Below are 115343 nucleotides of genomic sequence, written 5' to 3' on the forward strand. Positions count from 1 at the left end.
GGGCGGTGGGTGGTTTCCTGACGTTCCGGAGCGCGTCCAGTTCGGGCGGGGGTAGTACGCTAACCCAGCAGACGGCCAAAAACCTGTTCGACACCCGCCGGGAAGAACTACGGGGCATTCTGGGGCAGGTTCCGATAGTCGGGCTGGTCATTGCCAAGACCAAAGAATGGATTCTGGCCGTACGGCTCGAACGCAATTATACCAAGCAGGAGGTCATGATGATGTACCTCAACACGGTATCGTTCGGCAACAACACCTACGGCATAAAAACGGCGGCTAAAACCTATTTTGGCAAAGAGCCCTGGAACCTGAATGTAGAGGAAGCGGCTACGCTGGTCGGCATGCTCAAAAACCCGACGCTCTACAACCCGCGGCTGTTCGAAGACCGAACCCGCGAGCGCCGGAATGTAGTGCTGTCGCAGATGCGCAAATATAAATTCCTGACCGATGAGCAGTTTCAGGCCTACAAAAGCAAGCCGCTCAAGCTGGACTTTAGCGTAGAGAATCAGAATACCGGTATGGCGGCTTATTTCCGCTCGGTTATTCGTGATGACATCAAACGGTGGATCAGGCAGTACAACGAAGAGAACCCCGGAGCCGATCTTGACCTATACACCAGCGGTCTAAAGATCTACACCACCATCGACTCCCGCATGCAGGCTTATGCCGAAGAAGCCGTAATGACGAACATGCGCGACCAGCAGAAGAAGTTTTACGAGCACTGGCGGGGACGCAACCCCTGGGTACAGAAAGACCCCCGGACCAAGAAATACGTAGAAAGTCCTGGTTTCATCGAAGCACGCGCCAAACAGACGGTCCGGTACAAGCAGCTGAAAGCCGTTTATGGCGATGATGAGAAGACCATTTGGCAGGAGATGCGTAAACCGACCAAGATGAAAGTGTTCGTCTACGGCGGCAAACGGAACGAGAAAGATACGACGATGAGCCCGCTGGACTCGATTCGTTACTATAAGCGCTTGCTCAACACGGGCTTTATGTCAATGGATCCACGCTATGGCCATGTCAAGGCCTGGGTAGGTGGCATTAATTTTAAGCATATAAAGTTCGATCACGTTCGCCAGAGCCGACGCCAGCCGGGCTCTACCTTTAAACCGTTCGTGTATCTGACGGCGCTAGACCAGGGTTTTGTGACGCCCTGTAGCCATATTGCCGACAGACCCACCGTTTTTGCCCATGGTGAAGATAACAACGGCGGACCGCCCTGGATGCCCAAAAACTCGACCGGTCGATATAGTGGGCGTAGCCTGTCGTTGCGGGAGGCTTTGGGCCAATCGATCAATACGGTCAGTGCCCAGCTGATCAAGAAAACCCGGGCGGCTGCGGTCATCAAGTATGCCAATGACATGGGCATTCAGAGTAAAGACCTGCCCAACAACCCTACCCTTTGCCTGGGTACGGGCGACGTATCGGTGTATGAAATGGTAGCTGCCTACTGCGCGTTTGCCAACGGCGGCATTCGGGTTCGTCCTATGATGATTCTGCGTATTACCGACAAGAACGGTAATGTCCTGAAAGTTTTCACTCCCGATGCCAATCAGGTGATCAGCGCCAATCGGGCCTATGAAATGCTTCACCTGATGCGCGGAGCCGTTGAAGACCCCAATGGCACAGCCCAGCGCTTACGGACGCAGTACAAACTACTGGAAGGCGGAAACGAAATTGCGGCCAAAACGGGAACCACCTCCAACTATTCGGATGCCTGGTTCATGGGCATGACCCAGCATCTGGTTTCGGGGCTGTGGGTAGGTGGTGATGACCGCTCTATTCACTTCCGAACTATTGAACTCGGTCAGGGTGGGCGTCTGGCTATGCCGGCCTGGGCCATGTACATGCAGAAAGTCTACGCTGATCCTACGCTGACTCAGTATCGTCCTGAACCGTTCCGCAAGCCGAACAATTTCCGGATCGACTGTGGAGGCTTTCACATCGACTCTTCACAACGGTACATTCCGCCCAAAGTTGTTCCGGAAGACGAAGAGGATATCCTTCAATAAGCGCCTTTCCTACTGAGTCGGATTCGGAACGGTTTATTCAGCGTTCTGGGTCCGGCTCAGGCAACCTTTGCGGCCTGTCAGTTGTTCTGTTAACACTCCCTTTTAGGTTCGGAGTAGACCAAATACTGCTGGCTATATGCCCGAATTCGATTATAAAAAAGAGTTGGCCAAGGTACCTCATGAACCCGGGGTGTACCGCTATTTCGATGCGACTGGTGAGGTGATTTATGTTGGTAAAGCCAAAGACCTCAGGAATCGCGTCAGCAGTTATTTTACCAACTCCAAAGGTCACGACCGAAAGACGCTCCGTCTGGTCAGTCAAATCCGAAAGATCGAATTTACGATCGTTCATACCGAGTTTGACGCCTTACTGCTGGAGAACCAACTCATCAAGCGGTACCAGCCCAAGTTCAATATCCTCCTGCGCGACGACAAAACGTATCCGTTCGTCTGCGTTACCAATGAGCATTTTCCGCGCGTCATCACGACCCGGCGTATTGATCGCAAACTGGGTACCTTTTATGGTCCCTTTGCGAACCTGAAGCCCATGTATACGGTGCTGGATATGTTTAGCCAGCTGTTTACCATCCGGACCTGTAATTACAATCTGGCTCCGGAGAACATCGAAGCCGGCAAGTACAAGGTTTGTCTGGAGTACCATATCGGAAACTGTAAAGGCCCCTGTGAGGGACGACAGGCTGAAGCCGACTACAACAAAGACATTGAGCAGGTCCATCATATCCTGAAAGGGAATCTGAAGCCAGCTCAGGATCATTTCCGTAACCGAATGGTCGAAGCGGCCAACGACCTGGCTTTTGAACAGGCGCAGCAGTACAAAGACAAAATGGACGTGCTGCAGCGGTTCCAGAGTAAGTCGACAGTAGTAAACCCGAAGATTGCCGACGCAGACGTGTTTTCCATCGCATCTGATGAAACGGCCGCTTACATCAACTTCATGAAGGTGATCAACGGCACCATCGTTCAGGCCCATACGGTTGAAGTAAAGAAAAAACTGGACGAGGCCGATGCCGATCTGCTGGCGATGCTCATCATCGAATTCCGGGAACAGTATGGCAGCCAATCCAAGGAGATTATCTCGAACATCCCGCTCGATGTCGACCTCAAAGCAGAAGTTACTATCCCGCAGATCGGTGATAAGAAAAAACTGCTCGACATGTCGCTAAAAAACGTGCTGTACTTCCGACGGGAACGGCAGGATCGGGCCGCTGCCGAAGCGACAGCCAATGCCAGCAAGAAAGATCGGGTTCTGATTAAACTGAAGCAGGATTTACAGCTTAAAACCTTACCCAATCGGATCGAATGCTTCGATAACTCGAATATTCAGGGCACCAACCCCGTTTCGGCTATGGTGTGTTTTATTGGAGGTAAGCCGGCCAACAAAGAGTATCGTCATTTCTCGATCAAAACCGTTATCGGCCCCAACGACTTTGCCAGCATGCACGAAGTGGTTACGCGTCGCTACACGCGCGTTCTGGAAGAACAAACCGACATGCCTGACCTCATTGTTATCGATGGCGGTAAAGGCCAGCTCAGTGCAGCCTGCGATGCCCTTAAGGCGTTGGGGCTATACGGCAAAGTGCCCATCATCGGCATTGCCAAGCGCCTGGAAGAAATCTATTTCCCTGAGGACAATCTGCCCCTTTACATCGATAAAAAATCAGAGTCTCTCAAGCTCATCCAGCGTATCCGCGACGAAGCGCACCGTTTTGCCATCACCTACCACCGCGATAAACGGAGCCGGAACAGTCTGATTAGTGAACTGGAGAACGTAGAAGGCATTGGAAAGAAAACGGCGGCTAAACTCCTTAAGCATTTTAAAGGCGTCAAGAAGATAAAGGAAGCCAGCATCGACGAAGTGGCCGAAGTAGTCGGCAAAGACAGAGCCGTGAAGTTAAAACAGTATTTCGAAACCATTGAGCAATAAAAACAGCCGCATACTAGCGGCTGTTTTTATTGCTCAATCATAAAAAAGGGTGGCTGTTGAGCCACCCTTTTTTATTTAATATTCCCAGAGGCCATGCTCTTTTTCCATCAGTTCGTACTCAGCCTGGTACGATTTCAGAAGACCTTCTTTGTCGCCAAACTGCGAAACCAGGTCTTTATCTTCCGGATTGGCTACCTTCCAGATACGACCGTAGAACAGACGCAGATCGAATGCATCGGCCAGGTTTTTATGTTGAGCCTGGTTTTGTGGATTATACCAGATAAACTTTTTCGGGTCGCTCCGGAACAACTTGTCAAGATCTTTCCACTTGAAGTAGGCTACCGGTACTTCGTAACCAGCCGGATTCTTGTCGGCGGGTAGAACAATACCGACAGACTGGATATCGTAATACAAGCGAGACCGTTTGCGATCGAAGATCCAGTCTTCCTTTACCTCCAGCAGGTTAAGCTCTTTTGCGAAGTACTCATCGCCCGAGAAGGTTGGCCCCTGCGCCACAGCTACCGTATCTTTTTTAGGTTCTACAACGGGAGCGACCACCGGCGTTTTCTTTTTGCCTTTGGTGTTTTTCGCCGTCGATTTCTTCTTTACGGGTGCTCCCCAGCCATCGTCGACGGGCTGAGCTGCCTTTTTAGGAGCCCCCCACCCATCGTCGGCCGGCTGTTTGGCAGCTGGTTTTTTAGGGTCTTTGGCAGGACCGCCCCAACCGTCATCCGCTTTGCCTTTACCGTCCTCGGTGAAACCAGCCGCAATTTCTTCCTGCGACAGGCCACCGCCTGTGTTCGGAATCAGCAGTTTCTCGTGCATTTTTTCGGCGGTCAGCTTCGTAGTCAGCGAGTCGCTGGTGTACGCATCCAACAGACCAGCTTTTACAGCATCGATCAGGTATTTCGAAATCTCGTTATTCTTCGAAAACATCGACTGATTCTGTTTCTCCTTCAGGTCGATCCGACGCCAAAGGGTCTTCTTCATCATGATGTCATTATCGTTGATGCCTCGAACTGAGTTCGGGTTGATCCCGGTACTTGCCTTCTCCTGCGCCAATGCTTCCGCTCCCACCAAGGCCAGTGCGGTCGTTGCTAACACACCGGCGTACCGAATCATTTTTGTCTGTATCATGCTCACTGTCTGTTGTCAGTTCAGTATGTTAACGGTCAATAAACCGCATTATTACGTTAATAAAGCGAAACCTGATAGATTGGATTCCCCATCGGTACATCGCTGATTTCACCCCGGAAATTCTGCCGCTGTACCCCTTCAACCTGAATAACCAGCCGGTCGCCAGACTGGGCCTCAGCCGCCAGTGAGCTAACCGAGCCACCGCCAGGTCCCAGATTGACAGACTGCACACGACGCGCACCCCGTACAAGGCTAACCGTCATGCCGGTAACCCGGAATTTAGCATCATCGGGCGAGAATGTAGCAAAGCTTGGATCAGATACCGCCCGCACCTGTACGCTACGAGCCGACGTAACCGGCACACCGCGGGGATCATTCGTCGCCTGTCCACCAACGCGATACTCCAGCGTAGGGCGGGGAACCCGGTTTACCCGGAATGTCTCCGTACCCAACAAGCTACCACCATTGCTGATGTTGAGCGACACCTGAGCAGCACTCGGCACAACGGTCACTTTGCCTTTTTCGCCCGATGGGATAACGGCAGCTCCGTTACCGGTAATCGTCGGACTCCAGAGAGCACCCAACTGCGGACTCTGAATGCTTAGCTTGTTAGCGCAACCCAGATACAGCGGAGGCAGCGTACCGGTCTCAATCTGGTACGAAGGCTTGGCTACAAAGTATTCAGCCTGCAGAGGTACCGTTTTTAAACCGGCTGGTGTCTGGTAAGCAATAGAGCCGGTCAGCACCCGGCGGGCCAGACCATTTTTATCATAAGCCCCCCCTTGGGCCGTAAATTCGACCAAGCCCTGACCGTCCTGCATCCGAACCGGCGCGCCGTTGAGGCTCATGCGCGGCTGGATACCTGACGAAGAGGCTGCCAGAAACATCTGACCTTTGAACTTCGTACCAGCTACAACAACTTTCGATTCCATGCTAAGCATGGCAAGAATCTTGTCAAACTTAACGTCCTGGGCGCCTACTTTGCTAGCCAGCACATTCAGAACTTCACCTTCGATACGGCGAACATCTGTCTGCCGCTGGGTAAGTACTGCCAGAGCAGCCGGAACAGGCGTCTGGGCAAAGTTCAGTTCACCAAAATCTTTAGACCGCTGATCGGGCGACCGTTTTGTGATCGGGTCGTCTTTGCCATCCAGGGCCAGCGACGTATACTTGGCCGGGCTATACTTAGTTAAGTTCTGCAGGTAGTCGTCAAGTTGCTTCTTCAGTTTGTAAGCTTCCCCATTGTGGTTGCCGCCTACCATGATTTGCGCCACTTTTTCTTCTTCACTCAGATTCTTGATGTTGCCCGTTTCGTCGACTCCTCCTCCGGCTTCGGTAATGATCCGCTGTTTGAGAGCATCGATTTCGGCAATCACGTCTGACGTCGTCTTACGAACCTCATCGGCCTGCTTAACAATGACAAGGTCAGTGGCCCGGTTACCTGATTTCTCGACGGTAGCACGAATGTTGTCGACCGTAGCCTGGTTGACCCGGTTGGCCGATACAGTGGAGGCCTCTAAGCTATTATTTAGTAATACAAATTTCTCCAGAATGGCCGAGGTGACTTGTAAAGCCAGCAACGCGGTCAAAACCAGATACATCATCCCGATCATTTTCTGACGGGGTGTTTCTTTTACGCCTGCCATATACTATGGTGGAATACTATGGGGGTGAAGTTTTTAACAGTCCGCCTTAGCGGTTTACGGTGCTCAGCCTACGGCGTGCAATCCACAGCGAACGCCGTAAACTGAAAACCGTTACACTGATCTTAGTTACCACGCATGGCGGTCAGCATGCTACCATACACGTTATTGAGCGATGCCAGATTGCCGGTCAGCTTAGCCAGCTCATTCTTAAACTGCTGGGTATCGCGGCTGGCGTCGGCCATATTTTCCATAGCTGACGTCAGGCTGCCGTAGAAAGCGTTCATGGCTTTCAGGTGCTTGTTGGTGTCCTGCAGTTCGAGTTCATAGACTGCGTTCAGGGCGCCCATATTTTTGGTTACCTTCTGGAACTGATCCCGGTAGTCTTTGGCGTCCGTTGTGGCGTCGACCATCGAGTTCATAGCCGAAATGGCCGTACCATAGGACTTGTTCATCTCGCTGATCGAGCTTGAAGCTGATTTTACGTTACGGGCGTAATCGTTCGTAGCTACCGTTGCTTCGGTCAGATCCGACAATTTAGAAACCGTATCGTTCAAGCTGCGGAAGCCCGTACCCAGTTTTTCAAACACATCGGGGGTAACTTTTGCCTGCGCCAGCATCTGATCCATATTGGCCGTCAGACCATTCGGCTGAGCTACTGGTTTGCGAGCTTCACCCTTGTAATCATCGGCCAGTTCCGGATATACACGCTCCCAGGCGTAATCTGCACCACCAGCAGCCGCGGGTTGCGTAAAGCTTTGGACAGCATATAGGGCAAAGATGACAACCTCTGTTAACAAACCAAGCGTCAGCATCCAGCCGAACTGCTCATTATGAGTAATCTTGGCCCACGCGCCAAAAATTACGACGGCGGCCCCTGCACTGTAAATAGTTGGTACTAAACGATCCCAAAAGAAATTTGTTTTTGCTGCTGCCATGATAAGCGATTGGTTGGAATAGGTACTTATTTGTGTGGGTAAAAAGAACTGAACATCAATCACCGAACCCCAGGGGCTCTTTTAGACGATTGATGTTCAGGAATGATTCTATTACGCTTTTGTCTTAGCCGACGATTTCTTGCTGCTCTTGGCTTTGCCACCGCCACCCAGACGACCACTGCGCGACGAGGCCGTGCGACCTTCCAGATTATCCATTACGCAACGGAAACCGATATACGACCGTTTCTGATCTTCATATTCATAATAACGGGTACCGGTTTCAAGATAGTACGCGATATCTTTCCAGGAACCACCCCGAACGACTTTCCGTGGCTCATCGGCATTCTGGTTATCCGGGTTCATGTCCCAGACAATAGCGTTCGAGTTCTCGGCATAGGCATCCCGGCACCATTCCGCTACGTTTCCTGACATATTGTAGAGACCGTAATCATTCGGGCTGTAGGCCGTTGCAGGGGCGGTGTACGGGTAACCATCCGCATCGAAATTACCCCGCTGCGGTTTGAAGTTAGCCAGATAGCAGCCTTTTCCATTTGCTACATATGGGTTACCCCAAGGGTATTTAGCGCCATTTTTACCACCACGAGCGGCCCACTCCCATTCGGCTTCAGACGGCAGACGGAATCCGAACGAGCGGTACCCACCATCTTTACTCCGAAAATCGTCGAGGGTGTTGGTGCGCCATTTGCAGAAATGCTTGGCCGCCAGCCAGCTAACGCCCACTACTGGGTAGGTATCAAAGGCCGGGTGCGCATAATAGTGCTCCAGCATAGGATCCCCGTTATGATAGGTAAAGTCATTTTTCCAGACGGTCGTATCCGGGTAGAACTTAGACATGATCTCTTCCTCACCCAATACCGATACCGAGTCAGCCAACAGGGCGTTTACGTACTGCCGATATTCGTGGTTCGAGATTTCAGCATCATCCATATAGAACGAGCTGATCGTTACCTGACGGTTCATGTTGATCTGGGTAGCGGCAACGTCTTCGTCGGCCTGGCCCATGATGAACGAACCTGACGGGACCAGCACCATACCATAAGGAGTCGGTTGTTTCCAGCCTTTACGTCCGGTGGCTGTAATTTCACCGTTCGTAACGCCAACTTCACCGTTACCCTTACCGCCTTTACCGCCAAATTTCGACTTCACAAACCCGCACCCCTGCATCAGTACTACTACTGCCGCGACCATCACTCCACGGGTTGCATTGATTGTAAACCAGTTAGACTTCATCATTGTAAAACTTTTGACCTTCTTCTTGTGCAAGACCGAACTAAAAACGAAAATCTGTTTGGATATTGTATGTGCTTATAGCTTTCAACTCAATTTATGTATCCAGCGCTCAAAATCGTGAATTTGAGCAAATGAACCCGCAAAACTGACTAGGTTAAACTACGCGTTTCTCAAAAATACAGTGCCATTTGCAAACAGCCTAACAACAATGTTGCCAAAATGTTGGTCACCTCAACCCCTATCTGGAATCCGTACAACTTTATATCCGTTTAATACCGGAAGCGCGGAGTACGAATAATTGGTTTTTTGCGGGCATCAGGAGCTGGCAGTGCATACCCCACCATTACCTCATGCGAAGTCAGGCTTTTGGCCTGCGTCCCTCCTGCTATCAGGTCCAGTGCATACCCTACCCGCAGTGCGTTATTTCTCATTAGATTGATTCCGACTGTAGCCATTATGGCATCACCAAGTCGGTACCCTACTCCAGCCCATAACCGGTTATCATAGGTTCCAACCAGGTTGGCGGTTACCGTTGCCGCTTCAACACCCGGCTGCGTATCATACTGTACGAGTATCGACGGCTGAACTTCCAGATCATAGCCTATGCCAAGCCGATAACCTGCCGTTAAATAAGCCACTCGACTGAGCGGGTTGGTAGACCGGTCGGTTCCGAGGGTGTAGGTTGCCTGGTTGATGTGCGACAGGTTGACACCAATCCAGTAGTCTGTGGTATTGTAGTATGCGCCGGCGCCAAAATCCGGGCGGGCCTGGTTGATGCGCCCCGTAGGAATCAGCGGATCGTTGGGCTCTCCGGGACGCAACTGCCCGTAATCATACCCTTTGTTAAACAGGCCAGCCTGAACGCCCAGGGCCAGGGTACCATCTTTCAGCGGAATCCGATACGCGTAAGAAAGCTGTACGGTCTGGTTGGTAATCTGTCCAAGCCGGTCGTTGAAGGCATAAATGCCCAGTCCGCTTCTGTACCGGGCCAGCGGCACGTTAAACGATATCAGTTGTGTACTCTGCGCACCCCCGTCGCCGGTTACGGTTGGCTGATAGCCCAGATACTGCGTCCGGTGGCTTAATTGTAAGCGCGAAACGCCTTCAGAACCTGCAGCCGCCGGGTTGTAATACAGCGGGTTATACATATACATACTGAACTGAGGATCCTGCTGCGCAAACGTAGGGCGAAGGCTTAACAGCAACAGAAGACAAACCAGAACGTAGAGGGTGCGCGTCATACGATAAAAGCAAGAGTATCTGAATGGGGGGCTTAGGATTCCCCGCCAGAAAACAAGCGGTTGCAGTTTACAACTAAACGCCTGTGCAATCAAATTATTGGCACAAAAACAAAGGTTGGATAGCAGAAACAGGTAAGATCCTTTGTTTCTGCCAACCAACCTTTTTGTAACCCCAGGTTCCTATTGATTGTTAGCTTTTTTGATGTACAATTCCAGCGCGCCGGTCATGGATGGCGCGTTAGGTAGCGGAGCCTCTATGTCCAGCACCAGCCCGGCTTCTGTAATGGCGCGGGCCGTTGTTGGTCCAAAGGCGGCCATCCGTGTACCATTCTGCTTATAATCAGGGAAGTTGCTAAACAAAGAGCTAACGCCGGAAGGACTGAAAAAGGCGATAATATCGTACGACTGGATGTCCAGATCTGATAAGTCCGTCGGCACCGTCTCATACATTACGGCTTCCGTAAAATGCAGGCTGCTGGTATCCATAAACTCCGGAATATCATTCCGGCGTATGTTGGAACACGGAAACAGGAATTTTTCGGTCTTGTGTTTTTTGATCAGGTCAAATAACTCCGTAGCCGTCTTGGTCCCGTTGAAGATCTTCCGCTTCCGGATAACTATATACTTTTGAAGATAGTTGGCCGTTTGCTCCGATATACAGAAGTACTTCATATCGGCCGGAATCTCGATCCGGCTTTCCTGACAGATACGAAAGAAGTGGTCGATAGCGTTACGACTAGTAAAGATGATAGCCGTATGAGCCAGAATATTGATCTTCTGACGGCGAAAATCCTTAGCCGATACACCCTGAATCTCGATGAAAGGTCGAAAATCGATCTGAAGGTTGTACTTGCTGGCCAGGTCGAAGTATGGGGATTTTTCGTCGGCTGGCCGGGACTGGGTTACTAGAAGCCGGGTTACTTTCGTTAGCCGGTCCAACATAACCTGATCTGGCGTGGTCCGGTCTCCGGTGGATTGCATGCTGGTATCGTTCATTGAATCACTACTACCTGAGAACGTCTCATCAAAGGGCAAAACGCAGTCCTATGATGAGTGGAATCAATTCAACGATGCAAAGGTACGAAAATAAATAAAGATTCTTGATAGGCTCTACCGTTCGGATCACAATGTAAAGCCACCCCATTCGCGCCAGATAGAAACCCAGCAGCGGTATCAGAAAGGCGTTAGACGACCAGGTTGTTGCCGATGTGTTGTAGGCCACAACAGCCAGGATAAGCGTCATTCCGGTGAAAAACAGGACCGACGACTGCATCGTCTTGAAAAAATGTACGTTGATGGCGTCGTGCAGTTTATAGAGATTCCCCAATACCTCAAGCAGCAGGTATTTTCCTAACAGGGCCACGAAAGCAATCGCGCTCAACGCCAGAAATTCGCCGATCAGCCAGCCGAAGTGCTGCCCTACGGCCAGAAACGTCCTGGACGCAAAGACATCTACATTCCGGCTTTGAACGAACATGATCAGGTAGGCCACTACGAAACTCAGGTTGAGCGTAAACAAGAGGTTCGTACCACTCAGGGGCCGATTGATCAGGAAAGAATCTTCCTGAGAACGGAGCGAGACCAGATCCCTTAGGCTAAAAAAGCGGAGAAAGGCCCGTTGATGCAGCGTGAACAACAGGGCGTGAGTAGCCAGCAGAAAGAGTAAGCCGAGGGCCAGAAAATCACTGTAGACGGGCTGCGGCCTGGGCCGTACGCTTAGGTTATCGTCTCGAAGAACAACTGCCTTCTGCGTTGTTGAGATAGGCTGACCAATATAAAGCTGCCGATCGTCGAGGCCGGGCGCTCCGTATAGGGTCAGAAAAATTTCGGGTTGCCGGTATACGCGATACAGACTGTCGATGCTGAGCACCTGCCACTGGCCAGCTCTCAGCTTACGCTTCAGTGCTGCGTTCACGAATAGATAACCATCCTGTTTCGTAGCGATGAGCAGCGAATAATGTCGGTTACTCTCCAGATCGACGTATACGCTCAGCGCCGTTTGGTCGGCATGTTGCTCAAGGATGTAAGGCACATACGCTTTCGTGCCTTCGTCGTACACCAGGAAGTCGTTCCGTAAATCCCGTACCGGATAATATCGGTTCTGGGGCCCTATGCCGCTGGTGCGCGGCTGAGCGGTAGCCGCCAGACTAAAAAGCATAAAAATGCCGTACCGGAAGCAAAACAGGCGAAGAGATAACAGCTTGCTCAGGCTCATCGCCATCAGGCTGTACTGGTTCGTCCGTTCAGTATCCGCTACGGCATTCTTTCGTTCCTTCACTCGTTCACTTATTATTTGCCAAGCGCTTTCAGCATGGTATCCCCAATGAGGGCGGGCGATTCAACTACGTGGATGCCGCACTCACGCATAATGGCCATCTTAGCCGCGGCCGTATCATCAGCTCCGCCTACGATAGCCCCCGCATGACCCATCCGGCGACCTTTCGGGGCGGTTTGACCGGCAATAAATCCGACAACAGGTTTGCGGTTACCGTCAGCCTTGATCCAGCGGGCGGCTTCAGCTTCCATACCACCCCCAATTTCACCGATCATCACGATAGCTTCCGTTTCCGGATCGTTCATCAGTAATTCGACGGCCTGCTTGGTCGTTGTGCCAATAATTGGGTCTCCGCCAATACCGATGGCGGTGCTCTGGCCAAGACCGGCTTTTGTGAGCTGATCAACAGCTTCGTAGGTCAGCGTACCGGATTTGGAAACGATGCCGATCGTGCCTTTTTTGAATATAAAGCCGGGCATGATTCCTACTTTACACTCCTCGGCGGTCATAACGCCGGGGCAGTTGGGACCGATCAGGCGAACTTCTTTGTCAGACAGGTAATTTTTTACAGCTACCATATCTTCCGTAGGTATACCTTCGGTGATGCAGATAATGACCTTGATACCCGCGTCGGCGGCTTCCATGATGGCATCGGCCGCAAAGGCCGGTGGCACAAAGATTATGGAAACATCGGCACCTGCTTCATCTACAGCTTGTTGAACGGTATTGAACACCGGGCGGTCGAGGTGGGTTTTGCCACCTTTGCCGGGGGTTACGCCCCCAACAACGTTGGTGCCGTATTCAATCATCTGCTGGGCATGGAAACTGCCCTCGGAGCCGGTAAAACCCTGGACGATAACTTTGGAGTCTTTGTTTACTAAAACACTCATGACGGTTGGTTAATCGTTGGCGATGCGGTTGAACGGGCGAAAAAACTGAAAAAGAACAAAAGAGCGGGCAAAGACTGCTGCTCATTTCACTCACTCGGCTGGTTTTCCGCCCCAAAAAAGTTGGGCAAAAGTAGCCGAAACTTCGTAAATTACGTGATGATTTTTTCGCACATTCTTTCCGGCTCTATACTGGCTGGGGCAGGCGTAGGCGTCTTTTGGCATTTCTTCGGCCGTATCTCGCTATTCAATCGGCTGTTGTGGGGCTTTTTCTTACTGACCACCTCGCTGGCTGCGCTGATCGGGGTTATTCACTACGCCGGCAACCAGTCGCTCGAACCGCTTCACCGGTCAATGATCGTTCTGTCAGATAGTCTGGGCGTGGTTTGTGTCGTTACGGCCGTATACGCGTTGCTTAATCAGCGGACGTTATCGCTGCTCACGTTTGTGGCCACTGTGCTGTTCGGTCTGTTTCTCTTCATCAGTCTGCTGCTGCCCGATGTGCGGGTGTTTACGCCCGTTGTTCCGTCGCTGGGCATCCTGGTGCTCATGTTGCTGGCCGTTTTTTCTTTACTGCAGCGCAACAAACGCGGCCTTTGGGTCGTGCTGGCTGCCATGCTGATGGGACTGGCTACCAAAGCCGATGCCTTCAACGCATTTATTCATCCTACCGATTTCTATCACTACGCCAACGCCGTTTCCCTCTGGTTCTTCGGGAAAGCCGCACAGCCTCGCGGTTTTTAACCAATTCCTTCATCCGCGAGTTACCAATCCACAAAACTCAACGACTGTGGATTTATTGCAATTAGCCCACGACCCGGCTCAGACCGCCCGTGCGGCCCGACTAATTTATATAGACGATACGGCACCCGGTATCACCCGCCACCGTACCGGCGACCACTTCACTTACCGCGACGCGGCTGGTCATGATGTTTCGGACGAGTCTACCCTGGCCCGCATCCGGCAGATGGCGCTTCCGCCCGCCTGGGAACGCGTCTGGATCAGTGCGAAGCCCAATGGACACTTACAGGCTACGGGCATCGATACCAAGAACCGAAAGCAGTATCGGTATCATGCCAACTGGAACGCCATCCGGAGCGAGACGAAATTTTTTCGGATGGTTGCATTCGGCGAAGCGCTGCCGCTGCTGCGGGCCCGTCTTGACAAAGATTTGAAGCAAAGAGACCTCAACCGCGACAAAGTGATAGCCATTGCGCTCAGCGTGATGGAGCAAACCCTCATTCGGGTAGGCAATGCTGCCTACGAAAAAGAGTACGGCTCATACGGGCTGACCACGCTTAAAGACCGGCATGTAAAAACCACTGGTAGCGATGTTCGATTCAGCTTCAAAGGCAAAAAGGGGATTTATCACGACATCACCCTACACGACCGCCGACTGTCGCGGCTGGTGAAGGCTTGCCGGGACATACCGGGCAAGGAGCTGTTTCAGTACTTCGACCCGGATGGGCAGCGCCATTCCATCGACTCCGGTATGGTAAACGATTACCTGAAAGAAACCATGGGCGATGACTTTTCGGCCAAAGATTTCAGAACCTGGGCTGGCACCGTCAACGCCCTCCGTTTACTGGTCGAACTGGAGCCGTGCGAAACGGAGAAAGAGCTGAAAAAGAATGTAAACACAGTACTGGATGAGGTTTCGCAGCAACTGGGAAACACCCGTACCGTATGCCGCAAGCACTACGTACATCCGCAGATTCTGGAAGCGTACGAATGTCAGGATCTGAATCCATACATCAAACAGAAAGCCCGGTTCCGGCAAACGAGCCCGCATGGTCTCGATGGGGTCGAAAAACTGTTGCTGCGATTCCTGAAAGACCAGGTGAAAGACGTAGTAAAAAATTCGACCATCAAAAAGAATCTGGCCTGACTCATTCTTCACCCTCCAACTCCGGATACATGTTATTCGGAGTTAGAGGACTGCTTCGACCCATATTTTCTGCCCGCAGGTTGGACATAATGGCTCCAGGGCTGGTGCATTGAACTGTTGTACGTGCCCACAGTTACAACAGGCATACTCGCCCGGCTGGCCGATGTCTTTCGATTGCTGATCAAAGATTTTGGGGAGTATGGGCAGTCCTTTCCGCACGTCGCCGGGTTCAAATTGGAACAGGCTTAGCTGACCGCTGTGCTCCCGGATGGCCACCCGAACCTGCCCCAGTTGTTCAATGCCTTCTACCCGCAGCTCTGAAAAAAGCTCATCGAGGCTCAGATCCTCCTGGTCGAAGTTCTGGGTAAGAATGCAGCCATCTTCAATGACATAAACGGCCTTTCCTTCCAGGGTTTCGCGTACCCGCCTGTTACGGTCGCTGATGTAGGTTGCCAGTTTGTAGCAGCTCATCACTACCACAAATACCACCACAGCCGACGCTAACGGTACATCATGGTAGAACATGGGGTCGCCGGCTGCCGAGCCAAGCCCAATCAGTAAAACCAGCTCATAGATTGATAACTGACGGACTTCGCGCTTCCCCGAAACAGCCAGTGCTGTTAGGATAACGACGAACATGAATACTGTCCGAAAGGCAACCTCTCCCAGATACGTTCCCGGAAACTGATCCAGTACGATACGCTCCCAATCGAATGGCTCAACGGGCTCCTGCATGATAGTGTAGTGAAGTGAAATCAGATGAAACCTGCCCGACAGATGTATGCCTGGATAAATGAAAATCGGCTTTTAGTCTCTGTTTTCAGGAGCGTTGTCTTTTCTGACTTTCACGCCACGTTTCAGGGCCCATTCTTCCGCTTTGGCCGTGGCAATGGCAATCGCTTTCGATTCATCATTACCATCGGCCAGCAGCGCGTTGGCAATATCAATGGCTTTGTTCCGGACCGGCGCCATGAAAAACTTCAGCGAGTCCGGGTACTCTTTTTTCGTATACGGCATAACGTTCAGCAGTTAGCAATCAGCTATGAGCAATAACCTCATCTGATGATAACTGTTTGGCGGCCGCTACATAGCCAGTTCCTGCGTGATGGTGCTACTGAGCCGGAGGAGCTCAATCTCCGCTGCTTTCGCGTTGAATTCTGCCTCTATCAGACGGGTCTGGGCATTGATGGCGTTGCGCTGCACATCGCGGAACTCCACAAAAGTAGAATTACCGATCCGGTACCGATCGTACGCGATATCGACGTTCTGATTAGCGAGCTGGTTATTCTGCACTTCCAGATTCAGCAGCCGGATGCTATTCTGATAGGTCTGGTACGTTTGGGCCAGGGCTGACTGCAGCTGCAGCCGCTGGTCAGCTTCCTGAGTCTGGGCAATAATGGTGTTCACCCGTGCATTCTGAATCTGCCGCTTCAGGTTATATCCGTTGAAAATGGGAATGGTAGCCTGCACGTTGTAGGTAATAGCGCTGGTTCGGCCGGTTCGCACACCGAAGCCCCCCTGGTTGTCGATAAACTGATAGTTATAACCGGTTTGAGCGGTGATCAACGGCAGCTGCTGGGCGTTGGCCAGTCGAACGTTTACGTCGGCCAGCGTACGGTTCAGTACAGCCGCAGCCAGGAGCGGGTTGTTGGTAGTCAGCGATTGTTGCAATGGCGCCAGCTGCAGGTCACTACGGGCCACGATTGTATCCCGAACCGAAAACTCGGTCAGCGGATCGCGCACCAGCAGGGTGTTCAGTACAATTTTAGCATTCCGCAAGGCCTGCTCCTGCGATATGAGCGCGGCACTATCCGTGTTGTAATCGACCTGCGCACTCAGAAAGTCGACTTTGGAGCGAGTACCGACTTCGTAGTTGGCCCGTGCCAGCTCCAGTCGTTCGCGCGAGATATCCAGCGCCTGGGCAAACGCGATCAGCCGCTGTAACTGCCTGACCACATCGTAATAACCGGTGGCAATGCTGGCAATAGTCGCTTCCACGTTGGCCCGTGTATTTACCGTACTGATCTGGACCAGCTGCTGGAGCTGGGTGTAGGTTGCTGAGCGGGCGTAGCCATTAAAGACCACGTAGTTCAGGTTCACGCCCAGGTTTGAGGTTCGGTTAAAAATACCGGTAGCTCTGAGGGGAGGTCTGATACCATCCAGAAATGTTTGGCGGAGGCTCTGCAATCCACCGTTCGAGGTGGCGTTGCCGGTCAGCGTGGGCAGATAACCAGCGTTCCCTTTCGTATAATTGTTGCGGGCAATTTCTTCCTGCGACCGATTGATCTGTAGTTGATAATTCTGTCTGACAGCCTGCTCGACGGCTTGCGGAAGCGTCAGAAGGTCACCAGGTTGCGGGATGGTTGCCACGGTTGGCGTTCGTAGCTGAGCGCGTTTAATGGCATTAGGGGCTTGTTGAGCATTGGCCAGAATAGGTACGCAAACAAAAAATATCCAACTGCTGAGCTTCATCGACTTGGTTTTAACAACGACACGAACGGTCAAAATTACGAGAATATGCGATTAGCCGTCGCACTCATTAACTTTCTATAAATTGCAAACTTTCCCAACCATCAAGGTATGATTCGTATACTTCTACTTCTATTGGCTTTTACGGCCACTCTTTCGGCCTGTTCTACCCGAAAAAAAGCCGACTTACTCGTTACTAATGCCCGAATATACACCGCTGATTCCGCTTTTTCGACCGCCGATGCCTTCGTGGTCAAAGACGGCAAATTTCTGGCGGTGGGGCCGGCCAGCAGCCTGACCGATCAGTATGATGCCGACAGCACAGCCGATCTGGGCGGGGCGCCTGTATATCCGGGTTTTTATGATCCACACGCCCACTTTCTGGGACTGGGCCAGATGCTCGACCAGGCTGATCTGGTTGGCGCCGAATCCTATGATGAAGTTATTGACCGGCTGAAGACGTTTCAGCAAAAACACCCCGACGCTACCTGGATCATTGGCCGGGGCTGGGACCAGAACGACTGGGCTGACAAAGCGTTTCCAACCAAAGAAAAGCTGGATGCGGCTTTCCCCAATATACCCGTTGCCCTGACCCGGGTTGATGGGCACGCGCTGCTGGTCAACTCGAAGGCGCTGCGGTTAGGCCAGATCACGGCCGGTACGCGGATGGCGGGCGGAGAAGTGGTACTGAAAAACGGAGAACCCATCGGCGTTCTGGTCGATAACGCCATGCAGATCATCCGCCGACTGGTGCCCCGCCCCGACGTAGCCGACAAAGCCCGGATGTTACAGGCCGCCGAAAAGGTGTGTGTGTCGTTGGGACTGACTACCGTTTCGGACGCGGGTATCAGCCCCGACGAGATTAACCTGATCGACAGCCTTCACAAAGCTGGCAAATTGAAAATACGCGACTACGCCATGGTCAGCCTGGGCGAGCCTAACCTGAACTATTTCCTGAAACGCGGGCCTTTCCAGACCGACCGGCTCACCGTCCGTTCGTTTAAACTGTATGCCGACGGCGCTCTGGGGTCGCGGGGGGCCTGTCTCCGCAAGCCGTATGCCGATCGACCCGAAACGGGCGGTTTTCTGTTGCTCAGCCCCGCCGAGCTGGAGCGCGTTACCAGACTGCTGTATGCATCGAACTTTCAGGCGAATACCCACTGCATTGGCGACTCGGCCAATCACCTCATGCTCGACCTGTATGGCAAACTCCTGAAAACAACCAACAACCGGCGGTGGCGTATCGAGCATGCGCAGGTCGTTTCACCAGACGATTTCTGGAAATTTGGTCGGTACTCCATCATTCCGTCGGTACAGCCTACCCATGCGACCTCCGATATGTACTGGGCTCAGGATCGGCTCGGCCCGGTCCGGGTAAAAGGCGCCTATGCGTTCAAGGATCTGATGAAGCAGAACCAGATGATCACCTTCGGTAGTGATTTTCCGGTCGAGGCTGTCAACCCCCTCTTTGGCTTCCATTCGGCCGTAGCGCGGCAGGACGCCAAAAACTTCCCAAAAGCCGGTTACCAGATGGAAAATGCCGTTGATCGCCGGTCGGCTTTACTGGCTATGACGCGCTGGGCAGCCTACGCTAATTTTGAAGACCAGCTGCGCGGCAGCATCGCTCCTGGCAAACAAGCCGATTTTGTTGTGCTTGACCGCGATATCATGACGGCACCAAATACCCAGCTACGCGACACCAAAGTACGGCAAACCTGGATTGGCGGAGAGCGGGTTTATTGACTCAGGCGACTGACAAAATCTGGTAAGCCATCTTGTTAAACACCACCGTTTCGCTGACCTGATGCCCGGCCAATAGCGCTGCCACAGGTGAGGCCGGAGAAACGGCGAAGTAGTCAACATGCTCAAGCGTAAGCTTACCGGCGCTGACACTGATAAAAAAGCGCCCCCGGTTTGTCTCAACCAGACTACCCGGCTGAACTGTATCGTACTTTTTGTCGATGTTCAGCCGGGTCAGCTCGCCTTCCAGCTTGAGGGCTTCGGCCAGTAGCTGGGCATGCCGGTCGCGTTCGAGCTGGGCCATAGCCCGGCCGGTTTCGTACTTGTCGCCCGCACTACTTTTGGATTCACTGTTAGCCGACTCCTGAGCCGCTTCCATCGCCAGGCGAGCGGTATCGATGCGTTGTTGCACGTACTGCTGACAGCGGCTAAATAATTCTTTCTTGATCGTGAGTGGATCATCCATCGGCGATGGGGCTATCGGCATCTGAGTAATTTATAGATTCTTACGTTTCATCTCCCCCACAGCATAGTTAACGGCGCGGGCGGTCAGGGCCATAAACGTAATAGATGGATTCTGCGAGCCCGTAGAGGCCATGGCGGCCCCGTCGGTTACAAACACATTCCGACAGCTGTGTATCTGGTTGTGGGCATTGAGTATGGATGTTTTCGGATCACGGCCCATGCGAGCCCCGCCCATCTCGTGAATATCGAGACCAGGGTTACGATGATCGTCGTAGGGTCGAATGTTTTTGCAGCCGGCCTTGTCGAGCATCTCGGCCCCCTGTACCAGAAAATCGTCCATCATTTTCGTATCGTTATCGGTATAGCCAATCGAGGTAACGAGCTGCGGAACGCCCCAGGCATCGGTCTGATCGGGACTTAGCCGAACGTGGTTTTCGAAGCGCGGTACAGTTTCACCCTGCATCATCATAAACACGTGCCACGGCCCGGGTTGAGTTATTCTCTCCTTGAATTCTGCGCCAAACGTCTCAGCAGTTGGCTGTCCCTGCCCCCGGCTGGCGTTGAAAGCAACCATGTACCCACGCTGGAAGTCGGTTTCCTGTCGGTTTACATTCCGGAAGTTGGGCATGAACGCCGTGGTAGGGCGTCGACCGTAATAATAGCCATCCTCAAAGCCTTCGTAGTCGGCCAGAATATTGCCCCGGTAATTATGAAAAGCCACGTACCGGCCCAGCACGCCACTGTCGTTACCCAAGCCATTGGGAAAACGGCGAGAGGTTGAATTGAGCAGAATCAGGTTGGTATTCAGACAGGCTGCATTCACAAATATGATCTGGGCGTAATACTCCGTCAGTTGTTTGGTCTGTGCATCGACTACCCGTACGCCCGTTGCTTTCTGCTTCACCTCATCGTAAATAATCGAGTGCACAACCGAATCGGGGCGGAGGGTCAGCTTTCCGGTTTTGGCAGCCCATGGCAGAGTCGACGAGTTTGACGAAAAATACCCGCCATAAGGACAGCCCCGATAACAGAGATGCCGGGCCTGACACGGCGCCCGCCCCTGGTCATAGTGGATCTGTTGGGGCTCTGTCAGGTGGGCGCACCGGCCAATGATAACATGCCGGTCTTTATAGCTAGCCGCCACACGCTGCTGAATGTGTTTTTCCACACAGTTCAGCTCCCACGGCTTCAGAAACTCCCCATCGGGCAGGGTTTCGAGTCCGTCTTTGTTGCCGCTGATCCCCACGAATCGCTCTACGTGACTATACCAGGGCGCTATGTCGGCGTACCGAATGGGCCAGTCGGCAGCTGCCCCGTCGCGGGCGTTGGCTTCAAAATCGAACCGGCTCCAGCGTTGCGTTTGCCGGGCCCAGATCAGCGATTTTCCACCTACCTGATACCCTCGTATCCAGTCGAAAGGCTTCTCCTGCTGATACGGGTGCTCGGCATCCTTGACGAAAAACTGCTGGGTGGCTTCGTCCAGCGCATAACATTTGGTAGCGATGGGGTTAGCCTCGTCAAACGCCACCGGCATTCGGTTGCGGTGCGGGAAATCCCAGGGGTTGAGCGTAGCCGTCGGGTAATCCGTAATGTGCCGCACATCGCGGCCTCGCTCCAGCACCAGCGTCCGCAGCCCCTTCTCACACAGCTCTTTAGCCGCCCAGCCCCCACTGATTCCGGAACCGATGACGATAGCATCGTAGGTACGGGTGGCCCTGGTATCGCCGTAAGTCATCATAGTCCAATCTGATTTGAGCAACGATAATACATATTAATTCAGGCAAACTAAATCTGTCTACCATTTCAATAGATTTCTACAAACAACCGCCGTTGCTTTTGGCTTATTTAGGCAGGTACAACCAACAGCAACGTTATGGAAGCTAAAATTCCCCCGCAGCATCAGAACACCCAACCCGGCATTGAGGCCGAGCTGGACCCGCAGCCGAAAATAATCCGGCACCTCTACAAAGGCGCGAACAAACTTAAGGATAAAGTAGCACTCATCACCGGGGGCGACTCTGGCATTGGGCGAGCCGTAGCCGTCCATTTTGCCCGCGAAGGCGCCGATGTTGCCATCTCGTATATGACCCGTGAGGAAGAAGACGCTCAGAAAACCAAAGAACTGGTTGAGGCCGAAGGACGGCGTTGCGTGCTGCTGCCGGGGGATATCCGGCATGAGGACTACTGCACGCACATCGTTGAAGAAACCGTTGCGCAGCTGGGCAAGCTGAACATTCTGGTCAACAATGCCGGGCTTCAGCTGGCCCACAAAACGCTGGAAGAAGCCCGCGACGAAGACCTGCTGGACACCTACGAAACCAACATCTACTCGTTTTTCCGGGTCACGAAAGCCGCCGTACCGCACCTGCACAAAGGCGACAGCATCATCAACACCACCTCGGTAACGGCCTACCAGGGGCGCGCCGATCTGCTGGAATACTCGTCGACCAAAGGGGCGATCATGACGTTTACGCGGGCGCTGTCGAGCAACCTGATCAGCAAAGGTATCCGGGTCAATGGCGTAGCACCGGGTCCGATCTGGACCCCACTCAACCCTTCGTCGGTAGAAGCCAAACAGATTCCTATGTTCGGGAAAGACGTGCCCATGAAGCGCCCTGGCCAACCCAGCGAGGTGGCCCCTGCTTACGTTTTTCTGGCTTCAGAAGACGCATCGTACATCACCGGCCAGGTACTTCATCCCAACGGTGGCACCATCATAAACGCATAGACCGACACGCCTTTCAGGCGCATGCCGTAAGTATAAGCCCAACACTGTAGACAGAAAATACGCTCCGTTATGGAACAAATGGAAATTGACGCCAAGCCGCAGCACCAGGATGCGCAGCCTGGCCTGGAATACGAAATGGACCCGCAGCCGATATATATTCGGGACAACTACGAAGGTGCCGACAAACTCAGGGATAAGATTGCAGTCATCACCGGGGGCGACTCTGGCATCGGGCGGGCCATAGCCGTTCACTATGCCCGCGAAGGCGCCGACCTGGCTCTCATCTACCACCCCCGCGAAGAGCAGGACGCTCAGAAGACAAAATCGCTGGTTGAGGCCGAAGGGCGTCGATGCCTGCTGCTGGCGGGCGACCTGAAAAGTCTTTCTTTCATTCGGGAATCGGTTGGCAAAATCATCAGCACCTATCATCACATCAATATACTGGTGAACAATGCAGCCAATCACGTAGAACAGCACGAGTTCACGGACATTTCGGACGAACAGATGCGGCAGACCTTCGAGCTGAATATACTGGCTATGTTCCGGCTCACTAAAAACGTACTCCCCTACATGGGCAGTTACGACTGCATCATCAACACCACCTCGGTGGTATCCTACCGGGGCAGCAAAGCTCTGATCGATTATGCCGCCACCAAGGGGGCAGTAACGGCCTTTACGCGGTCTTTGTCACAGAACCTGGTAGACCGTGGCATCCGGGTCAACGCCGTAGCCCCCGGCCCGATCTGGACCCCACTGATCGTAGCGACCAAATCGCCGGAAACGGTTGCTGAATTCGGTAAAGACACCCCCATGGAGCGGCCTGGCCAACCCGCCGAGCTGGCCCCGGCCTATGTGTTTCTGGCTTCGGAAGATGCGTCGTATTTTACAGGACAGGTCATTCATGTAAACGGGGGCGAAGTGATCAACTCGTAAGAAAAAATTGTACCTGACAGCCTCGGGTTCTTTGCCTGGTAACTACTATTTTTACTAGTCAAGGACAGCTCGAGGCTGTCTGGTATCTGTATGGAAGCACCTCCATTAACGACCCGTCCCGTACCGCTGCATCCGGGCGTACCGGGTTTGGGCAACACATTGGCCTTTCTTCGGGATCCGCTGGCTATTCTGCGGACGCTGCAGCAGCGCTACGACCGAATCGTTCACCTCCGCATTGGGGGTCGCCATCAGTATCTGGTGCTGCGGCCCGAAGATGCCAAGCACGTTTTACAGGAGAACCACCGGAACTACGGCCGCTCGCCCGCGTTTCAGGTGTTGAAAATCTTTCTGGGAAACGGCCTGCTGACCAGCGAAGGCGATTTCTGGCGTCGGCAGCGTCGGCTGGCCCAACCAGCCTTTCACCGGCAAAAACTGGCGGCCCTGGCCCAGACGATGGTATCGGAAACAGCCAGTTGGCTAACTGAGCTCAACCAATCTAATCGTCATCAGCCCATTAATATATCGCAGGCCTTTATGGATGTTACCATGCGTATCGTCTGTAAAACCCTGTTTGGCTCGGATGTAGTTGGCCGGCTGGATGGCCTCTCAACAGCGCTCGATACGCTCAATTACCTGGCCAATGACCGGATGCTCTCACCCGTTCGATTTCCGATGCACTGGCCAACCCCCACGAACCTGCGCTTCAAACGGGCTGGCATTGTCGTCGACTCGTTTATATACGGGGTCATCAACCAGCGTACCCAGCTCGCTTCCAGCGACCGCGACGACCTGCTGGATATGCTGCGACTGGCCGAAGATGAAGATACCGGCGAACGGATGTCCAGCCAGCAACTGCGCGATGAGTGCGTTACGCTGTTTGCCGCCGGGCACGAGACGACGGCTGTCTCTATGGCCTGGACCATGCATCTGCTCACGCAGCACCCCGACGTGACCGCCCGACTGCGGGATGAGGCTATACTGCATCTGGGAAGCGCCCCCCTCCCCCCGCCCGAGGCATTCAGAAGCATGACCTATACCATGCAGGTCATTCAGGAATCGATGCGGCTCTACCCACCGGCCTGGATTATGAGTCGGCTGGCGCTGGCCGATGACCCTATCGGGCCCTATACCATTCCGGCGGGAGATACGGCTCTGGTTAGCCCTTACCTGTTGCATCGCGACCCGGTCAGCTGGCCCGATCCCGACCGGTTTGATCCCGATCGGTTTGCGCCCGGCTGGGATAAAGAACGCCATTCGTATGCTTACCTGCCCTTTGGCGGGGGCCCCAGGCTATGCATCGGTAACCAGTTTGCTTTACTGGAGATGCAGATACTACTGGGGATGCTCATGCGCGATTTTACCGTTCAGGCAGCCTCTGATCGACCCGTTATCACCCAACCGCTTATTACCCTGCGCCCCAAAAGACCTATTTATGTCAGGTTGTCCTGACAGGCAAATTATACTTTACGAAGAACTTTTGTAGGTGGGCGTTCCACGATAGATACTAAATGTTGATAGACAGCGATCTGTTGACAACATAGGCTGTGGAGTCGTGAAACAGGATTGCATCTTTTGTAGTAGGTATTGACTTTGTAGTCAGTATACCCAAACTTAGATAGTCCATTGCTGTTCTGATTTATTCACCTTTAAACGCGACACAATGAGACTACAAATGCACGCCGTTAAGTTTACGGCCGATCAGAGCCTGTTAGATTTCATCCAGGCTAAGCTGAACAAATTAGACACTTTCCATGACCGGATCATCGGCGGTGAAGTGTTTCTCCGACTAGACGGAGCCGACTCCAACAAGGTAAAAGAGAAAATTGTTGAAGTCAGGCTGACGATTCCAGGAAAAGAGCTGTTCGTTAAAGAACACGACAAGAGTTTCGAGAGCGCTACCGACCGCGTGTTGGATGTGCTGAAAGATAAACTTGTTCGCTGCAAAGAAAAACGTAGCGACTTTTCGAGTCCCGTCATTGTCGAAGCCAAATCCCGGATGGAAGAAGACGAGGTTTTCGAGCCCGATGAGTTATAAAACCCAAGTCAGTAAAACAGTGAAAGCCACCCGAATAAGGTGGCTTTCACTGTTTTACTTATCTTTAGTTGCTCAGAGGCTAAACGCCTGTTTGATCTGATTGACAAAATCGAGTTTTTCCCAGGTGAAAAGCTCTACTTCCAGTTCTATGGTCTGACCGTTTGAACCAAAGGTCTTTTTCACGACTTCGTTCTTCCGGCCCATGTGTCCGTAAGCAGCCGTTTCCGAATAGATCGGGTTACGGAGCTTGAGCCGCTGCTCGATAGCGTAGGGACGCATATCGAAGATCTGTCCGATTTTTTCGGCAATGGCGCCATCGTGCAAGTCTACTTTCGACGTGCCATAGGTATTCACATACAGGCCACATGGTTTAGCAACGCCGATGGCGTACGAAACCTGCACCAGCACCTGATCGCAAAGGCCAGCCGCTACCATGTTCTTGGCAATGTGGCGCGTTGCATAGGCCGCCGAACGGTCTACTTTCGACGGATCTTTGCCCGAAAAAGCGCCACCACCGTGGGCACCTTTGCCGCCGTAGGTATCGACAATGATCTTGCGACCCGTCAATCCGGTATCGCCATGGGGACCACCAATCACAAACTTACCCGTGGGGTTGATGTAATAGGTAATGTCGTCGGTAAACAGGCTGTGTAGTTCGGCTTTCTGGGCGGCTTTAACGCGGGGAATGACGATGTTGATAATATCTTCCCGAATCTTGGCCAGCATGGTTGCATCATCGGCAAAATCATCATGTTGAGTCGATACCACGATGGTATCGATGCGGATCGGCTGATGATCATCGCTGTACTCAATGGTCACCTGCGACTTGGCATCGGGCCGCAGATACGGCATCAGGTGATTTTCGTTGTTACGAATGTGCGACATCTCCCGCAAAATGGCGTGGGCCAGATCGAGCGGAAGCGGCATGAAATTGTCGGTTTCGTTGGTGGCGTATCCGAACATCATGCCCTGGTCACCGGCGCCCTGTGCATTCGCTTTCGTTTCGAAATCGTCGTTGGCTACTTCCCGGTCAACCCCCTGGTTGATGTCGGCCGACTGATCATGAAGCGCCGAAAAGATGCCACACGAGTTGGCTTCGAACATGTATTCGCTCTTGGTGTAGCCGATTTTACGGATCACCTCGCGCGTAATTTTCTGGACATCCAGATAGGTTTCTGTTTTGATTTCACCAGCCAGAACAACCTGTCCTGTTGTAACGAGCGTTTCGCAGGCTACCTTACTGGAGGGATCGAACGCCAGAAAGTTATCAATCAGTGCATCGGAGATTTGGTCAGCGACCTTGTCGGGGTGTCCTTCAGAAACAGATTCGGACGTAAAAAGATAAGGCATTGCAGCTCTGAGAAACTTGGTTTGAAACCACAAAGCTACACCTTTATAGACAGGTGACAAACGATAACCCTGCCAGGCAAATCAGTATTCTTAGTTACAGTTTATCTACCGGGCTCTTACGCGACTTGCTATCAGCAAGTAGCCACCCGTCCGGATCGGGTGGCTACTTGCTTTTCCCGAAGCGTTTAGACTACAAGCCCTGGCTTGTAAAAGAACACGTAGACAGGCCTCGTAATGACAGATACGTTGATCACCTGTGGATTAACCAAACATTTTTCGGCGAATAACGTCGAAGAAAGCAGCTGTAAACGGCCACCACGGCATGGTGGTAAATAGCCGCAGTTCATCAGTCAGTCGGGTATCTTCATCCAGAAACGTAAAAACCCGACGGGGGTTTTCGACATAGACGCGGGTAAACACATCGTCGGCGGGGTGCCGGTGTTTTTCCAGTACATTCAGAAAAACGCTGTCGTACAGTTTGAAGCGTTTCTGAAACCAGGGGGTTCGGCGGGTGGGCTTACCGGTCTCAACCAGGTTGTGGACAATGTCGTGCAGGTAACGCTGGGTACGCTGAAATGTATAGCCGGTCGACGCTTTGGTATACCCGCCCGAGGTGCCGATCCGAACAATATGCTCCGAAGGATTTTCCTGAGTCGCTACGTCCGACATCGGGATTACGCCGTATTCCGTTTCCCGAATTTCGTAAGTGCCGGTATCGACGAACCGGTCTATGTACTGACGCAGATCGGTTTCGTACTCCTCCATTGTCAGCAGCTTATCATTGAAGAGGGTAAACTCGACCAGCGCCGTTTTTTCGTCGAAGGGGAGTACATACATAAACCGGCAATCGCCATGCTGTTCGACCCGGAAGTCCATTATTTCGGGAAGCGACGGGTTGAAACAGGGTTTTTCAGTCTGGATTACCCATCCTTTAAAATGTTGGAGCAGGTTATGATTGTCGGGCTGATCCAGATTCAGGGAGTAGGTACTGTCGAAAACATAATCGGCGATGTATGGCTCATCATTGGCAATGACAAACCCACCCTGGGGAGTGTCCTTGATCCGGTTAATGGTTGCCTGCTGCCGCTCTACATTAGGGTATTTAGCCAGTTCGGCCAGTACAAAGCTGTAGAAATCGATGCCCCGCAGCATCTTGTACCGGTACTCGCCCAGTTCTAAAGGGCCGGTATAGGTTGTGCCATGAAAATGTACGGTTTGCCACGTCTTAAACAGAATCGACTCAAACGGGCCGGTTCCCCGCTCCCAGAAGCACCACGTTCGATCATTACGATCTTTCTGTTCGCGATCAAGAATCAGAATAGAATGGTTTCCCAGCGGAGATTGTGTCAGGTAGTAGGCCAGGCTTAATCCTGCCATACCTCCTCCGGCGATGATGAAGTCGTATTTTTTCATGCAGCAAATAAAAAGCCCGGACGCATAGCCCGGACTTTCGTTAGTAGGCAGTTAGTAGAACAAAGCAGGAAGTGGGCTGCTGCTAACAATACGGGCCTCCAGAGGCTACCGCCCGACAGCTTGCCATCACTACTACTCGATTATACATTCACATGTTTTTCGGCATGGTAACTCGACCGGACCAGTGGCCCCGATTCAACGTATTTCAGCCCCCGGCTTAACCCTTCTTCCTTGTACATGGCAAAGGTTTCGGGGTGAATCCACTCGATGACTTCGTGGTGCATTTTAGTCGGTTGCAGGTACTGGCCAAGGGTCAGCACATCCAGTCCGTTTGCAGCCAGATCGTCCATGGCTTTAAATACTTCGTCGTGGGTTTCGCCCAGGCCCAGCATAATCCCGGATTTGGTACGCTGCCCATACTCTTTCGTGCGTCGGATCTGTTCCAGGCTGCGCTCGTAGCGGGCCTGGGGTCGTACACGCCGATACAGCCGCTCAACCGTTTCCATGTTGTGCGAGACGACTTCCTGGCCGGCAGAAATCATGCGGGTCAACGCTTCCCAGTTGCCTTTGGTATCCGGAATCAGCGTTTCGATCGTTGTTGCCGGCGACGCTTCCTTGATCAGACGAACGGTCTGATACCAGATTTCAGCACCCCGGTCTTTCAATTCGTCCCGGTTAACGGACGTAATCACCGCGTGCTTCACCTTCATCAGCACGATGGCTTCGGCCACGCGACGGGGCTCGTCCGTATCGTACTCGTTAGGGCGTCCGGTAGCCACGGCACAGAACGTACAGCTGCGGGTGCAGACGTTACCCAATATCATGAATGTGGCCGTGCCGGCACCCCAGCACTCACCCATATTAGGGCAGTTACCACTTTCGCAAATCGTGTGTAGCTTATGTTCATCGACGAGCTTACGGACTTTGGCATATTCCGGACCGATCGGCAGCTTAACGCGCAACCAGTCTGGACGTTTCTTCCGTTGCTGTTCGGAGGGTATTACGGGTAGTTCGATCATGGCACCTCAATCCTTTCCAACAAAATTCGTTTTTCCGGCGTAAAGTTCATAAAAAAGCCAGAAAGGCGCCGGCGGAAGAGAAGGGCCGGGAAAGCGATAGCCAACTCCCGAACCGTCTCTTCCGCCGGCGCCTTCCGGCGCACCTGGCTTACTTCTTACTGCCAAAAAACAAGGTTAGGTAGCCCGAGGTAAAGAAGCTACGGTTGCCTATGCTTCGATCTCCGCCCTGTGTCTGATTGGGGATGATCACGATCCGCTGGGGGAATGCTTCGGCCAGAAAACCGATCTCGACGCCGGTTGTGTTGCTGCGGAAGGCACTCAATTCAAAACTGAGGGCGGCTTTGACGTTCACACCCACGGTTAATTTGGACTGACCAAATCCCTGAAAGAAACTACCGGCTCCGGTCACTGTTTCGCCGGTTGCGGTCGCGAAACCGTTTACTTCAGAAGCGGGCACCGACCGGGTCGTGTTGCCGAACGAAACTTCGAGATAGTAAGGCTTTATAATCCCCAGCGAAGGACCTGCTGCCAGGATACCGCTTACCGCGATGCCTTCATCATCGTCCCGCTGAAATAACTTCACCTCCCGACCATACTGTGGCCTCACAACAAACAGGTAATTCTCTTTGCCGCTTATATAACGCGACCCAACCGAATTAATCGACGACTGTATCTCCTTGGGATGCTTTACATTGACCACTTCCAGGCTGAAGTAATGGTACTGACGCATACCCAGCAGCTCACCCGAAGCGAGTCTCGACTGGCGAAACGAGAAGCCACCCACAATACCGGAATTGGTATTGGTCGTGATGCCAAACGTGGTAATGGTATTGTAGTTTTCCTCTTCCGTTTCGGCGGCTGATGGCCGGACGTTTTGTCCCAGCACAGACAGGCTGCTTAGTACGAGGCTAAATAAAACGTATATCGTTCGCATTGTCGTAAATTCCTGAATTAAAGCTAATCAATTTGCCCGTCTCCACAAAATCGGGTACGCTATTAGCGTAACCAATTCATAATTTATATGTTTGAGGAAAACACCCACAGCAAGGAAAAGACCTCCCGGCGGTAACCTCCTCAGTCTTTGTACATTCTCCCTTTTTCTATGGCAACCATTCACATAGCTTACGTAGGCGACCTGCGCACGGATTGCACCCATATTCAGTCAGGCACGCATATCAACACCGACGCCCCCACCGATAACCAGGGCCGGGGCGAAGCCTTCTCCCCCACCGACCTCGTAGCCAACGCGCTCGGCACCTGTATTATTACAACCATGGCCATCTTTGCCCGGCGCGATGGCATAGAGCTGGCCGGCAGCTCACTCGATGTGACCAAGATTATGAGCAGCCAGCCACCCCGGCGCATTGCCCGGATCGACGTTGATCTGGTTCTCCGCGCTGACCCGATGCCCGACGCCGACACATGCGCCCGTCTGGAAAAGATAGCGCATACCTGCCCCGTGGCCATCAGTCTGCATCCGGATATAGAGCAGGCCGTCTCGATCCGCTGGGAAGCCGTAGCTAACGCGGCCGCGGACTAAAAACCGGGAAACTGCCAGCCTGGTATCAGGCTGGCAGTTTCCAGCCGTTCTGGTAGTTGGCTTTCAGCAGTGCATTGGCCTGCGGGTCGTTACTGAATTCTCCTTTTTCCATATCCCAGAACAGACGCCGACCCGTCCGGAAAGCAATATTGCCCAGATGCGAGTTCAACGCGGCTCCCTGCGCCACGTCGGTATTGCAGGTCGGCTGTTTCCGGGATTTGATGCACTCGACAAAATTGACCGCGTGATTGTCGAGACCGTTCCCCTGTGGACTTTGCCGGGGAAGCTGTTCCAGTTTATACCTGACAATCCCTTTTTCAGTTACAGTTTCGGGGTAGAGTTCCCAGCCGCTCCGGTCAACAACCAGCGTACCGTTCTCCCCGATGAACGCTATGCCGTGTGGCCGGTTATAGTTGGCTCCGTTGATACCGATGGTATGCTCCCAACTCATTGTCACATCCCCAAAGTCGTAGATCGCCTGCTGAGTATCCGGTGTTTCGCGCGCATCGGTAGGGTACCCGTACTTACCTCCCAGCGACATAATTGATTTGGGGGCGGTTTGCTTCATTCCCCATAAAGCAATATCAATCAGGTGAACACCCCAGTCGGTCATCAGCCCACCCGCATAATCCCAGTACCAGCGGAAGTTGAAATGAAACCGGTTTATATTAAAAGGACGCCTGGGTGCCGGACCCAGCCACATGGCGTAGTCAACGCCGGGCGGTACCGGACCATCGGGCTGCCTGGGCACTTCACTTTTCCAGCCGATGTATGACCACACTTTTACGATCCGTAGCTTGCCCAGCTTCCCGGAATGCACGTAATCGATGGCGTTGTAAAAATGAGGACTGCTCCGCTGCCACTGGCCAACCTGCACAATTTTGTTGGTCCGTTTGGCAGCAGCCATCATTCGGTTACACTCCTCGATGGTATTGGCCAGCGGCTTTTCGACGTACACATCTTTACCGGCTTCACAGGCGTCGGTCATCATCAGACAATGCCAGTGGTCGGGCGTGCCGATAATTACGGCATCGATGTCTTTGTTTTCGAGCAGTTTCCGGTAATCGCCGTACGTCTGCGCTTTTTTACCGGTCTGTTTCTCCAGCTCAGCAGCCCGTTTTGTCAGTACGTTCTGGTCTACATCACAGAGGGCTACGACCTCAACGCCCGGCACTTTCAGATGCGCCTGCACATCGGACCAGCCCATGCCGTTTATGCCGATCGCCCCGATGCGGAGCCGGTCAGAGGGAGCAACAACAGGAGTGGCAGCTGTTGACGCGAGGGCTGGCAATGACAGCGCGGGCGCTGCTGCGGAAGCACTTAAGCTCGTTCGGAGAAAGTCTCGGCGGGTGGTCATGGTAGCGAAGATCGTGTGCGCTGATAAAGACCCGCCCGGTTTTATTTTACTGACCCGGCAGTGCGCTTTCGCAGGAGATAATAGTATCGTTCAGCAGCCCCATCCTTATCCGAATTTATATGCGACGATACCAGTTCCCAGCCATTACGGACCATAAAATTGAGCGCATCCATCGACGAGCCGAAACGAATCTGCTGCCTGTCGGTACCGCTGATTACCTGTCTTCGGGCGTAAGGAGACGGTTGCCCGTAGTCGATGTAAGCATAAGTTGAAGCCGTTGCCCGGGCAGAGCCTGTAAGCAGCTGGCAGTAGGTAATCTCTTCTTTACTAATATCTACCCCGTCGACAAAGACCTGGGCCGTAGCCCAGTAACTGAGGCTGGTGAGCCAGCCGATGAGAAAAACAGTTTTCATAGTCTGAATGCATTACTTGATTGAGGAAGGGAAATATTATCGTCGATTCCCGAATAGGTTGAACAAGCCTTTACGGCCTTTCAGCAAAGCAACCGGTTTATCGCGATTTTCGGAGTTGTAACGGGTAATGATGTCGACTTCAAACTGCCGGAAAAATTCAGGATCGAAGTTTGCCTGGGGCAGGTGCTCAATGACGTGCTTGATCGACTTCCCCTCTCGAATCCATTGTTGCCAGACGTCCTGCCGCTGCCGCAGGCCTAACACGTTCATGCCCGTTACGGCCTGATCGCTGACCCGGTAGTTAATCCGGATGGCTACATTCTCTGTAGCATGCTGCCAGTAGAACGACTCTTCGGGGCCGTCGTCAGGCAGGAAATTAGCCACATTCCCGTAGGTCTGGTACTCGATATCAAAGAATTTGGCCGAGTTGAAGAAGACCCCTGGCTGGTAGCGGGTGCGCGTACCCAGCAGGGTTTTGGCCACCGTTTCGCCCATAATTCGGCCTGTATACCAGATTTGCTCCAGCGGCTTCCGGCCCGCTGGTGGATGCCGGTGCTGCACACAGTCGCCGATAGCATACACATCGGGCAGGTTCGTTTCCAGGTATTCGTTTACCAGGATACCTCGGTCGGTGTCAAGGGGTGTCTCTTTCAGAAAGCCAATGTTCGGGCTGACCCCCACGGCAACGCCGACAAACTCGGCGGGTATTGTTTCGCCCGTTTTCGTGATGACGGCGTCGACCCGGCCCGCTCCATTGTCGCGCAGTTCAGCCATTTCGGTATCGATCCGCAGGTCGACATGATGGTCGCGGATGTGGCGGGTTACCATCGCCGACTCTTCGGGGGGAAGAACGCTGCTCCAGAACGTCTTTTCCCGAACCAGGAACGTAACCCGAATCCCACGCGACAGCAGCATTTCGCACAGTTCGATGCCAATCAGTCCACCGCCTACCACCACCGCCTGCCGAATGCCCGCAGTAGACGCTTCCATCCGATCCAGATCAGGTTTTCCATACAACCCCTGTACGCCCTGCAACTGCTGGCCGGGCCAGTCGAAAAAATTGGGTTGCGACCCCACGGCCAGAATCAGGACATCATAGGTGAGCGTCTGACCGCCGGCGTACTGAATCAGTTTGTTGCTGAAATCGATGGTATCTACCCTGACCTGAAGGAGATCGATGCGATTTTTGGTCCAGAACCAGTCTTCGTAGGGTTTGGTATGCTGAAACTCCAGATGCCCCATGTACACATACATCAGTGCCGTACGGGAAAAGAAATGGGGCGTTTCGTCTGATACTACTGTAATCTGGTCATCAGTATGTTTTCGCAATTCACGGGCGGCCGTAATGCCTGATATACCGTTACCAAGAATAACGATGTGGCGCATAAAGTAAAGAGAAGACAGGCTGCAGAGTTTCGGTTGCGAAAACGTTGATTGGCAAACATACCGTAATTGCACAAAAAAAGCCACAATCCGTAGAAAGTGGCTTGCTTACTTATAGTAATCGGCAAAAAGGCAGCTAGTTCCGCTTCTCGCGGGTCATGGTAAGTGACGCACCCATACCGCGCCGGGCCTGCATTTTATGCAGATGGGCTGCTTCCTGTTGCGAAACAAGCTGAAGAGCAGCGTATTCGGTCTTACCGGTAATCAGCGGAAAACCGGCTACCCGCTGCACCGACGAACAGGGCACGCAGGTACGGGCGGTAGGCAGCGCTTTCAGACGGGCGTCCGGGATCGTATTACCACATTTCACACAATACATAAGGCGATCTGGTTGGTTATATAGATAACCAATCAGATGCCCGAATCGTGCAAAATTCAGGCTGAACCTACAGCGCCAAGCCACTGATTTACAGCATTTTGAAAATTATTTCTCAAAATACTAGTCTTCCCAGATCACGGTTTCGGTTCGGCTGAACCAGGGCTCCATATGGGGTTCGTAGTAAGACTCGATCACGTTTCGTTTAATTTTCATGGTGGGCGTCATGCGGTTGTTTTCGATAGTCCACGGGTCTTTTACCACCACCACTTTTCGAACGTGTTCGTACGCGTGCAGGCGCGGGTTGAGCTGCGACAGGGTTTGCTGAAGACTGGGTTCGACCACCTGACGACCCGCCTGACGCCCGGTCTCTGATAGTACCACCAGCGCAATGGGTTGGGGCAGATGCTGACCGCCCACACAGATCTGCTCGATGTAGGTGTTATCGGCAAAACCAAACTCGATCTGGGCCGGAGCAATGTATTCACCCTTCGGACTTTTATACATTTCCTTAACCCGACCCGTAATGCGCAGATAGCCATCATCGTCGACCTCGCCCACATCGCCGGTAGCCAGCCACCCGTTCTTCAGAACCGCTTCGGTCAGGGCCGGTTCGCGGTAGTAGCCCCGCATCAGCCAGCCACAGCGGGTCAATACCTCGCCCGTTCTGGAATCGATCCGGACATCGACACCCTCGTACAGTTGGCCAACGGTACCGTCTTTGACGCGGCTGACAGGCATGATCGACACAGCGCCCAGATTCTCAGTCATGCCGTAGGCTTCCTGGATGTGAATATCCAGCTTCCGGAACCAGCGGATCAGCGAAATCGGCATGGGGGCCGCGCCCGTGATGATTAGTTTGGCCTCGTTAAGGCCCAGTCCTTGGCGTATCTTTCGCTTAACGATGCCCGATAAGAAAGGAATTTTGAGCAAGGTATCGAGTTTGTGCTGCGGTAGTTTAGCCAGTACGCCCTGCTGTAGTTTCGTCCAGATACGCGGCACGGCCAGGAAATGGGTAGGGCGCGCGGCCGCCAGATTACGGGCAAACGAATCGAGCGATTCGGTAAAGTAAACAGTACCTCCCGTTGCCAGACTGGTTGCTTCCACAATGTTCCGTTCGGCCACGTGGCACAGGGGCAGATACGAAAAGAAGCGGGTCTCAGGCAGGTCGTGACCCATGCGGTAGCGCGTATGCCCAATAGCCTGACGTACCGCCCCATAATCAACCATAACCCCTTTCGGATTGCCCGTCGTGCCGGATGTATAAATGATCGTGAACAAATCGCTGTCGGCAGGTACGGGATGGCCGGGGTACGGTTGGTTCGTTGCCAGTATCTGGTTCCATTGTGCATAGTCGGGGTCCGGCGCGGAGCTGTTGGGGCGGTAATCCGGAAAAGCAATGCCGTGAACAGTCGGCGGAACACCTGGTTTGATAGCCTCCCAATTGTCAATCTTACCCACAAAAAGCACCCGGCACCCACTATGCTCGAGCACCTGTTTGAGCTGCTCAGCGGTAAGCGTTGGGTAAAAAGGTACTGACACATGGCCACTCAGCAGGATGGCAATATCGGCAATGAGCCAGTGTGCGCAGTTTTTCGAAATCAGGCCGATATTACTCCGGGGTGGTAGCCCCAGCGAGTGGATATAAGTTACCAGCCGACGAGCCTGCTGACCAACCTCAGCCCAGGTAAAATCGATATAGGCATCACCCACGGGCTGGCGCAGGTACACTTTCCCGGGTTGCTGTTGTTCCCAGCGATAGAACGACTCGATCAATGTTTCGGCTCCCTGCCTTTCCGTGCTACCTGTGTTCATCTTCGTGCTTACATCTGGTGAAATGTAATTTTACACGAAAATAATTTAACAAAAAAAAGTCAGAGCGATATGTTATCACCATGCTTTACACAGCAATCATTGACGGCAGCACGGCCCCATTTCAGGTACACAAGACTGGTTATCAGCAGCAAACCTTTATATTAGTATCTCCTGACTACGTAGCCTCGTCGTACCGGTTTTCAACTTGCTGATAAAGCTACCTCACCCGGTCGTGACCGATTAGGCGGTTGGTATGGGAATTTCGGAGCAGGAGCCCAGAACAGCCACAATTACTTTTTCTGTTTTCTTTTCTTCCGCCAGTATTTTAGATCGGCGGTCAGGTTTTCCAGAAAGAACGAAGGACCCACTGAAATGTAGAAGCCGGTATAGTTGATCTGACTCGCCGGCACGTCTTTCTTCAGAATAAATCGATACCCACCCAACACGTTGAAGCCGAACCAATGCAGCGGGCGAAACCATCTGATTCGTGGAAACTGGTAGGCCGTCAGAACCCCCACGCCCAGTGGAATAAAGACACCACGCGCTACTTCTTCCTCGGTGCCCCCGTGGCGTTCGTAACGGGAATGGCCATAGCCTAACTCGAGCGGCAAACTTACCTCCAGCGCTTTTTTGCGGTAGAGATATCGTTCGTAGTAGGCCGTAGCGATGCGCAGATGCCGGGTAACCGACTCAGATGTATTGGGTAGCAGTCCGGGCCGGTTAATATCCTGGTTCACGAAATAGAACCCAAGTCCGGCTTTGAAGCTGGCCGAACGCCCTCCCGACAGCTCAGGGCGGGCGTCGTGGGGCGGAAACAGGAAGCCAGCCCGAATCCCGTATACGCTCACCGGTGTGCGTCGGCCATTTTCGTTTCGCGTGTCGCTGAAGAAGAAAAACCGCTGGTCGGTAGAGGCCGTGAAGGTAAGTGACATCGGCTTTACTGACTGCACAGACACCGTATCGGGCTGGTTGGTCCGTTTCAGATCGGTTGGTTTTCGGACGGTGACGTTGGTCTGGGCCAAACCGGTCAGGCTGGTAATAAGCCAGAGACAGACCAGCCAACCAAGCGGGTATAGGTTTACTTTATCTTTCATAACGTTCAGTGTGGACATAACTCAGCCGACGAGCAATGGTTACAAGCCAATAGGCAGAAACAAGCCCGCTGGCCTGGATGTTGCTAGCTCACAAATACCTGTCTATTCATGTTGCCAACGCCCCGACATCAGATGAACGCTCCTCCCCCCTGGACCCTTACTGGCTATGGTCTGATTCTGGTTGCCCATTTTCCGGAGGCCTTTGTTCGCCGGCATGGGTTTCTTCAACCCTACCAGCAAGTAGCCTACCGGGGCTGGTTAGGTACGGTCATGCTGGTGAACTATCAAACCTCTAACGTTGGCCCTTATGCCGAGCTGCTCTTCATACCGGGTCTGTTTCGCTTTGGAAATACAACCAGCTTTTCCATCGCCAAAATTTATGTTTCAACCGAGGAGAGCGTTGTGAATGGCCGGCTTAACTGGGGCATTCCGAAAGAGCGGGCCGACTTTGCTTTTTCAGAACCGGCCCGTGGCTATCAGCAGATCTCGGTCAGTCGCAGGGGGCAGCCGTTTCTGTCGGTACAGGCGAAAACGTGGGGGCCCCGTTTTCCGATTTCTACCGCCTTCGTGCCTGGCTTTCGGGTCGTGCAGGCGTCATTTTTCGAGGCATCTGAGCCTGCGGTCAGTGGTCTGCTCTTGACGAAACCAACGGCATCGGGTTCAGCCAGACTAGCCTCGCTGACCAATGTGACTATTGATAGTACCTTTTTTCCAGATTTAAGTGCAATAAAACCGATTATTGCGCTGTCGGTAGAAAATTTCAGCATGCAGTTTCCCCATCCCAGGCAGATACGGGGCTGATTTTGTGGTTTTAATTCGAAGGCACCTGTCTAACCCCATGGATCAACGACAGGTGACATAAGTAGAACTCCTCAAAGCTCACCCTTTAAGACAAAAGTCAACATCTAAAACGTGCATCAGAAACCATACGCTGCCTACAGCGCCGAGGAGTTTGCCCTCGACGACCTGTTTGTCCGGTGGGTACAACACCCCGACGACGAAGAGGTAGTGGCGTACTGGGAGCAGTGGTTGCGTAACAACCCCGCCTGTTCAGAAACAGTTGATACGGCGCGCATCCTGGTCGAGACCGGTAGTCGTCCGATGCTTCCCTCACTCACGTCCGATGAGATTTCGACGGTTTGGGGGCGCATCCGCGAATCGCTCGAAACGATGGAAGACGTTCGTCCGCTGCAACCCGATGTACGGGCCGTGGTTGGCTGGTGGTACTTTTTCCGGACCGTAGCCGCCACGCTGGGTCTAATCCTGCTCGTAGGCTGGGCGCTCTGGATGCAGTACGGCCCCGAGCAATCAGTACAGGTAGTACGAACAAATGGTGGCCAGACACGCAGTGTCCGGCTACCCGACAACTCAACGGTTACATTACATCCGAACAGCGTAGTTCGGTTTGCCCGCTGCTGGCACGACGAATCGCCGAGGGCGGTCTGGCTGCAGGGGGAAGCTGACTTCGCGGTTGTTCACAGACCTGATACCAGTTCGTCGAGACTGTTTCGGGTACATACAGCCGACCTGACCATCGAGGCTGTTGGTACCACGTTTCGTGTACGGCAACGGCCCAAAGGCACCCGTGTGGCGCTCCAGTCCGGCCAGGTTAATCTGCTGATCAGTCAACAACAATCTATTCGCCTGCAACCCGGCGATTCTGTTGAGGTTGCCGGAGGGTCGATTCAACCCTTACCCTGAGTTATATAATTTGTTGTCCTAAACCTGTCTAAACCTGTTCGTTTATGAAGTTAACAACTACCCAATTTATTGGGTTGTCGTGGCGTCCTGTTGCGATGCTAACGGCACTTACGTTGTTGGGTCAGCCTGCTTTCAGCGCCCCCCCTACTCATCGCTCTGTTCTTGTCGATCCGGCTCAGGAACGCGTCATTACCGGTCGCGTACTCTCGACCGATGACAACAACCCCTTACCCGGTGTCAACGTTGCCGTGAAGGGAACCAACCGCGGTACCACTACCGATGCCGAAGGCAACTACCGCATTGGGGTTCCCGCAGGCGGAACCGTACTGGTCTTTTCATCAGTGGGCTTTATCAGTCAGGAAGTTACGATTGGCAATCAGGCAACTATCAATCTAAGCTTGAAAACCGACGACCGCTCCCTGAACGAGGTCGTCGTTGTGGGGTATGGTACGCAGAAAAAGAGCCAGTTGACGGGTGCTATCTCGTCGGTATCGGCAAAAGAAATCGCTGAATTACCCATCACCAACGCGCGGCAGGCCTTACAGGGCCGGGCAGCGGGGGTTGACGTTATTCAGAACGGGAGCAAGCCGGGAGCCGGCGTAACCGTCCGGATTCGGGCCCGTCGTTCCATCAACGCCAGTAACGACCCCCTGTATGTACTGGACGGGATTCCGCTGGCCGGGAACATTGACGACGTTAACCCGAACGACATTGCGGGTATGGAGGTCCTTAAAGATGCGTCGGCTACGGCTATCTACGGATCGCGGGGCGCCAACGGCGTAGTTATCGTAACGACCAAACGCGGCAAACCAGGCGGTACCGTCGTGGCTTATGACGGCTACTATGGCACATCCACTTCGCTCGGCACCATCGACGTAATGGATGGCCCCCAGTTTGCTGAGTATAAGCGGGAGTCACGCCGGGCGGTCAATGCCTATACGACCGATGCAGCCCTGTTTGAGCCCATCGAGCTGGACGGCATCGCTAAAAACCGGACAACCGATTATCAATCCTATTTACTGCGTCAGGGCAGCATCCAAAGCCACAACGTTTCGGTGCTGGGTGGCTCCGAAAAAACCCAGTTTGGCCTGTCGGTCGGGTATTTCAACGAAAAAGGGATTATCTACAATCAGGACTTTACCCGGTATAACTTCCGGCTGGCCATTGACCACCAGATCAGTAAGAAAATCAGGGTGGGACTTACGTCGCTGGGCGCTTATGGCCTGCAGAATGGCGAAAACTTCAACCCCTACGGCGGAGCCCTCCAGGAAAACCCGCTCGGCAAACCGTATGATGACAACGGCAACCTGATTTTCCTGCCCACCTCAGACGGACTTCGGACGAACCCGATTGCCGAGATTATTCCGGGCGCCCAGATCGATCTGGTTAAACGAATCCGGATGTTCAACAGCCTATATGGCGAGTGGAACATCATCGATGGCCTGAAATACCGGGTCAACTTCGGCCCTGACTTCACCAACCGGCGGGTTGGCCGCTTTGTCGGTAGCCAGACAAACGCCCGGCGTGGTGGCGATCCAACCGGCTTTACGGGCTATAATTACCAGTTCAACTACACGCTCGAAAACATCCTGTCGTACCAGAAAACGCTGGCCGACGTACACAACCTGAACATCACGGCGCTTCACTCGCTGCAGCGCGACGACGTGGAAGAAGGGACGATGAGCGTAACGGGTATTCCGGCCGAGACCCAGCAGTACTTTAACCTCGGTCAGGCCACCATCATTAACGGGATCGGGACCAACCTGACCCAGTGGACGCTGAACTCGTACATGGGTCGTATCAACTACGACTACAACGACAAGTACCTGCTCACGCTTACCGCCCGGGCCGACGGATCGAGCCGTTTCGGTGTCAACAACAAATACGGCTTTTTCCCCTCGGCAGCGGTTGGCTGGAACCTCAGCAACGAATCGTTCCTGAAAAGCAGTACCTGGGTCGATCTGCTGAAACTGCGGGTTAGCTACGGCTCAACCGGCAACACGGCCATTAACCCATACCAGACCCAGACGCTGCTTACCCGTACTACCTATGCGTTTGGCAGTACACCGGCCTATGGCTACCGTCCCAACAGCATTGGCAACCCGGATCTGAAATGGGAAACGACCACCACCGGTAACATCGGTCTCGACTTCAGCTTATACCGGGGTCGCGTGTCGGGTACGATTGAAGTATACCGGGCCAACACCCGCGATCTGCTGCTGTCTGACCAGCTTCCGTTTACCAGCGGCTACGGCAGCGTACTCCGCAACGTGGGTAAAACCCGTACCGAAGGGGTAGAAGTAACCCTCTCGACGGTCAACGTCAGCACAGCCGGCGGTTTCCGCTGGACAACCGACATCCAGTGGGCCCGCAACCGGGAATCCATTGTCGAACTCTTCAATGGAAAGGTCGACGACATTGGTAACGCCCGTTTCATTGGTCAGCCCCTGACGGCCTACTTCGATTACAAGAAGATCGGTATCTGGCAGCTCGGCGAAGAATCGGCCGCAGCCAGCTTCGGTCGTAAGGTGGGTGAAATCAAAGTAGAAGATAACAACGGCCGGGCCGCCGATGGTACGCTGACGGGCAAACCCGATGGCAAAATCAACGCCGACGACCGGGTCATTATCGGGTCGCAGGTACCTGAGTTTACCGCGGGTATGACCAACCGGTTCAGCTTTAAAGGCTTCGACCTGTCGTTCTTCCTGTTTGCGAGGGTCGGCAGCACCATCCGCAGCGGCTTCCATACGTCGTTCAACTCGCTGGCCGGTCGGTACAACAACCTCGATGTCGACTACTGGACGCCCAACAACCCAACCAACGAGTTTCCACGGCCCAACCAGTCGCAGGAAGCACCCGTATTCCAGTCAACGCTGCAGTACTTCAGCGGCAGCTTCCTGAAAGTCCGGAATATCAACATCGGCTACAACATTCCCGAGTCGGTTACCAAACGGCTGCGGATGAGTAGCCTGCGGGTATTTGCGTCGGCTCAGCAGCCGTTCATCTTCTCGGAATACCGGTCTAAATACAAAGGCATTGATAACGAGTCATTCGATTCGGTCAACGAAAGCCAAACGCCAGCCGTCAAGCAATTCACGTTCGGAATCAACGCCAAATTCTAACTGCAACCTATCCATGAAAAAGTCATATCTATTGGTGAGTGCCTTGACAGTGGGCTTACTCTTCAGCACAACCTCCTGCAAAGACGTATTGGAAGAGGTACCTGTTTCGCAGGTAGGCGCTCAGTACATCAACAGCGCAGCCGGGTTCGAAGCCGCGGGCCGCGCAGCCTATTCGACCCTGCGCGATTTCTACGGTCGCGAGATCGGGATGAACCTGACCGTATTCGGCACCGACACCTATACGATGGGGGCCGATGGGAGTTACAAGTTCATGAACCAGTACCTGTCGCAGTTTGACGGGCGGGTCGACATCCTGCGTGACCTCTGGAACAACTTCTACGTGGGCATCAACACGATGAACATTGTCATCGATAATGCCGCTACGGTCACCGGTCTGGATGCCAACCTGGTCAAGCGCCGGGTCGCCGAGATGAAATTTCTGCGGGCTCACCATTATTTCGTGCTGGTACAGACTTTCGGCGGTGTTGCGCTGATCACAAAAGGTAATCTGGAACCAACTAAAGCGTTCAACCGGGCTTCGGTCAAAGATGCGTATGCTTTAATCACCAGCGATCTGGAATCGGCTATACCGGATTTGGGTACGCCGACTTCAGACTACGGCCGGGCTACCAAAGGCGCGGCAGAACATCTGCTGGCTCGTGTTTATCTGACCAAAGCGACCTCGGAAGCCGCTGCCGCCGACGACTACGCCAAAGCAGCTACCTACGCCACGAACGTCATCAAGAATTACAGCTATGCGCTGCTGCCTGATTTCGCGAGCGTATTTGCCCAGGGGGGTGGTGAGATCAACAGCGAGGTTATTTTCGCTACGCAGTATACGTCCGACGCCTTGACCAATATTGGCGTAGCCGGTGGGGCTGTCGTAAACGGTAACCAGACTCACCTGTATTTCGGTATGGAATACGATACGCAGGCAGGTATGCAACGCGACGTGCTGGGTGGCCGTCCTTTCAAACGCTACCGCCCAACTACGTACATGCTCGAAACGGTTTTTGCCCAGGCAAACCGGGTCAATGATTCGCGCTACAAAAAGACGTTTAAGGATACCTGGCTCAGCAACCGCCCTGGCACCTACACCAACATGTTCGACGATTCAAAAACGTCGGCCACCTTTGCCGCTGGCGATACCACGATTTTTATTCCGGGTTTCGAGATGTCGAAGGCTGAGCGGGCCAAGCGCAAATACCAGGTGCTGGTGCCGAGCAACTACCGCCCCAACCTGTTCCCAACCCTTCAGAAGTTCCTGGACCCCCTCCGCCCCGACCGGACGTACGAGGCCGGTAGCCGCGACTTCCTGATGTTCCGACTGGCTGAAACCTACCTGATTCTGGGCGAGGCACAGTTCAGACTGGGTAAGCTCACCGAAGCAGCCGAAGCCATCAACGTAGTCCGTCGGCGGGCAGCCTGGCCGGGTCGGCAAACTCAGATGGAAATTACCCCCGCTCAGCTGAGTATCGATTTCATCCTCGATGAGCGCGACCGCGAGCTGGCCGGCGAAATGTTCCGCTGGTTCGATCTGAAACGGACGGGTAAACTGATTGAACGCGTCAAAGCCCACAACCCCGATGGCGGTCCGAACATTAAGGATTTCCACGTACTGCGGCCTATTCCGCAGGATCAGATCGACCGTACCACCAACGGGGCTACTGCCTTCCCGCAAAACCCCGGCTACTAATCACGTTGAACCATACTCAGCAAAAGCACCGGAACCCGTTCGTTTCGGTGCTTTTTGTTTCTGTTCCTGGCAGGATAAGTAGAAAAACGGCATTGGCGTCTTACACAGATGCATGGGCGTACAGCATGCTCTGTTTAACCATCAGTATTCGGTTCAGCCTATACTGATTATTCCTAACTCTTATCACTATGAATGAAACTGTAAATAGACGACAGTTTCTGAAAACCACTGGTATTTCGGCTCTGGCTCTCACAGCCGGAGCCGATTTTTTGCTGGCTCAGTCAGCAAAAAAGTCTGGTTTGCAGATCGCTTATTCAGCCATCACCTGGGGCGGCAACGACGCCCAGGCCATTGCCGACCTGGCCGCTCTTGGCTACCGGGGTGTTCAGTTGCGAGCCAATACCTTTGGTCCCTACAAAGCCAAACCGTCAGAACTGAAAGCGTTACTGGATCAGCATAAACTGAAGCTGGCCATGTTCTCGAGCGGTAACGTAGAGATCGATCCCGCCAAAGAACAGAGTACGATCGATATGCACGTGGCTCACGCCAGCTTCGTGAAAGCCCTGGGCGGATCGGCCATTCAGCTCACCAACAGTGTTCGGCCCAAAGATCGGCTTCCAACCACCGACGAACTGAAACGGCTGGCGGCCGTCATGAACGAAATCGGCAAACAGACTGCCGATATGGGTGTTCAGGCGGCTTACCATAACCACATGAACCAGCTCGGCGAAACGCCGGAAGAAGTTGATGTCATTGTGCAGGCCATGAATCCCAAATACTGCAAGCTGCTGCTCGACATTGCCCACTACAAACAGGGCGGTGGACAGCCCGAACAGGCCGTGAAGCAGTATAAGGACCTGCTGTATGCACTGCACCTGAAAGATACCATGTCGCCCCTGCCCGATAAACCCGACAATCCTAAAGCCTACAAGTTCGTTGAGCTGGGCCGGGGTAATGTCAACGTTCCCGCCGTATTCAGTGCTCTCGACGAGATTAACTTCAAAGGCTGGGGCATCATTGAACTGGATGGCGTTCCTGAAAAAGACAAATCAGCGGCCCAGTGTGCCCAGATCAATAAAGACTACATTACCAAAACGCTTAAACACAACCTGTAAGCCAGTGCACCGGGGTTTACCTCTGGCGCCCGGGCGTTAATCTGAACACGTATGAAACACCTTTTTGTAGCCGGCATCCTGTCGCTGAGTCTGATAGCTGCCGAAAAACCCCAAAGCCCCAATACCCTAACCGATAAAGAACGGAAAGAAGGCTGGAAGCTGCTCTTCGACGGTAAAACGACAAACGGCTGGCGCGGAGCCTACAAAGACAAGTTTCCGGATAAAGGCTGGTCCGTACAGGATGGTATGCTGAGTATTCAGAAATCAGACGGATCAGAGTCGCAAAGCTTTGGCGACATTGTTACGACCGGCGAGTACGGCGATTTCGATCTGACTTTCGATTTTAAACTCACCGACGGAGCTAACAGTGGCCTCAAATACTTCGTGGTTGAGCAGCAGCCGAAACCCAAAGGATCGGCTTTCGGTCTGGAGTTCCAGGTTCTTGATGACGACAAACACCCCGACGCCAAGATGGGTCGCGATGGTAACCGAACAATCGGTTCGCTCTACGACCTGATCACAGCCACCGGAAAAAAAGCCAACCCCATCGGCGAATGGAACACGGGCCGGGTGGTGTCAAAAGGGCAGCACGTTGAACACTGGCTGAACGGCAAAAAAGTGGTCGAATACGAGCGGGGCAGCGAAAAATTCCGGGAGCTGGTTGCCATGAGCAAATACAAAGCCCCCGAGTATAACGCCAACGGCCGGTTTGGTGAGGCCAGCAAAGGTCACATCCTGCTTCAGGACCACGGCGACCAGGTATCGTACCGCAACATCAAGATAAAGACCCTGTAAACCCGGACCACAGACCCGAACAGGTAACCAGCCTGTCGCCCAAATTCTGAGCATCCGCCAAGTAAAGTACCTGCCAGTCATGACTTTACCAGGATAACGTCAGGCGAGTAACAGGCTGATGATGAAGTAACGGCATACAGCTTATTTTATAAACCAGAGATACTACGTCACTATGGAAAATCGTCGCGATTTTATTAAAAAAACGGCCGTGGCCGGCCTGGGCCTTGCGCTGCCGACGGCCAGCTTCTCGGCCAGCAGTTACGCTCGTATTCTGGGCGCAAACGACCGGGTTCGGGTAGGGATCATCGGTTTCTCGGACCGGTTCCGGCAATCGCTGGCGCCGTCGTTCATGAACCACGCCAAAGACATGAATTTTGCATTTGTGGGCGTTTCGGACATCTGGAGCCGCCGTCGCGATGAAGCCGAATCATTTCTGAAAGGCAAGGGCTGGAACGACAGCGCCTTCTTCAAAGCCCGCAACAACGACGAACTCCTGGATCGGAAAGACGTGGATGCGGTCATCATCAGCACTGCCGACTTCCAGCACGCGCTCCACTGCGTCGATGCCGTAGAATCTGGCCGGGATGTGTACGTCGAAAAGCCGTTTGCCGAATCGCTGGAAGATGCCCGCAAGGCTTTGAAAGCGGTTGAAAAGTCGAAGAAAATCGTACAGGTCGGTTCGCAGCGCCGGTCGGCTCCCAACTATCATGCCGCCAATGATTTTATCCGATCCGGTAAATTTGGCGACATCAGCATGGTAGAGATGACCTGGAACGTGAACCAGCCCGGCCGCTGGCGCCGGGCCAAACTGGTTTCCGAAATCCGGAAAGAAGATACCGACTGGACCCGCTTCCTGCTCAACCGCCCCAAAGTAGACTGGGATTCGCGCAAATACCTCGAGTACCGCCTGTTCTACCCATACTCGTCCGGCATTCCGGGTCAGTGGATGTCGCACCAGATCGATACCGTTCACTGGTTCAGCGGTCTCGAACATCCGCGCTCGGTAGTCGCCAACGGGGGTGTGTATGTCTGGAAAGACGGTCGGGTAAACCCCGATACGTTTACGGCCGTGTTCGATTACGGTCCGGACAACGACAAAGCCAAAGGGTTTCAGGTGCTGTATTCATCGCGGATGCACAACGAAGCAGGCGGCACGAAAGAGTATTACTACTCGAACGGCGGCATGATCAACCTCGATACCAACAAGATTACCTCGGAGGGTGGTTTGCAGGCAGGTCCGGCCAAAGAGATGGGAATGGAGCCAAACCTTCTGGCTGCTACGGAGCTCAAATCGATGGGCCAGATGGCAACCGGTGCCAATACCGGAGCCGACCCCATGACGTCGCTGCACATGCGCAACTGGATGGAATGCGTACGGAGCCGTAAAGAGCCGAACGCACCCGCTAAAGCAGGCTTTAACCACTCCATTGCCAATATCATGGCAACCATGGCGCTGCATACCGGTAAGCGTGTTACCTGGGATGCTACCAAACAGGATGTTGTAGTCAGCTAACCGACGGCTTATTCTATAAAAAGCCGGGCCGTTGATGCGTAATAGCATTAACGGCCCGGCTTTTTTATGTCTGCTCAGGAAAATCCTATTGCTTAACTACCTTAAGCACGACGGTCTGCTGACCGGCGGACAACCGCAGCAGGTACAGACCCGCGGGCCGACTACCCAGCCGCACCCGTTCCAGCTGATCAGCAGTGGTAACAGGTACCGAGGAGTCGACAAGGGCATTACCAGCCAGATCGGTCAGCACGATTCCGACGGTTTTACCCATCGCCCCGCTGATACGAACTGTAAACTCCTCGCCTACCGGATTCGGCAGCAGCGTAGCCGTCAGGGTGGTACCGGGTTCAGCCGCGGCCGCTAACCGACCATTTGGGTTGGTAAACGTTAGCGTAAACGAGGTGCGTACTGACTGCCCAGCGCCATCGATGGCCGTTACCGTAATCACGCGCTGATCGGGCTGGCTGACGGTTCCCATGATGGTCTGGTTGAGGTACATCAGTCCACGGGGCAGGTCACTTACATCGATGCCCGCCACGGGGCCGGAGAACGTACCGGCCGGGATCGCAAAACTGAAGGGCTGGCCAACCGTACCGGTCTGATTGGGGATCGACTGCGCTACCGCCAGGCTTCCGCTGTTGCTACCCTGATTCGGGCTGGTAAACGTAAGCAGGAACGTTGTCTGCACCTGATTCCCCTGTCCATCAACAGCCGTTACGGTAATATACCGCTGGTCGGGCTGACTAACGGTACCATCGAACAAGCGGGTATCGCTGTAGTAAAACAGCCCGCGGGGCAGATCGCTTACATCAATAGCAGTAACCGGCCCGGAGAAGGTACCCGCCGGAATAGCGAAACGGAAGAACTGACCAACGGTACCGGTCTGATCAGGTATGGTCTGCGCTACGGCCAGACTTCCCTGAGCGCCCGTCGAGAACGTAAGCAGGAAACCGCTTCTTACGGTGTTGCCCTGGCCATCCGACGCCGTTACGTTTATGTACCGCTGGTCGGGCTGGCTAACCACCCCACTGATTGTCCGGGTGCTGCTTGTATACATCAGCCCACGGGGCAGATCGCTTACATCTACCGAAGCAACGGAACCGGAGAAGGCGTCGGCGGGAATCGTGAAGCTGAACGACTGCCCTACCAGAGCGGCCTGATTAGGAATCGGTTTATTCACCGCCAGTGCCCCATTTCCCGGGGTAGGCCCGGCCGCCGACTGAATCGTAAACACGAGCGTCAGGCTGTTGGCCCCGTTTTGCGGGTCTGTGGCCGTAATGGTTGCGGTGAAGCTACCCGCCTGGGTTGGAATGCCGCTGATCAGCCGCAGGTCAGGCGGGGTCTGGCTCAGACCGGCGGGCAAACCAGCCGCGCTCAGGGTCAACGGCTGACTTTCCGGATCGGAGAAGGTGCCATCGGGCAGCTTATAGCTGAAAAACTGGCCTACTGTACCCGTCTGGGCAGGTAATGTCAGGTTTACGGCAGGCGGCAGATTCGCTCCCTGCGTACGGCAATAAGCCCCGAAATCGAATTCGTACGTAACCTCGGCGCCACTCTGACGAGCCCGGAGCAGAATGGTGGTGCCGCTGTTGGGATCCGAGCGTTTCTCGGCATCGATCGTGCCGTTCGGGTTCGTTGTCCAGGTCGGGGTAATGCCCAGTCCGAAAAACTCGATGGGCGTACCATCGCCCCCGCTGGTTCGGAAGGTAATGCCCCCCGTCTGACAGTTGTAGAGCGGCATCGTAAGAGTCAGTGGCGTAGCAACCGGAGCCAGGTTGAAACGGGCAACGCTAGGGTCGTGATCGCTGTCCTGATCGTTGAACTCCGAGTTGATATGCACCACATCCATGCGGTCGAGCCGATTGCCGGTCAGGTTGTTACTAACCAGAATGTGGTCAATGGCCTGCGCGTTGCCTTCAAAATTATAGGTATAGCGTTCGTTGGCTGGCAAGGTCTCGATCAGCGCAGTTAGCGGAGCGGCCTTCAGGATATTGAGCGGACTGGCAAATTCAAAATCGTTCAGGTCACCAGCTACAATGACGTTGGCACTGGCATCGACGGCCAGAATAGCCTGCACGAAATCGCGTATCACCGTGGCCTGTTGATTGCGCTGGGTCTCACTACTCAATACGGGAGGCTGCACATTTCCGAACAGCGGATTGTCGCCCCCTTTCGATACCAGGTGGTTACCAATCACGAACACGGTCTGTCCGTTGAAGAGGAACTCACCAGCCAGCGGCTTCCGGCTTGCGCTGTTGGCGCCCCCCCCATCGAAGGCTGGGTTCGTGGGCTCAACCCGCCCCGGGCTGAACGACAGTTGTGGCTTTCCGCCAACGTTGTTCACGGTCGTGGCGCTGGTCGATGTGCCTCCCGGACGATCGACGAACGTAACCCGGGCCGGATTGAACAGAAAACCTACCCGAATATTGCCTCCCGGCTCTCCGCCATCCTGGTTGTTCACGGGGTTAATCTGTCGGTATTCGTAGGTGGGCCCACCAGCCGTAGTGATGGCATTGATCAGCAGGCCAAACGTCGTTGACGCATCTACAACCCCGTTATTCGTTGGGCCGCTGTTATCCTGAATCTCTTCCAGCAGCAGAATGTCCGGTGAGCGCAGATTGGTAACGATTCGACCCGCAATGGCCGAGAACGTAGCATCGCCCGGGTCCAGGTTCTCTACGTTGAAGGTGCCAAACGTCAGTTGACCGGTCGTACCGGTCAGATCAGTCACCTCTTTGGTCAGCGGGTTAGAGACCACCACCGGCAGGGATGTAGCCAGCACCTCGTAATTACCAGCCGCATAGTTGACAATCCCGGTAATCGTGTTGAACAAGGCGCCGGTGTTGACCACAGGCGTGACAAAACTATTGTTGGGCGGGTTCAGCAGGTTGTCGTCAATCTGGATGCGCTCCGGGTTGAAGTCAGCAGCGCTGATGACGATACCTCCCCGTGCTGATCGGCCGGTTACGTTAGCGCCATTATCGGCCAGCACCCATACTTCACCCTGGGCTGCCCCACTGGTGACTGTAGGACTGGCTGCAACCGGGTTGTTGATCTGTACCCGCATCCCTTCCAGACTCTCGTAGAAATCAATACCGTCGGTGGCGGGGTCGAAACTGCTGAAATTGTCGTCTTCGATGATGGTAGTCGGAATAGCCCGACCGCCGGCACCCACTATCGTTGCGGCTGGCAGCGTTTGACCTTCCGACAGCTCAGTTACCGTAGGGCTGGTAATCTGCGTAATGGTTAGGTTAGTACCCGTGCCAAACTCGCCAACGACCCCGCTTACCTGCACGCCGTCACCAACCAAAATGGTAGAAGCCGGCGCCGTACCACTGCCCGTAAAAACGAATATCCCTTCTGACGTCCGGTCATCAGCGTCCGGCTCGGGATCCTGCATGTAAAACCCGTTCGACGCACGCGCCGTTACGATGCCGGTTACATTGGTAACCGTTTGTCCGAACAGGGGGGATCGATGTGAGGTACCCTGTATGGTCCGGATTCGGGTTACGGGCGCACTTTCATTATCAGTAATAACAACCGTTGCCAGGTTGTCAGGACTGGCCCCAACGGCATAGCTGGTCGAACTGGCCAGCGTCAGGGCAGCCGTCTCGGCGCCTTCCGAATCGGAGTCGTCAACGGGCGTTATGGTGATATCGGCAGAAGCTGCCCCAGCGGCAATGGTAATGGTGCCACTCAGAGTCGGGGTGTAGTCGGTGCCATTGATAGCAGTGCCTCCCACCGTATAAGTTACCGTCAGCGGATCCGTTGTAGCACCCGTACGGGAGAAACGAAACGTGCCGGGATCAGAACCGGCTTCCGCAGCGCTGGCGTCAATGGCAGCCAGGGTTACCGTTGGCAGGGCTACCCCACCGCCGGTCGACGCCGTTACCGTCAGATCATCAATGGCCAGACCGTGATCATTGCCTGTATCGTTCGCATCTGTCCAGCGAAGTAAAATTTGCTGACCAGCCTCAACGGGCGTTGCGAAGGTGATGGTTTGGGTCAGCGTTGTCCGATTGGCGGCCAAATTACCATCCAAAGCACTAGCCGCAACGCCTGATATGGGACTTATAAAATCAAGTGCGTCTACAGGAGTACCCGTTGAACTAAGCGTGGGCGAAGGCCCGACAATGTAGGCAAATGTTAACCGCTGAGGACCTGCGGGTGGATTGCCTCCCCCAACGCGCCACTGCTCGCCCGTGTAGGTGATGTTTAACGAGGTAATAGCGGTACCGGTGTTATTGGAAAAAACGACGCCGAAAACCGATTGCAGCGTTCCCGAAGCCAGCGCCCCCAACGCACGATCAACATTGCCGGTTGAACCGTAGCTATACGTATCGCCCGTGTTTCCAGTGCCCGCATCGGCAGCATACTGTTCGTTATCACGGCCTCCTCCTCCGCTCTCCTGCAACAAAAACCCGGCAGGCAAATCCGCATTGGTAGTGCCACTGGTGGCCAGCCCGTTAAAGTTCTGGGTGTAGGTCAGATTGCCCGCCGACAAAGACACCTGAGCCCGGGAGTCGGCTGGCCTGAGCAGCGCCAGCACAAACAACCCGCCCACCATCGTTGATGAGAGTAGTTTGTAGATTTTATACATATTGTTTTGGGTAGAATAAACAACCAGGGTACGCTGGTCAGTTACAAAGGTATGCCGGAGGTCAGGACCTATCCGTTAATAAATCTTTACGTTTATAGTTTATGTATAGATTCTTAGCAGGTGGAACGCTGGTGTAATTTATCCTTTCAATAGTCCGGCCCCAATCTGGCAGCTGAGGCATTTCTTCTGGGTGCAGAACTCATTGTACAATTCTATACCCGCCTGCGAGTCGAAAGCTGTCTGAATGCCCATACCCAGTTTGTTCCAGCCTTCGGTCAGTCGGTTGTGTTCAGCGGGGAGCTGCTCCAGCAAAGCGATGGCCCGATCGAGATAGGCGGGTTGGCCCCGGTGATGAGCATAGGCAGCCAATAGTGGCACAACCGTATTAATAACAATATTCTCGGCCGACATACGACCCAGCGCCGGGGATCCCCTGTCGGTAGCTTTCCCGAACCGGTAATGTGTCTGCCAGTAGTCGGAGGGCGTAACCTGTAGTGCTTGAAGGATTAGTTCAACATCGGTAGTTGCCACAAACAGCGAAAACAGACTCGCGTGCCGGGTAAGCAGCCGGGCCAGCTGAGCCAGCCGAAGCGTAGGAAAACTGGCCGGTCGCAGGCGGCCCCACTTCCAGGCGTGAGCCATCACCTGTAGCCCGGTCAGTTGGTATTTGGCGGCCAGAAACCGGTATTCCCGCTGCAACATGCCGCCGTACTCATCAGGATCGGTTAATTCATCGAGCAGGCCGGCGGCTCCAAACAACATGGCTTCGGCCTGAATAACCTTATCCCGATGCTTAAGAATAGCTTTCAGGGGGACAGCCCGGCTGAGCTGCTCCATCGGTTCCGCATTCAGCTTAAACCCCATGTTTACGGCCAGCATCTGATACGCCGTTTCTTCCCAGTCCGATCCTGTCTGGTCAAATATGGCCTGAACGGTGGCGGCTTTGCGCTCAAGCCGTTGCAGCATGGCTTTATCCAGCATCGACGTTATCCGCAGCGGCTGCACCGACCGAAACTGAGCAGCACAGGGAATTGGCGCAGCGGAATCGTGAAGCTGCCCGAACCGATCGATCAGCGCCCGGTCGGTGAGGGGTTCAAGAACCAGTGTCGGAAGGGGTGTGCCATCGGTGCGCTCGACCCGGCGACTGCTGGCCGGCTGATCATCCTGCCAGACAACATGCAGTATGACATTGTCGTAAGCGCGGTCGTGCTGATGCCGATGGGCCAGCCAGTCGGTGGTTCGGGTGTGCATCTCAACGGTGCCTCCCCATTCCTGTCCACCTATGAGCAGCCGCGCATTAATGAAATCGGGACCAGCCCCGTGGTTTCTGAAACCCGGATGCAGCACCTCAACCTGCTCACCATCGGTCGTGACGAGCAGGCTGGGGTTTATGTACTGATATTGCCAAAGGAAATACAGAAACGATTCGGGCACGATAGCTGGCTACTGACAAAAAAGTCAGTTACTGCAAATATACACAAACCTGAAATTAGCTCACTACCCTTAACGTATTGCCTGTAAATGACGGGCCATTTCCTGTTGCAGACTCACAGCCTCGGCCCGCGCCCGCCTGGCAAAGTCGGTACCGCCGGATGCGTACAGGATACTGCGCGATGCATTGACAAGCAGTCCGCCGTCGGTTGTCAGCCCATAGCGCGATACATCTTCCAGCGACCCTCCCTGCGCCCCTACCCCCGGCACGAGCAGAAAATTTTTGGGAGCCAGCTGCCGGATACGTCCTAACTCAGCGGCCTGGGTGGCGCCCACGACAAACATGATCCGGTCAGGGCCTGCCCAGCTGTTGGCGGTTTCTATAACGGCTTCGAACAGTTCCTGCTCGCCCAGGCTTTGCCGCTGAAAATCAGCACTCCCCGGATTAGACGTCAGAGCCAGCAAAATGACCCATTTTCCTTCGTAGTCGAGAAAAGGCGTTACGGAATCGTGGCCCATATAGGGCGCTACGGTAATGGAGTCGAAATGGAGCCCGGCGGCTGCAGGGTCAAAAAACGCCCGCGCATACAGGCCCGACGTATTGCCAATATCGCCCCGTTTGGCATCGGCAATGGTGAAGCAGTTGGCCGGGATATAATCGAGCGTTTTCTGCAGACTTTCCCAGCCCCGGGGGCCCTGTGCTTCGTAAAAAGCAATGTTGGGTTTATAGGCCACCGCGAGGTCGGCCGTGGCATCTATGATGGCCCGATTAAACGCAAAAACCGGATCGGGTTCTGTCAGCAGGTGATGGGGCAGCTTCTTGAGGTCAGTATCGAGGCCGACGCATAGGTAAGATTGCTTCTGTGCAATCTGTTCGCTTAACTCCTGGTAGGTCATTCTGATAAAAAAGCCATAGACTAAATAGCTTCCGCCCAAAAGTACGAACTACCAGTCCGGTTTCATACATTTGTAGAAGTCTCCTGTATTCGTATCTACCAAATCTCCTATGCAAGTTCGGCAAACGGCCATTGAGGGCCTGATAGAACTGATTCCACGCGTTTTTGACGATGAGCGTGGTTATTTCTTCGAATCATACAACAAGCCCATGTTTGCATCGCTGGGCTTACCCATGGACTTCGTTCAGGACAACCAGTCGTTTTCTGTGAAGGGGGTACTGCGTGGTCTGCACATGCAGAACGAGCCATTTGCTCAGGGAAAACTGGTTCGTGTCATTACCGGTCAGGTGCTTGACGTAGCCGTTGACCTCCGCCCCGATTCGCCTACGTTTGGCCAGTACGAAACGTTTCTGCTGGATGCGCGTCTGGCGAACATGGCTTACATTCCGGAAGGATTTGCCCACGGATTTGTGGCCCTCGAAGACAGTATTTTCAGCTATAAATGCACGAATGTCTACAACAAAGGGGCCGAATCGGGAATTCGGTGGGACGACCCCGACTTGAATATCGACTGGGGTGTCAGCAATCCTATCGTTTCCGAAAAAGATCAGGAATTAAAGTTGCTGCGGGAGGTTTTCCCGAACGTAGTGGTCTAGAACAGGAGGCACGGTACATACCGTGCCTTTTTATTTTTCATACATTTCTTCCATCACTTTCCGCCCTACTTTACGCGCCGACAGCGGGTTCTGGCCCGTTACCAGTCGTTCGTCTACCTCAATGTAGGGCAGAAATGGAATGATGCTTTTGCTATAAAGCGCGTTTTTCTGGCGCAGCGCATCTTCAAGTAGAAACGGCACCTCTTCATCGAGCCGAACGAGTTTTTCTTCCATGTTGGAGAAGCCGGTTATCTGCCGGTTATTCACCAGCAAAGACCCATCGGATAACTGCACGTTCAGGAGGCCGCATACGCCGTGGCAAACGGCGGCTACCATCCCCCCGTTTTCGTAGATATCCCGGGTAATTTCCAGCAACCGCGGGTTGTTCGGAAAATCCCACATGGTCCCGTGCCCACCCGTCAAGTACAGAATCTGATAGTTGGCCGGTTCTACGTCGTCGAGCCGGATCGAATTGTCGAGTTTATCCCTGAATACAGGGTTACTGTACCATTTTTCGTTGACGGTATCGCGCCGGTCCATACTTTTCTCATCGATCGGGACGGGACCGCCCAGGGGACTGGCTATGTCGTAGGGCAGGTTACGGTCAGCCAGCTCATCATAAAAATGAGTGGCCTCGCTAAGCCATAATCCTGTTTTGTGCGGTTTGGTCGGATAATCGGTGTGATTGGTACACACGATCAGCGCGCGATAGATAGGGTCCATAGAGGGGCGGGTCTCGGTTATCGGTAGGCGGTAAAGTTAAGCGTGTTACACGAATCCAGCACAGGCTGTCAAAAAACTGGCAGGTCTGCTTATATCTTCCGCGTCGATACAGGACCCAGTTCCAGATTTAACACGCCCCGCGGACAAACGGCGGAGCAGATGCCGCACCCTACGCAGGACGAGCGCACTATATCCTGACCGCGCTGGGCATAGGCCCGCACGTCGATTCCCATTTCACAATAAGCCGAGCAATTGCCGCAGGATATACACTGACCACCGTTGGTCGTAATACGAAACCGGGACTTAAACCGCTGTACCAGACCCAGATAAGCCGCCAGCGGACAACCAAACCGGCACCATACCCGGTTGCCCATCAGCGGGTAGAAACCGGTCCCAACAACCCCGGCAAACAGGGAGCCAATGTAAAAACCATAGGCCGAGCGCACGGAATAACTATCCAGAAAGCCCAGTATGGCAGGCTGTCCGGTAAAATAGGTATACAGCACCAGCAGGGTCATGCCAACTGCAAATACCAGCACACTATGCACAATTACCCGCTCTGCCTTCCAGGCTTTCAGGCTCTTGTCTGACAGATGGCGGTAAGGATCTCCCAGTGTTTCGGCCAGGCCGCCACAACCACACACCCACGAGCAGTACCAGCGCTTACCCAGGAAATACGTCAGTACAGGCACCGCCACCAGGGCCAGCACAATACCCCAGACCAGCATAAAGATGCCAAGTGAGCCGGCCTGTAGCTTTTCATTGATGCGGTAATCGAAGAAAAAGGTATAGTCTAAAGGCCATATATTCTTCAGATCCTGATAAGGCTGGTTGAGCCGCTGCATGATTTCCGGAATCAGGAAGGCAAAGCTTACCTGAAAAAACATGACCGATACCGTGCGTAACTGCTGATAGCGGCTGTGCCGGTAGTTGACCAGCATGCGCACTCCCATGACCAGAATAACGAGGGTGTACAGAAACCCGTACAGAAACCACCGACTGGCCGCACCAGCGTTCAGGGCGCGACTAATAGGATCGACCAGTAGCACCCAGTTGGTCAGGTATTCGGGGTAAAAGTAAAGCGCTATGTAGAAACCAATCAGAAAAACGCCCACGCTGATCCCGATCCAGCCCCGGTCAGTAGCCGGGTGCCGGTATTGTCGGTTGTTGTCGATGCCGGGGAGCCGTTTCAGCCCCGTCAGCGCATAAACCAGCCCGCCGAGGGTAGCCAGCCCCAGACTCAGCCAGAACCAAAGCCAGACCTTACCGTCGTGTAATACCCCCAGCGAGGCATTTTTTGTTATGTCGAAAACGTAGTCGTCGTAAATGACTTTATCCCACGCCTTCTGCGCCCTTACCTCCTCATTGTACGCGTTGACAGCTCCCCGAAAGTCGCTGATAAAGGACCAGTTGTTGGTATATACTTTGTTGGCCATGAACGCGGTCCGCTGGCGCAGGATGTCGCGGTGCTCAGGTTTTACTGACGCATCGAGTATAGAATCCGTGAGCTGGAACTGGCTCAGGGTCAATGTAAAAATCCAGAGGGCAAATCCGGTCAGGAAAAGGGATAACCCCAGCCATTTGATGCGTGTCATGGTTGAGCAGATTTCAGACCTGAAAGTTACTGTAATTGTGCAATGCTTTTTGTATCCGGCCAATTGAGTTTTTATCCAGACGAATTAAACCTTTTTTGTACTATACCACTCTAATCATCGGCCAAACGACCATTTGACAGATTAAAATTTTACAACAGCAGGACTTAACCAACTATTAACTCAATAGGATCAGTATATTTGTCCAAACCGTAATGTACATATTCCATGAAAACCATCACCTATGAGTCGCTCCGGGCCGAGCATGCCTGGATGATCGTTTCAGATCAGCTTCAGCAGCGTAATAACATGCTGGCCAAAAGCATTTCTTACATGGAGCGCGACCCGGCCGAGCTGCCAATGGCCAGCCGGCTCATGATTCTGCGCTATCACCTCAAAATGAGTTTGCGGCAACTGACTCACGAGGCCCGTCAGACTAGCCGGTCGACCCAGGAAGTAGCTCAGCTGCATCAGCAATGGCTGCATGTTCACCAGTTATTCTTTCTGCTCCGACAGATCGATCGTGAGCTAAACCGGGCTACCGGCGAGAACGATACCTTACGCAACTGGATGCATCAGCTTGAAGGCCGCGTGTATCGATCAGCCCTTGTCCATCTGAATTAATACGAACCAGCCACAAAAAAGCGATACACCATGTATGGATGTATCGCTTTTTTGTGGCTGGTACATACCTTATCGAATTCTCGTAACCACAATAGTTACACACTTAGGCTGGCATTCGTTGGTTTTGGGGGCCTCCGCCACCGGGGTTACCGGAACCACGGGAGCTACCGGAACCACGGGAGCCTGGTTATCGGGCTGTTTGACCGGGACCGGGGTCGGGGTAACAGGTGGGACTATAACCTCCGTAACGGGCGAATTTATGGTTTCCGTTACCGGACCATTGGGAGACGTGGATATCCACTCGATTTCGAGCCACCCGTTTACACGAGGCCCATCAGGGGCGGGCTGCAGCTCGATCTGCCCAATATTCTGGCTCATCCAGTTCTCATTCTTACTCAGATCGATCTCATAGGTATGGTACTGCCCGTCGTTGTCGAGCGCGAAATTCATTCGCCGATCATCCGTCCGCAGGAGAGCAACGTCATCTGGCCGGCGCCAGCTCAGGCGAAAAGGAGACTTAGTATCCTGACTCTCGTTGTTTCTGAATGCCGCCCGAATGTATATCTTGGGCACCTCCCTACCCTTCCAGAATACGAATGGCGATTTGATATGGTTATTGGGCGTGTTGTTCAGCAACACCCGTAGCTTACCATTAATTGGCCAGCCCGTATCCTGCGTATTGTAGTAATACCAGCCTTTACGCGACGTATCGAACCGATAGTTTGGACCGGCAACGGGGCGCGGCTGCGCGTACACGTACGATCGAATTTCGTTCAGATGCCCCACGATCAACGCGTAATCCCACTCATGGACAATATTATGATCGAGTAAAACGAAGTTGGTGGCAGCAATGTATGACGCAACCTGGCTATATTCATCGCCGTCCAGATCGGAACCGAAGTAGCCTTTCTTCCAGTCGTAATTGTTGGGTACATACAAGCCGACTCCATACTGGTTCACGTTGGTTGAGGCCATCCAGGGTTCGGTTGGATACACGTCGCCAAAGGGAACCCGCTCTTTGGGCGGCACGGGACGAATAACATCAGCAGAAGCGTTTGTAAACGGGTCGTTGCCTTTGTAGTACCACATGTTATGGTATTCGCCGTTCAGGTAAACACAGGGCATCTCCTGCTGACGGGCCTCGTACTGTGTCTTGTCATTTCGGGAAAGCACCACACGGGCATGTACTTTAACCACGTTTCCCTCCAGCCTGATCCAGTGTTCAATGGTGGCTTCTCCGTCTTCGTTGTTAAGGGCAAACTGCTTGGGTACGCACTTTACATAGAGCAGGTTATCCTGCTTCTCGAACGCCGTAACCCGGGATGGATTATTGTAGGTATCACCGGCCTGAATGGGATCCCAGCCCAGACCGGTCCAGGCCGGCGCCCCGTTCTTCGAGTAGTCGAGCGGACCGCCGTACAACGCAATCTGTACCTGTCGACCCAGATCGGCATTGTTGATCATGTTGCGGGTACTGACTTTTCCGCCCTGGTCGTTCCGAAACGCCAGGTAGGTCATAGCCCCGCCGTAATTTAAATCGATACCGACTTCGACCTTATCATTTTTTATGGTGTGCAACCCGTCCAGCGAAGTACCAACCCGGGTTCTGGGGGGTGCATATTTCGTTGTCGTGGCACGCGGCTGCGCCGATAGTGACCCCCAGGCAATCAGGCAGGCAAAGAGACTACTACAAACGCGTGAGTACAGATTGAGAGAGAGCGTACAAGACATGCGGAACTTAACACATTTACGGGGTACGAAAACCCCCTGGTCAAATTATATGCCAAAGTACGCCTTTGTTTCAGAGCGGTTTGTAATTATTTACCAGTCGGTTGGCTGAACCCTGGCCGACGTTTTTCCCTTACCCGACTCAACAAGCAATCGATACCGGAACGTGACGGATTTGCCCGGGTCCAGTGTATAATTCATAGCCGGTGCTTTCCCATTTGTAAACACGCTAGGGCCCAGCGGATTAGCCGCAAAAAGGCCGTAACCCCTGGCGTGCCAGTAGGTCGGATAACCTACATTTTTGGGATGATCGAGCAGGGTAACTACCAGATTCTCAGAACCAATAACCCCCGACAGCGCAACCGAGTTAGCCCGCGTACCCCATACAGCATCCCCTTCTTTGTTCTCACTGCTCCGGTAAAGACCCGTTACGCCGGTATTGTCCAGCAGGGGCACTTTAGTAGCTACGCCCTGCGCATCGGTAAACACCTCTGGCTTGGTAGAAGGCTGTTCCAGCTGGCGCGCTACCCGGAGGGCAATCATCCCTTCTTTGTTGTCTTTGAAGACCACCTCTTTCCCGGCCGCCGTAAGCGTGGTTATACGGTCAATGGTACGACTGTCGGCGCTGGCCCCAAACCGGAAAGTAGTCGTTTCGCGCAGCATCAGCTGATTATCCTTGTCGAGCCAGTCGGCGGTGACGACCAGTTCGCCCTGCCCCTTTCCGCCCTTCATCGACGTAATTCCCGTATGCAGGATCGTGCCGAACGGGCCTTTATGCTCCGGGCCTACGTCTATCGAGTTATTCCAGAAGTCATGTCCGTTTACGTCGCCGTAATTGAACCACATCCCTACATGGTGCGGATGGTCGACTCGCTCACCCGGACGCGGATCGAGCGGCCAGCCACGGGTGATTGCGTTTCCGCCCGCCGACACGATCGGGTACAGCACCGGCTTCTTCAACACGGTTGGTCCGGGGTAGATATAAGCCGTAAACGGTTTACCATCGACCGTCACCGCGACCCGTTTGGCGGCCGGGTCATGTTTAATCTGAATTTGATGGGGTTGGGCTATAACCGCAGAGGCTGTCAGCAGAAGCAGGCATGCAAGTCGGAACATAAGTAGGAGAAACTAAGCTAATGATCGGTTTAGAAAGAGCAGACAAGAAAAATGCCCCGACCTAAGAAAGTCGGGGCACCTGGAATGCTACTGAAAGCGACTGACAGACTGGCCAAAAACCAATCATACGCATGACCTAATTGCCCATCAGTATTTTGTTCGTCACATCCTGATCTATCGTGATGTAGCCCGGATAGTTGATCTGTCCACCCAGCAGATCGAGTGTCGGTTTGATCCGAATGGTCAGTTTGGAAGGTTTGCTGCTCGGCGAGCCCGAGAGGTTCTGTACCAGATCGCCGAATGCGTCGCGGGTTTTGGGATCGGTCAACAGTTGGTAGGCATTGGTGTTAAGGCGAACCGGCACACGCGTTTTTCCTCCGCCGGGCTGCACCTCGATGCGCTGATTCAGAAATCCGTTGAACACCTCCTGGCCAGCCAGCAGCACCCTGTATTCCAGCTGATTGATACCGGCCAGCCGGTTTGTAGGGTTCGTGATTTCCAGATTGATGCGCGCATCCAGCGGTACGTTCCGGGTCAGCAGACCAGCCGCCAGCCGCGGAAACCGCGCGGGATTCAGGTCTTCGAGGTTGCGAAACTGTCGGACGTCGGTACCGGCCAGGTAAATGCTATCGGCCGACGCAATGGTATAGCGGCAGTCGCCGAGGGTTTTGGCCTGTGAAATCTGTTTGTTTACGCCACACTGGCTAAAGAATACGGGCAGGGTAGCAATCAGGAGCAAAGCAAATCCTTTTTTCATGTCTGGTTGTGAATCGTTTTTTGATAAACATCAGACACACCAGAAAGGGTTTAGTTTAATTCTTCCTGACAAAGACCATCTGCACCCGATCAGCTTTGGCATTTTTCCGCCGGAAGTCGACCCATTCTTTATAGGCCGATGCCGGGAAACGGCCGCTATGCATCGACACATGTCTGTCTAAACCCCTTCTCCGGCAACACCCTACCATACAGGTAATTCACTGCATAAAGCTGTGCACCACCAACAGAAAACTGCTTGATTGTCAAGTATTTTTTTATCTTTGTATCAGGACATGCCCAAGACTTTCATGAACAAGCTAACCGCCGACGACCTGATTTACGGGTACATCAACGGTATCTTCCCGATGGCCGATGCCGACGGTACGCTGTACTGGTACGCACCTGACCCGCGCGCGGTCATCCCTATCCATAGCTACAAACCCGCCCGATCGCTGCGCCCCATCCTCAATCAACAACGCTTCGACATTCGTGTCAACTGTGATTTTGAACAGGTTATGCGCTACTGCTCCCTACCCCGGTCGGCCGACGACAGTACCTGGATTTCGGAGGAAATTATAGAAGCCTATACCGAGCTACACCGGATGGGGCTGGCCCATAGCGTTGAAACGTATATGGACAACCGTTTGGTTGGCGGCTTATACGGTGTATCGCTGGGCGCTGCTTTTTTTGGCGAGTCGATGTTTCATCACGTCAACGATGCGTCGAAAGTTGCCTTTCATTACCTTATCATGACCCTCCGGGAGCAACAGTACGAACTCCTCGACACCCAGTTCATCAATGATAACGTACGGCGGTTCGGGGCCGTCGAAATTCCCAAAGCGGATTACATGAAGCAGCTCAAGTCGGCTATCCGTAAAAAAGCCCGCTTCACCGAAAACGCGTTTGAACATCTCTTCAGAAACCACGCCGGCGATTAAGCCGATACGCCCCTGAATCTGGGCTAATGCCATACTTGCGCTATCTTTGCGCGCATGACAAAACCTGTACTTGTCCTCAAATTTGGTACGGCTTCCATTACCAAACCCACCGGCGAACCCAATGAGCCCATCATGGTCGACATTGCCCGGCAGGTGGCTGCGCTGCACGCGCGCTACCGGATCGTGCTGGTTTCGTCGGGCGCAGTCGGTGCCGGCAAAGGTCTCATTAACGACTACCGGGGCGATATTACCCAGCGTAAAGCGGCCGCGGCCGTAGGGAATCTGTTGCTGCTCAACCAGTATTCCCGTTTCTTTTCCATATACGGCATCGCCATTGCCCAAAGCCTGTGTGAGCGCCACCATTTTGCCAACCGCGATCAGTTTCTGCAGCTCAAGCAAACCTACGAAGAGCTTTGGGCCAACGGCATTATTCCGATCGCCAACGAGAACGACGTAGTGAGCAACCGCGAGCTGAAGTTTTCTGACAATGATGAACTGGCTACGCTCATTGCCGTCGGTTTCGGGGCCGAAGCCCTCATGCTCTGCACCTCGGTAGGTGGTTTACTGGACGCCAACGGCCAGGTTATCCGCCGGGTCGATACCTTCGACGAGCGAATTTTCGGGGTCGTCCGCACCGACAAATCATCATTGGGGCTGGGCGGCATGGCCTCTAAACTCACCTTTGCCAAACTGGCCACGCGCATGGGCATCCGGGTCATCATCTTCGGCCTGAACGAACCCGACAGCCTCGACCGGGCGCTCAGGAGCGACCTGGGTACCGAATTCATTCCGGCAGAAACATCGCTCTCGGCCCGCAACCGGTGGCTCGTCAGCGGCTCGCTCGTGGTGGGACGCATTCGGGTCGATGCGGGTGCCGTACGCGCCCTGCAACAACGGCGGAGCCTGCTGGCCGTGGGTGTTCGGGCCATTTTGGGCGAATTCAGCACGGGCGAAATGGTCGAGATCATCGACGAACACGATACGCCCGTTGCGGTAGCCCGGGCCCGGATTTCGTCCGACGTGCTGGTTCAACAGCTTCACCAACAAAACGTTGATGTGGCGAATGCCAACGATATCGTACTTTTGTGAGTATGACACCTATTACTCCGCTCCTGCAGGCTACCCAACAGGCCGCTGCCGCCGTTCGTCGGCTCAGCTCCGATCAGAAAACCGCCCTTATCAACCGGCTCGCCGATGTGCTGGCGGCCCAGGTGGAACCGATCGTTGCCGAAAACAGCCGTGATCTGGACCGGATGGACCCCACCGACCCCAAATTTGACCGGCTCAAGCTTACCGAAAGCCGGATACAGGGGCTGGTCGATAGCCTGCGGGTGGTAGCTACCCTGCCCGATCCAACGGGCGAGGTATTGATCGATCGAACCATCGAACAGGGTCTTAGCCTCCGGAAAATTGCGGTACCGCTGGGGGTAGTAGGCGTCATTTACGAAGCCCGGCCCAACGTAACGGTCGATGTGGCGTCGCTTTGCCTGCGTTCGGGCAATGCCTGCGTCTTGAAAGGCGGCAAGGAAGCCGACTTCTCGAATCGCTACCTGGTTGGACTGATTCAGAACGTACTGGTCGAGTTTGGCGTCCCCAAAGCAGCGGTTACCCTGCTCCCCCCCGACCGGGCCGTGGTGAACGAACTGCTGACGGCAGTACGCTACGTAGACATCATCATTCCGCGCGGCTCCGAATCGCTGATTCAGTTTGTCCGGAAACACTCACTCGTGCCCACGATCGAAACCGGCGCGGGCGTTTGCCATACCTACGTAGAAGCCACCGCCGACCTGGACAAGGCAGCGCCTATCGTTGTCAACGCTAAAGTGTCGCGGCCATCGGTCTGCAACTCGCTCGATTGTGTACTCGTCGACGCAGCCGTGGCCGACCGGTTTCTGCCAATGCTTACGGCCGATTTTGCCCAATGGAATGTAGAGGTTTTTGCCGACGAACCGGCTTATACGATTTTTCAGAAAGCCGGTTATACGAACCTGCAGCCCGCCCAGCCCGACGATTTTGGCCGCGAGTTTCTGGATTATAAGTGCGCCGTCAAAGTCGTTTCCGGCCCCGACGAAGCGCTGTCGCACATACAGGCCTATTCGTCGCGCCACTCGGAAGCCATTCTGTCGCAGAATCAGCCAGTTATCGATCAATTCCTGCGCGAGGTGGATGCGGCTGCGGTATACGCCAACGCATCGACCCGTTTCACCGATGGCGGCTGCTTCGGACTGGGGGCCGAGATCGGTATTTCCACCCAGAAACTCCACGCCCGGGGTCCGTTCGCGCTGGAGAAGCTGGTCACCGAAAAATGGATCGTCACCGGCGACGGTCAGGTACGGTGGTAGGCGAAACTACCTACCGTCTGCTAAATTTAAAATCCAGTTAATCGAGTGGTTTTGACTGAAAAATGGAATAATAATAGATTGCAGCGTTCAACACATTTCAATCTATTCATCCATGAAAGTCAACGTTTCCCTGGTCGGCCTCTGTGGCCTGCTGCTGGTCTCTTCATTGTGGTCCTGCGAGGATCACCTGGTCGCTCCGCCAGCCAGTCCGCGATTTCGCCTAACAAAAATTATCCAAACCGGACTTCGGTACTACCAGTCGCACACACTTAGTTACAACACGGACGGTAACGTTAGCCAATACGTGGCTCGGGGAGGTACATCGGCTAGCAGCGCCGAGAGTTACCCGGGCGTTACTACCTTCCTACAGTACGACGCTCAGGGCCGCCTGATCACCTCGGAAACGCCAATCGTTCCGGGCAACACCACAACTGCAGGGCGAACTACCTACGACTATGATACGAAGGGAAATATGATTGCGGCAAAAAAATACTCGGCACAGGAAGGAGGTAGCTTTACGATCAACAGTCTGGTAGCGGTGGAGTACAGCAGCCAGAACCTGCCTGTCAAAACGGTTGAAACTAATTTTTATCCGGTTGGTGATGCCGTTTACACCGTAATGTACTCGTACAACGGCAATCATCTGATAAAGACTGAACGTAGCTACTCGGCAGGCCCTGTTGGCAACCCGATCACTAGCTATCAATATGACAACAAACCCAATCCTTACTACAAGCTGGGCTATACATTAGATAGGATAGGTGTGTCGCCACAGCTGATCAGCCCCAATAATGTAATTCGTCCGGATGATCAGCTTACGTATGACAACAATGGTTTGCTCATCGAACGGGTAGATTACTATAAACTGGACCTACAGCAAGGCCGAACCCACTACACATTCCAGTACGAAGCCTACTGAGTGACGCTGCTCCCGAATCACTGATGAGCAACAGGTCTATTTTTGTCATACCGGCCGGCATACCAGCTCGGCAGGGGTGACAAAAATAGACCTGACTATTGATCCTTAAGCAATTAAAGGCGTATCCAGCTCGGCGAGTGACGCCAGGATTTCCTCCTGCGTGACTTCGTGCTCCACCAGTTTGCCGGACAAATACTGCTCATAGGCCGACATGTCGAAGTGACCGTGGCCGCAGAGGTTGAACAGAATCGTTTTGGACGTTCCTTCTTCTTTGGCGATGAGCGCTTCGCGGATAACCGTCGCGATGGCGTGGTTGGCCTCGGGCGCCGGAATGATGCCTTCCGTGCGGGCAAACTTGATACCGGCGTCGAAACACTCGAGCTGGTTGAACGATTGCGCTTCGATCAGTCCGTCGCGCAGAAGCTGGCTGACGATAGCTCCCGCTCCGTGGTAACGCAGACCACCCGCGTGGATAGGTGCCGGAATGAAGTTATGGCCCAGTGTATACATCGGCAAGAGCGGAGTCATACCGACCGTGTCGCCGAGGTCGTACCGGAATACGCCCCGGGTTAGTTTGGGGCACGAAGCCGGTTCGGCCGCGATACAGCGGATGCTCTTACCCTCTTCCAGATTATAACGCAGAAACGGGAACCCAATACCGGCAAAGTTGGAGCCACCCCCAAACGGCGCCACCACAATATCCGGAAAATCACCGGCCTGCTCCAGCTGCCGGATGCACTCCAGGCCAATAACGGTCTGGTGCATGAGTACGTGATTCAGCACACTCCCCAGCGCATACTTAGTGTGTTCGTCATGCATCGCCATCTCTACGGCTTCTGAAATGGCAATACCGAGGCTTCCTGGCGAGTTGGCGTCCTGTGCCAGAATACTACGCCCGGCGTTGGTCCGGTCAGAGGGCGACGGATATACTGAGGCTCCCCAGGTATTCATCATCATTTTCCGGTACGGCTTTCCGTTGTAGCTGGCCCGCACCATGTACACTTCACACTCGATGCCGAAATGCTGACAGGCGAAACTGAGGGCACTTCCCCACTGGCCGGCACCCGTCTCGGTGGTAATTTTCGTGACCCCTTCCTGCTTGTTGTAATAAGCCTGCGGTACGGCGGTATTCGGCTTGTGCGACCCGGCCGGGCTAACTCCCTCGTATTTGTAATAGATTTTGGCGGGCGTGTCGAGCAGTTTTTCCAGCCCCGTGGCGCGGTACAGCGGGGTAGGTCGCCAGATTTTATAAATCTCCCGTACCTCTTCCGGAATAGGTACCCATTTCTCGCTAGTGACCTCCTGTTTGATCAGCTCCATCGGAAACAACGGGGCCAGCATGTCCGGCCCGATGGGTTCTTTGGTACCGGGGTGCAGCGGAGGCAGCGGCTTGTTGGGCATGTCGGCCACGATGTTGTACCACTGCTCCGGAATGTCGGATTCGGCTAAGATAAACTTTTTCTGTGCCATGTATGACTAAGGATTTAGATGGGTGGGTAAGATACGAAGACGACTACACTTTCGGTCAGGTATTCTGCGACAGACCCAGCTGCCAGCGCTTAAACACCTGCTGATAGAGCCGGTGGCGCTTTGGATCGGGCTCGTAGGTATCCCCAAACTCAACCAGCTTAGCCGCTTCGTCGAGGGTAGCTACCAGCCCCAGGGCTTTCATAGTCAGCAGGATGCCGCCCATCGAACCGCTTTCGTTGCTGGCGTTGAGCCGCACCGGAACGCCCGACATATCGGCCAGCATCTGCACCCAGAACCGCGACTGCGCGAAGCCACCATTGGCGTGGATAACGCGGGTCGGTCCGGTATGCTTCATCAGCAGTTCGTTGATGAGCATCAGGTTGAACAGTACCCCCTCCAGCGCAGCCCGCACAAAATGCGCCCGCGTATGCTGCCATTCTACGTGCAGGTAGGCACCGCGCGCGTGGGCATCCCAGAGCGGAGCCCGTTCGCCCTGCAGGTAGGGCAAAAACAGCAGGCCATCCGAACCAGGCGCAATGGCTTCGGCCTCGGCCAGCAGCACGTCGGTTTCGGCCTGCGCCAGCTTTTCGGTGACCCACTCCAGCACGTTCCCCCCGTTATTGGTCGGCCCGCCAACCACGTAGTAGTCATCGTCCAGAATGTAGCAGAACAGCCGTCCCTGCTCATCGCGGAGAGGTTTCCGAACGGTTTGCCGGATGGCCCCGCTGGTACCGATCGTGAGCGTAGTGGTTCCGCGCTTGATAGCCCCCGCCCCGAGGTTGGCCAGGCACCCGTCCGAAGCCCCGATCACTAGTGATACCGCGCTGGTCAGACCCGTACCGGCCGTTTGCCCACTCTCCCGAACCGGGTGCTGGTGGGTAGTAGGAACCGGGGTAGAGAGCTGGTCGGCCCGAATACCGGCATGGGCCAGGGCCAGCTCGCTCCACTGTCGGTTGGCCGCGTCGAACAGGCCGGTAGCGGTAGCAATGGAGTAGTCGATCGCGAACTCGCCCGTCAGCTTATGCCACAGGAACTCCTTGATCGACCCGAAACAGGCCGTCCGGCGCAACAGGCGCGGCTCGTGTTCACGCAGCCAGGCCAGCTTACAGAGCGGCACCATAGGATGCATCGGAATACCGGTCTGCTGATAGAGCTGCCGCCCCAGTTCGGCCTGGGTAGTACGGAGGTCGGACGCCTGTTGTTCAGCGCGGTTGTCAGACCAGATGATCGCGTGGCTGAGCGGTTCTCCCTGTGCATCCATGGCCAGGAGGCTATGCATCGCTGTACTGAAGGCCAGGTGGGTCATGGTATGCCCGGCCCCGGCCAGCTCCCGGTTCACTTCAGCCATCACCTGCACGAACGCCGACCAGATCTGGGCGGGGTCCTGTTCGGCAAAAACCGGTTTAGGATGAAGCGTTTCAACGGGGGCCGACGCATGCGCCAGCACCTGACTCAGGTCGGCCGACAGGGCCAGGGCTTTCACGTTGGTTGTACCGACGTCTACGCCAACAAAGCAATTCATGGAGTGTCGAAAGGGGGTTATGGTATGCTAAAGCAACGCATTTTTTCGATTTGATGTTTGTCTGGTTGTCAAAGCCGGGCTGCTGTCGGTGAGCTACCCGTTTCGGGCTTATCTTTGTAAAAAGCCATTTGTATGTCGTGGGTCCGGTTGGTAGGTGTTGTCTGTGGAAGTGTCATGCTGTTTGTGGCCTGCCAGTCTTCGAATAAAACCGACACCGCCCCTACGCCACCCGCTCCTACCCAACTCAGTGGTCAACAGCTGGCTCAGACCTACTGCGGCAGCTGCCACCTCCAGCCGGCACCGGCCTTACTTGACAAGGCCACCTGGCAAAATGGGGTGCTTCCTCAGATGGCCCTGCGCCTGGGTCAGTCGGATCGGCAAATGGAAGAAATCATGCGCTACAGCAACACCGACGAGCTGAAACGCCTGATCGAAGCCAACATATTCCCCGAACACCCAACGCTTCATCCGTCCGACTGGCAGAAGATTGTCGCCTACTATGTGGCGCAGGCCCCTGACTCGCTCCCGGCGCAGGCCCCCCATACCACTATTCAGTCAGCCTTGCCCCTGTTTACGGCTCATGCTTCCGACCGTAGCGTCGATGGTCTGATCACGCTGCTCACCTACGACTCGCTGTCGCATCGGATCTGGGCAGCCGACGCCCGCGGTAATCTATTTGCCCTCAACAAGCGCCTGCAACGGACTGATTCGCTACGAACCAGCAGCCCGGTGGTCGACCTCCGCAGCCATCCGGACGGGCGTCTCGACCTGCTGACCGTGGGTATTTTGAACCCGAACGATCAGCCCGCAGGCAGCTGGGAAACCCGGTCGGCTGATCGTAGTCGCGCACAGGCCATGCGGGTTACCAACCTGCAACGGCCCGTTCAAACAACCATAGCCGACCTCAACCGCGACGGTCGGGAAGATGCGCTGATTTGCGAATTTGGTCATCACCTGGGTAAACTCAGCTGGCACGAACAGTTGAAAACCGGGTACCGGGAACATGTACTGGACGCGGTTCCTGGCGCCCGCGTAGCCTACGTGCGGGATGTGAACCACGACCAGTGGCCCGATGTGGTGGCGTTACTGACGCAGGGCGACGAGCAGGTGGCGGTGTACTACAACCAGCGAAACGGCTCGTTCCGCAAAGAAACCGTGCTTCGCTTTCCGCCGGTTTATGGCTCCAGCTACCTCGAGCTGATCGATCTGGACCGGGATGGCGACGACGACCTGATCTACACCAACGGCGACAACGCCGACTATTCGCTGGTGCTGAAGCCTTACCACGGCATCCGCATTTTCCAGAACGACGGCCGGTTCCGGTTTCGGCAAACCTGGTTTTACCCGATGCACGGAGCCAGCCAGACCGTTGTCCGGGATTTCGATCAGGACGGCGATCCCGATCTGGCAGCCATCGCCCATTTCCCCGATTTTTCGCAGCGGCCCTATGCCGGGTTTATCTATTTCGAAAACCGGGGCAGCCAGTCCTTCATGCCGCGCTCTTTTCCGGCGGCTAACCGGGGGCGCTGGCTACGACTGGCCGCGGGCGATGTGGACCAGGATGGCGACGACGACATTCTGCTGGGCTCGTTTTTTCGCCCGACGGGTCCCGGCCATACCGACTTGATGGACTACTGGCGCCGGCCCGGCAGCGGGATCATGCTACTCGAAAACAAGCTACGCTAGCCGATAAAAGCGGGTGGCGTTCTCGCCAAAGACCTTTAGGCGGACCTCGTCGCCCCAGGGTTCTACATAGTCTTCGATAATCGTTTTCACCTGGGTATAATTGGCCGCCACCAGACATACGGGCCAGTCGGAGCCGAACATCAGCCGGTCGGGACCAAAATGCTCGAAGGCAACGTCGAGGTATGGAAAAAAGTCGCGCTTACCCCAGTCCTGCCAGTCAGCTTCGGTAACCATCCCCGACAGTTTGCAGTGCACATTGGGCTGTTTGGCCATCTCCGCCATGAAGTTAGACCAGCGGTTGATGTCCCGCTTTTTGATGTATGGCTTGGCCAGATGGTCGATGACAAAATTAACTTCCGGCACCGCCCGAACCAGGTGTAGGGCGGCTTTCAACTGGCTGGGATAGATCAGGATGTCGTACGTCAGTCCAAAATCGGCCAGTTTACGGATCCCCTCTACTACGCCCGGGCGCGTCAGGAAATCGTCTGGCTCAGCCTGGGCTACATGCCGGTAGCCTTTGATGAGCGAATGCTGTGCAAAGTGAGCCAGTCGGTCAGACAGAGTCGGCGCTTGCAGATCGACCCAGCCAACAACACCTTTAACGATATCGTAGGCCCGGGCCAGCTGAACCAGAAATTCGGTCTCGGCTTCCGACTGGCTGGCCTGCACCGCCACGCAGCCGTCGACGCCGTTTTCGGCCAGTACCGGCTCCAGGTCGGCTGGTAAGAAATCGCGCCGGATGGCCGACATATCGTCGGTAATCCAGGCGTCGCGGACCGGCTCATACTGCCAGAAATGCTGATGCGAATCGATGATCATGGAAGAAACGAAATACGAGTCAGACGAGCCTGATGACGTGAAAGGTGCTGGTCATCCTGCGTTATTAATGGGAGTCTACCCTTTACTCAAGATCCTCTTCGTCATCCCGACGACAGGACCGGGCCGCCGGGATGACAAAGAAAAAACTGTTTTACAGGAACCTGATCTGACAATCCCCTCACGTATAGCTGACGGCGGTTTGCCGTTGCTCGCCCAGTCCTTCGATACCGAGCTCGATGACGTCGCCGGGTTTGAGGTAGCGGGGTGGTTTCAGACCAAGGCCTACGCCAGCGGGCGTGCCGGTCGAGATCACGTCGCCGGGGAGCAGGGTCATGAACTGACTGATGTAACTGACCAGCGTCGGCACGTTGAAAATCATATCGTCGGTGTTGGAATCCTGCAACCGCTCGCCGTTGACGCTGAGCCACAGATGCAGCGCATTGGGATCGGCAATGTCATCTTTGGTAACCAGAAACGGCCCCAGGGGCGCAAACGTATCGGCGCTTTTTCCTTTCACCCACTGCCCCCCGCGTTCAAGCTGGAAAGCCCGTTCAGAATAGTCGTTGTGCAGCGCATAGCCTGCTACGTAATCCAGCGCGTCGTCGAGTTCGACATAACTGGCCCGTTTGCCGATGACAATGGCCAGCTCGACCTCCCAGTCCGTTTTTTCGGAGCGCTTCGGAATGACCACATCGTCGTTGGGTCCGCAGAGCGCCGTGGTCGACTTGAAGAACAGGATCGGTTCAGCGGGGGTAGGTGCGTTCGTTTCGGCCGCGTGTTTGGCGTAGTTCAGCCCTACACAGACGATCTTGGAGGGTCGTTTTACGCAGGGTCCGAACCGGGCATCGGCCGAGACGACCGGACACGTGGGCGCGTGGGCCGACAGCCAATGCGCCAGCCGGTCGGGTCCGTTGCTGGCAAAAAATGACTCGTCATAATCTTCGCCAAAATGAGTAACGTCAAGGCGCTGGCCATTGGGTAGTTCAACGCCGGGGTGTTCGTGGTCGGGCAGGCCGAAGCGGAAAAGTTTCATAGTCAGTTTGTGGTCTTTCGTAAACGTATAGGCCCCCAGGTTCGGCCGGTGGCGAGGGGTGGGTCAGGTGTTCAGACGGGTAAACCCACCATCGAGCGGATAATCGCAGCCGGTGATAAATCCGGCCTCATCGGAGCACAGAAACAGCGCCAGCGCCCCCACTTCCTGCGGCTCGGCCATGCGGCCAATGGGCTGCGTTTTTGAGAGCCGCTCAAACATGTCGGCTTCCTGACCGGGGTAGTTCTTCGCCAGAAACCCGTCTACGAAAGGCGTATGAACCCGGGCGGGCGAAATACAGTTGCATCGAATCTTATCCTTCAGGTAATCCTTAGCCACCGACAGTGTCATGGTCAGAACGGCCCCTTTGCTCATCGAGTACGCAAACCGGTCGTTTAACCCCAGGGTTGCGGCTACCGATGCCATGTTCAGGATAACGCCCCCACCCGCAGCTTTCAGATGGGGAATGACGGTATGCAGGCAGTTGTACACCCCTTTGACATTGATCCGGAAGATCCGGTCGAAATCCGCTTCGGAGGTGGTTTCTACGGTGCCAACGTGCGCTACGCCTGCGTTGTTGACCAGTATATGAATAGGCCCTTCGGCTGCCAGCTGGTCGACCAGGGCGCGTACGGCGGCCTGATCCGATACGTCAACGGCATGGCTCGTCGCCTGCCCCCCCTCCTGCCGGATACCTTCGGCAGCCAGGCCGGCCTGTTCGGGATTCAGATCAAAAATACGTACCAGCGCCCCGGCCTGTGCAAACGCCTTCGCGATAGCCAGTCCAATACCGCTGGCCCCACCGGTAACGATGGCGGTTTTGTTAGAAAGTGAGAACATAATCGTTACTAGAGTGAATCAGTGAGTAAGTGACTGCGTAGAACGGGTGCTATTTATTCATCCATTCGCTCAATCACTCTTATAGCGACACCCCCCGTTTCCAGGGGATGAAATCGTCCTGACCGAGTCGTTCGGCTGCGGTTATGGTTTCGCCCGAGGCCAGCCGGACGATGTAGTCGAGCAGGGCATCGGCATTTTGTTCGATCGTCTGCTCGCCCTCAATGATCGGGCCGCTGTCGAAGTCAATGACATCGGGCATCCGGTTCAGGAGAGCAGTATTGGTCGATATTTTTACGACCGGGCACACGGGATTGCCGGTCGGCGTACCCAGCCCCGTTGTAAACAGGATCACGTTGGTACCCGAGCCGGCCATACCGGTTGTGGCTTCAACGTCGTTGCCGGGTGTGCAGAGCAGCGTCAGGCCGGGCGTATTGACCGGTTCGGCATAGTCGAGCACCTGGGCCACCGGAGCCGTTCCGCCTTTCTTGGCCGCTCCGGCCGACTTGATTGCATCGGTAATCAGCCCGTCTTTGATATTGCCTGGCGACGGGTTCATGTCGAACCCCGACCCTACGGCTTCGGCCTGGGCCGAATAGCCACCCATCAGGTCGATAAACTTCTGCGCATCGGCATCGTTGACGGTGCGGTTGATAAGCTCCTGCTCTACCCCGTTCAGCTCCGGAAATTCGGCCAGTACGGTTTTCCCGCCCAGCGTTACGATCACGTCGGACAGGTGCCCGATGGCGGGGTTGGCCGATATACCCGAAAAGCCGTCAGAACCGCCACATTTCAACCCGACGGTCAGCGCGCTGAGCGGAGCGGGTTGGCGGGTTAGTTTATTGATCTCGGCCAGTCCCAGAAACGTTTCTTTAACTGCCTGACTCATCAGCGCGTACTCGGTACCGGCCTGTTGTTCGAACAGCAGCAACGGCTTGTTGAATTTCGGATTCTGCCGCCGGATTTCGGCCGAGATCATATCGGCCTGCAGGTGCTGGCACCCCAGACTCAGTACCGTTGCCCCCGCCACGTTCGGGTTGTTGATCATCCCGGCCAGCAACGAGCAGAGTACGGCCGAGTCCTGCCGGGTTCCGCCACAGCCCATCTCATGAGTCAGAAACTTAATGCCATCCACGTTCGGGAATGGCCGGCCTGACTGCGGAGCGCTGGTATGGGTCAGGGTATGATTCTGACTAACATCGACAAAAGGCTGCATTTTTCGGATCACATCCATCTCGCCCGCCCGGTACAGGCTGAGTAGTTCGTGAACCTGCTGCCGGTACATCTCGGGTTGTGCGTAGCCGAGTTCGCGCTCAAACGCATCTTTCAGAATAAGCACATTCCGGTTTTCGCAGAACACCAGCGGCACAACGAGCCAGTAGTTGCGGGTACCAACCCGACCGTCGGCGCGGTGGTAGCCCATGAACGTACGGTCCTGCCAGCGCGAGACATCGGGCGGCTGCCAGCGGTAGGGCTGCTTTTTGGCCAGGCTATAGGGGTCCGCGTCATGCTTGAGATTAAACGTTGTAATTGGCTCTCCCCGCCGAATGGGCTGAGTGGCTTTACCCACCAGCACGCCGTACATAATAACAGGATCGCCGGGCTGACGGTCTTCGGTAACGAATTTATGTTTGGCCCCCACCGCATACGGGAGTGTATACGTTTGCGAATCAAATTCTATCTGTTCACCAGCCGCCAGGTTGCGCAGCGCCACGATCACATTATCGGCAGGGTGAACTTTTAAGACTATAGCGGGCATCAGTGCTTGTTTTTTTTGCAATAAAAGAGACGATCAGATTAAAATATACCAGTCCGGCCCGAAAAACTTTGCCATACTTATTGCGAATATGAGCACCAATCCCAACATTTGACAGTCCGACCCTGCTCTCCCCATGCTCACCCCTACGTCGCCCGGCCTCTCGTCCTCTGCCCCCGGCAGTCAGCACGCAGGTTCGTTTGGCACCGACCAGCCCCGGGCCAGCCGGCTCATGTCGATGGATGCGTATAGGGGGTTCGTTATGACCCTGATGGCGGCCGAACTCCTGCAGTTTCATCGGTTGCAGGAGAGTTTTTCGGCTAGTCGCTTCTGGTCTTTTCTGGCTTACCACCAGAGTCATGTGGAGTGGGCGGGCTGCTCGCTGCACGACCTTATACAGCCTTCGTTTTCGTTTCTGGTGGGCGTAGCCTTACCGTACTCGATGGCCGCGCGGGTTACGCAGGGGCAGTCGTTTCCGGCTCAGGCAGGACACGCTTTCCGGCGGTCGCTGATCCTGATTCTGCTCGGTATTTTTCTCCGTTCGGTTCATGCCGAGCAAACCAACTTCACCTTTGAGGATACGCTGACGCAGATTGGGCTGGGCTACCCCTTTCTGTTTCTGCTCGGCGCGGCCTCTTCGCGAACCGGCTGGATTACTTTTGGCGCCGTGCTGGTCGGGTACTGGTTTGCTTTTGTTCGTTACCCCCTCCCCGGTCCGGCTTTTGACTATGCCGCCGTTGGGGTTCCGGCCAACTGGCCCGAGCACTACAGCGGGCTTATGGCTCATTTCAACAAAAACAGTAATCTGGCCTGGGCGTTCGACACCTGGTTCTTAAACCTCTTCCCCCGCGAGCGTCCTTTTGTGTTCAACGGCGGTGGCTATGCCACCCTGAGCTTCATACCTACCCTCGCTACCATGATACTGGGGCTACAGACGGGTCGATGGATACGGTCGGGTGTGACCCGGCGCCAGCTCCTGACGCGGCTACTGGCGGCCGGCCTGACAGGTATACTGGCAGGTTTGGTCCTGCACTGGCTCGGTATTTGCCCGGTCGTTAAGCGTATCTGGACACCCGCCTGGGTGTTGTTCAGCGGAGGCTGGTGCTGCTGGCTGCTCGCCTTTTTCTACGCCCTGGTCGATGGGCCGGGGCGCTGGCAGCCAACGGCCCGGCGCTGGACCTTTCCGTTTGTCGTTGTCGGAATGAACTCCATTGCTATCTACTGCCTGGTCCATCTGATCGATCGCTTCATCATCAATTCGCTTTACATTCATCTGGGACATCAACCGTTTCAGCTATTCGGGGCTGCGTATGAGCCACTGCTGGTTGGAGCCACCACCCTGGCTATTTTCTATAGTATGCTACGCTGGATGTATGCCCGCCATCTGTTTATACGCATCTGATTTATGATCACGGCCAACCTGCTGAATCTTTTTGACCAGACTATTTATTACGGAACCCTCACCTTCGAAAATGGCCGTATTGCCCGCATCGACCGACTCGGCCCTGAACGTCCTGGCGAACCCTATGTGCTGCCCGGTTTTGTCGATGCGCATGTCCACGTTGAAAGCTCGCTGCTGACACCCCCTCAGTTTGCCCGGCTGGCCGTTGTGCACGGCACCGTAGCCACCGTATCCGATCCGCACGAAATTGGCAACGTACTGGGCGTAGCCGGCGTTGAATACATGCTGGCCGAAGCCCGCCGGGTTCCGTTCAAATTCATGTTTGGCGCGCCCTCCTGCGTACCGGCCACAACCTTCGAAACCGCCGGTGCTACCATCGGCGTTCGGGATGTGCGCTACCTGCTGGGCCTGAAAGAAATCGGGTACCTGGCCGAGATGATGAACTACCCGGGCGTGTTGCACGAAGACACCGACGTCATGGCCAAGATAGCGCTGGCCAAAGCCTTTAACAAACCCATTGACGGGCACGCACCGGGGCTCATGGGGCCTGACGCCCAGCGCTATATCGACGCAGGCATCAGCACCGACCATGAATGTTTTACCTATGAAGAAGGGCTCGACAAAGCCCGTCGGGGTCTTCATATATTGATTCGGGAGGGCAGCGCAGCCCGCAATTTCGATGCCCTGATACCGTTGCTGGCCGATTTCCCGAAGCAGATTATGTTCTGCTCAGACGACAAGCACCCCGACACCCTCGCCGAAGGGCATATCAACCAGCTGGTGGTACGGGCGCTGGCCGCCGGTCATGATCGCTGGCATGTGCTGCGGGCAGCCTGCCTTAATCCCGTACTCCACTACCGCCTACCGGTGGGCCTGTTACGCGAAGGCGACCCGGCCGATTATATCGTAGTCGATGACCTGGAGCGATTCATCGTTCGGCAAACCGTTATCAACGGTACGGTAGTTGCCGAAACCGGGCAGTCATTCATACCGGATCTCCGCAGCGAGTGGGTCAATCAGTTCAACTGCTCGCCCAAACAGGCAGACGAGTTTCAGGTCAGCGGTCAGGCAGGAGTTCCGATGCGGGTCATCGAAGCCCTGGACGGTCAGCTCATCACCAACGAGCTGCACATCGAACCAACGCTGGAAAACGGGCTGATTGTACCGGACACTGGCCGGGACCTGCTCAAACTGGTGGTTGTAAACCGCTACCAGAACGTACCCCCGGCGGTAGCCTTCATCCGCAATTTCGGGCTGAAGCACGGCGCCATTGCCTCATCGGTCGGGCACGACTCCCACAATATCACCGCCGTCGGCTGCGATGATGCCAGTCTCTGCCGGGCTATCAACCTGGTCATCGAAGCCAGGGGTGGGCTGAGTGCGGTCAGCGGGTCGTCGTCGGGGCAGGAATCAGTACTGGCCCTGCCCGTAGCGGGGTTAATGACCGACACCGATGGCTACCAGGTTGCCACCCAGTACAGCAATCTTGACCGGTTTGCCAAGACAGAACTTGGCAGTACCCTGTCTGCACCCTATATGACTTTATCCTTTATGGCCCTGCTGGTCATTCCTAACCTGAAACTCAGCGACAGGGGTCTCTTCAGCGGAGAGCAGTTCCAGATGACCAGCCTACAAATTGTTAAATAGTCCCACAAAAAAATTTTATTAACACACCTTTTTTAATTCAATTAATTATCAATATGTTTACAGACCTCAAGACCCTTATCAATTCCTACCAACCCGCCTAACCGCTCATGGCTCGTTCCCGTACAAAAACAGGTCCCGACGACGAAACCCTCTGGAATCAGTTCCGCGCAGGTGATGAAAACGCCTTCGCCCGCCTGTATCAGAACTACGTGCAGACGTTGTACCACTATTGTGCTCACTTCGCAACTGACCGGGCTCTGATTAAAGATTGTATTCACGACCTATTTGTTGAGCTCTGGAAGCATCGCACCACGATTGGCCCAACAACCTCAGTTCGGTTTTACCTGATGGCTTCCATCAAACGTAAGCTGGTCCGTCATCTGACGGCAGAGCAGAAACTGGTTAGTCAGGATGAAGTGACAAACGGCCGGCGCGTTGGCGACATGCTCTCCGGTGCTGATCCATCGCACGAAAACCTGCTTATTGCCCATGAAGAGGATTCATACATGAACGAATGCCTGCACCAGGCGCTGGATAAACTCCCCCGTCGGCAGCGGGAAGCGGTTCACCTCCGCTACTTCCAGAACATGAGTAACGAAGAAATATCGGCCCTCATGCAAATCAACATCCAATCTGTTTACAACTTGATTTTCGGCGCTATGAGCAACCTCAAGCGGTATGTAACGCCCGAAAATGTGTCTTTATAAACCCGACTACTCCTAACCCGACCCTGACCGGCGGCTCTCGAGCCGCCGGTTTTTTGTTGCCCGCCCGGATAACGTACCACCCACCGACTTTGCGTAATTTTGCCGGATGAATACTGACTCAACGCCCCTCCCCGAACGGGTTCGTCCGCGTACCCTCGATGACGTGATCGGGCAGCGAAAACTGATAGGCCCGGGCGGAGCCCTGCGCCGGGCGGTAGAGGCCGGCCGCTTACCTTCCATGATCCTCTGGGGGCCACCCGGCGTCGGCAAAACGACCCTGGCCCTGCTGCTGGCCGAAGCCGTAAAACGACCCTTCATCGCCCTCAGTGCTATCAACTCGGGGGTTAAGGAAATTCGTGACGTACTCAGCCGCCCGTCGGGCATGTTCCCGCCGGTGGTGTTTATCGACGAGATTCATCGCTTCAACAAAGGCCAGCAGGACGCGCTGCTCGGTGCAGTCGAAAAAGGCCAGATTACGCTGATTGGGGCCACCACCGAAAACCCCTCGTTCGAAGTGAACGGGGCGCTGCTATCGCGGTCGCAGGTGTACATCCTGGAGCCGCTCAGCCGCGACGAACTGATCCAGCTCGTTGACCGGGCCATCGCCCAGGACGCGTTTCTACGGTCCAGACAGATTACCATTGAGTCGTACGATGCGCTGCTGCGTTTGTCGGGGGGCGACGGCCGGAAGCTGCTGAACCTGCTCGAACTGGTGGCTTCGGCGCATGTATCGGCCGACCCGCTGGTGCTGACCGATGAGGGGGTAACGGCGGTGGCCCAGCAGAATATTGCCCGCTACGACAAATCTGGCGAACAGCATTACGATATCATTTCGGCGTTTATAAAATCGCTGCGCGGGTCAGACCCCAACGCGGCCCTGTACTGGATGGCCCGTATGATCGTGGCGGGTGAAGATCCGGTTTTTATCGCCCGCCGAATGCTCATCCTGGCCGCCGAAGATATTGGCAATGCCAATCCAACAGCTCTGATCATGGCGTCGGAAGCGGTACAGGCCATCAAAGCCATTGGTATGCCCGAAGGCCGGATTGTGCTCAGCCAGGTCGCCGTTTACCTGGCCACATCGCCCAAAAGCAACGCCAGTTATGTAGCCATCGATGCCGCCATTGCCCTGGCCGAGCAGACGGCCCACCTGCCCGTACCGCTCCACCTGCGCAACGCCCCAACCAACCTCATGAAACAGATTGGCTATGGCAAAGACTATCAATACGCCCACGCCCACGAGGGAAATTTCGTGCAGCAGAATTTCCTGCCCGACGACCTCCGGGGGCATAAACTGTACGAACCCGGGCACAACGCGCGCGAAGCCGAAATACGGCGAAGTTTGCAGAAATGGTGGAGCGACTGGTACGGCTATTAGGATCTCCCTACTTTTTTATCAGGGTAGTAAATCAGCTTCTTACGCTTTCTTCCCTTTCGTGGTTTCCCTGTTGAACTGAGTATAAATACACATAGTGTTTACCTGTTCACCAGACCACCGGAAACCGACGAGCTGACCAGGTGTGTAAAGCGGGAACGAAGCAGCGAGTAAACAGCCGGGGCATACCCGATTTTACGAACTCACCCCAAACCGGAGACTGTATTCGTGAAAGACGTAGCTGACGACGTAAAAGAATGGCTTGTTCGGATTGCCCGGCACGATGACCACCGGGCCTTCCGGCTGCTGTTTGAGCTATTCTATCCCGAGCTGATCCGGTTTGCCCTGTTTTACGTCAAGGTTCGCGAAACGGCCGAGGAGATCGTGCAGGATGTCTTTCTGAAAATATGGCAGATTCGGGCTACGATCCTGGTTATACTCAACTTCCGGGCCTACCTGTTTTCGGCAACGCGCAATCATTGCCTGAACTACCTCCAGCGAAAAGGGAATCCGGCATTTACGTCTGTCGACGGCACAGCGGTAGCCGATACGGTTGGTACTGACGATAATCCGCAACAGGCGCTCGAGCTGGTCGATATGCAGCGTACCATTCAGGCCGCTGTAGATGCGCTGCCGCCCCAGTGCCATCTGATTTTTCAACTCGTAAAAGAACAGGGCTTTTCGTACAGGGAAGTTGCTGATTTACTGGCCATTTCGCCCCGAACCGTCGAAACTCAGATCAGCATCGCCCTCCGTAAAATAGCCGCTGCTCTGGGTCCGCTATTGGAATCGTAAAAAAAAATCTAAAAATTTTCACGCGTCCTTTACGGGATCGGTCAGCAAACACTGTCATTGCTTTTGAAACCCGAAAGCAATGCACGACTCTATTGACTGGACCCTGGTAGGCAGAGTATTTGCCAACGAAGCTACGGACGAGGAACGCCAGCAGCTGGCGCGCTGGCTGGCGGCCCATCCCGAGCAGCAGCCTGTCATCCATCAGCTGTACCAATTCTGGCAGACACCCAGCGCCACGCCATCCGCCGATCGGACGGAGGTAGCGGCCGCTTATGAGCGGCTACAGCAACGGATCGAGGCCGAAGAAGCCCTGTCGGCTCAACGCGTTCGGCCGCTCTGGCCCTCGAGATCGTGGCTGAGCTGGGCTGCGGCTGCGGCTGTCATACTCCTGCTCGGCTTTCTGGGCTGGACCCGGCTGACCAACCCCGCCAGCACTACGGCGCTGCTCGAGCAGGCCAATCCCAAAGGCACCCGATCGCAGATCCGGCTGGCCGACGGAACAACGGTATGGCTCAACGCCGACAGCCACCTGCGCTATCCGAAATCGTTTACCGGCAACTTGCGCGAGGTATCGCTGGAAGGGGAAGCGTTTTTCAGGGTAGCCCATAATCCAAACCAGCCTTTCGTGGTCCGGCTCGCTACAGGGTCGGTGCGAGTACTGGGCACCTCGTTCAACATCCGGGCCTACCCGGGCGATAGTACGGTCGAGACGTCGGTAGTAACGGGGCGGGTGGCGTTTGTACCCAACAAACCCGTTCGTCGTCCCCGGACCAGCCCCGGCGCTGCCCCACCGACACCGGACACGCTCTTCCTGACCCCCAACCTGAAAGCCATTCAGTCCCTAACGCGGCAGTCGGTGGCAACCCAGCCAACGGTAGCCACGAACCAGATCGCCTGGACCGAATCAAAACTTGTCTTCCGAAACACGCCAATGGGTGAGGTAGCCAAAACGCTCGAACGCTGGTACGGCACCCCAGTAACCCTCGAACGAGAGTCGCTGCGACAGTGTCCGCTGACGGGCACGTTCCAGAACCAGAGCCTTCAGGAAGTCATGACCCTGATTTCGATGACCAACCGGTTTCAGTATGAATTGACACCGTCGCAGGTAACCATCAAAGGCCCCGGCTGCGATAGTGAATAATCCACCGCCCCCATTCCTGTTCCTTAAAACCATCCAATCAATGAAAAACCTCTCTACCCGCTGCCTCTTACTGGTTTCGCTGGGCATTGGGCCGACCCTATTGGCGCAGGATGTAGCCAGTACCAGTGCCGTCATGTCGCAGAAGCGACCCGCCGACGCCACCACGGTAACGGTAGCCTCGGAAGGCCGAACCCTCGACCTGATTTTACGCGATCTCGAGCAGCAGACCGCCTACACCTTTGTGTACAGCAATGAACTCTTCCGGCAGCTCAGGCCCTCCCTTGTGGCGGTTCGGCAGCCACTACATGCCGTGCTGACGTCGCTGCTGAGCCCGTTGCGCGTTGCCTACCAGATTGTTGGCCATCAGATCATTCTTTCCAATGCCGACCGGGTGATTAGCGGTCAGGTAACCGATGCCAAAACCGGCGAAGGGCTACCCGGCGTAAACGTCACCATCAAAGGCACAAACCGGGGTACGACAACCGACAGCCAGGGCAATTATCGACTCAGCCTGCCCGAGCAGTCGGTCACCCTTGTCTTCAGCTATGTCGGGTATGCCCCGCAGGAAGTAGCGGCCGGCCGCCAGACAAACCTGGCCGTGCAGTTGGTGGCCGACGAGCGATCGCTGAATGAAGTGCAGGTGGTGGCTTTCGGTGAGCAACGCACCCGCGACCTGACCGGCTCTTTTGCATCGGTCAAGGCCGCCGACATCCGGCTGAGTACCGCCGTCAGCCCCGACGTAGCCCTGCAGGGCCGCACCCCGGGCGTACAGATCACGCAGGCCGGCGGAACGCCCGGCGGAGCGGTACGCATCAATGTTCGGGGGGTAGCCTCGATCAACTCCAACTCGCAGCCGCTGATTGTGGTAGACGGTGTACCCATTCTGACCGGTGCCTTCGGGGCCGGGGGGGTAGCCATGAACCCCTTATCCGAGATCAACCCGGACGACATCGAGAGTATGGAAATTCTGAAAGATGCGTCGGCGTCGGTGCTGTTCGGGTCCAGAGCCGCCAATGGTGTCCTGCTGATTACCACCAAAAAAGGAAAGAAAGGAAAGCCGCGGTTCGATATCAGCTATCAGGAAGGCGTCAACACGGCGACCAACCGCATCGACCTGGTCGATAACGGAGCCGACCACCTGAATATTCTGAAACGGTCGGCCCGCAACAACGTGCGGGCCGGGCTCAACCCCCAATCGACCAACCTGGTCAGCCTGCTGCCCACGGGGATTCTGCGCGGCACCCTGGCTCCGGCCCTGGACCCGCGGCTGGTCGACTCGACTACGCTTTACAACACGCAAACCAACTGGCTGGATCAGGTACTGCGCCAGGGGCGATTCAGGCAGGCTACGCTGGGGGTAAGCGCCGGCACCAACAAGCTGTCGGCCTACGTGAGCGGTTCGTACCGGGGTGAAGACGGCATCCTGGTTGGGCAGTCGTTTCAGCGGGTCAGCGGCCGGGCTAACATCACCTACACACCCGCCCGGTTCCTGTCGATGGGCGTCAACCTGTCGGCCAATGGTATCGAGACCAACAACGTCCCCATCAACAACTCGTTCCGGTATGCGCTGGGCGGAGCGTTGCCAGCCTACCCGGTGCAACTGCCCGACGGCTCGTTCTTCAACGGGATTGCCAACGGTACCAACAACACCATCAGCCTGGGCACCAACCCCGTCTTTTTCCGCAACAACTACACGGATGTAGCCAGAACGTTTCGCAGTACCAACACCGGTTTCCTGGACATCAAACCCCTGCCCGGCCTGAGCATCCGGACCGAAGCCGGCTATGACTACCAGCGTACCCGTGCCGATGTTCTTCAGAACCAGACCCTGTATCCAACGGGGATTGTGGGTGCCGAACGGGGTGGAAACGGCCGCGCCGAAAACCGCGTCATTGCCAACCGAACGTTCAACCTGAATAACCTTGTCAGCTACACCCGTGTACTGGGCAAAGAGCACCGGCTCACGGTTCTGGCCGGTAACAACCTGCAAAGCACCCGCTCCGACAATGCCACCTACATTACGGAGAACGTGCCGGAGGGAGCGATACGGGGGCTGGATACGGCCCGCTCGGTCGTATACGACAACGAAATCTCGTTCCGCTTCGTCTCCTACTTCGGCCGCCTGAACTACGCCTTTCGCGACCGGTATCTGGTCGAGGTCAGCGCCCGAACCGATGGGTCGAGCCGCTTCGGACCGGGTAATCGATGGGCCACTTTCCCCGGCGCTTCGGTAGGCTGGATCATCAGCGACGAGGAGTTTTTACGGAACGCATCGGTCATCAACTTCCTGAAACTCCGCGCCAGCTACGGGCTGACGGGCAATGCCGAAATCGGTAATTTCTCGTGGCAAAAGGTCTTCACCTACGTCGGCTACAACGCGGCTATTTACGGCGGGGTGCAGGGTGGGCAGTTCACCAGCCCCGGCAACCGCTCCCTGGGCTGGGAGTCGACCCGTCAGCTGGACCTCGGTGCTGACTTCCGGATTCTGGGCAATCGCCTGACCGGTACGATCGACTATTACAACAAAATATCGGATGGGCTGCTCCTCGATTATTCGCTCGGGCCACTGGCTGGCACCATCAACAACGTCATGACCATCAACCTCGGCTCGGTCCGGAACCGGGGCGTTGAGTTCAGCATCAGCTCGCGCAACATCGAACGGAAAAACTTCCGCTGGTCGACCGACTTCAACATTGCCCGCAACGAGAACCGGGTGTTGAGCACCTACGACGCGCCTTTCCTGAACTTCCCCTCGCAGCTGGTAAACGGCCCCAACATTGCCACCCCGGGTTATCCGCTGGGCAACTACTATATGGCCCAGTTTGCGGGTTTCGACCCCGTAACGGGCAACGAGCTATTCTACGAACGCGATCGGTCGGTCTTTGCCAATACGGGCCAGACCGTTCGGACGGGTAACCTCTGGGACGGCACGATCAACAACCAGGCAGGGGTCAACCAGTTCATTCTCGAGAACCGTACGCCCTACCCGACGTTCTTTGGCGGCCTGACCAACACGGTACAGATCGGGCAGTTCGACCTGAGTGCGTTGATCTATTTTCAGGTTGGCAACTGGATTTATGATCAGGGCGAACGCGCCCAGAGCTACCCGTTCACGGGTCAGGTGCTGCGCCAGACGATTCCGGGCATCGGCAATGTACAGCAGGCCATTCGTCAGGGCGACAATACCGCGCTGGACCGCCTGCAGTGGGCGTCGAACATGCGGGGGGCCGAATCGACCCGGTTCCTGCACAACGGCTCCTTCGGGCGACTCAAGAACGTACAGATCGGCTATAGTCTCTCTCCCGAAACCGCCCGTAAACTGAAGCTTCGCAGCCTCCGGGTTACGCTGACGGGCCAGAACCTGTTTACCGTCACCAAATTCCCGGGCTGGGACCCCGAAGTATTCCGGAACGGTGGGGCCGACGGGGCCAATGCCAACCTCTCCCCCGGCCTGACCAGCAACGATTTACCGCAGGTAAAAACCTATCAGATCGGACTTAACGTCGGTTTCTAACCCACTGAACGCTACCACTATGAAATATATACTCTCCCTATTTGTCCTGTTGGCGCTGGCTGGCTGCGAAAAGTACCTGGATGAGGTCTCTTCCAAACAACTGATTCAGGCGCAGAATGTCAGAACGGTTCAGGAGCTGGATATTCTGATGACCGGCGCCTATGCCGGTATTGCCCGCAACGTCGCTTTTGGCGGAAACGCGCTGATCATTGGCGAAACCTTTGCCGATCTGGTGACGGTGAATAATACCAACTACCGCACCAGTCCCGGCCGGTCGTCGCGGGTCTATACCTGGACCCACCGCGAAGAAGATTACGGGTTTCAGGCCGAATTTCTACAGTGGAGTACGTTTGGGCTCAACAACGCCAACAACGTGCTGGAGATTTTGCGGAGCGGTCAGGTACAGACTCCCAACGAGATCAACCCCCGGCTCGATATTACCCAGCAACGCAACCGGCTCGAGGGAGAAGCGCGCTTCATCCGGGCCATGTGCGTATTCGAGCAGATGCGGCTGATTGCGTATCCCTGGGGTTACACGCCCGACAACAGCCACCCCGGCCCCATTGCGTCGTACCGGTCGCTGTCAGAATTTGGCGACTTGTCGTTTCCCCGGCTCAGTGTGAAGGCGGGTTACGACTCCGTACTGACGGACCTGCGACTGGCCGAGCGGCTGCTTCCGGATAGCTACGACCCGGCCCGCCACCTGCCCGACTACCAGCCCCGCGCCAATAAACATGCTGCTCAGGCGCTGCTGGCGCGCGTCTATTTTCAGCAGGACAACGTAGACAGCTGCCTGGCCGTTTGCAACCGGCTCCTGGGTTCAGGCACGAATTACCGGTTTCCGCTCATAGCCGGCAATCAGATGCTGACCAGTCTTTTTCAGCGTACGGGCATCACCCCAACGACCAATGCCGCCAGCCGCGACGAAGTTATTTTTGAGCTGGTCAACGTGGCAGGTCGTAACGTACAAACCACTAACAGCGCCCCCATCCGAACCCATTACGTACTGCAATCGCCCTATACGACGGCGCAGCTGGCCAACGTCAACACGCTCACCAGCGGGCCTAACCTGCGCCTGAGTCAGCGATTCAAAACCCTGGCCAGCTTTGACCGAACCCGCGACCTGCGCTACCGAACCCTGATCGACACGAGTCAGGCCAGCACTCCGGCTACCCTCTGGAATAGCCCCAGCCGCCTGTGGTTTCCGCGAAAGTGGGGCGTTCAGGGGACCACCAACCTGGGTGCGGCTCAGGGGGTTAACACAAATGTAGTTCTTTACCGGTCGGCTGAGTTTATCCTGATGCGGGCCGAGATGAATGCGCGCAAAGGCAATACCGCAGCCGCACTGGCCGACCTGAACGCCATCCGGGTACGGGCCGGACTACCCGCCCTGGCTACCGCCCCAACCGATCTGCTGGCCGACATCCGGACGGAGATGGTACGCGAGCTCTTCGCCGAAGGCCAGCGGATTCATGACCTCAAGCGCCGGAAAGAATCCGTCGATCCGGCCGACCGAACCCTTTCGCCCGGCTCGGTCGACTGTACCGTAGCCGGCTGTCAGCCCGTTCCGTGGAACAGCCGCTTCACCGTATTCGTGGTGCCCCAGACCGTGCTGGACCGGAACCCGCTGATGGTACAAAATGACTAAACGAACTTAACCCGGTACTCTTCATGAAAGCACTGCTTCTCTTGCTGACGATCGCAACGCTGGCGGCCTGCCAGGACGATGCCTTACCCGCCCTCAGTTCGGGCGACGATGCCCTTAAAACACAGCTACGCGGGGTCTGGCTGCCCAATCAGCTCCAGATCAAATACCAGGTTGGACTCATTCCGAACCAGCGCGACACGACTATCACCATAACCCCCGCTACGGCTCCGCTGCTGGTAGCGACCCGGCCCAATGTGATTATGCCGTTTACCGACACCCTGTACATCGGCACCGTAGCAGCGGCCCGCATCGACACGTTCTTTACCCGCAACCGAGGCCTTCGCCAGCAGGGTAATTTCTTCCTGACCACGGGAGCCGACAACGGGGCCGGGGTACTGCGCGTGGCCCGACCAACGTACACGCGTGGAACCCTGACCCGCTGGAATTATGATTTCGTTTTCCACGGAACGGTGCTGCCCAACGCCCAGAACCAACCCGCCTACAGCTATACCAGCTATCCCAACTATCCGCTTACCATTCGTGAAGTAAGCGGCAACCGGCTGGTCATTAGCTTCCAGACAACGGGAAACATCAATAATCTGCCGCAGGTAGCCATTACCCCGGCCAGCCAGAACCTCAATACAACCTGGGCGGGTCGAGTGGGCCTGATTACCGCAACCTTCACCAAACAATAGCCCGGCGTTTTCTGCATGCGTACCCGTTTTTTCTGGCTTTGTAGTTTACTGAGTGTCGGCGCCATGGCGCAGCCCCGGCCGGCAGACGATCCGTTCCTGCATCGGCTATACGACCGGCTGCACGCGTCGCCGGCACAAACCAAATACCGAACCATTGCCCCCATGCCCATTGGGGCGGTTTATGTGCAGCAGCCCGGCGAAGGCGAAACCGAGATGCGGGCCCATTTCCGCACCATGAAACAACTGGGATTCAACGCCCTCAAGCAGATCATGACCGTACCGGGCTGGACCATCGAGCAGGTTCAGCTGATTGCGCTCGAGGAAGGGATCATTCCCTGGTGGTATGGCGAAGGGGGCTGGCAATCCATCACCCCTGCGCTGCTCAAAACCCTCGACATTCCCGTCAACACGCCTATGGCCGAGGTTCGGCAGCACCCGCGCATGCTGGCTCACCAGCAGGAGCTGTTACGCCAGCGTATCCTGAAAAGCGATGCGCTGATGAAAGCTACGGGAAAGCCGTTAAAGGACCGTAGTGTAGCCTACGAACCGGAGCTGGGCGGGCGCGGATTCGACCTGACCGATCGCGGCAAACAGCTGTTCAGGCAGTGGGTACGGCAGCAGTACGGCACCATTGAGCGGCTGAACCAGGTCTGGAATCAGAACCATGCGGGGCTACAACCCGGCGAAGGCGATCCGTTTGCTTCCTGGGATGATTTCGAGAAGCGCTACGGCCAGCTGGGCAACAAAGAATACCGGCACCTGCATGATATTCTGGACTTCAAGGTAGAACACAGCCTCGAAAGCATCCGGCAAACCTGCGAACGCTTCCGCGCCTTCGACTCCAGCGCCGTATTCAGGGGCGGGGGCGAGATAGGCCTGTTTCATCCGCTGGCGTGGTATGGCGTAGATCTCGAACGCGTGGCGGATCTGATGACCCGGTATGGTTCGTTTTACCCCTCCATCCATTTTGCCTGGCATTACGGCGAAGTCAACTATGAACTCGTTCGGCCGTTCTACATGCAGGCCTCGCTGGCCAACGACTTCTTCAAGGGGGGCTGGGCCGCTACCTGGGAGTCGACCGGTGGGCCGCAGCAGTTCAGCGGTGGCCGGGGTGGAGCCGACTTTACCGTTGACGAGGGCACGATTACCCAGTTTCTGCTGAGCCAGATTGCGGCTGGCTTCCGGGGCTGGGGTGCCTGGGCCTGGAACGCCCGCACAGCTGGCTGGGAAGCCGGCGAGTACGCCCTGCTCGACCGGCACAACCAGGTAACCGCCCGCGCCGTCCGGATGGGGCAGATTGGACAGGCAGCCAACCGCTACCGCGATGAGCTGTGGGCCGCCCACAAAGAACCGATTGTGGGCGTACTCTACGACTGGCATAACGAAGCCACCTGGGCCGCCATGAGCGAGTCGGGCCGGGAAGAATTTCGGCTACGGCCGATGCAGGCCAGAGTCGGCATCAGCCGGGCGCTCATCAACGCCAATATCCCGTTCGAATACGTCACGACGCCCGACCTGGCCAAAGGGCTGGGTGGCCGTTACCGGGTTCTCTACGTACCGGCCCAGGTCAGCCTCAGCCGCGACTTGGTCCGGCAGCTGGGTGGATACGTCAGGCAGGGCGGCCGGTTGGTGATGGATGTACCGTCGGGCTATTATGATGAATTTACCGCGCTGCTGTCCACGAAGGCGGGGAGCGAATTTGAGCAGTTGACCGGGGTTACCATCCGCGACTATCAGGGGTCGGGAGTCAACCGGACGTACCGGCTTGGCACCACGCCTGTTTCGGGGATGATTGCTACGCTGCAACCGACAACGGCCCGCGTCGTGAGCCGATTTGACGATGGCCAGCCCGCCATCACCGAACAAACAGCCGGCCGCGGAACAGCCGTGGTGCTGGGCTACGAGGCCGCCCGGATGTGCTTCAGGCCGGGACAGGCAGCGGCAGAGAACCAGTTGATCAGCCAGGTTCTGGGCAACAATCAGCCGCCCTACCGCTGTACCGATGCCATTGTGTACCGGCTGGCGGCACCCGCAGCCGACCATTACTTTTTTATCAACGATGGTCCCGCCCGCACGGCTTCCCTGACAACGGGTGCGATCCGGTACAAAGCGGTTGTAGACGCCCTGACGAATGAACCACTCGATCTGAACCGCCCTGTTCCGCTCGATGCCAACAGTGGCCGATGGATACGGGCCATCCGCTGATACGAACCCATTGCACGAATACAACCCATGGCCATGCAGACGCCCTATCAGAACCGACGTTTATTTCTTCAACAGGCGGCAACGCTGAGCCTGGGTGCCGCAGCGGGTTTATCGACCTCAGCCCAGGCCGCTCCGGCACCAGCCGCTGCGACACCGCCAACCGACACACCCCAGCCTACCGACGTACAGAAACGCTGGATGGACCTCAAATTCGGCATGTTCGTGCATTTTGGCATCAATACCTATTACGATACCGAATGGAGCGATGGCACGCTCGATCCGGTCCGGTTCAACCCCACCCGGCTCGATACGGACCAGTGGTGTCGGGTTGCCAAAGCAGCTGGCATGAACTACATCGTCTTCATTACCAAGCACCACGACGGCTTCTGCCTCTGGCCCAGCCAGCACACCCGCTACTCGGTGGCCTCGACCCCGTTCGGGCGCGATGTGCTGCAGCTGGCCGTAGCATCGGCACGCAAGCATGGCTTGAAAGTCGGTCTGTATTACTCGCTATGGGACCGTCGTGAAAAAACGCACGACACCGACGATTGGGCTTATGTCGACTTCATGAAAAAGCAGCTGCATGAACTGCTTACTAACTACGGCGACATCGTGGAGCTATGGTTCGATGGCTTCTGGAAAAAACAGAAAACGGGCTGGACCAAAAAAGGAGAAATTGAGGGTGAGCTGGCGCCCAAAGATGCCCGGGCCAACCGGGATCAGGCCTTCATAGAGGCCTGGCGAAACGAGGGAGCCTACCGCTGGCAAATGGATCACGTGTACCAGTACATCAAATCGCTCCAGCCCGATTGTCTGGTGATGAACAACTCCACTACGGCCTACCCGGGGGTGCCGCTGCATCCGGTCGATATTCGCAGTGGCGAGAAATACACCCGCCCCACCACCGATCAGAAAGTATGGAACTGGCTGGGCCGCGACCGGTTTCTGCCCATGCAGATCGAAACCACGATGTCGACAAAAGGCGACAAGCAGTTCCCGTCGGGCAACTGGTTCTGGCACGAATGGGATCATTCCGTAGCCTCGAAAGAACAGATAAAAAGCTGGCTGAGTACAGCCGCCCAGATGCAGGCCAACCTGCTGCTGAACGTGGGACCGATGGCCAGCGGCCGGTTACGCCCCGAAGATGAGCAGGTGCTGCTGTCGCTCTAGCCCTGACGCCGTCGCTCGATGGCGTCACGAACGCGGGCGGCACTTTCGTAATCTTCTTTTCGAATGATTCTGGCCAGTAACTCCTCCAGTTCGGCGAGGGTGTACTCCGCGTATGACCCTTTTTTATCCCGGACTTTATCGTCGGGGTAGTAGCCGGTCAGTTCCAGAACGGCCTGGGTAACCAACACCGGGCAGCTGGCCCGTACGGCCATCGCGATCGCATCAGAGGGTCGGGCATCGATCTGAAGCGGCCCCAGCGGTCCGTCGAGATACAACTGGGCAAAGAATACGTAGTCACTGTCGACCCGATCGATCAGTACTTTGGTGAGTCGGGTTTCGAGCCGTTCGAGTGTCTGGTGAAACAGGTCGTGGGTCATGGGCCTGACCGGGTTCATCTTCTCCATAGCCATGGCGATTGCCTGCGCTTCGGCCGGCCCGATGATAAGCGGGATTCGTCGTTTGCTGTGGGCATCTTCCAGCATCAATGCGTAGTTACCCGGCTTCGACAGGCTTTCCGACAGCGCCACGATGCTCAGTTCAATCGTCTCCATGCTCCTGATTTCGTTGAATAAACTGGCACAACTCCCCTATATCGGTAAAGGGTGAAATTACGAATCCTTCGGCACTGAGCCGGTACAGATCGCGCGCTTCTACTTCGACCTCGAAGCCGTTCTCGAGGTAGATGTGCCTGCCGACCTGCTGCCGTACCCCTAGTTTCATTTCCTGTAAGGCATACAGCACAAAGTCTGTCTCGTCATAGGTATGCATCAGCCCGCCAGGTTTTCGTAAAGCACCTGTATACCCAACCCGATACACAACCCGGCCGATATAACGATCAGCCCCGTACGAACCCCCGGATTGGCCGTCAGCCGCACCGAAAACGGGATACTGAACGCACTGGCGGCTACCATCATACCGGCCATAGACCCCAGGCCGAACAGCAGCAGGTATACCAGCCCGGCCCCTGCTTCCCTGATCTGGGTGAGTACTGACAGCATCAACGCCCCGCTACCGGCCAGGCCATGTACCAGTCCCACACCGTACGCCAGCCGGTGGGTATGCGGCCGGGGTTGTCCGTTGTGAAGGTGGGTATGCCCAGTAGCCGACCCGTCGGGCAACAGCCGCAGCCGATACAACCGAACCATACCCAGAACGACCAGCATCAGGCCCACCCCGGCTTCCAGGTAGCGAAACGTATCTACCTGGCTGGCAACGCGTCCGGCGATGAATACGACACCCACCAGCAGAATGGTTGAGGTATGACCCAGCCCCCAGAACGCGCCATCTTTCAGCGACAGCCAGATATTGTTCCGCTGGGTGACGATGCTGCTCACCGCCACCAGATGGTCAGCTTCGAACGCATGCGTAAACCCAACCGCCAGGGCTAACACGAAAGGGAGCAGAATGTCCATGCTACTGGTTAGTTATCAAGTTTCGTTTCATCTATCCGGCGGTCAGCGCCGTCACCGTTGCCCGCACAAGCTCAGCTTATCACCCCCACCGTGGTCCGTGTCCTCACGGACCACCCGTGCGTCAGCAAAAAACGTCCGGTTAGGTGGTCCGTGTCCCCACGGACCACGGTGACTATTCTGATCTGCACCAGCCTCAGCTTATCACTAGCCGACCCAGTACGACGCGGTGGTTGCCCGTATCGGCAATGGCCAGGCGATCCCCGTCGATGCAGATCGAGAAAGGCCAGTATAGCTGCCGATCCGTACCGAAGCGGGTATTGACATTTTCGCTGCCGGTCTGAAAGTTGGCGTGCCCGATCAGTCCATCGGCCAATGGGTTACTGGCGCGCGGTACCCGTTCGAACCAGAGCAGTCGGCTGTTGCCGGTGTCGGCGACGAGAAGGCCTTTCCTGTAGAAAAAAGCATCGTAAGTCCAGTTCAGCGTATGCTGCTCGGGGCTAAGCCGAAACTGGTTCTGCCCGTTCGCATCGAAGTCGGGTTGCCCGACCAGCGCATCGGCGGGCTGCGTAAACGCCGAATGCCAGTCGTTCCAGAGCAGCGTCCGGTAATACTGCGTATCGGCAATGGCCAGCTGCCCGTCCGGGCCGACCCGCACCGAATAGGGCCAGACGGGTTCGTGGTTTTCATAATCCCGCTCGGTAAAGCCCGGCTTGCCAATCACCCCGTCGGCGCGGGCGAACGATTGGGTAGGTATCTGCTCGTAAAACAATACCCGCCGGTTACCGGTATCCGCAATCCAGAGCCGCTCGCCATCCGAAAAAACACCGTAGGGCCAGTTTAATGACTGCGCATTCGGCGCCGTTCCGATGCCCCCCACATTGGGCTGATTACCGTTGAAATCAGGCTGCCCCAGCACCACATCGGCCGGCTGGCCCGAACAGGTCGGAAACGAGAGCCAGATCAGGACACGGTGGTTCCAGGCATCGGCCACCACCAGCCGCTCCCCATCCGACCAGAGCCCCGACGGATACTGCAACGTGCTGGCTCCGGTGCTGCCACCGGCATTACGACCCGTATCGGCCGAATCGGGCTGGCCCAGTACCAGATCAGGTTCGGCAAATTCCGTTTCGGGCAGTCGATGCCAGATGAAGACCCGATTTTGACCGGTGTCGGCTACGAAGAGCGTACGGCCAGCCAGCCAGACCCCACGCGGAGCCAGAAACGGGTTGCCCAACGCGCCCCGAAACACACGACTGTCGGGAAGCAGGGGTGCCAGATTCAGTAGCGAGGCAGGGGGCGGCTGGCTGGTCATGGATTAGCAGATTCGGGGAAGTTGTTCGCCCACCAGCATACTCACCACCCGACGACCACCAATCCGGCTGGTGAGAACAACCTGACCGGGATGCTCGGTGGTAACACGGCCAATGACCGCGGCCGACTCGCCATAGGGCAACGTTTGCAGCCTGCCTACGAATCGCTCGGCGACGTCGGCCGCGACGATAGCCAGAAAAACGCCTTCGTTCGCTACGTACAGCGGATCGAGCCCCAGCAGTTCGCAGGCACCGGCGACCTCTTCCAGAACGGGCAGACTGGCTTGCTGAATGTCGATACCTATCCGGGTCGGGCCAACGTTGCGGTCGCGGGCAATCTCGTTGAGCACCGTTGCCACGCCCCCCCGCGTCGGATCGCGCAGCAGGTGAATTGCCGGACCAAATTCATCGAGTAAGGTCCGAACGGTATGGTTCAGGGGAGCGGTGTCGCTTTGCAGGCTGGTTTCAAATTCCAGTCCTTCGCGCACCGACATGATAGCCATGCCGTGGGTAGCGATGTTGCCGCTCACGATCAGTTTATCGCCCGGCTGTACGCGGCCAACGCTGATATCGGCTTTCGGGTGAAGCATTCCAATACCCGCCGTATTGATAAAAATCCGGTCGCCTTTACCGCGCTCCACCACTTTGGTATCGCCCGTTACGATTTGCACACCGGCCTGATCGGCGGCTGTTTTTATACTGACCAGCACCGCCCAGAACTCGCTCATGGTCAGCCCCTCTTCCAGAATAAAACTGAGCGACAGATAGCGGGGTATGGCTCCGCACATGGCCAGGTCATTGACGGTGCCGTTGACCGCCAGCTCGCCAATGGTACCGCCCGGAAAGAACGGGGGCGAAATCACGTAACTGTCCGTCGTAAAAGCGGTCTTACCCGTCAGGTCGAGAATAGCGCCGTCGTGGTGCGTGTCGAGCAGGGGGTTTTTGAGCAGGTCGAACACGCCCGCTTCGAGCAGTTTATGGGTCAGGGTGCCTCCGCTTCCGTGGCCGAGCGTGATAACATCGAAATCCAGTTTGGGCATCGGGCAGGCAAGTTGCATAGCGTATCGGTTGGGTAGTATGAAGAACGGACGAATGACAACGAACTGAGCGTCATTCGACACAGTCACTCAGGGCTGACGAAAAATGATAATAAGCCGCGCAGGCTCCCTCTGACGAGACCATGGGCGCACCCAGCGGACGTTCGGGGTTGCAGCGCGTGCCAAACTGGGTACATTCGTTCGGCTTCCGGATTCCTTTCAGCACCAGCCCGGCAATACAGTCGGGGCACTCGGGCACTTTAGCGATAGACACCGAAAACTTACGATTGGCGTCGAAGCTGGCCAGCTCCCGACGTACCTCCCAGCCACTCCGGGGAATGGTACCGATACCGCGCCACTCCCGGTCGACAACCTCGAACACCTGGTCGATAACCCGTCGGGCATCGGGATTGCCTTCGGCCCGAACCACGCGGGTATACTGGTTTTCGAGCTTGTGCTCACCCCGTTCCAGCTGCCGGATGGTCATCAGAATACCGTGCAGCAGATCGACCGGTTCGAAGCCCGTTACGACGATGGGAAGCCGGTATCGCTCGGCCAGCGGAGCGTACTCGCCGGTGCCCATGATGGTACATACGTGGCCTGCCGCCAGAAACGCCTGAATGTTCGTATCAGGGTCGTTCATCACGGCTTCCATGGCGGGAGGCACCAGCACGTGCGAAGCCAGGATCGAATAGTTCGTCAACCCCAGCTGGTGGGCCTGTACTACCGACAGCGCATTGGCCGGGGCCGTTGTTTCGAACCCCACCGCGAAGAATACTACCTCCCGATCGGGGTTGTCGCGGGCCAGCCGGACGGCTTCCAGGGGCGAGTAAAGGATACGGACATCGGCCCCACCGGCTTTGGCTTCGAGCAGGCTCTTGCCGGAGCCGGGTACCCGAATCATGTCACCAAACGAACACAGCATAACCCCTTTTTCTTCAGCCAGGTATACAGCTTTGTCGATCAGGTTAACCGGCGTGACGCAGACCGGACAACCCGGCCCGTGTACCATGGTAACCGATTCGGGCAGCAGGTTCAGGATGCCGTTTTTGACGAGGCTGTGGGTTTGCCCACCACACACTTCCATAATTGTCCAGGGGCGGGTAACGGTGCGGTGAATTTCCTGCACGTACTGCTCTACCTGCTCGGGGTCGCGGTATTCGCTGAGGTGTTTCATCAGTGGTTACGGTCAATCTGGCTGCTCTCTACCAACTCATCCAGCTCCCCTATTTCGGCCAGGTACTGGAACGACTTCTGGGCCTCTTCCTCGTCGACGACACTAATGGCTACGCCCACATGTACCAGAACATAGTCTCCCACGTCAGCATGAGGAACCATGTCCAGACTAGCTTCTTTCGTGATGCCGCCAAACGACACCTGGGCCATACGCACCAGCCCATCGTACTGGTATTCAATGGATTTTATTTTACCGGGAATGGCTAAGCACATAATCAGTTTCGGTTTGTACAGGTGAGAATTGGTCCGATTGCCGGGTAGATCGGATCAGCTGCCCGAACGAAATACATTCGTCGTTGGGCGAGAGCTGCCGGTGAAAATAAAGTTGGTAAGCAGCGTCCAGGTCGTGCCGGATCCAGTCGACCAGCAGGGCATTCTGAAACACACCCCCGCTAAACGCCAGCTGATGAACGCCCTCACGCCGGGCTACCGCCGATACCGTAGCCACAAGGGTGGCATGAAAGCGGGCGGCTATCGCAGCGGTGGGTTTTCCAGCCAGCACATCGGTCATGACTCCGCCGATAATAGCCCGGGTTGGTATAGTCGGCCCCGTCCATGACACCGGCAGATACGACCGCGCGGCCTGAAACCCGTACTGCCGCACGTAACGGCCAGCCTGTTCTTCGAGCAGCAGAGCGGCTTCGCCCTCGTAGCTCACCCGATCAACCAGCCCCACCAAAGCCGCCACGGCATCGAATAAACGGCCTACGCTGCTGGTCGAGAGCCGATGCGCGGTCAGTAGCTTGTGGTACAACGTCCACTCGGCATGGGTGAATTTTTGACGAAGCAGGGTATCGGCGCCGGGCATTTCGTAGGCTAGCGACAAGGCAGACAGCCGGGGTTCGCGGGGCATTTTATCCCCCAGTAGAGCCGGGAAATAATCAAAATGGGTAACCCGATCAACTACTCCATCCTGGTACGACATGAATTCACCGCCCCATATTTGCCCGTCGGTGCCATAGCCGGTACCGTCCCAGATAATACCCAGAACGGGATCGGGACTGGTGAGTACATCATTCTCGGCAAGTACAGCTGCCAGATGCGCTTCGTGATGCTGCACCCGCGTGAGCGGAATACCCCAGCCAGTCGCCAGTTCGCGAGCCAGCTGCGTGGAGAAATACCCGTCGTGCTGATCGGCCACCAGCCAGTCGGGCCGGGCGTCGAACAGGCGCAGAAAATGATGCAGGGTAGCGCGAAAATTGGTTTGTGTATCGTAGCTCTCCAGATCACCCAGGTACTGGCTGACGTAGGTATTTCCCCGCAGCTGCCAGGCAAACGTGCTCTTCAGCGAGGCTCCCAGGGCCAGTACGTTGGCCGTCCCTGAACCGGGTTCGCGGAGAAAGGTCGGCGCGAAACCCCGCGATCGGCGTATCATTATTGGTTGCCGGTACACCCGCGACAGACGCACAACCGAGTCGTCCTGCGGCACCATAATAGCCCGGTTATGAGTCAGGATATAATCGGCCACGGCTGGTAGCTGACCAATGGCCTGCTCGTCAGTGTAGGCAATAGGCGACCCGCTGATATTGCCACTGGTCGCTACCAGCGGCCTGCCAAACTGCCGGGCCAGCAGGGCCAACAGGGGCGCGTAGGGTAACAGGACACCCAGTTGCCCCAGAGCGGGGGCCAGAGCCTCCCAGGCTAGTTCCGAGGCCGGTTTAGCCAGTTTGTCGAGAAGTACAATGGGCGAGGCTTGGCCGCGCAACCAGTTCAGCTCGTCGTTCTGACACGAGCAATCCTGCCGAATTGCCTCCGCCGACGGGTACATCACCGCCAGAGGTTTCGTTGGGCGATGCTTCCGTCGGCGGAGCTGAGCAATAGCGTCGGGGTTGGCGGCATCGCACAGCAGCAGGTACCCGCCTATTCCTTTTACCGCAACCGTATGTCCGGTTTTTATCTGCGCCACAGCCTGCTCAATAATTGTCGTCTGATCGGCTGAGACGCATTGCCCCGCCTGGTCGTAGAGGCTCATCGTAACGGCGCAGTCCGGGCAGGAATTGGTTTGTGCGTAGTACCGGCGGTTGGCGGGATCCTGATATTCAGCTTTGCAGGTAGCACACAGGGCAAAGTCGGCCATCGTTGTAGCCGGACGGTCATACGGCAGCGCATGACTGATTGAATACCGCGGTCCGCAGTGCGTACAGGTTGTAAAGGCGTAGTTGAACCGACGGTTAACGGACTCCGTCAGCTCCGTCCGGCAGGTATCACACAAGGCCAGGTCGGGGGTCAGGAGTAAAGACGCCTGCCCCCCCGACTGGCTGTGGATGATCGAGAAGTCCGGGTAAAGACGAGGAGTGGTTGGGTTTATTTTTATGGACTGGATACGAGCCAGTTCAGGCGCTTCGGCCAGTATACGCAGCTTAAACTGCCGGGCGGTATCAGCGTCTGCATTCAGGTAGACATGAACGCCATCGGGCCCGTTGCTGACGGTACCGGTAAGTTCCATGACGCGCGCAAGCTGCCAGACGAAGGGCCTGAACCCTACCCCCTGAACCAGGCCGGTGATATGCAGATGAAACGTCATGGAGTTATGTACCGCTATACGCCGGGCTATTGTTTACAGAACGAGTACGGGCAATCAGGCAACCGGGCTGGTCAATACCCCTTTTTTCTCGGCTACTTTCGTCAGCAGCCAGTCGCACCAGGCATCGATTCCTTCGCCGGTGAGGCTGGAAATAGTCAGTACGTCAATATCCGGATTCACCTCGCGGGCGTCCTGAACTACGTTGGCCACGCTGAAGGGTACGTACGGCAGCAGATCAGCTTTCGAGACCACCATCAGCTCGCTGGTCAGGAACATACGCGGGTACTTTTTGGGTTTGTCGTCGCCTTCGGTCGATGCCAGCAGGGTAACGCGCAAGTCCTCGCCCAGATCGAACGCAGCCGGGCAAACCAGGTTGCCGACGTTTTCGATAAAAAGCAGATCGACTCCCGTCAGATCGATATGATCCAGCGCCTGATAGATCATCTGGGCTTCGATGTGACACATGCCGCCCGTAACGATTTGCAGCGCGTTGATGCCTACCTCCCGCATCCGGATAGCGTCGCGTTCGGTTTCCGGATCACCGACCAGAACGGCCATGTTGAGTCGGTCGCGCAGCCGCTTGCCGGTCTCCTGCATGAGGGTGGTTTTGCCGCTCCCCGGCGATGAACAGACATTGATGACGAGTATGTCGGGCAGCCGGTCGCGTATGGCCCGGGCCACGAAATCGTTTACTTTAAGCAGGTTAAGCGTTGTATTTTCGCACTGTACAGACCCGACAGAGGCCTGATTGGATTTTGGTTTTACGGTGGTCATGGCTGGTCGTTATTAGCTGACTGAAAACCAGGTAGCGGGCTGAACGGGCTGCCCCATCCCTGGTTCCGGGTACTCAATCGTCAAATTCTACTTTACTGATGAGCAGCTCTTCGCCCTGTATGACGTTGCGACTGGGCTTGCCACACGTACAGATGAATCGATACTGTTCTACCTGGGTTGTTTCTCCGCAGTCGTCGCAGCGGATCAGAATCGGCAGTACCTCAACGTGCAGACTCGTCTGCTGGTACCGGGGCTCATCTGCCACCACGGCCTGAAACGCATTCTGCATCAGGATAGGCTGTACGTTGGCCAGCAGCCCCGCCTTCAGATAGATACCCCGAACCCGGTCCATATCAGCCGGAAATTCATCTTCGAGCGTCCGGAAAATAGTCCGGACCAGCGATATCTCGTGCATGGCAGCAACTGGTAATGGGTAAAGTTAATCTTTGATTAGTGAAATATACGCAAAACGGACGCGTGATTAGAAAAATTTTTCTAATCACGCCCAACAAATACACCGCTCTGCAGTGCCTGCCTCTACACAGATAAAATATCCCGTTGAATATCAGCCAGTTTAAGCAGATGCTGGTCAGCGTCCCGAATCAGGTTTTCGTCCTCGACCAGACTGCTTACCTCCCGCGCTTTTCGGACCATATCTGCGTAGAGCGCCTGTTGGTGCTGCGGATCATCTTCGCCGACGTACCAGCCCGCTTCCAGGTAGTTCAGAATAGTCAGCGCCCGCTCATACGGGTATCGGTCTGCCGTACGGATCGTCAGCGCATCGCGGTATAATCCAATGGCTTTGGCATAATTATCAGACCGGGCCGCCTGCGGATAGTTGGTTATGGCATTGGCGAAGTGGTTGCAGATCGTGGCATATTCGTACGGAAACGCTTCTTTGGTATAGTAGGCCAGCGCGTGTTTGAACGAACTCGACGATATAGCGGCCCAGATGCCTTTTTTACGGGCTTCGTCGGGAATCTTGGCGTAAATCACACCCAGATGATGCTGAATGTCGGCAAAGATGGCGGGGGCGTTTTGCTGGGTAAACAGCTTGAGCGCTTCCTGATACGCTTCCATGGCTGGCCGGTAAAACTGCGGATTGCCATTCTGCGCCCAGGTGTACAGTAAAATCCCTTTCCGGTACTGGGCGTTAGCCACCAGTTCGGGCAGCTCTTCTTCCCGAAACAGGTTGATGGCACGGCTCAGGTAGCCCAGCGCTTCGGCAAAGCTGTTCTGGAAGTTAGCCACCTGAGCCGCGTCGAGGAGCAACATGCCCACCTGCGCCAGTCGGTGCTGCCCTTCGTAGTGTTGCAGCACCCGCCATAAACCGTCTTTGGTTCGGGTCAGCAGCGCTTCATCGTACGGAACGGTGAGCTGCTGCAGCCAGATACTCGTCTGCACAGCCAGCAACTCGATTGCGGCATCGTTAGACAGATCCGCTTCTGTAACCTCGGTTATCAGCTGATCGGCTTCGGCAAGCTGACCCAGATCGGCCAGAAAGGTAGCATAGTGGCGGGCTGTAAACGCCCGATGCCCGGCGTCGGGCGCCTGGCTGACAGCCATCTGGTAAGCCTGCCGGATGGTCTCTTCGGGCGTATCGATATGCCCATAGTGAGCCGCCACGGCCCGGTTATGCCACCGCCGATAGGTGTCAAAACTCCCGGACCCATTGACGGGGGCAGCCGGTAATTCAACCGAAACGCCCGCCTGTAGCCGGTTGATCAGGTCAAGGGCGTCGGCCAGGGGACGATCGTGTTGGGCGTGTTCGTATACGTTTTCCCAGTTGTCGAGGTGGAGGTACACAACGGCCAGCAGCGTATCGGGCGTACAGCGCAGGGGGCTGGGCAACAGCACGGGCGGTAACCGCTGCGCCCAGTCGAGGGGGTGCTCGATGGTTCCCTCCCGGATTGCCAGGCTGTCGGGCTGTGCCTCGGATAAGGAGCAGACCGTTACCAGTTCGTTCAGCCGAAATTCGGCATCTATAATGGATTGAACACTCGTCGGCTTATCGGTAGCCAGGGTCAGATAAATCATGATGAATCAGAAGCGCTAGAGGTGAACGGATAGAATACCCGTCGTCTTCAGGTCGTAGGTGAGTTCCCGGTCGGTATCGTCGAGGTCGTGATCGATCAGGATCTCTCGCAGGAGTATTGTTTTGTCGCCCAGCAGGTTCCGGTCTTTCAGTACGACCCAGTCAGTTTTATGCATCTTCTCGAAAAACGCTTTCGATTTGCCGGCAACCAGTAAGGTCTGCCGGTCGGGATAATACACCAGACTCACCTGCGGATCGTTACCGAAAGCCGTCCTGACTACCGATGCATCTATATGCAGGTGGCTGTTTTTCAGTCGTACCATTGGTCAATGATGTCATGTCGTGTCTGTTCACTCTGCTGCCGAATCGGCGATTCAGCCTGGAACCATATCGTCCAGAATCAGGTCAACGACCCGATCGCCGGCGGCCCGGACCGATTCGGAGAGGTCAACGTCCAGGCGGGTATTGTCGACCGCGATCAGGTAGACCTGTACATCGTCGGGGTATTGATCGCGCAGGATTTTGCGGGCATACGACAGCGCTTGGTCCCACTTGAGGCTGTGCAAGAACACCATCGGATCGTCCTGAATGGCCGCTTCCACTGCCTGGGCCGGCACTTTGTAAAGCGTACCCGGTGGTTCACCGGTGTTTACGACGGCATCTACGATCAGGATGCGCCCGTGGCCCTGCAGCAGGAACAGTACCTCGAAAGCCGACGTACCCATGTCGAACAAACTAACGTCATCAACCGACCCGAGCGTGGCCCGGAGCCGGTCGATGACGTAGCAACCAATCCCGTCGTCGCTCCGAACGGGATTTCCAAAACCCATGATGGCGGTTTTCATAGAGGAGTGATTGGGTGAATGAGTGATTGAGTAGCATAGTCCAGCGCCACTCAATCACTCATTCACTCATTCACAATTTAAAGTTAGCTAGCTCCTTGCCGGACTGGGCATCGTGGGCGTGGACGGTACAAACCAGGCATGAATCGAACGAGCGGGCCACCATACCGACCTCGACGGGGTCGTGTGGGTCTTCGATCTCAGTACCTTCCAGCGCGGCTTCGATCGGGCCGGGGTTGCCCCGGTCGTCGTTGGGACCAACGTTCCAGGTAGTGGGTGCCATGACCTGGTAGTTCTTGATCACGCCATTTTCGATCTCGATCCAGTGGGCCAGCGCGCCCCGGGCCGCTTCGGTGGCGCCAAATCCTTTGCCGTCTTTTTCTTCGGGCTTGATATAAAACTCGCTGTTCAGATCGATCTGCCGGAGCCATTCATCAATCAGCGTATACAGCCGCGGGGCCTCGTGCAGGCGTGCCAGGGTACGGGTAAACACGTTAGCGCCCAGCTGTTTGTACACATCGCCGAAGAGCGGATCATAAATCTGGTGCGACAGTAGATTGTCGGGGTTCGCGTTCATGAGCACCCGCGACAGGGGCCCGGCTTCAGCCGCGTAATCCATGTAGCGGGGCGCCTTCGACCAGCTGTATTTCCCGCCGAAATCGGTACTGTGCAGGTTCTGCGACGGCAGGGGCGTTGGCAATGGCTCTTCCCAGGGGTGTGCCGGTGGCACGTCTTCAAACCAGGTGTGCAGCACGTGCTCCTTAATTTTCATGTGGTCGAACACGCTATAGTTCGTGCCATCGAAGAAGCCGCTCCGACTGATGAGAGCCGCGTTCCGTCCATCGACCGTTGGTTTCTGATAGTGGTCTTTATGCAGATAGGTACCGTAGGCAACGAATTTGCCGACGCCCTGGCCAAACTTGTGCAGGCCGAACTCCAGACTGGCCCTTACGAACAGGCCCAGGTCGGAGTTGCGCTGCGATTCGTTCTCGTCGATATACGCCAGCAGGTCGTCCCAGCTTTTCACCTGCATATACCGCTCGATGGGTGCGCCCAGCCAGATACTCTCGAGCCAGTCTTTCCGGAACTGGTTCATGATGGCATGGGCCCGGGTAATGTCCTTGAGTGTGGGCGCGCACATTACCCCGCCCGGCACCATATAGCTGGAGTGTGGCCACTGCCCCCCGAAGAGCGCGTACACCTCTACGGGTCTGCCGCTGGCCGTTACGCCTTTCTGAAACGAGGTTCCCACGTAGGCTGCAAACCGGCGAACGACCTCATCGTAGAGCGGCTTGTTGGCAAACTTCTTATTGGCCATGTCGGTAGCGAAGATGGCGTAGAACCAGCGCGGAATACTCTGAATGGTTTCCGTTGCCTGCCCAATGGCCCGCAGCAGCAACGCGTTGGGCGGCAGGGTAGTTTGCCAGGCCGTATCGAGCGCCGACGAAGCGCAGTACAGGTGCGAACCGCCACAGATGCCGCAGATGCGGGGGGTGACGATCAGGCCCGACTGCGGGTCCTTGCCTTCCATGATTTTCTCGAAGCCCCGGAACATGGCCGCCTGCGTATGCGCCCGCGTTACCACGCCATCTTCCATATATACCTTTACGTCGAGGTCGCCCTCAACCCGCCCTACGGGCGAAATATTCAGTTCTTTCTGGGTTGCCATTATTGGTTGTTCTTTACGGAGTGAATGCATGAATGAACCGCCGACAGGTCGTCAGCAGCGCAACCGGCGGGTTACGTCAATCACGCAACGGTTCATTATTTGGATGAATCGAACTGGGGTTGTTTCACACCCAGGGTACGCTCGGTACCGGAGACCACTTTTTCGAAACCTGCCCGTAGGTAGTAGCCTAGTTTAGAGGTACCGGTGGGGGTGTCTTTGGGCAGAAAGCCGAGGTAATGCATGGTTTTGAATACGCTCCCCTTCTGAAGGTCATGGTGCGGAAAACCCGGCTCCGTACAGCCCAGGCAGGGATGGTTAGCGCGGGTTTTGCTCGACTGCCGGTTCCAGAGAATCCGGTTGCAGCTGGCGCGGGTCATTGGCCCCCGGCACCCCACTTCGTAGAACAGGCAGCCGCCCCGCTTGCCAAAGCCACCGTCAACTTTCTGTGCAAAGCTGATCACGTTGGTGCAGCCGGTCTGTACAAAATCCGTAAAAAACGTCTTGGGCCGGTGGTAATCGTCGAGCAGCACATCGCCGATCCGCCCCGTTGCAATGGCGACCAGTATCTGGGTAATCCAGTCGGGGTGGGCCGGGCAACCAGGAATGTTGATGACGGGCAGGCCTCCCTTCGATACGTAGTTCGCTCCCAGAAAACCGCCCTTTGCTGTTTTCAGAAACTGCATCCCGGTTGATTCGCTCGGGTTGGGGGCCACCGCCGGAATGCCGCCCCAGGTGGCGCAGTCGCCAATGGCCACTACGTACCCTACCACTTTAGAGAGTTCCATGACCCAGTCTTTCATGGGCCGCTCACAGAAGTAGTTCATCGTGCCGGTATTCTTCGGTCCCTGAATGATACTGCCTTCGTAAACGAGGATGTCACACTGTACCCGGCCGGCCAGGATGTCCTGCAGCAGATGCGTGACCTGATCGCCGATTTCTAAACCGATGGACGGATGCCATAGAATATTGACGCCGAAATCGGTCACCAGATCGACGACCGTCGGTTCTTCGGCGTTCAGGAACGACATAGTATTACCACTACATGCGCCCCCCTGCAGCCAGAGTACATTAGCCATGAAAGTACGGGTTTAAGTACAGTTAATTATTGAACTTTATAAAGCACAAATGTAATTTTTATTTTTAATTAGAAAAATTTTTCTAATTCTTTTTCAGGGCGATACATACCTCGCTGTCAGCAGGTTTCAGGACGAATCGATGGACAAATGGGGGCTTGTGGCTAGTAGCTCAGCAGGGGCACCACGTCGGCCTGGTATTCGGCCAGGCCCTGCTCGGTGAAATAAGGCCGGATGTGACTCCAGACGGCCTGTTTGTAGCTTGTTTCGGTGCTGGGCAGCCCGCGCATGGTGCTGAAGATCGGCGAAAAAACCAGCGACATCCAGAGCGACTGCGCCAGCTGATCATAGAAACCGGGCGCTGGTTCGGGCTTGAGCACTTCCCGTTGCTGATGAAACAGAAGCCAGCTTCGGAGCTGAAGCAGCATTTTATTGACTGCCTGCTGCCAGGCCACCGTATGATCGCCCGGGGTCGTGCTGGCTTTGAAAAATTCGGCCAGGTAGAACTGATTGGCCTGGAAAAACTGGTAGTACAGGCTCAGCTGCTGATCAAAGTCGGCCAGATCGGGGCTTTGCAGGTACTGCCGAAAAATATGGCTGAACTCATCGATGACCTGTTCATAAACCGATTCGATGATGGCGTCTTTCGATTTGTAATGGTAGGCCAGATTACCAACACTGATCCCGATCTCTTCCGCAATCTGCTGTAACCGTACGGCATCGACGCCATATTCGTTGAAGAGTTTGACGGATGCATTCAGGATACGTTGCTTGGTAGACAGCATAGCGAATGGTAGATCAGTTGAGACAGGGGTTAAGCTGATCGGCCGAAACGGTCAGGGTACCGCGCTGGTCTTTGGCCGCCAGTCGACGCATAAAATGAGCCTGCTGAGCCGCCCGCTTCGGACAGACATGGGAAGTGATATGCCGCTTCAGAAATTTGAGCGGGTTATAAATGGATGCGAACAGCAAATCGACCTGCCACTCCCCTTTCGACCGGGTCAGCTGTTCGATAACGGCCGTATCGGCCAGCCACTGGTCGTTGCTGTACAGGTGAAAATCGGACAGATTTCCTTTTCGCTCGGTAAAATGCAGGTTATTAATACCCGCCAGCAGGTTAGCATAGGCAGCCTGGTCGATACTAAACGGCTTTTTTCTCATACACAATGGCAGTGAAGCGGGTAATGAAGAAGCTAAAGTACAACTATAATGAACGTTTGCCTAACCCCACCGTTAAAAACCAGCCCGCAACGAAACCACTGACAGTCAAACCAATGCGCCGTCGGGGCGGGGCTAGACCAGCGCGAACAGGTCCTGTACCCCCAGCATACGCTTCGTTACAAAACCCTCGCCAAACTCAGCCCCGATCATGTGTCCATGTTCGCGGGTGCGGGCTTCGAGAAACTTCATAAACGGCTCACCCGAAATGTAGCTCTGCGGCTCGTTGCTGTCCGGATTGAAAAACTGACTCTTGTAGGCTTTGATAGCGGCTATTTTCTGATCCCAGTAGGCCGAAATGTCGACCACAAAATCGGGGCGGAGCGAACGGTCCTGAATAAAATGATAAATAAAATCAGGACGATGGGCCTCCTGCGGCTGGCCATCTTTGCCTACTGTTTTGATCTGCCGCAGACCGGCGTAAAACGAAGCTTCAATCACCAGCTGCGCAGCCCGGCCATGATCGGGATGGCGGTCGTCGGGCGTGTTGGTGAGCACGATTTTGGGGCGGTAATGCCGAATAATGGGGATCAGCGCCATCTGGTGTTCTTCGTCGTTGCGGAAGAACCCATCGCGGAACCCCATGTTCTCCCGGGCCGACAGTTTCATGAGCCGGGCACCTTCGGCCGCTTCCTGCAACCGGATCTGTGGCGTGCCACGGGTACCCAGTTCGCCCTGGGTCAGGTCAACGCCTGCCACCGTTCGGCCTTTTTCGATCAGCGACAGCACGGTGCCGGCGCAGGTCATTTCAATATCATCGGGGTGGGCGGCAATAGCCAGTACATCTACGGTCATGGGGCAGTGTGTGAACGGAAATCGTTGTTCAGATCGGGTGTCTTTACTTAGTCTATCAATCATTGTTGTCTGATTTTTGTTCACGAGCGATCCGATGCCCTGTCATTTTATCGGCGAAAGCCGTTATTTTGGCGGTACCCATCCCACTCACTCATGTCATACAAAGCCCTGGCCCTTCAACTGACCTGCCAGACCGTTAACGCCCTACAGACCCGCGACGAAGCCGAAGCGGCCATGCTTCGAACCATCGAACGCCTTGAACAACAGATTGCCGCTTCTATCAACTTCATTGGCAAAGACACCCTGCTGGTTGTAGTACCGGAGTCTTTCCTGACGGGTCCACCGCTTAGCGAAACCACGGAACAGTGGCGCGAAAAAGCCGCCCTGGAGATCGACGGACGCGTGTATGAGGCTCTGGGCGCTATGGTACAGCGGCAGCAGATCTATTTTTCGGGCAACGTCTACGAACAGGATGCTTTTTTCCCGGAGCTGTACTTTCAGACCAGCTTCATCATGGGCCCTAACGGCGATGTGCTGCTGCGCTACCGGCGGCTGAACGCCATGTATACCCCCACGCCCCACGACGTCTGGGAGCTGTATCTGGATGCGTACGGCTACGATTCGCTTTTCCCGGTCATCAAAACAAACATCGGCACGCTGGCCTGCATTGCCTCCGACGAGATTCTGTTTCCGGAAGTGGCGCGCTGCCTGACCATGCGCGGAGCCGAAGTGCTTCTGCATGCTACGTCCGAAGTGAGCAGCCCCCTGGTCAGTCCGAAAAATGTGGCTAAACAGGCCAGAGCCATCGAGAATATGGCCTATGTCGTATCGGCTAACGCGGGCGGGGTTCTCGATAGCCCAGTTCCCTTCGCGACCCATAACGGTGGGTCCAGAATCATTGACCCCCGCGGTATGATCCTGGCCGAAGCCGCCCAGGGCGAAAGCCTGGCGGCCACCGCCGATATCGACCTGGCGGCCCTGCGCGAGTTCCGGCAACGGCCCGCAGCTGGCAACCTGCTGGCCCGCCAGCGCAATGAACTGTATGCCCAGAGCTACGCCCAGACCAGCATCTATCCCCCCGACACCCTGCTGAGCCAACCCGCCGAACGCCCCCACTTTGTTCGAACGCAGCAGGAAGTGATCAAGAAACTCTACTCCTGATTCACCCAACCGAAAAAGGGCCTGGCAGGCCCTTTTTCGGTTTTCCAGACAAACCAGTAACTGATCAGATCCGTCCGCCAACCACCAGGCTGTCGGCCTGCAACCGGTCGGGTACCGCAGACCGGGGGTTACCACTGCATACTTCTGCCAAACTTGGCGTATTTTTGCGGGTTATTACATTATGACCGCAAGCATCCGCGACATCGCCTATCAACTGCGCCAGGGCCAGCTTATTGCCCTCGCCGACGAAACCGGCTGGTCGGTAGCCGCCGATCCGACTCATGACGCAGCCGTTCTTTCGCTGCTCAGCCTTCGGACGAGCCTGCCTGCCCAGCTGCAGCCCACCGTGCTCATTCAGCATACCGATCAGCTGGGTCTCTACGTGGCTAAAGTGCCCGATGTAGCCTTCGATCTGGTTGAGTTTGCCGAAAACCCGCTGATTGTCGTCTACGATCAGGGCAAAAACCTGGCTGCATCGGCCCTGGCTGATACGCCTACGGTGGCCGTTCGGCGGTCGCTCAATCCCGACATACAGCGGCTGATCGGCAGTTTTGGCCGCGGTTTGCTGACCATTCCATTCGAGTCGCTGAGCCTGCCACCGGCGGCTGAATCACTCGTCGCTGAGCGGTTCGGAACGCTGCCCGGCATGCCCAGATGGCCCCGCATCATGCGGCTGGGGGTAAATGGCGAGGTGCAGTTTATACGAAAATGAATTTTAGCGACATACTCCATAAAAACCCGATTTTCGAGACCATCGCCCAACAGGCTGATTCGATGGGCGTAAAAGCCTACGTAATTGGCGGGTTCGTACGCGATCTGGTGCTGGGTCGCCCGTCGAAAGATATCGATGTGGTCTGCATAGGCAGTGGCATTGCGCTGGCCGAAGCCGTGGGTCAGGCGCTGCGCACGCCCGTTGCCGTATTCCCGAACTTCGGCACCGCGATGCTGCGAACAAACCAGCCCGGCAGCCCGACCACCACCGACAGCTGGGAGGTTGAGTTTGTCGGCGCCCGGAAGGAATCGTACCGGAGCGACTCCCGCAAACCGATTGTCGAAGACGGCACCCTCGAAGACGACCAGAACCGCCGGGATTTTACCATCAACGCTATGGGCATCAGCCTGAGCCAGACCGACTTCGGCACCCTGCTCGACCCATTTGACGGGCTGAAAGACCTGAAACGGAAAACCATCCGGACCCCGCTCGACCCGGCCCTTACGTTCTCCGACGACCCGCTTCGGATGATGCGGGCCATCCGGTTCGCGTCGCAGCTCAACTTCGATATCGAGCCCGATACCTTCGATGCCATCGTCAGGATGAACGAACGGATCAGCATCGTGTCGCAGGAGCGCATTACCGACGAGCTGAACAAGATCATTCTGTCATCAACACCTTCGTATGGGTTCAAACTGCTGTACCACGCGGGGCTGCTGGAGCGTATTTTCCCGGAATTGATTGCCCTGAAGGGGGTAGAGACGGTAGAAGGGAAAGGCCACAAAGACAACTTTTACCATACGCTGCAGGTCCTCGACAACATTGCCAACCGCTCGAAAAAAGACGCCGTCGCCCCCGAAAACGAGCTGTGGCTCCGGTGGGCCGCTCTGTTGCACGACATTGCCAAACCCGCTACCAAGCGGTTCGACCAGAAAGCAGGCTGGACCTTTCACGGCCACGAAGACCTGGGGGCCCGCTGGGTACCGCGTATTTTCCGGAACCTGAAGCTGCCGCTCAACGAGCACATGCGGTTTGTACAGACGCTGGTTCGTTTGCATCTGCGGCCCATTGCGCTCACCAAAGAGCAGATTACCGACTCGGCCCTGCGCCGGCTCCTGTTCGACGCGGGCAACGACCTCGACGGACTGATGGCGCTCTGCCGCGCCGACATCACCTCGAAAAACTACGAAAAGGTCCAGAAACACCTGCGTAACTTCGATAAGGTCGAACAGAAGCTGCACGATCTGGAAGAGCGCGACAAACTGCGCAACTTTCAGCCCGTCATAACGGGCGAACTCATCATGGAAACCTTCGGCCTGCCGCCCTCCAAAGAAGTGGGCGAGCTGAAAACCGTGGTTCGCGAAGCCGTACTAGATGGACTTGTTCCCAACACGCTCGATCAGGCGCTGCCGTTTTTGCTTGAAGAGGGACGAAAGCGCGGGCTGGTTGCCAAAACAATCGTGAACAATGAACAATGAATCCGCTTATTTTGAGCATCCATTGTCCTCATTCCCTGTTTATCATTCATCGTTTATTCAGTTAACACCGTGGAGAATAATACCAATTTCCGGCGCTTCTTTGGCGCAACGCTGACCATCCTGGGGGTTGTCGTCGTCCTGTTTGCCCTCGTGGCCTTTCTGTCTGATGGCAAACCCGTTCTGGGAATGAGTGTCAACAAGGCCGAGTCGGCCGCCCCGTTCATCGTCGGCATGATTTTTCTGATTACCGGCGTCAACCTGGTGCGGGAGTCATAATAACCACGGCCAACAATTTACAGACAGGCGGGTTACTCTTTCGGGCTGGTGGGTTGTAAACACCGGCTCTCCGAGTCAGCACACACCCAAACCCGTCTATCCGTGGCCATTCCCGACGAAGCCTTTACCCTGGGCGTTGAAGAAGAGTATCAGATTGTTGATCCCGAAACCCGGCAGCTACAGTCCGACGCGCAGCTCATTCTCCCGGAAGCGCGGGCTACCGTTGGCGATCAGGTAACGCCCGAGATGTACCGATCGCAGATCGAAATTGGCACCCCCGTCTGCCAGACCCTCGGCCAGGTACGCGACGAACTGAACCGGCTGCGGAGCGAGCTGATTACGGCCGCCGAGAAAACGGGAAATCGCATCGTGGCGGCTGGCACCCATCCTTTTTCGCACTGGGAAGACCAGAAGCTGACCCGGCGAGCCCGTTACCGCGACCTGGCTACCGACTTTCAACAGCTCACCCGCGAGCAGCTGATCTTTGGCTGCCACGTGCATGTCGGTATTCCGGACCGGGAAATCGCCATACAGGTCATGAACCGGTCGCGCCCCTGGTTATCGGTCCTGCTGGCGCTGGCGGGTAACTCGCCCTTCTGGCTTGGCACCGATACCGGCTACGCCAGCTTCCGCACCGAGATATGGGGACGCTGGCCCACCGCCGGTATCCCGCAGGTCTTCGACGCCTGGGCCGACTACGAGCAACTAGTCAACGAGCTTGCCTCTACGGGCATCATTGCCGACGCCAGCAAGATCTACTGGGATGTTCGGCCGTCGTCGCATTACGACACGCTCGAGTTCCGGGTAACGGATGTTTGTTTAACCGTCGACGAAGCGGTTCTGATTGCCGGACTGGTGCGCGCCCTGGCCCGAACCTGCGCCTGGGACGCCGAGCGATACGCCCCCTTCCGCCACGTCAGAACCGAACTGGTACAGGCGGCCAAATGGCAGGCCGCGCGCTTTGGCCTGACCGATCAACTCATCGACGTACAGGCAGCCCAGGCGATTCCGGCCCGGCAACTGGTTGATCAGCTGCTGGCCTACGTAAGCCCGGCGCTGGACGTTTACGGCGACCGAAACGAGATAACGAAGCTGATCGATAAAGTCTTTCGGGAGGGCAACGGGGCTAGCCGGCAACGGGTCGTTTTTGAGCGGACCGAGAATCTGGAAGACGTTGTCGACTACCTGATTGCCGAAACGGCCAGGTAACCTTACCGGCTCAGCCGGGCCGAAAGCAGCCAGCTGTAGGTATTGAGCGGCAAAGGAAGACCGTCGGGCTGTATCTGTAAATACATCAGGTGCAGGTGCGTCGGTGACCGGCTTTTGTAGGCATTGAACCCCGTTCGGCCCATTTCGCCAATTTTCTGCCCGGCCTGTACCCACTGTCCCGGCGCAACGGTGATATGACTGTTATGCGCGTAGTAAAAGAGGCCATGCAGGGTTGGGTCATATATCCAGATCCAGTTGCCCCCCCGGTATTCGGAACCCGGCAACCAGCCCGTTTCGATTCCCAGCACCAGGCCGTTGCTCATCGACAGAATATCGACCGGCTGCCGCGTCCGGTCGTCGAGGTAATCCTGATTTCGGTCTGAAATAAATATATCCTGGGCCGGATGGCTCCCACGCACGTTGTAGTCGAACAAATCGAATCCGTTTCCCCGGTACCCTTCGCCGTGAGTGCCGCCGATGGCGCTGGGCGCATAACCACGCAGCGGAAACGCAAAATAACGACCCGTCCGGCGCAGACTGTCGCGTTGGGCCGAATCGGGCTGGAAGCTGTCAACACTCCTGAAACGCTCCTGCAGTCCTTTCATGATGCCACTAAAAGCCATACGGGCCGAGTCGGGCGCTACCCGCTGTTCACGAATCAGGGTGTACAGGGTCTGAAATTGCTGGCAATAGGCATAGACAGTTGGCTCTACCGAATTGGCCGATACAACCTGCGATGAAGCTACGTTTAAACTCCCGATCACAATTGCTCCCAGAATGCCTGCTACCCGCATGAACGACAATACGTCAACTTTCACTACCTGTTACATTAAGGTCAAGTGCCCAAAAATACGGAAAGTAGCGGTAAATAAGGCCGTCGGCCCCGGAGAGCTGCCGATGCAGTATACGCTCCTTAGCCAATCAGGCACCTCCAGGCCGCTCTCCACCGGGCCGGGCGTTCCGGCTTACGGTTCGCTGGTGTACGTTCTCATCCGCCGGGTACGAGATCGGTCATGCGGTAATTGGCCTGATACCATGGCAGTTCTGAGCAGACCCGTGCCATCAGGCATAAGGCGTCTTTTTTCGGCCAGGCTCCCATCAGCCAAAAATGTCGGCCTGAAAAAATAATGTAAAATCAAGGCTTCTGAAGGAAGCAAACCTGTAGTTTATCCTATTATTTTGTCTTATTGGTAAATACTATAAGCCCTGTTCCAGAATGAATCGACGAAACGCGCTTTCTCATATCTCGCTGCTACTCGGAAGCACCCTCTCGGCCCCTACCCTGCTGGCCATGAACCGTCGGGACCGGCACGAACGGGCTCCGGGCGGGTTTACCCTGACCTCAGACCAGCGCAGTCTTGTTGCCACGGTGGCTGAGTTAATTATTCCAAAGACCGACACGCCGGGCGCTATAGAAGCCGGCGTACCGGCTTTTATCGAAATGATGCTGCAGGACTGCTATCTGCAACCCGAACATCAGAGTTTTGTGGCGGGGGTTGAGCAGCTCCAGCAGGCTGGTTTTCTGAGCCAGTCAACGGCCGATCAAACCGAAACGCTTCGGCGGCTCGAAGCGGAGACCAAAGAGCTGATGAAAGCCTATCAGGTGCAGCAGACGAAAATGGGCGATAATGAAGACAAAGAACTGATGAAAAAACAGGCTACGGGGCTACCCTTCTGGCGGCTTATGAAGGAACTGACGCTGCTGGGCTACTTCACGTCCGAAGCAGGCCTGCAGGCGTCGTTCAACTATGTACCGATTCCGGGCAAGTACGAACTCGTCAAGATTAAGTCCGGTCAGAAAGTCTACGCCTACTAACCCCTACCTACCTTTATGAATCTAAACCTGACGACGGATAAAACCCATCGCTACGACGCTATTGTGGTGGGGTCGGGCATGACTGGCGGCATCGCGGCCAAAGAACTAACCCAGAAAGGCCTGCGTGTGCTCGTGATCGAGCGCGGCCGCGAGGTGAAGCATATCGAAGATTACGATACGGCGATGAAGGCGCCCTGGGAGATTCAGCACCGGGATAAAGTCCCCGTCCGCTCGGCCGAAGAGTTATGGGCCAACAACCGGTTTGTGGGCATGGCTCAGGACGACAAAGCCGGATTCATGACCAACGACCAGCAGAACCCGTACGTCGAAAAACGGCCGTTCGACTGGATTCGGGCTTATCATACGGGCGGCAAGTCCATGCACTGGGGTCGGCAAACCTACCGCTGGAACCCGGCCGATTTTGAAGCAAACGCGAAAGAGGGCATCGGAGTCGACTGGCCCATTCGTTATACTGATCTGGTCCCCTGGTACAGCTATATCGAGAAGTTTGTGGGCGTAAGTGGGCAGGCCGAGCAGCTGGCGGTACTCCCCGACAGTCATTTTCTACCGCCCATGCCGATGTCGCCCCCCGAGCGCTTTTTTCGGGAGGCCATGAAGCAGAAGCTCAATCGTCCGGTAACCATTGGCCGCGTGGCCAACCTGACCCAACCGCAGTCGTGGCATACGGCACTGGGCCGGGCGTCGTGCCAGTTCCGTAACAAATGCAGCCGGGGCTGTCCGTATGGAGCCTACTACAGCTCGCTATCCGGAGCGATTCCGGCGGCCCGGGCTACCAACCGGCTGGACATTCTGCACGACAGCATTGCGGCTGAGCTGATCTACGACGACAAAACAGGCCGCGCCACCGGCGTTCGGGTTATTAACCAGCACACGCTGGCCGTTACCGACTACTCGGCCCGGATTATTTTTCTCAACGCAGGCTCGATGAATACGGCCGCGCTGCTGCTCAACTCCCGGTCGAGCCGGTTTCCGAATGGCCTCGGCAACGACAGTGATCAGGTCGGCCGCAACATCATGGACCACCATCTGGGAGCCGGTGCCAACGCCACCATCGAGGGGTTCGACGAAGACCTGATGTATGGCCAGCGACCCAACGCCCTGTATATTCCCCGCTTCCGAAACTGGGGCAGCGACCGGCAGACTACCTACCTGCGGGGCTTTGGGTACCAGGGCGGAGCAAGTCGAAGCGACTGGAAACGGGGCGTAGCCATGGACGGCTTTGGCGCGTCGTTCAAACAGCAAATGACACAACCCGGCGCCTGGACCATCGGGTTCGGCGGCTTCGGCGAGGTATTACCCAACCCGAACAACCGCATGTACCTCGACCCGGTAAAGAAAGATAAATGGGGCGTTCCCCTCATCGTGTTCGATGCCGCCTTTGGCGAGAACGAGATTGCCATGCGTAAAGACATGATGAACTCGGCCGCCGAAATGCTCGATGCCGCCGGTTTCAAGAATATTACGGGCAACAACCGGCAGGATGTTCACCTGGGCCTGGGTATCCACGAAATGGGGACGGCCCGTATGGGTAAAGACCCGAAAACGTCGGTGCTGAACAAATTCAACCAGGTCCACGACTGCAAAAATGTGTTCGTCACCGACGGAGCCGCCATGGCCTCTTCATCCTGCGTGAACCCATCGCTGACGTACATGGCACTCACCGCCCGCGCGGCCAATTATGCAGTAGACCAGCTGACTAAGAAGAACCTGTAG

At 55.5% G+C, this 115343-nt stretch carries 98 protein-coding genes (1 of these 98 running past the window's edge); 42 read left to right on the top strand and 56 right to left on the bottom strand.

Features of this window, described 5'->3' with window-relative positions:
- Both EQG79_RS03070 and uvrC read left to right on the top strand, forming a co-directional pair.
- Window positions 1-2015 carry the 3' portion of a penicillin-binding protein 1A gene (locus tag EQG79_RS03070; RefSeq protein WP_077920223.1) on the top strand. 343 nt of this gene lie to the left of the window's left edge, so the window shows 2015 of its 2358 coding nt (coding positions 344-2358); the start codon falls outside the window, past its left edge; the stop codon is at window positions 2013-2015.
- Between the two features lie 136 nt (window positions 2016-2151).
- Window positions 2152-3960, top strand: a complete 1809-nt coding sequence (gene uvrC / locus EQG79_RS03075; protein WP_077920224.1) for an excinuclease ABC subunit UvrC — start codon at window positions 2152-2154, stop codon at window positions 3958-3960.
- A 75-nt stretch (window positions 3961-4035) separates the two neighbouring features.
- Here the strand turns inward: uvrC and porN are convergent, their stop codons facing one another.
- From porN to sucD, 8 genes are all read right to left on the bottom strand, one after another.
- Window positions 4036-5097: a type IX secretion system ring subunit PorN/GldN gene (porN, locus tag EQG79_RS03080; RefSeq protein ID WP_077920225.1), complete on the bottom strand. Its 1062-nt coding sequence runs from the start codon at window positions 5095-5097 to the stop codon at window positions 4036-4038.
- A gap of 56 nt (window positions 5098-5153) precedes the next feature.
- On the bottom strand, window positions 5154-6743 hold the full coding sequence (gene porM / locus EQG79_RS03085) for a type IX secretion system motor protein PorM/GldM (RefSeq protein WP_077920226.1): 1590 nt from the start codon (window positions 6741-6743) through the stop codon (window positions 5154-5156).
- A 122-nt stretch (window positions 6744-6865) separates the two neighbouring features.
- Window positions 6866-7678 carry a type IX secretion system motor protein PorL/GldL gene (porL, locus tag EQG79_RS03090; protein WP_077920227.1) on the bottom strand — a complete coding sequence of 271 codons (813 nt, stop codon included), beginning with the start codon at window positions 7676-7678 and terminating at the stop codon, window positions 6866-6868.
- Between the two features lie 111 nt (window positions 7679-7789).
- Window positions 7790-8932 carry a T9SS ring complex lipoprotein PorK/GldK gene (gene porK, locus EQG79_RS03095; RefSeq protein ID WP_129599837.1) on the bottom strand — a complete coding sequence of 381 codons (1143 nt, stop codon included), beginning with the start codon at window positions 8930-8932 and terminating at the stop codon, window positions 7790-7792.
- Between the two features lie 266 nt (window positions 8933-9198).
- On the bottom strand, window positions 9199-10170 hold the full coding sequence (locus tag EQG79_RS03100; RefSeq protein ID WP_129599840.1) for a PorP/SprF family type IX secretion system membrane protein: 972 nt from the start codon (window positions 10168-10170) through the stop codon (window positions 9199-9201).
- Between the two features lie 180 nt (window positions 10171-10350).
- Window positions 10351-11166 carry a uroporphyrinogen-III synthase gene (locus EQG79_RS03105; RefSeq protein ID WP_077920229.1) on the bottom strand — a complete coding sequence of 272 codons (816 nt, stop codon included), beginning with the start codon at window positions 11164-11166 and terminating at the stop codon, window positions 10351-10353.
- 28 nt (window positions 11167-11194) lie between these two features.
- Window positions 11195-12448 (bottom strand): DUF4271 domain-containing protein, encoded by a 1254-nt coding sequence (locus EQG79_RS03110; RefSeq protein ID WP_317126231.1) that lies wholly within the window; start codon window positions 12446-12448, stop codon window positions 11195-11197.
- Window positions 12449-12459: 11 nt separating this feature from the next.
- A complete protein-coding gene (gene sucD, locus EQG79_RS03115; RefSeq protein WP_077920231.1) occupies window positions 12460-13335 on the bottom strand; it encodes a succinate--CoA ligase subunit alpha in 876 nt (291 codons plus the stop codon).
- 156 nt (window positions 13336-13491) lie between these two features.
- Between sucD and EQG79_RS03120 the strand changes: the two genes are divergently transcribed.
- Both EQG79_RS03120 and EQG79_RS03125 read left to right on the top strand, forming a co-directional pair.
- A complete protein-coding gene (locus tag EQG79_RS03120; RefSeq protein WP_077920507.1) occupies window positions 13492-14076 on the top strand; it encodes a DUF6962 family protein in 585 nt (194 codons plus the stop codon).
- A gap of 46 nt (window positions 14077-14122) precedes the next feature.
- Window positions 14123-15220 (top strand): DNA topoisomerase IB, encoded by a 1098-nt coding sequence (locus EQG79_RS03125; RefSeq protein ID WP_077920232.1) that lies wholly within the window; start codon window positions 14123-14125, stop codon window positions 15218-15220.
- A gap of 42 nt (window positions 15221-15262) precedes the next feature.
- Here the strand turns inward: EQG79_RS03125 and EQG79_RS03130 are convergent, their stop codons facing one another.
- From EQG79_RS03130 to EQG79_RS03140, 3 genes are all read right to left on the bottom strand, one after another.
- Window positions 15263-15955, bottom strand: coding sequence for a YetF domain-containing protein (locus EQG79_RS03130; protein ID WP_077920233.1), 693 nt, complete (start codon window positions 15953-15955; stop codon window positions 15263-15265).
- Between the two features lie 72 nt (window positions 15956-16027).
- Window positions 16028-16237 carry a DUF2188 domain-containing protein gene (locus EQG79_RS03135; protein ID WP_077920234.1) on the bottom strand — a complete coding sequence of 70 codons (210 nt, stop codon included), beginning with the start codon at window positions 16235-16237 and terminating at the stop codon, window positions 16028-16030.
- Window positions 16238-16303: 66 nt separating this feature from the next.
- Window positions 16304-17692, bottom strand: a complete 1389-nt coding sequence (locus EQG79_RS03140; protein WP_077920235.1) for a TolC family protein — start codon at window positions 17690-17692, stop codon at window positions 16304-16306.
- A 108-nt stretch (window positions 17693-17800) separates the two neighbouring features.
- On the opposite strand from EQG79_RS03140, the gene EQG79_RS03145 reads away from it, so the two are divergent.
- Window positions 17801-19432, top strand: coding sequence for an amidohydrolase (locus tag EQG79_RS03145; protein ID WP_077920236.1), 1632 nt, complete (start codon window positions 17801-17803; stop codon window positions 19430-19432).
- 1 nt (window position 19433) lies between these two features.
- On the opposite strand, the gene EQG79_RS03150 is transcribed toward EQG79_RS03145, so the two are convergent.
- Complete coding sequence (locus tag EQG79_RS03150) at window positions 19434-19895, bottom strand: 3-oxoacyl-ACP synthase (RefSeq protein WP_077920237.1); 462 nt, start codon at window positions 19893-19895, stop codon at window positions 19434-19436.
- Window positions 19896-19925: 30 nt separating this feature from the next.
- Entirely contained in the window at window positions 19926-21632 is a 1707-nt protein-coding gene (locus tag EQG79_RS03155; RefSeq protein WP_129599842.1) for a GMC oxidoreductase, read from the bottom strand.
- A 135-nt stretch (window positions 21633-21767) separates the two neighbouring features.
- On the opposite strand from EQG79_RS03155, the gene EQG79_RS03160 reads away from it, so the two are divergent.
- The 4 genes from EQG79_RS03160 to EQG79_RS03175 all read left to right on the top strand — a co-directional run bounded on the left by EQG79_RS03160 (window position 21768) and on the right by EQG79_RS03175 (window position 25590).
- Window positions 21768-22622: an SDR family oxidoreductase gene (locus tag EQG79_RS03160; protein WP_129599846.1), complete on the top strand. Its 855-nt coding sequence runs from the start codon at window positions 21768-21770 to the stop codon at window positions 22620-22622.
- Window positions 22623-22691: 69 nt separating this feature from the next.
- Complete coding sequence (locus tag EQG79_RS03165; protein WP_077920240.1) at window positions 22692-23555, top strand: SDR family oxidoreductase; 864 nt, start codon at window positions 22692-22694, stop codon at window positions 23553-23555.
- 90 nt (window positions 23556-23645) lie between these two features.
- Complete coding sequence (locus EQG79_RS03170) at window positions 23646-25004, top strand: cytochrome P450 (protein ID WP_129599849.1); 1359 nt, start codon at window positions 23646-23648, stop codon at window positions 25002-25004.
- A 211-nt stretch (window positions 25005-25215) separates the two neighbouring features.
- Window positions 25216-25590: an HPF/RaiA family ribosome-associated protein gene (locus EQG79_RS03175; RefSeq protein ID WP_077920242.1), complete on the top strand. Its 375-nt coding sequence runs from the start codon at window positions 25216-25218 to the stop codon at window positions 25588-25590.
- A gap of 72 nt (window positions 25591-25662) precedes the next feature.
- Here EQG79_RS03175 and metK read toward each other — a convergent pair whose 3' ends face one another.
- From metK to EQG79_RS03195, 4 genes are all read right to left on the bottom strand, one after another.
- Complete coding sequence (gene metK / locus EQG79_RS03180) at window positions 25663-26940, bottom strand: methionine adenosyltransferase (protein ID WP_129599852.1); 1278 nt, start codon at window positions 26938-26940, stop codon at window positions 25663-25665.
- A 261-nt stretch (window positions 26941-27201) separates the two neighbouring features.
- The gene (locus EQG79_RS03185; RefSeq protein WP_077920244.1) at window positions 27202-28353 is read right to left on the bottom strand and encodes a lycopene cyclase family protein; all 1152 of its coding nucleotides are present in this window, start codon (window positions 28351-28353) and stop codon (window positions 27202-27204) included.
- Window positions 28354-28493: 140 nt separating this feature from the next.
- Entirely contained in the window at window positions 28494-29372 is an 879-nt protein-coding gene (gene lipA / locus EQG79_RS03190) for a lipoyl synthase (protein ID WP_077920245.1), read from the bottom strand.
- A gap of 148 nt (window positions 29373-29520) precedes the next feature.
- Window positions 29521-30306: a hypothetical protein gene (locus EQG79_RS03195; protein ID WP_129599855.1), complete on the bottom strand. Its 786-nt coding sequence runs from the start codon at window positions 30304-30306 to the stop codon at window positions 29521-29523.
- Window positions 30307-30474: 168 nt separating this feature from the next.
- Here EQG79_RS03195 and EQG79_RS03200 point away from each other — a divergent pair, with 168 nt between their 5' ends.
- The gene (locus EQG79_RS03200; protein WP_129599858.1) at window positions 30475-30912 is read left to right on the top strand and encodes an OsmC family protein; all 438 of its coding nucleotides are present in this window, start codon (window positions 30475-30477) and stop codon (window positions 30910-30912) included.
- A 25-nt stretch (window positions 30913-30937) separates the two neighbouring features.
- On the opposite strand, the gene EQG79_RS03205 is transcribed toward EQG79_RS03200, so the two are convergent.
- The 6 genes from EQG79_RS03205 to EQG79_RS03230 all read right to left on the bottom strand — a co-directional run bounded on the left by EQG79_RS03205 (window position 30938) and on the right by EQG79_RS03230 (window position 37350).
- The gene (locus EQG79_RS03205; RefSeq protein ID WP_129599862.1) at window positions 30938-32269 is read right to left on the bottom strand and encodes a Gfo/Idh/MocA family protein; all 1332 of its coding nucleotides are present in this window, start codon (window positions 32267-32269) and stop codon (window positions 30938-30940) included.
- Window positions 32270-32310: 41 nt separating this feature from the next.
- Window positions 32311-32682, bottom strand: a complete 372-nt coding sequence (locus EQG79_RS03210; protein ID WP_077920249.1) for a hypothetical protein — start codon at window positions 32680-32682, stop codon at window positions 32311-32313.
- Window positions 32683-32718: 36 nt separating this feature from the next.
- Window positions 32719-34068, bottom strand: a complete 1350-nt coding sequence (locus EQG79_RS03215) for an NAD(P)/FAD-dependent oxidoreductase (RefSeq protein WP_129599866.1) — start codon at window positions 34066-34068, stop codon at window positions 32719-32721.
- A 133-nt stretch (window positions 34069-34201) separates the two neighbouring features.
- Window positions 34202-34444, bottom strand: coding sequence for a TraR/DksA family transcriptional regulator (locus tag EQG79_RS03220; RefSeq protein WP_129599869.1), 243 nt, complete (start codon window positions 34442-34444; stop codon window positions 34202-34204).
- A 120-nt stretch (window positions 34445-34564) separates the two neighbouring features.
- On the bottom strand, window positions 34565-36256 hold the full coding sequence (locus EQG79_RS03225; RefSeq protein ID WP_129599872.1) for an AMP-binding protein: 1692 nt from the start codon (window positions 36254-36256) through the stop codon (window positions 34565-34567).
- Between the two features lie 290 nt (window positions 36257-36546).
- Window positions 36547-37350, bottom strand: coding sequence for a hypothetical protein (locus tag EQG79_RS03230; protein ID WP_236648657.1), 804 nt, complete (start codon window positions 37348-37350; stop codon window positions 36547-36549).
- 132 nt (window positions 37351-37482) lie between these two features.
- Between EQG79_RS03230 and EQG79_RS03235 the strand changes: the two genes are divergently transcribed.
- The 7 genes from EQG79_RS03235 to EQG79_RS03265 all read left to right on the top strand — a co-directional run bounded on the left by EQG79_RS03235 (window position 37483) and on the right by EQG79_RS03265 (window position 47292).
- Window positions 37483-38151, top strand: a complete 669-nt coding sequence (locus EQG79_RS03235; RefSeq protein WP_165358831.1) for an acetoacetate decarboxylase family protein — start codon at window positions 37483-37485, stop codon at window positions 38149-38151.
- A gap of 111 nt (window positions 38152-38262) precedes the next feature.
- Window positions 38263-39051: a FecR family protein gene (locus tag EQG79_RS03240; protein ID WP_077920254.1), complete on the top strand. Its 789-nt coding sequence runs from the start codon at window positions 38263-38265 to the stop codon at window positions 39049-39051.
- Window positions 39052-39095: 44 nt separating this feature from the next.
- Window positions 39096-42173: a SusC/RagA family TonB-linked outer membrane protein gene (locus tag EQG79_RS03245; protein WP_129599877.1), complete on the top strand. Its 3078-nt coding sequence runs from the start codon at window positions 39096-39098 to the stop codon at window positions 42171-42173.
- Between the two features lie 13 nt (window positions 42174-42186).
- The gene (locus EQG79_RS03250) at window positions 42187-43869 is read left to right on the top strand and encodes a RagB/SusD family nutrient uptake outer membrane protein (protein WP_129599879.1); all 1683 of its coding nucleotides are present in this window, start codon (window positions 42187-42189) and stop codon (window positions 43867-43869) included.
- Window positions 43870-44057: 188 nt separating this feature from the next.
- The gene (locus EQG79_RS03255; protein ID WP_077920257.1) at window positions 44058-44984 is read left to right on the top strand and encodes a sugar phosphate isomerase/epimerase family protein; all 927 of its coding nucleotides are present in this window, start codon (window positions 44058-44060) and stop codon (window positions 44982-44984) included.
- Between the two features lie 51 nt (window positions 44985-45035).
- The gene (locus EQG79_RS03260; protein ID WP_129599881.1) at window positions 45036-45779 is read left to right on the top strand and encodes a 3-keto-disaccharide hydrolase; all 744 of its coding nucleotides are present in this window, start codon (window positions 45036-45038) and stop codon (window positions 45777-45779) included.
- A gap of 172 nt (window positions 45780-45951) precedes the next feature.
- Window positions 45952-47292, top strand: a complete 1341-nt coding sequence (locus EQG79_RS03265; protein WP_129599884.1) for a Gfo/Idh/MocA family protein — start codon at window positions 45952-45954, stop codon at window positions 47290-47292.
- Window positions 47293-47377: 85 nt separating this feature from the next.
- Here EQG79_RS03265 and EQG79_RS03270 read toward each other — a convergent pair whose 3' ends face one another.
- The 3 genes from EQG79_RS03270 to pyrF form a co-directional block, all read right to left on the bottom strand.
- Window positions 47378-51892 (bottom strand): putative Ig domain-containing protein, encoded by a 4515-nt coding sequence (locus EQG79_RS03270; protein WP_129599886.1) that lies wholly within the window; start codon window positions 51890-51892, stop codon window positions 47378-47380.
- Window positions 51893-52030: 138 nt separating this feature from the next.
- Entirely contained in the window at window positions 52031-53326 is a 1296-nt protein-coding gene (locus EQG79_RS03275) for a DUF2851 family protein (protein ID WP_129599888.1), read from the bottom strand.
- 69 nt (window positions 53327-53395) lie between these two features.
- Complete coding sequence (gene pyrF, locus EQG79_RS03280) at window positions 53396-54220, bottom strand: orotidine-5'-phosphate decarboxylase (protein ID WP_077920262.1); 825 nt, start codon at window positions 54218-54220, stop codon at window positions 53396-53398.
- A 109-nt stretch (window positions 54221-54329) separates the two neighbouring features.
- On the opposite strand from pyrF, the gene rfbC reads away from it, so the two are divergent.
- Entirely contained in the window at window positions 54330-54875 is a 546-nt protein-coding gene (gene rfbC / locus EQG79_RS03285) for a dTDP-4-dehydrorhamnose 3,5-epimerase (protein WP_077920263.1), read from the top strand.
- Between the two features lie 30 nt (window positions 54876-54905).
- Here rfbC and EQG79_RS03290 read toward each other — a convergent pair whose 3' ends face one another.
- Together EQG79_RS03290 and EQG79_RS03295 are read right to left on the bottom strand one after the other, a co-directional pair.
- Complete coding sequence (locus tag EQG79_RS03290; RefSeq protein ID WP_077920264.1) at window positions 54906-55598, bottom strand: type 1 glutamine amidotransferase domain-containing protein; 693 nt, start codon at window positions 55596-55598, stop codon at window positions 54906-54908.
- A gap of 89 nt (window positions 55599-55687) precedes the next feature.
- Window positions 55688-57193, bottom strand: a complete 1506-nt coding sequence (locus EQG79_RS03295; RefSeq protein WP_129599890.1) for a 4Fe-4S binding protein — start codon at window positions 57191-57193, stop codon at window positions 55688-55690.
- A 225-nt stretch (window positions 57194-57418) separates the two neighbouring features.
- Between EQG79_RS03295 and EQG79_RS03300 the strand changes: the two genes are divergently transcribed.
- A complete protein-coding gene (locus tag EQG79_RS03300; protein ID WP_077920266.1) occupies window positions 57419-57814 on the top strand; it encodes a hypothetical protein in 396 nt (131 codons plus the stop codon).
- Between the two features lie 69 nt (window positions 57815-57883).
- Here EQG79_RS03300 and EQG79_RS03305 read toward each other — a convergent pair whose 3' ends face one another.
- The 3 genes from EQG79_RS03305 to EQG79_RS03315 all read right to left on the bottom strand — a co-directional run bounded on the left by EQG79_RS03305 (window position 57884) and on the right by EQG79_RS03315 (window position 61415).
- Window positions 57884-59545 carry a hypothetical protein gene (locus EQG79_RS03305; protein ID WP_129599892.1) on the bottom strand — a complete coding sequence of 554 codons (1662 nt, stop codon included), beginning with the start codon at window positions 59543-59545 and terminating at the stop codon, window positions 57884-57886.
- A gap of 90 nt (window positions 59546-59635) precedes the next feature.
- Window positions 59636-60658 (bottom strand): DUF6807 domain-containing protein, encoded by a 1023-nt coding sequence (locus EQG79_RS03310; RefSeq protein WP_129599894.1) that lies wholly within the window; start codon window positions 60656-60658, stop codon window positions 59636-59638.
- A gap of 136 nt (window positions 60659-60794) precedes the next feature.
- The gene (locus EQG79_RS03315) at window positions 60795-61415 is read right to left on the bottom strand and encodes a hypothetical protein (protein ID WP_129599896.1); all 621 of its coding nucleotides are present in this window, start codon (window positions 61413-61415) and stop codon (window positions 60795-60797) included.
- Window positions 61416-61722: 307 nt separating this feature from the next.
- Between EQG79_RS03315 and aat the strand changes: the two genes are divergently transcribed.
- The 4 genes from aat (at window position 61723) to EQG79_RS03335 (ending at window position 65613) form a co-directional block, all read left to right on the top strand.
- Window positions 61723-62352: a leucyl/phenylalanyl-tRNA--protein transferase gene (aat, locus tag EQG79_RS03320; protein ID WP_077920509.1), complete on the top strand. Its 630-nt coding sequence runs from the start codon at window positions 61723-61725 to the stop codon at window positions 62350-62352.
- Window positions 62353-62406: 54 nt separating this feature from the next.
- Complete coding sequence (proB, locus tag EQG79_RS03325) at window positions 62407-63441, top strand: glutamate 5-kinase (protein ID WP_129599898.1); 1035 nt, start codon at window positions 62407-62409, stop codon at window positions 63439-63441.
- Between the two features lie 2 nt (window positions 63442-63443).
- Complete coding sequence (locus EQG79_RS03330; protein WP_077920271.1) at window positions 63444-64694, top strand: glutamate-5-semialdehyde dehydrogenase; 1251 nt, start codon at window positions 63444-63446, stop codon at window positions 64692-64694.
- Window positions 64695-64806: 112 nt separating this feature from the next.
- Entirely contained in the window at window positions 64807-65613 is an 807-nt protein-coding gene (locus EQG79_RS03335) for a hypothetical protein (protein ID WP_129599900.1), read from the top strand.
- A 105-nt stretch (window positions 65614-65718) separates the two neighbouring features.
- On the opposite strand, the gene EQG79_RS03340 is transcribed toward EQG79_RS03335, so the two are convergent.
- Window positions 65719-67083, bottom strand: coding sequence for a TrpB-like pyridoxal phosphate-dependent enzyme (locus EQG79_RS03340; RefSeq protein WP_129599902.1), 1365 nt, complete (start codon window positions 67081-67083; stop codon window positions 65719-65721).
- A 55-nt stretch (window positions 67084-67138) separates the two neighbouring features.
- Complete coding sequence (locus EQG79_RS03345) at window positions 67139-68605, bottom strand: gluconokinase (protein WP_129599904.1); 1467 nt, start codon at window positions 68603-68605, stop codon at window positions 67139-67141.
- Between the two features lie 132 nt (window positions 68606-68737).
- On the opposite strand from EQG79_RS03345, the gene EQG79_RS03350 reads away from it, so the two are divergent.
- Entirely contained in the window at window positions 68738-70291 is a 1554-nt protein-coding gene (locus EQG79_RS03350; protein WP_129599906.1) for an FG-GAP repeat domain-containing protein, read from the top strand.
- Here EQG79_RS03350 and EQG79_RS03355 read toward each other — a convergent pair.
- The 4 genes from EQG79_RS03355 to EQG79_RS03370 all read right to left on the bottom strand — a co-directional run bounded on the left by EQG79_RS03355 (window position 70283) and on the right by EQG79_RS03370 (window position 74736).
- Window positions 70283-71110 (bottom strand): amidohydrolase family protein, encoded by an 828-nt coding sequence (locus tag EQG79_RS03355; protein ID WP_077920276.1) that lies wholly within the window; start codon window positions 71108-71110, stop codon window positions 70283-70285. The two genes, EQG79_RS03350 and EQG79_RS03355, sit on opposite strands and share 9 nt — an antisense overlap.
- A 178-nt stretch (window positions 71111-71288) precedes the next feature.
- Complete coding sequence (locus EQG79_RS03360; protein ID WP_077920277.1) at window positions 71289-72143, bottom strand: fumarylacetoacetate hydrolase family protein; 855 nt, start codon at window positions 72141-72143, stop codon at window positions 71289-71291.
- Between the two features lie 63 nt (window positions 72144-72206).
- Window positions 72207-72980: an SDR family NAD(P)-dependent oxidoreductase gene (locus tag EQG79_RS03365; RefSeq protein WP_129599908.1), complete on the bottom strand. Its 774-nt coding sequence runs from the start codon at window positions 72978-72980 to the stop codon at window positions 72207-72209.
- A gap of 79 nt (window positions 72981-73059) precedes the next feature.
- Entirely contained in the window at window positions 73060-74736 is a 1677-nt protein-coding gene (locus EQG79_RS03370) for a UxaA family hydrolase (protein WP_129599910.1), read from the bottom strand.
- 235 nt (window positions 74737-74971) lie between these two features.
- Here EQG79_RS03370 and EQG79_RS03375 point away from each other — a divergent pair, with 235 nt between their 5' ends.
- The 11 genes from EQG79_RS03375 (at window position 74972) to EQG79_RS03425 (ending at window position 91032) form a co-directional block, all read left to right on the top strand.
- Window positions 74972-76135 carry an acyltransferase family protein gene (locus tag EQG79_RS03375; RefSeq protein ID WP_129601128.1) on the top strand — a complete coding sequence of 388 codons (1164 nt, stop codon included), beginning with the start codon at window positions 74972-74974 and terminating at the stop codon, window positions 76133-76135.
- A 3-nt stretch (window positions 76136-76138) separates the two neighbouring features.
- Window positions 76139-77782 (top strand): adenine deaminase, encoded by a 1644-nt coding sequence (gene ade / locus EQG79_RS03380; protein WP_129599912.1) that lies wholly within the window; start codon window positions 76139-76141, stop codon window positions 77780-77782.
- A gap of 107 nt (window positions 77783-77889) precedes the next feature.
- Window positions 77890-78489: an RNA polymerase sigma factor gene (locus EQG79_RS03385; protein ID WP_077920281.1), complete on the top strand. Its 600-nt coding sequence runs from the start codon at window positions 77890-77892 to the stop codon at window positions 78487-78489.
- 106 nt (window positions 78490-78595) lie between these two features.
- On the top strand, window positions 78596-79867 hold the full coding sequence (locus tag EQG79_RS03390) for a replication-associated recombination protein A (RefSeq protein WP_077920282.1): 1272 nt from the start codon (window positions 78596-78598) through the stop codon (window positions 79865-79867).
- A gap of 225 nt (window positions 79868-80092) precedes the next feature.
- Complete coding sequence (locus EQG79_RS03395) at window positions 80093-80659, top strand: RNA polymerase sigma-70 factor (protein WP_161492721.1); 567 nt, start codon at window positions 80093-80095, stop codon at window positions 80657-80659.
- Window positions 80660-80738: 79 nt separating this feature from the next.
- Window positions 80739-81800, top strand: coding sequence for a FecR family protein (locus tag EQG79_RS03400; protein WP_129599914.1), 1062 nt, complete (start codon window positions 80739-80741; stop codon window positions 81798-81800).
- Between the two features lie 40 nt (window positions 81801-81840).
- Window positions 81841-85314, top strand: a complete 3474-nt coding sequence (locus tag EQG79_RS03405) for a SusC/RagA family TonB-linked outer membrane protein (protein ID WP_077920285.1) — start codon at window positions 81841-81843, stop codon at window positions 85312-85314.
- 19 nt (window positions 85315-85333) lie between these two features.
- Window positions 85334-86962 carry a RagB/SusD family nutrient uptake outer membrane protein gene (locus EQG79_RS03410; protein WP_129599916.1) on the top strand — a complete coding sequence of 543 codons (1629 nt, stop codon included), beginning with the start codon at window positions 85334-85336 and terminating at the stop codon, window positions 86960-86962.
- 23 nt (window positions 86963-86985) lie between these two features.
- A complete protein-coding gene (locus EQG79_RS03415; protein WP_129599918.1) occupies window positions 86986-87657 on the top strand; it encodes a hypothetical protein in 672 nt (223 codons plus the stop codon).
- A gap of 15 nt (window positions 87658-87672) precedes the next feature.
- On the top strand, window positions 87673-89862 hold the full coding sequence (locus EQG79_RS03420) for a beta-galactosidase trimerization domain-containing protein (protein ID WP_129599920.1): 2190 nt from the start codon (window positions 87673-87675) through the stop codon (window positions 89860-89862).
- A gap of 33 nt (window positions 89863-89895) precedes the next feature.
- Window positions 89896-91032, top strand: coding sequence for an alpha-L-fucosidase (locus EQG79_RS03425; RefSeq protein ID WP_165358832.1), 1137 nt, complete (start codon window positions 89896-89898; stop codon window positions 91030-91032).
- Here EQG79_RS03425 and EQG79_RS03430 read toward each other — a convergent pair.
- The 18 genes from EQG79_RS03430 to bshB1 form a co-directional block, all read right to left on the bottom strand.
- A complete protein-coding gene (locus EQG79_RS03430; protein WP_077920290.1) occupies window positions 91029-91583 on the bottom strand; it encodes a bifunctional nuclease family protein in 555 nt (184 codons plus the stop codon). The two genes, EQG79_RS03425 and EQG79_RS03430, sit on opposite strands and share 4 nt — an antisense overlap.
- On the bottom strand, window positions 91570-91800 hold the full coding sequence (locus EQG79_RS03435) for a hypothetical protein (protein ID WP_077920291.1): 231 nt from the start codon (window positions 91798-91800) through the stop codon (window positions 91570-91572). The genes EQG79_RS03430 and EQG79_RS03435 overlap by 14 nt, the downstream gene beginning before the upstream one ends.
- Window positions 91800-92444, bottom strand: a complete 645-nt coding sequence (locus EQG79_RS03440) for an urease accessory protein (RefSeq protein ID WP_129599924.1) — start codon at window positions 92442-92444, stop codon at window positions 91800-91802. Before EQG79_RS03440 ends, EQG79_RS03435 begins: the two co-directional genes overlap by 1 nt.
- A gap of 193 nt (window positions 92445-92637) precedes the next feature.
- Window positions 92638-93756, bottom strand: coding sequence for an NHL repeat-containing protein (locus EQG79_RS03445; RefSeq protein WP_129599926.1), 1119 nt, complete (start codon window positions 93754-93756; stop codon window positions 92638-92640).
- 3 nt (window positions 93757-93759) lie between these two features.
- On the bottom strand, window positions 93760-94812 hold the full coding sequence (gene hypE, locus EQG79_RS03450; protein WP_240699258.1) for a hydrogenase expression/formation protein HypE: 1053 nt from the start codon (window positions 94810-94812) through the stop codon (window positions 93760-93762).
- A gap of 52 nt (window positions 94813-94864) precedes the next feature.
- Window positions 94865-95968 carry a hydrogenase formation protein HypD gene (gene hypD / locus EQG79_RS03455; protein ID WP_129599928.1) on the bottom strand — a complete coding sequence of 368 codons (1104 nt, stop codon included), beginning with the start codon at window positions 95966-95968 and terminating at the stop codon, window positions 94865-94867.
- Window positions 95968-96240, bottom strand: coding sequence for a HypC/HybG/HupF family hydrogenase formation chaperone (locus tag EQG79_RS03460; RefSeq protein WP_129599930.1), 273 nt, complete (start codon window positions 96238-96240; stop codon window positions 95968-95970). The genes hypD and EQG79_RS03460 overlap by 1 nt, the downstream gene beginning before the upstream one ends.
- On the bottom strand, window positions 96218-98551 hold the full coding sequence (gene hypF, locus EQG79_RS03465; protein WP_129599932.1) for a carbamoyltransferase HypF: 2334 nt from the start codon (window positions 98549-98551) through the stop codon (window positions 96218-96220). The genes EQG79_RS03460 and hypF overlap by 23 nt, the downstream gene beginning before the upstream one ends.
- 54 nt (window positions 98552-98605) lie before the next feature.
- Entirely contained in the window at window positions 98606-99325 is a 720-nt protein-coding gene (gene hypB, locus EQG79_RS03470; RefSeq protein ID WP_077920298.1) for a hydrogenase nickel incorporation protein HypB, read from the bottom strand.
- A gap of 73 nt (window positions 99326-99398) precedes the next feature.
- Window positions 99399-99740 carry a hydrogenase maturation nickel metallochaperone HypA/HybF gene (locus EQG79_RS03475; RefSeq protein ID WP_129599934.1) on the bottom strand — a complete coding sequence of 114 codons (342 nt, stop codon included), beginning with the start codon at window positions 99738-99740 and terminating at the stop codon, window positions 99399-99401.
- A gap of 122 nt (window positions 99741-99862) precedes the next feature.
- On the bottom strand, window positions 99863-101362 hold the full coding sequence (locus tag EQG79_RS03480) for a hypothetical protein (RefSeq protein WP_129599936.1): 1500 nt from the start codon (window positions 101360-101362) through the stop codon (window positions 99863-99865).
- Window positions 101363-101377: 15 nt separating this feature from the next.
- The gene (locus EQG79_RS03485) at window positions 101378-101683 is read right to left on the bottom strand and encodes a hypothetical protein (RefSeq protein ID WP_077920301.1); all 306 of its coding nucleotides are present in this window, start codon (window positions 101681-101683) and stop codon (window positions 101378-101380) included.
- Between the two features lie 51 nt (window positions 101684-101734).
- Window positions 101735-102205 carry a hydrogenase maturation protease gene (locus EQG79_RS03490; RefSeq protein WP_077920302.1) on the bottom strand — a complete coding sequence of 157 codons (471 nt, stop codon included), beginning with the start codon at window positions 102203-102205 and terminating at the stop codon, window positions 101735-101737.
- A gap of 70 nt (window positions 102206-102275) precedes the next feature.
- Entirely contained in the window at window positions 102276-103871 is a 1596-nt protein-coding gene (locus EQG79_RS03495) for a nickel-dependent hydrogenase large subunit (protein WP_077920303.1), read from the bottom strand.
- A gap of 95 nt (window positions 103872-103966) precedes the next feature.
- Window positions 103967-104947: an NADH-quinone oxidoreductase subunit B family protein gene (locus EQG79_RS03500; protein ID WP_077920304.1), complete on the bottom strand. Its 981-nt coding sequence runs from the start codon at window positions 104945-104947 to the stop codon at window positions 103967-103969.
- A gap of 161 nt (window positions 104948-105108) precedes the next feature.
- On the bottom strand, window positions 105109-105729 hold the full coding sequence (locus EQG79_RS03505) for a TetR/AcrR family transcriptional regulator (RefSeq protein ID WP_129599938.1): 621 nt from the start codon (window positions 105727-105729) through the stop codon (window positions 105109-105111).
- Window positions 105730-105742: 13 nt separating this feature from the next.
- Window positions 105743-106105 carry a hypothetical protein gene (locus EQG79_RS03510; protein ID WP_077920306.1) on the bottom strand — a complete coding sequence of 121 codons (363 nt, stop codon included), beginning with the start codon at window positions 106103-106105 and terminating at the stop codon, window positions 105743-105745.
- Between the two features lie 132 nt (window positions 106106-106237).
- Window positions 106238-106957, bottom strand: coding sequence for a bacillithiol biosynthesis deacetylase BshB1 (bshB1, locus tag EQG79_RS03515; protein ID WP_077920307.1), 720 nt, complete (start codon window positions 106955-106957; stop codon window positions 106238-106240).
- 153 nt (window positions 106958-107110) lie between these two features.
- Here bshB1 and EQG79_RS03520 point away from each other — a divergent pair, with 153 nt between their 5' ends.
- The 5 genes from EQG79_RS03520 to EQG79_RS03540 all read left to right on the top strand — a co-directional run bounded on the left by EQG79_RS03520 (window position 107111) and on the right by EQG79_RS03540 (window position 111793).
- Complete coding sequence (locus EQG79_RS03520) at window positions 107111-108118, top strand: nitrilase-related carbon-nitrogen hydrolase (protein WP_077920308.1); 1008 nt, start codon at window positions 107111-107113, stop codon at window positions 108116-108118.
- 181 nt (window positions 108119-108299) lie between these two features.
- Window positions 108300-108830, top strand: a complete 531-nt coding sequence (locus EQG79_RS03525) for an L-threonylcarbamoyladenylate synthase (protein WP_077920309.1) — start codon at window positions 108300-108302, stop codon at window positions 108828-108830.
- Complete coding sequence (locus EQG79_RS03530; RefSeq protein ID WP_129599941.1) at window positions 108827-110308, top strand: CCA tRNA nucleotidyltransferase; 1482 nt, start codon at window positions 108827-108829, stop codon at window positions 110306-110308. The genes EQG79_RS03525 and EQG79_RS03530 overlap by 4 nt, the downstream gene beginning before the upstream one ends.
- Before the next feature lie 69 nt (window positions 110309-110377).
- Entirely contained in the window at window positions 110378-110584 is a 207-nt protein-coding gene (locus EQG79_RS03535; protein ID WP_077920311.1) for a hypothetical protein, read from the top strand.
- A gap of 102 nt (window positions 110585-110686) precedes the next feature.
- Window positions 110687-111793 (top strand): carboxylate-amine ligase, encoded by a 1107-nt coding sequence (locus EQG79_RS03540; protein WP_240699259.1) that lies wholly within the window; start codon window positions 110687-110689, stop codon window positions 111791-111793.
- Between the two features lie 2 nt (window positions 111794-111795).
- Here the strand turns inward: EQG79_RS03540 and EQG79_RS03545 are convergent, their stop codons facing one another.
- Window positions 111796-112587: a M23 family metallopeptidase gene (locus EQG79_RS03545; protein ID WP_170315649.1), complete on the bottom strand. Its 792-nt coding sequence runs from the start codon at window positions 112585-112587 to the stop codon at window positions 111796-111798.
- Between the two features lie 422 nt (window positions 112588-113009).
- Here EQG79_RS03545 and EQG79_RS03550 point away from each other — a divergent pair, with 422 nt between their 5' ends.
- Together EQG79_RS03550 and EQG79_RS03555 are read left to right on the top strand one after the other, a co-directional pair.
- Window positions 113010-113609 carry a gluconate 2-dehydrogenase subunit 3 family protein gene (locus EQG79_RS03550; RefSeq protein ID WP_077920313.1) on the top strand — a complete coding sequence of 200 codons (600 nt, stop codon included), beginning with the start codon at window positions 113010-113012 and terminating at the stop codon, window positions 113607-113609.
- 15 nt (window positions 113610-113624) lie between these two features.
- Window positions 113625-115343, top strand: a complete 1719-nt coding sequence (locus EQG79_RS03555; RefSeq protein ID WP_077920314.1) for a GMC oxidoreductase — start codon at window positions 113625-113627, stop codon at window positions 115341-115343.

Source organism: Spirosoma sordidisoli, from assembly GCF_004138325.1.
GTDB classification, from domain to species: domain Bacteria; phylum Bacteroidota; class Bacteroidia; order Cytophagales; family Spirosomataceae; genus Spirosoma; species Spirosoma sordidisoli.

Bases quoted from the DNA above. Each gene is read 5' to 3' on its own strand.
- EQG79_RS03360 (WP_077920277.1), bottom strand. From the start codon at position 72,143: ATGAAACTTTTCCGCTTCGGCCTGCCCGACCACGAACACCCCGGCGTT.
- EQG79_RS03105 (WP_077920229.1), bottom strand. From the start codon at position 11,166: ATGAACGATACCAGCATGCAATCCACCGGAGACCGGACCACGCCAGAT.
- ade (WP_129599912.1), top strand. From the start codon at position 76,139: ATGATCACGGCCAACCTGCTGAATCTTTTTGACCAGACTATTTATTAC.
- EQG79_RS03340 (WP_129599902.1), bottom strand. From the start codon at position 67,083: ATGGCACAGAAAAAGTTTATCTTAGCCGAATCCGACATTCCGGAGCAG.
- EQG79_RS03140 (WP_077920235.1), bottom strand. From the start codon at position 17,692: ATGAAGCTCAGCAGTTGGATATTTTTTGTTTGCGTACCTATTCTGGCC.
- EQG79_RS03120 (WP_077920507.1), top strand. From the start codon at position 13,492: ATGATTTTTTCGCACATTCTTTCCGGCTCTATACTGGCTGGGGCAGGC.
- EQG79_RS03400 (WP_129599914.1), top strand. From the start codon at position 80,739: ATGCACGACTCTATTGACTGGACCCTGGTAGGCAGAGTATTTGCCAAC.
- EQG79_RS03295 (WP_129599890.1), bottom strand. From the start codon at position 57,193: ATGACACGCATCAAATGGCTGGGGTTATCCCTTTTCCTGACCGGATTT.
- EQG79_RS03385 (WP_077920281.1), top strand. From the start codon at position 77,890: ATGGCTCGTTCCCGTACAAAAACAGGTCCCGACGACGAAACCCTCTGG.
- EQG79_RS03310 (WP_129599894.1), bottom strand. From the start codon at position 60,658: ATGTTCCGACTTGCATGCCTGCTTCTGCTGACAGCCTCTGCGGTTATA.
- aat (WP_077920509.1), top strand. From the start codon at position 61,723: ATGAACAAGCTAACCGCCGACGACCTGATTTACGGGTACATCAACGGT.
- hypB (WP_077920298.1), bottom strand. From the start codon at position 99,325: ATGACCACCGTAAAACCAAAATCCAATCAGGCCTCTGTCGGGTCTGTA.
- EQG79_RS03430 (WP_077920290.1), bottom strand. From the start codon at position 91,583: ATGGAGACGATTGAACTGAGCATCGTGGCGCTGTCGGAAAGCCTGTCG.
- EQG79_RS03425 (WP_165358832.1), top strand. From the start codon at position 89,896: ATGCAGACGCCCTATCAGAACCGACGTTTATTTCTTCAACAGGCGGCA.
- EQG79_RS03435 (WP_077920291.1), bottom strand. From the start codon at position 91,800: ATGCATACCTATGACGAGACAGACTTTGTGCTGTATGCCTTACAGGAA.
- bshB1 (WP_077920307.1), bottom strand. From the start codon at position 106,957: ATGACCGTAGATGTACTGGCTATTGCCGCCCACCCCGATGATATTGAA.
- EQG79_RS03255 (WP_077920257.1), top strand. From the start codon at position 44,058: ATGAATGAAACTGTAAATAGACGACAGTTTCTGAAAACCACTGGTATT.
- EQG79_RS03370 (WP_129599910.1), bottom strand. From the start codon at position 74,736: ATGCCCGCTATAGTCTTAAAAGTTCACCCTGCCGATAATGTGATCGTG.
- EQG79_RS03265 (WP_129599884.1), top strand. From the start codon at position 45,952: ATGGAAAATCGTCGCGATTTTATTAAAAAAACGGCCGTGGCCGGCCTG.
- EQG79_RS03520 (WP_077920308.1), top strand. From the start codon at position 107,111: ATGTCATACAAAGCCCTGGCCCTTCAACTGACCTGCCAGACCGTTAAC.
- EQG79_RS03495 (WP_077920303.1), bottom strand. From the start codon at position 103,871: ATGGCAACCCAGAAAGAACTGAATATTTCGCCCGTAGGGCGGGTTGAG.
- EQG79_RS03525 (WP_077920309.1), top strand. From the start codon at position 108,300: ATGACCGCAAGCATCCGCGACATCGCCTATCAACTGCGCCAGGGCCAG.
- EQG79_RS03200 (WP_129599858.1), top strand. From the start codon at position 30,475: ATGGCAACCATTCACATAGCTTACGTAGGCGACCTGCGCACGGATTGC.
- EQG79_RS03405 (WP_077920285.1), top strand. From the start codon at position 81,841: ATGAAAAACCTCTCTACCCGCTGCCTCTTACTGGTTTCGCTGGGCATT.
- EQG79_RS03410 (WP_129599916.1), top strand. From the start codon at position 85,334: ATGAAATATATACTCTCCCTATTTGTCCTGTTGGCGCTGGCTGGCTGC.
- EQG79_RS03185 (WP_077920244.1), bottom strand. From the start codon at position 28,353: ATGAAAAAATACGACTTCATCATCGCCGGAGGAGGTATGGCAGGATTA.
- EQG79_RS03420 (WP_129599920.1), top strand. From the start codon at position 87,673: ATGCGTACCCGTTTTTTCTGGCTTTGTAGTTTACTGAGTGTCGGCGCC.
- EQG79_RS03170 (WP_129599849.1), top strand. From the start codon at position 23,646: ATGGAAGCACCTCCATTAACGACCCGTCCCGTACCGCTGCATCCGGGC.
- EQG79_RS03135 (WP_077920234.1), bottom strand. From the start codon at position 16,237: ATGCCGTATACGAAAAAAGAGTACCCGGACTCGCTGAAGTTTTTCATG.
- EQG79_RS03350 (WP_129599906.1), top strand. From the start codon at position 68,738: ATGTCGTGGGTCCGGTTGGTAGGTGTTGTCTGTGGAAGTGTCATGCTG.
- EQG79_RS03160 (WP_129599846.1), top strand. From the start codon at position 21,768: ATGGAAGCTAAAATTCCCCCGCAGCATCAGAACACCCAACCCGGCATT.
- EQG79_RS03250 (WP_129599879.1), top strand. From the start codon at position 42,187: ATGAAAAAGTCATATCTATTGGTGAGTGCCTTGACAGTGGGCTTACTC.
- EQG79_RS03220 (WP_129599869.1), bottom strand. From the start codon at position 34,444: ATGTATTGTGTGAAATGTGGTAATACGATCCCGGACGCCCGTCTGAAA.
- uvrC (WP_077920224.1), top strand. From the start codon at position 2,152: ATGCCCGAATTCGATTATAAAAAAGAGTTGGCCAAGGTACCTCATGAA.
- EQG79_RS03270 (WP_129599886.1), bottom strand. From the start codon at position 51,892: ATGTATAAAATCTACAAACTACTCTCATCAACGATGGTGGGCGGGTTG.
- proB (WP_129599898.1), top strand. From the start codon at position 62,407: ATGACAAAACCTGTACTTGTCCTCAAATTTGGTACGGCTTCCATTACC.
- EQG79_RS03375 (WP_129601128.1), top strand. From the start codon at position 74,972: ATGGATGCGTATAGGGGGTTCGTTATGACCCTGATGGCGGCCGAACTC.
- EQG79_RS03315 (WP_129599896.1), bottom strand. From the start codon at position 61,415: ATGAAAAAAGGATTTGCTTTGCTCCTGATTGCTACCCTGCCCGTATTC.
- pyrF (WP_077920262.1), bottom strand. From the start codon at position 54,220: ATGACCTACCAGGAGTTAAGCGAACAGATTGCACAGAAGCAATCTTAC.
- EQG79_RS03500 (WP_077920304.1), bottom strand. From the start codon at position 104,947: ATGGCTAATGTACTCTGGCTGCAGGGGGGCGCATGTAGTGGTAATACT.
- EQG79_RS03475 (WP_129599934.1), bottom strand. From the start codon at position 99,740: ATGCACGAGATATCGCTGGTCCGGACTATTTTCCGGACGCTCGAAGAT.
- EQG79_RS03305 (WP_129599892.1), bottom strand. From the start codon at position 59,545: ATGTCTTGTACGCTCTCTCTCAATCTGTACTCACGCGTTTGTAGTAGT.
- EQG79_RS03290 (WP_077920264.1), bottom strand. From the start codon at position 55,598: ATGGACCCTATCTATCGCGCGCTGATCGTGTGTACCAATCACACCGAT.
- porK (WP_129599837.1), bottom strand. From the start codon at position 8,932: ATGATGAAGTCTAACTGGTTTACAATCAATGCAACCCGTGGAGTGATG.
- EQG79_RS03555 (WP_077920314.1), top strand. From the start codon at position 113,625: ATGAATCTAAACCTGACGACGGATAAAACCCATCGCTACGACGCTATT.
- sucD (WP_077920231.1), bottom strand. From the start codon at position 13,335: ATGAGTGTTTTAGTAAACAAAGACTCCAAAGTTATCGTCCAGGGTTTT.
- lipA (WP_077920245.1), bottom strand. From the start codon at position 29,372: ATGATCGAACTACCCGTAATACCCTCCGAACAGCAACGGAAGAAACGT.
- EQG79_RS03545 (WP_170315649.1), bottom strand. From the start codon at position 112,587: ATGCGGGTAGCAGGCATTCTGGGAGCAATTGTGATCGGGAGTTTAAAC.
- EQG79_RS03130 (WP_077920233.1), bottom strand. From the start codon at position 15,955: ATGCAGGAGCCCGTTGAGCCATTCGATTGGGAGCGTATCGTACTGGAT.
- EQG79_RS03235 (WP_165358831.1), top strand. From the start codon at position 37,483: ATGAACGCTCCTCCCCCCTGGACCCTTACTGGCTATGGTCTGATTCTG.
- EQG79_RS03155 (WP_129599842.1), bottom strand. From the start codon at position 21,632: ATGATGACTTACGGCGATACCAGGGCCACCCGTACCTACGATGCTATC.
- EQG79_RS03145 (WP_077920236.1), top strand. From the start codon at position 17,801: ATGATTCGTATACTTCTACTTCTATTGGCTTTTACGGCCACTCTTTCG.
- EQG79_RS03225 (WP_129599872.1), bottom strand. From the start codon at position 36,256: ATGAACACAGGTAGCACGGAAAGGCAGGGAGCCGAAACATTGATCGAG.
- EQG79_RS03480 (WP_129599936.1), bottom strand. From the start codon at position 101,362: ATGATTTATCTGACCCTGGCTACCGATAAGCCGACGAGTGTTCAATCC.
- EQG79_RS03390 (WP_077920282.1), top strand. From the start codon at position 78,596: ATGAATACTGACTCAACGCCCCTCCCCGAACGGGTTCGTCCGCGTACC.
- EQG79_RS03245 (WP_129599877.1), top strand. From the start codon at position 39,096: ATGAAGTTAACAACTACCCAATTTATTGGGTTGTCGTGGCGTCCTGTT.
- EQG79_RS03505 (WP_129599938.1), bottom strand. From the start codon at position 105,729: ATGCTGTCTACCAAGCAACGTATCCTGAATGCATCCGTCAAACTCTTC.
- EQG79_RS03300 (WP_077920266.1), top strand. From the start codon at position 57,419: ATGAAAACCATCACCTATGAGTCGCTCCGGGCCGAGCATGCCTGGATG.
- porL (WP_077920227.1), bottom strand. From the start codon at position 7,678: ATGGCAGCAGCAAAAACAAATTTCTTTTGGGATCGTTTAGTACCAACT.
- EQG79_RS03490 (WP_077920302.1), bottom strand. From the start codon at position 102,205: ATGAAAACCGCCATCATGGGTTTTGGAAATCCCGTTCGGAGCGACGAC.
- hypD (WP_129599928.1), bottom strand. From the start codon at position 95,968: ATGAAACACCTCAGCGAATACCGCGACCCCGAGCAGGTAGAGCAGTAC.
- EQG79_RS03230 (WP_236648657.1), bottom strand. From the start codon at position 37,350: ATGAAAGATAAAGTAAACCTATACCCGCTTGGTTGGCTGGTCTGTCTC.
- porM (WP_077920226.1), bottom strand. From the start codon at position 6,743: ATGGCAGGCGTAAAAGAAACACCCCGTCAGAAAATGATCGGGATGATG.
- EQG79_RS03215 (WP_129599866.1), bottom strand. From the start codon at position 34,068: ATGCGCCACATCGTTATTCTTGGTAACGGTATATCAGGCATTACGGCC.
- EQG79_RS03445 (WP_129599926.1), bottom strand. From the start codon at position 93,756: ATGACCAGCCAGCCGCCCCCTGCCTCGCTACTGAATCTGGCACCCCTG.
- EQG79_RS03335 (WP_129599900.1), top strand. From the start codon at position 64,807: ATGAAAGTCAACGTTTCCCTGGTCGGCCTCTGTGGCCTGCTGCTGGTC.
- rfbC (WP_077920263.1), top strand. From the start codon at position 54,330: ATGCAAGTTCGGCAAACGGCCATTGAGGGCCTGATAGAACTGATTCCA.
- EQG79_RS03100 (WP_129599840.1), bottom strand. From the start codon at position 10,170: ATGACGCGCACCCTCTACGTTCTGGTTTGTCTTCTGTTGCTGTTAAGC.
- EQG79_RS03415 (WP_129599918.1), top strand. From the start codon at position 86,986: ATGAAAGCACTGCTTCTCTTGCTGACGATCGCAACGCTGGCGGCCTGC.
- EQG79_RS03205 (WP_129599862.1), bottom strand. From the start codon at position 32,269: ATGACCACCCGCCGAGACTTTCTCCGAACGAGCTTAAGTGCTTCCGCA.
- EQG79_RS03175 (WP_077920242.1), top strand. From the start codon at position 25,216: ATGAGACTACAAATGCACGCCGTTAAGTTTACGGCCGATCAGAGCCTG.
- EQG79_RS03485 (WP_077920301.1), bottom strand. From the start codon at position 101,683: ATGGTACGACTGAAAAACAGCCACCTGCATATAGATGCATCGGTAGTC.
- EQG79_RS03210 (WP_077920249.1), bottom strand. From the start codon at position 32,682: ATGAAAACTGTTTTTCTCATCGGCTGGCTCACCAGCCTCAGTTACTGG.
- EQG79_RS03150 (WP_077920237.1), bottom strand. From the start codon at position 19,895: ATGGATGATCCACTCACGATCAAGAAAGAATTATTTAGCCGCTGTCAG.
- EQG79_RS03365 (WP_129599908.1), bottom strand. From the start codon at position 72,980: ATGTTCTCACTTTCTAACAAAACCGCCATCGTTACCGGTGGGGCCAGC.
- EQG79_RS03345 (WP_129599904.1), bottom strand. From the start codon at position 68,605: ATGAATTGCTTTGTTGGCGTAGACGTCGGTACAACCAACGTGAAAGCC.
- EQG79_RS03355 (WP_077920276.1), bottom strand. From the start codon at position 71,110: ATGATCATCGATTCGCATCAGCATTTCTGGCAGTATGAGCCGGTCCGC.
- EQG79_RS03165 (WP_077920240.1), top strand. From the start codon at position 22,692: ATGGAACAAATGGAAATTGACGCCAAGCCGCAGCACCAGGATGCGCAG.
- porN (WP_077920225.1), bottom strand. From the start codon at position 5,097: ATGATACAGACAAAAATGATTCGGTACGCCGGTGTGTTAGCAACGACC.
- metK (WP_129599852.1), bottom strand. From the start codon at position 26,940: ATGCCTTATCTTTTTACGTCCGAATCTGTTTCTGAAGGACACCCCGAC.
- EQG79_RS03460 (WP_129599930.1), bottom strand. From the start codon at position 96,240: ATGTGCTTAGCCATTCCCGGTAAAATAAAATCCATTGAATACCAGTAC.
- EQG79_RS03550 (WP_077920313.1), top strand. From the start codon at position 113,010: ATGAATCGACGAAACGCGCTTTCTCATATCTCGCTGCTACTCGGAAGC.
- EQG79_RS03510 (WP_077920306.1), bottom strand. From the start codon at position 106,105: ATGAGAAAAAAGCCGTTTAGTATCGACCAGGCTGCCTATGCTAACCTG.
- hypF (WP_129599932.1), bottom strand. From the start codon at position 98,551: ATGACGTTTCATCTGCATATCACCGGCCTGGTTCAGGGGGTAGGGTTC.
- EQG79_RS03195 (WP_129599855.1), bottom strand. From the start codon at position 30,306: ATGCGAACGATATACGTTTTATTTAGCCTCGTACTAAGCAGCCTGTCT.
- EQG79_RS03440 (WP_129599924.1), bottom strand. From the start codon at position 92,444: ATGGACATTCTGCTCCCTTTCGTGTTAGCCCTGGCGGTTGGGTTTACG.
- EQG79_RS03260 (WP_129599881.1), top strand. From the start codon at position 45,036: ATGAAACACCTTTTTGTAGCCGGCATCCTGTCGCTGAGTCTGATAGCT.
- hypE (WP_240699258.1), bottom strand. From the start codon at position 94,812: ATGCAACTTGCCTGCCCGATGCCCAAACTGGATTTCGATGTTATCACG.
- EQG79_RS03530 (WP_129599941.1), top strand. From the start codon at position 108,827: ATGAATTTTAGCGACATACTCCATAAAAACCCGATTTTCGAGACCATC.
- EQG79_RS03330 (WP_077920271.1), top strand. From the start codon at position 63,444: ATGACACCTATTACTCCGCTCCTGCAGGCTACCCAACAGGCCGCTGCC.